The organism is Sphingomonas sp. P4_G3, from assembly GCF_056401105.1.
This window is the reverse complement of sequence record NZ_JBFUJZ010000005.1, coordinates 115,344-230,686: the sequence shown is the minus strand read 5'-3', so window position 1 is coordinate 230,686 and position 115,343 is coordinate 115,344. Positions and strand designations below refer to the sequence as shown.

Annotated in this window: 95 protein-coding genes and 1 pseudogene (1 of these 96 only partly in view); 42 read left to right on the top strand and 54 right to left on the bottom strand. The window is 64.6% G+C overall.

Going from position 1 to position 115,343, the window contains the following annotated elements; all coding sequences use genetic code 11:
• From AC1DQQ_RS15235 to xseA, 6 genes are all read right to left on the bottom strand, one after another.
• On the bottom strand, positions 1 to 2,399 hold the 5' portion of the coding sequence (locus AC1DQQ_RS15235) for a TonB-dependent receptor domain-containing protein (RefSeq protein WP_478045657.1). It extends 715 nt beyond the left edge of the window; 2,399 of the gene's 3,114 nt are visible here — the first part of the coding sequence; it begins with the start codon at positions 2,397 to 2,399; its stop codon lies beyond the left edge, outside the window.
• A gap of 280 nt (positions 2,400 to 2,679) precedes the next feature.
• Positions 2,680 to 5,733, bottom strand: coding sequence for a TonB-dependent receptor domain-containing protein (locus AC1DQQ_RS15230; RefSeq protein ID WP_478045656.1), 3,054 nt, complete (start codon positions 5,731 to 5,733; stop codon positions 2,680 to 2,682).
• 669 nt (positions 5,734 to 6,402) lie between these two features.
• Entirely contained in the window at positions 6,403 to 9,405 is a 3,003-nt protein-coding gene (locus AC1DQQ_RS15225) for a TonB-dependent receptor plug domain-containing protein (protein WP_478045655.1), read from the bottom strand.
• A 240-nt stretch (positions 9,406 to 9,645) separates the two neighbouring features.
• Positions 9,646 to 10,566, bottom strand: coding sequence for a peptidoglycan DD-metalloendopeptidase family protein (locus tag AC1DQQ_RS15220; RefSeq protein WP_478042245.1), 921 nt, complete (start codon positions 10,564 to 10,566; stop codon positions 9,646 to 9,648).
• Positions 10,563 to 10,763, bottom strand: a complete 201-nt coding sequence (locus tag AC1DQQ_RS15215; RefSeq protein WP_066807417.1) for a DUF2093 domain-containing protein — start codon at positions 10,761 to 10,763, stop codon at positions 10,563 to 10,565. Before AC1DQQ_RS15215 ends, AC1DQQ_RS15220 begins: the two co-directional genes overlap by 4 nt.
• A 49-nt stretch (positions 10,764 to 10,812) precedes the next feature.
• Positions 10,813 to 12,186: an exodeoxyribonuclease VII large subunit gene (xseA, locus tag AC1DQQ_RS15210; protein ID WP_478045654.1), complete on the bottom strand. Its 1,374-nt coding sequence runs from the start codon at positions 12,184 to 12,186 to the stop codon at positions 10,813 to 10,815.
• On the opposite strand from xseA, the gene purD reads away from it, so the two are divergent.
• Positions 12,185 to 13,447 (top strand): phosphoribosylamine--glycine ligase, encoded by a 1,263-nt coding sequence (gene purD, locus AC1DQQ_RS15205; RefSeq protein ID WP_478045653.1) that lies wholly within the window; start codon positions 12,185 to 12,187, stop codon positions 13,445 to 13,447. The genes xseA and purD overlap by 2 nt on opposite strands.
• 71 nt (positions 13,448 to 13,518) lie before the next feature.
• Entirely contained in the window at positions 13,519 to 14,346 is an 828-nt protein-coding gene (locus tag AC1DQQ_RS15200) for a helix-hairpin-helix domain-containing protein (RefSeq protein WP_478045652.1), read from the top strand.
• A gap of 60 nt (positions 14,347 to 14,406) precedes the next feature.
• On the opposite strand, the pseudogene AC1DQQ_RS15195 reads toward AC1DQQ_RS15200, so the two are convergent.
• From AC1DQQ_RS15195 to AC1DQQ_RS15180, 4 genes and pseudogenes are all read right to left on the bottom strand, one after another.
• Positions 14,407 to 14,856, bottom strand: a pseudogene (locus tag AC1DQQ_RS15195) (STM3941 family protein); the annotation flags it as partial.
• The gene (locus AC1DQQ_RS15190) at positions 14,853 to 16,175 is read right to left on the bottom strand and encodes a hemolysin family protein (protein WP_478029746.1); all 1,323 of its coding nucleotides are present in this window, start codon (positions 16,173 to 16,175) and stop codon (positions 14,853 to 14,855) included. The pseudogene AC1DQQ_RS15195 and the gene AC1DQQ_RS15190, both read right to left, overlap by 4 nt.
• Positions 16,176 to 16,400: 225 nt before the next feature.
• The gene (locus tag AC1DQQ_RS15185) at positions 16,401 to 16,841 is read right to left on the bottom strand and encodes a nucleoside deaminase (protein WP_478045651.1); all 441 of its coding nucleotides are present in this window, start codon (positions 16,839 to 16,841) and stop codon (positions 16,401 to 16,403) included.
• 23 nt (positions 16,842 to 16,864) lie between these two features.
• Complete coding sequence (locus tag AC1DQQ_RS15180; protein ID WP_478045650.1) at positions 16,865 to 17,152, bottom strand: hypothetical protein; 288 nt, start codon at positions 17,150 to 17,152, stop codon at positions 16,865 to 16,867.
• 166 nt (positions 17,153 to 17,318) lie between these two features.
• Between AC1DQQ_RS15180 and rpmB the strand changes: the two genes are divergently transcribed.
• Positions 17,319 to 17,615: a 50S ribosomal protein L28 gene (rpmB, locus tag AC1DQQ_RS15175; RefSeq protein ID WP_066812698.1), complete on the top strand. Its 297-nt coding sequence runs from the start codon at positions 17,319 to 17,321 to the stop codon at positions 17,613 to 17,615.
• 188 nt (positions 17,616 to 17,803) lie between these two features.
• Here the strand turns inward: rpmB and AC1DQQ_RS15170 are convergent, their stop codons facing one another.
• Positions 17,804 to 18,784 carry an esterase-like activity of phytase family protein gene (locus tag AC1DQQ_RS15170; RefSeq protein WP_478045649.1) on the bottom strand — a complete coding sequence of 327 codons (981 nt, stop codon included), beginning with the start codon at positions 18,782 to 18,784 and terminating at the stop codon, positions 17,804 to 17,806.
• Between the two features lie 179 nt (positions 18,785 to 18,963).
• Between AC1DQQ_RS15170 and AC1DQQ_RS15165 the strand changes: the two genes are divergently transcribed.
• Positions 18,964 to 19,371, top strand: a complete 408-nt coding sequence (locus AC1DQQ_RS15165; protein WP_478045648.1) for a glycine zipper 2TM domain-containing protein — start codon at positions 18,964 to 18,966, stop codon at positions 19,369 to 19,371.
• 242 nt (positions 19,372 to 19,613) lie between these two features.
• Here AC1DQQ_RS15165 and AC1DQQ_RS15160 read toward each other — a convergent pair whose 3' ends face one another.
• On the bottom strand, positions 19,614 to 20,435 hold the full coding sequence (locus AC1DQQ_RS15160) for an SMP-30/gluconolactonase/LRE family protein (protein ID WP_478045647.1): 822 nt from the start codon (positions 20,433 to 20,435) through the stop codon (positions 19,614 to 19,616).
• A gap of 137 nt (positions 20,436 to 20,572) precedes the next feature.
• On the opposite strand from AC1DQQ_RS15160, the gene AC1DQQ_RS15155 reads away from it, so the two are divergent.
• From AC1DQQ_RS15155 to AC1DQQ_RS15135, 5 genes are all read left to right on the top strand, one after another.
• Entirely contained in the window at positions 20,573 to 21,826 is a 1,254-nt protein-coding gene (locus AC1DQQ_RS15155; protein WP_478045646.1) for an MFS transporter, read from the top strand.
• Positions 21,823 to 22,737: a 2-dehydro-3-deoxygalactonokinase gene (locus tag AC1DQQ_RS15150; protein ID WP_478045645.1), complete on the top strand. Its 915-nt coding sequence runs from the start codon at positions 21,823 to 21,825 to the stop codon at positions 22,735 to 22,737. Before AC1DQQ_RS15155 ends, AC1DQQ_RS15150 begins: the two co-directional genes overlap by 4 nt.
• The gene (locus AC1DQQ_RS15145) at positions 22,734 to 23,471 is read left to right on the top strand and encodes an SDR family NAD(P)-dependent oxidoreductase (protein ID WP_478045644.1); all 738 of its coding nucleotides are present in this window, start codon (positions 22,734 to 22,736) and stop codon (positions 23,469 to 23,471) included. Before AC1DQQ_RS15150 ends, AC1DQQ_RS15145 begins: the two co-directional genes overlap by 4 nt.
• A 145-nt stretch (positions 23,472 to 23,616) precedes the next feature.
• The gene (locus AC1DQQ_RS15140) at positions 23,617 to 26,346 is read left to right on the top strand and encodes a TonB-dependent receptor (protein WP_478045643.1); all 2,730 of its coding nucleotides are present in this window, start codon (positions 23,617 to 23,619) and stop codon (positions 26,344 to 26,346) included.
• 78 nt (positions 26,347 to 26,424) lie between these two features.
• Positions 26,425 to 27,330, top strand: coding sequence for a dihydrodipicolinate synthase family protein (locus AC1DQQ_RS15135; RefSeq protein WP_478029737.1), 906 nt, complete (start codon positions 26,425 to 26,427; stop codon positions 27,328 to 27,330).
• 202 nt (positions 27,331 to 27,532) lie between these two features.
• On the opposite strand, the gene AC1DQQ_RS15130 is transcribed toward AC1DQQ_RS15135, so the two are convergent.
• A complete protein-coding gene (locus tag AC1DQQ_RS15130) occupies positions 27,533 to 28,360 on the bottom strand; it encodes an IclR family transcriptional regulator (protein ID WP_478029736.1) in 828 nt (275 codons plus the stop codon).
• Positions 28,361 to 28,491: 131 nt separating this feature from the next.
• On the opposite strand from AC1DQQ_RS15130, the gene AC1DQQ_RS15125 reads away from it, so the two are divergent.
• Positions 28,492 to 29,685: a mandelate racemase/muconate lactonizing enzyme family protein gene (locus AC1DQQ_RS15125; RefSeq protein ID WP_478042256.1), complete on the top strand. Its 1,194-nt coding sequence runs from the start codon at positions 28,492 to 28,494 to the stop codon at positions 29,683 to 29,685.
• A 39-nt stretch (positions 29,686 to 29,724) separates the two neighbouring features.
• Here the strand turns inward: AC1DQQ_RS15125 and AC1DQQ_RS15120 are convergent, their stop codons facing one another.
• From AC1DQQ_RS15120 to AC1DQQ_RS15110, 3 genes are all read right to left on the bottom strand, one after another.
• Positions 29,725 to 31,095, bottom strand: coding sequence for a sugar transferase (locus AC1DQQ_RS15120; RefSeq protein WP_478029734.1), 1,371 nt, complete (start codon positions 31,093 to 31,095; stop codon positions 29,725 to 29,727).
• A gap of 189 nt (positions 31,096 to 31,284) precedes the next feature.
• Entirely contained in the window at positions 31,285 to 31,461 is a 177-nt protein-coding gene (locus AC1DQQ_RS15115; protein ID WP_478029733.1) for a hypothetical protein, read from the bottom strand.
• An 89-nt stretch (positions 31,462 to 31,550) separates the two neighbouring features.
• Complete coding sequence (locus AC1DQQ_RS15110) at positions 31,551 to 31,769, bottom strand: hypothetical protein (RefSeq protein ID WP_478029732.1); 219 nt, start codon at positions 31,767 to 31,769, stop codon at positions 31,551 to 31,553.
• A gap of 95 nt (positions 31,770 to 31,864) precedes the next feature.
• Here AC1DQQ_RS15110 and AC1DQQ_RS15105 point away from each other — a divergent pair, with 95 nt between their 5' ends.
• From AC1DQQ_RS15105 to AC1DQQ_RS15090, 4 genes are all read left to right on the top strand, one after another.
• Complete coding sequence (locus AC1DQQ_RS15105) at positions 31,865 to 32,791, top strand: hypothetical protein (protein ID WP_478042257.1); 927 nt, start codon at positions 31,865 to 31,867, stop codon at positions 32,789 to 32,791.
• 167 nt (positions 32,792 to 32,958) lie between these two features.
• Positions 32,959 to 33,816: a UTP--glucose-1-phosphate uridylyltransferase GalU gene (gene galU / locus AC1DQQ_RS15100; RefSeq protein WP_478029730.1), complete on the top strand. Its 858-nt coding sequence runs from the start codon at positions 32,959 to 32,961 to the stop codon at positions 33,814 to 33,816.
• Positions 33,817 to 33,821: 5 nt separating this feature from the next.
• Positions 33,822 to 36,020 (top strand): GumC family protein, encoded by a 2,199-nt coding sequence (locus tag AC1DQQ_RS15095; protein ID WP_478045642.1) that lies wholly within the window; start codon positions 33,822 to 33,824, stop codon positions 36,018 to 36,020.
• A 12-nt stretch (positions 36,021 to 36,032) separates the two neighbouring features.
• Positions 36,033 to 37,391, top strand: coding sequence for a hypothetical protein (locus AC1DQQ_RS15090; protein ID WP_478029728.1), 1,359 nt, complete (start codon positions 36,033 to 36,035; stop codon positions 37,389 to 37,391).
• Here the strand turns inward: AC1DQQ_RS15090 and AC1DQQ_RS15085 are convergent.
• From AC1DQQ_RS15085 to AC1DQQ_RS15070, 4 genes are read right to left on the bottom strand one after another with little or no spacing between them, the layout of a single operon-like run.
• Complete coding sequence (locus AC1DQQ_RS15085) at positions 37,348 to 38,055, bottom strand: TylF/MycF/NovP-related O-methyltransferase (RefSeq protein ID WP_478029727.1); 708 nt, start codon at positions 38,053 to 38,055, stop codon at positions 37,348 to 37,350. The genes AC1DQQ_RS15090 and AC1DQQ_RS15085 overlap by 44 nt on opposite strands.
• A complete protein-coding gene (locus AC1DQQ_RS15080; protein WP_478045641.1) occupies positions 38,042 to 39,055 on the bottom strand; it encodes a polysaccharide pyruvyl transferase family protein in 1,014 nt (337 codons plus the stop codon). The genes AC1DQQ_RS15085 and AC1DQQ_RS15080 overlap by 14 nt, the downstream gene beginning before the upstream one ends.
• Positions 39,052 to 40,533 (bottom strand): oligosaccharide flippase family protein, encoded by a 1,482-nt coding sequence (locus AC1DQQ_RS15075; protein ID WP_478029725.1) that lies wholly within the window; start codon positions 40,531 to 40,533, stop codon positions 39,052 to 39,054. Before AC1DQQ_RS15075 ends, AC1DQQ_RS15080 begins: the two co-directional genes overlap by 4 nt.
• The gene (locus AC1DQQ_RS15070) at positions 40,523 to 41,239 is read right to left on the bottom strand and encodes a glycosyltransferase family 25 protein (protein ID WP_478029724.1); all 717 of its coding nucleotides are present in this window, start codon (positions 41,237 to 41,239) and stop codon (positions 40,523 to 40,525) included. Before AC1DQQ_RS15070 ends, AC1DQQ_RS15075 begins: the two co-directional genes overlap by 11 nt.
• Positions 41,240 to 41,520: 281 nt before the next feature.
• Here AC1DQQ_RS15070 and AC1DQQ_RS15065 point away from each other — a divergent pair, with 281 nt between their 5' ends.
• The 4 genes from AC1DQQ_RS15065 to AC1DQQ_RS15050 are packed head-to-tail and all read left to right on the top strand — an operon-like array spanning position 41,521 to position 45,567.
• Complete coding sequence (locus AC1DQQ_RS15065) at positions 41,521 to 42,396, top strand: glycosyltransferase family 2 protein (protein ID WP_478029723.1); 876 nt, start codon at positions 41,521 to 41,523, stop codon at positions 42,394 to 42,396.
• Positions 42,396 to 43,349 carry a glycosyltransferase family 2 protein gene (locus tag AC1DQQ_RS15060; protein WP_478029722.1) on the top strand — a complete coding sequence of 318 codons (954 nt, stop codon included), beginning with the start codon at positions 42,396 to 42,398 and terminating at the stop codon, positions 43,347 to 43,349. The genes AC1DQQ_RS15065 and AC1DQQ_RS15060 overlap by 1 nt, the downstream gene beginning before the upstream one ends.
• Positions 43,346 to 44,269: an endonuclease/exonuclease/phosphatase family protein gene (locus AC1DQQ_RS15055; protein ID WP_478029721.1), complete on the top strand. Its 924-nt coding sequence runs from the start codon at positions 43,346 to 43,348 to the stop codon at positions 44,267 to 44,269. The genes AC1DQQ_RS15060 and AC1DQQ_RS15055 overlap by 4 nt, the downstream gene beginning before the upstream one ends.
• Positions 44,266 to 45,567: an outer membrane beta-barrel protein gene (locus AC1DQQ_RS15050; protein WP_478045640.1), complete on the top strand. Its 1,302-nt coding sequence runs from the start codon at positions 44,266 to 44,268 to the stop codon at positions 45,565 to 45,567. Before AC1DQQ_RS15055 ends, AC1DQQ_RS15050 begins: the two co-directional genes overlap by 4 nt.
• Here AC1DQQ_RS15050 and AC1DQQ_RS15045 read toward each other — a convergent pair.
• From AC1DQQ_RS15045 to AC1DQQ_RS15030, 4 genes are all read right to left on the bottom strand, one after another.
• On the bottom strand, positions 45,556 to 46,257 hold the full coding sequence (locus AC1DQQ_RS15045) for a serine O-acetyltransferase (RefSeq protein WP_478045639.1): 702 nt from the start codon (positions 46,255 to 46,257) through the stop codon (positions 45,556 to 45,558). The genes AC1DQQ_RS15050 and AC1DQQ_RS15045 overlap by 12 nt on opposite strands.
• Entirely contained in the window at positions 46,257 to 46,805 is a 549-nt protein-coding gene (locus tag AC1DQQ_RS15040; protein ID WP_478029718.1) for a polysaccharide biosynthesis/export family protein, read from the bottom strand. The genes AC1DQQ_RS15045 and AC1DQQ_RS15040 overlap by 1 nt, the downstream gene beginning before the upstream one ends.
• Complete coding sequence (locus AC1DQQ_RS15035) at positions 46,802 to 47,992, bottom strand: glycosyltransferase (RefSeq protein ID WP_478045638.1); 1,191 nt, start codon at positions 47,990 to 47,992, stop codon at positions 46,802 to 46,804. Before AC1DQQ_RS15035 ends, AC1DQQ_RS15040 begins: the two co-directional genes overlap by 4 nt.
• 112 nt (positions 47,993 to 48,104) lie before the next feature.
• Entirely contained in the window at positions 48,105 to 50,306 is a 2,202-nt protein-coding gene (locus tag AC1DQQ_RS15030) for a calcium-binding protein (protein WP_478045637.1), read from the bottom strand.
• A 183-nt stretch (positions 50,307 to 50,489) separates the two neighbouring features.
• On the opposite strand from AC1DQQ_RS15030, the gene AC1DQQ_RS15025 reads away from it, so the two are divergent.
• The gene (locus AC1DQQ_RS15025; RefSeq protein ID WP_478029715.1) at positions 50,490 to 50,783 is read left to right on the top strand and encodes a hypothetical protein; all 294 of its coding nucleotides are present in this window, start codon (positions 50,490 to 50,492) and stop codon (positions 50,781 to 50,783) included.
• On the opposite strand, the gene AC1DQQ_RS15020 is transcribed toward AC1DQQ_RS15025, so the two are convergent.
• On the bottom strand, positions 50,741 to 51,883 hold the full coding sequence (locus AC1DQQ_RS15020) for a glycosyltransferase family 4 protein (protein ID WP_478042270.1): 1,143 nt from the start codon (positions 51,881 to 51,883) through the stop codon (positions 50,741 to 50,743). The genes AC1DQQ_RS15025 and AC1DQQ_RS15020 overlap by 43 nt on opposite strands.
• Positions 51,884 to 51,894: 11 nt before the next feature.
• A complete protein-coding gene (locus AC1DQQ_RS15015) occupies positions 51,895 to 53,253 on the bottom strand; it encodes a UDP-glucose dehydrogenase family protein (protein WP_478045636.1) in 1,359 nt (452 codons plus the stop codon).
• A 226-nt stretch (positions 53,254 to 53,479) separates the two neighbouring features.
• Between AC1DQQ_RS15015 and AC1DQQ_RS15010 the strand changes: the two genes are divergently transcribed.
• The 12 genes from AC1DQQ_RS15010 to AC1DQQ_RS14955 all read left to right on the top strand — a co-directional run bounded on the left by AC1DQQ_RS15010 (position 53,480) and on the right by AC1DQQ_RS14955 (position 64,266).
• Positions 53,480 to 53,716, top strand: a complete 237-nt coding sequence (locus AC1DQQ_RS15010; RefSeq protein ID WP_478045635.1) for a ribbon-helix-helix domain-containing protein — start codon at positions 53,480 to 53,482, stop codon at positions 53,714 to 53,716.
• A gap of 20 nt (positions 53,717 to 53,736) precedes the next feature.
• A complete protein-coding gene (locus AC1DQQ_RS15005; protein WP_478045634.1) occupies positions 53,737 to 54,042 on the top strand; it encodes a type II toxin-antitoxin system RelE/ParE family toxin in 306 nt (101 codons plus the stop codon).
• A 186-nt stretch (positions 54,043 to 54,228) separates the two neighbouring features.
• On the top strand, positions 54,229 to 55,251 hold the full coding sequence (locus AC1DQQ_RS15000; protein WP_478045633.1) for a LacI family DNA-binding transcriptional regulator: 1,023 nt from the start codon (positions 54,229 to 54,231) through the stop codon (positions 55,249 to 55,251).
• Positions 55,252 to 55,441: 190 nt separating this feature from the next.
• Entirely contained in the window at positions 55,442 to 56,698 is a 1,257-nt protein-coding gene (locus AC1DQQ_RS14995; RefSeq protein WP_478045632.1) for an MFS transporter, read from the top strand.
• A gap of 20 nt (positions 56,699 to 56,718) precedes the next feature.
• Complete coding sequence (locus AC1DQQ_RS14990; protein ID WP_478045631.1) at positions 56,719 to 57,855, top strand: Gfo/Idh/MocA family protein; 1,137 nt, start codon at positions 56,719 to 56,721, stop codon at positions 57,853 to 57,855.
• Positions 57,852 to 58,949: a sugar phosphate isomerase/epimerase family protein gene (locus AC1DQQ_RS14985; RefSeq protein WP_478045630.1), complete on the top strand. Its 1,098-nt coding sequence runs from the start codon at positions 57,852 to 57,854 to the stop codon at positions 58,947 to 58,949. The genes AC1DQQ_RS14990 and AC1DQQ_RS14985 overlap by 4 nt, the downstream gene beginning before the upstream one ends.
• Positions 58,949 to 59,335 carry a c-type cytochrome gene (locus AC1DQQ_RS14980; protein WP_478045629.1) on the top strand — a complete coding sequence of 129 codons (387 nt, stop codon included), beginning with the start codon at positions 58,949 to 58,951 and terminating at the stop codon, positions 59,333 to 59,335. The genes AC1DQQ_RS14985 and AC1DQQ_RS14980 overlap by 1 nt, the downstream gene beginning before the upstream one ends.
• 19 nt (positions 59,336 to 59,354) lie before the next feature.
• On the top strand, positions 59,355 to 60,278 hold the full coding sequence (locus tag AC1DQQ_RS14975) for a hydroxypyruvate isomerase family protein (protein WP_478042277.1): 924 nt from the start codon (positions 59,355 to 59,357) through the stop codon (positions 60,276 to 60,278).
• A 40-nt stretch (positions 60,279 to 60,318) separates the two neighbouring features.
• Positions 60,319 to 60,888, top strand: a complete 570-nt coding sequence (locus AC1DQQ_RS14970) for a gluconate 2-dehydrogenase subunit 3 family protein (RefSeq protein WP_478029704.1) — start codon at positions 60,319 to 60,321, stop codon at positions 60,886 to 60,888.
• Positions 60,889 to 60,929: 41 nt separating this feature from the next.
• The gene (locus tag AC1DQQ_RS14965) at positions 60,930 to 61,721 is read left to right on the top strand and encodes a sugar phosphate isomerase/epimerase family protein (RefSeq protein ID WP_478042278.1); all 792 of its coding nucleotides are present in this window, start codon (positions 60,930 to 60,932) and stop codon (positions 61,719 to 61,721) included.
• 24 nt (positions 61,722 to 61,745) lie between these two features.
• A complete protein-coding gene (locus AC1DQQ_RS14960) occupies positions 61,746 to 63,431 on the top strand; it encodes a GMC oxidoreductase (RefSeq protein ID WP_478042279.1) in 1,686 nt (561 codons plus the stop codon).
• Positions 63,432 to 63,486: 55 nt separating this feature from the next.
• Positions 63,487 to 64,266 (top strand): 3-keto-disaccharide hydrolase, encoded by a 780-nt coding sequence (locus tag AC1DQQ_RS14955; RefSeq protein ID WP_478042280.1) that lies wholly within the window; start codon positions 63,487 to 63,489, stop codon positions 64,264 to 64,266.
• 247 nt (positions 64,267 to 64,513) lie between these two features.
• Here the strand turns inward: AC1DQQ_RS14955 and AC1DQQ_RS14950 are convergent, their stop codons facing one another.
• Positions 64,514 to 64,828 (bottom strand): hypothetical protein, encoded by a 315-nt coding sequence (locus AC1DQQ_RS14950; protein ID WP_478029700.1) that lies wholly within the window; start codon positions 64,826 to 64,828, stop codon positions 64,514 to 64,516.
• Positions 64,829 to 65,116: 288 nt separating this feature from the next.
• Between AC1DQQ_RS14950 and AC1DQQ_RS14945 the strand changes: the two genes are divergently transcribed.
• From AC1DQQ_RS14945 to AC1DQQ_RS14935, 3 genes are all read left to right on the top strand, one after another.
• Complete coding sequence (locus AC1DQQ_RS14945) at positions 65,117 to 65,398, top strand: hypothetical protein (protein WP_478045628.1); 282 nt, start codon at positions 65,117 to 65,119, stop codon at positions 65,396 to 65,398.
• A gap of 30 nt (positions 65,399 to 65,428) precedes the next feature.
• Positions 65,429 to 65,719, top strand: a complete 291-nt coding sequence (locus tag AC1DQQ_RS14940) for a hypothetical protein (protein WP_478045627.1) — start codon at positions 65,429 to 65,431, stop codon at positions 65,717 to 65,719.
• A gap of 148 nt (positions 65,720 to 65,867) precedes the next feature.
• Positions 65,868 to 66,914, top strand: a complete 1,047-nt coding sequence (locus AC1DQQ_RS14935) for an LLM class flavin-dependent oxidoreductase (protein WP_478045626.1) — start codon at positions 65,868 to 65,870, stop codon at positions 66,912 to 66,914.
• 3 nt (positions 66,915 to 66,917) lie between these two features.
• Here the strand turns inward: AC1DQQ_RS14935 and AC1DQQ_RS14930 are convergent, their stop codons facing one another.
• From AC1DQQ_RS14930 to AC1DQQ_RS14885, 10 genes are all read right to left on the bottom strand, one after another.
• Positions 66,918 to 67,817, bottom strand: a complete 900-nt coding sequence (locus tag AC1DQQ_RS14930; protein ID WP_478042283.1) for an ROK family protein — start codon at positions 67,815 to 67,817, stop codon at positions 66,918 to 66,920.
• 107 nt (positions 67,818 to 67,924) lie between these two features.
• Positions 67,925 to 70,243 (bottom strand): GH92 family glycosyl hydrolase, encoded by a 2,319-nt coding sequence (locus AC1DQQ_RS14925; RefSeq protein WP_478042284.1) that lies wholly within the window; start codon positions 70,241 to 70,243, stop codon positions 67,925 to 67,927.
• A gap of 20 nt (positions 70,244 to 70,263) precedes the next feature.
• The gene (locus AC1DQQ_RS14920) at positions 70,264 to 71,673 is read right to left on the bottom strand and encodes a glycoside hydrolase family 125 protein (protein ID WP_478029694.1); all 1,410 of its coding nucleotides are present in this window, start codon (positions 71,671 to 71,673) and stop codon (positions 70,264 to 70,266) included.
• 38 nt (positions 71,674 to 71,711) lie between these two features.
• On the bottom strand, positions 71,712 to 74,000 hold the full coding sequence (locus AC1DQQ_RS14915; protein ID WP_478042476.1) for a GH92 family glycosyl hydrolase: 2,289 nt from the start codon (positions 73,998 to 74,000) through the stop codon (positions 71,712 to 71,714).
• Positions 74,001 to 74,053: 53 nt separating this feature from the next.
• Positions 74,054 to 75,112 carry a glycoside hydrolase family 43 protein gene (locus AC1DQQ_RS14910; protein WP_478045625.1) on the bottom strand — a complete coding sequence of 353 codons (1,059 nt, stop codon included), beginning with the start codon at positions 75,110 to 75,112 and terminating at the stop codon, positions 74,054 to 74,056.
• A gap of 78 nt (positions 75,113 to 75,190) precedes the next feature.
• A complete protein-coding gene (locus AC1DQQ_RS14905) occupies positions 75,191 to 78,220 on the bottom strand; it encodes a TonB-dependent receptor (protein WP_478045624.1) in 3,030 nt (1,009 codons plus the stop codon).
• Positions 78,221 to 78,440: 220 nt separating this feature from the next.
• Positions 78,441 to 80,390, bottom strand: coding sequence for a glycoside hydrolase family 2 protein (locus tag AC1DQQ_RS14900; RefSeq protein WP_478045623.1), 1,950 nt, complete (start codon positions 80,388 to 80,390; stop codon positions 78,441 to 78,443).
• A 133-nt stretch (positions 80,391 to 80,523) separates the two neighbouring features.
• Positions 80,524 to 82,899, bottom strand: a complete 2,376-nt coding sequence (locus AC1DQQ_RS14895; RefSeq protein ID WP_478045622.1) for a GH92 family glycosyl hydrolase — start codon at positions 82,897 to 82,899, stop codon at positions 80,524 to 80,526.
• A 201-nt stretch (positions 82,900 to 83,100) separates the two neighbouring features.
• Positions 83,101 to 84,330, bottom strand: a complete 1,230-nt coding sequence (locus AC1DQQ_RS14890) for an ROK family transcriptional regulator (protein WP_478029689.1) — start codon at positions 84,328 to 84,330, stop codon at positions 83,101 to 83,103.
• A gap of 151 nt (positions 84,331 to 84,481) precedes the next feature.
• Positions 84,482 to 85,822: a sugar porter family MFS transporter gene (locus tag AC1DQQ_RS14885; RefSeq protein WP_478045621.1), complete on the bottom strand. Its 1,341-nt coding sequence runs from the start codon at positions 85,820 to 85,822 to the stop codon at positions 84,482 to 84,484.
• A 246-nt stretch (positions 85,823 to 86,068) separates the two neighbouring features.
• On the opposite strand from AC1DQQ_RS14885, the gene AC1DQQ_RS14880 reads away from it, so the two are divergent.
• Positions 86,069 to 87,331: an MFS transporter gene (locus AC1DQQ_RS14880; protein ID WP_478045620.1), complete on the top strand. Its 1,263-nt coding sequence runs from the start codon at positions 86,069 to 86,071 to the stop codon at positions 87,329 to 87,331.
• A complete protein-coding gene (locus AC1DQQ_RS14875) occupies positions 87,328 to 89,721 on the top strand; it encodes a glycoside hydrolase family 31 protein (RefSeq protein WP_478045619.1) in 2,394 nt (797 codons plus the stop codon). The genes AC1DQQ_RS14880 and AC1DQQ_RS14875 overlap by 4 nt, the downstream gene beginning before the upstream one ends.
• Positions 89,722 to 89,734: 13 nt before the next feature.
• Here AC1DQQ_RS14875 and AC1DQQ_RS14870 read toward each other — a convergent pair whose 3' ends face one another.
• Entirely contained in the window at positions 89,735 to 90,538 is an 804-nt protein-coding gene (locus AC1DQQ_RS14870; RefSeq protein ID WP_478042293.1) for a FadR/GntR family transcriptional regulator, read from the bottom strand.
• A gap of 170 nt (positions 90,539 to 90,708) precedes the next feature.
• On the opposite strand from AC1DQQ_RS14870, the gene AC1DQQ_RS14865 reads away from it, so the two are divergent.
• From AC1DQQ_RS14865 to AC1DQQ_RS14850, 4 genes are all read left to right on the top strand, one after another.
• Entirely contained in the window at positions 90,709 to 93,048 is a 2,340-nt protein-coding gene (locus AC1DQQ_RS14865) for a TonB-dependent receptor (protein WP_478045618.1), read from the top strand.
• A 55-nt stretch (positions 93,049 to 93,103) separates the two neighbouring features.
• Positions 93,104 to 94,408, top strand: coding sequence for an alpha/beta hydrolase family protein (locus tag AC1DQQ_RS14860; protein ID WP_478045617.1), 1,305 nt, complete (start codon positions 93,104 to 93,106; stop codon positions 94,406 to 94,408).
• A 64-nt stretch (positions 94,409 to 94,472) separates the two neighbouring features.
• Complete coding sequence (gene uxuA / locus AC1DQQ_RS14855; RefSeq protein WP_478045616.1) at positions 94,473 to 95,657, top strand: mannonate dehydratase; 1,185 nt, start codon at positions 94,473 to 94,475, stop codon at positions 95,655 to 95,657.
• 32 nt (positions 95,658 to 95,689) lie between these two features.
• Positions 95,690 to 97,576, top strand: coding sequence for a glycoside hydrolase family 2 protein (locus AC1DQQ_RS14850; RefSeq protein WP_478045615.1), 1,887 nt, complete (start codon positions 95,690 to 95,692; stop codon positions 97,574 to 97,576).
• Positions 97,577 to 97,609: 33 nt separating this feature from the next.
• Here the strand turns inward: AC1DQQ_RS14850 and AC1DQQ_RS14845 are convergent, their stop codons facing one another.
• The 5 genes from AC1DQQ_RS14845 to AC1DQQ_RS14825 all read right to left on the bottom strand — a co-directional run bounded on the left by AC1DQQ_RS14845 (position 97,610) and on the right by AC1DQQ_RS14825 (position 102,831).
• Positions 97,610 to 98,245, bottom strand: a complete 636-nt coding sequence (locus AC1DQQ_RS14845) for a 2-dehydro-3-deoxy-6-phosphogalactonate aldolase (protein WP_478029680.1) — start codon at positions 98,243 to 98,245, stop codon at positions 97,610 to 97,612.
• The gene (locus tag AC1DQQ_RS14840; protein WP_478045614.1) at positions 98,242 to 99,111 is read right to left on the bottom strand and encodes a 2-dehydro-3-deoxygalactonokinase; all 870 of its coding nucleotides are present in this window, start codon (positions 99,109 to 99,111) and stop codon (positions 98,242 to 98,244) included. The genes AC1DQQ_RS14845 and AC1DQQ_RS14840 overlap by 4 nt, the downstream gene beginning before the upstream one ends.
• A 4-nt stretch (positions 99,112 to 99,115) precedes the next feature.
• Entirely contained in the window at positions 99,116 to 100,735 is a 1,620-nt protein-coding gene (locus tag AC1DQQ_RS14835; RefSeq protein ID WP_478029678.1) for a sodium/sugar symporter, read from the bottom strand.
• Between the two features lie 84 nt (positions 100,736 to 100,819).
• On the bottom strand, positions 100,820 to 101,971 hold the full coding sequence (locus tag AC1DQQ_RS14830) for an aldose epimerase family protein (protein ID WP_478045613.1): 1,152 nt from the start codon (positions 101,969 to 101,971) through the stop codon (positions 100,820 to 100,822).
• A gap of 11 nt (positions 101,972 to 101,982) precedes the next feature.
• Entirely contained in the window at positions 101,983 to 102,831 is an 849-nt protein-coding gene (locus AC1DQQ_RS14825; protein ID WP_478045612.1) for an SMP-30/gluconolactonase/LRE family protein, read from the bottom strand.
• Positions 102,832 to 103,347: 516 nt separating this feature from the next.
• Here AC1DQQ_RS14825 and AC1DQQ_RS14820 point away from each other — a divergent pair.
• The gene (locus AC1DQQ_RS14820; protein ID WP_478029674.1) at positions 103,348 to 103,773 is read left to right on the top strand and encodes a hypothetical protein; all 426 of its coding nucleotides are present in this window, start codon (positions 103,348 to 103,350) and stop codon (positions 103,771 to 103,773) included.
• On the opposite strand, the gene AC1DQQ_RS14815 is transcribed toward AC1DQQ_RS14820, so the two are convergent.
• The 10 genes from AC1DQQ_RS14815 to AC1DQQ_RS14770 form a co-directional block, all read right to left on the bottom strand.
• Positions 103,768 to 104,826 (bottom strand): hypothetical protein, encoded by a 1,059-nt coding sequence (locus AC1DQQ_RS14815; protein WP_478029673.1) that lies wholly within the window; start codon positions 104,824 to 104,826, stop codon positions 103,768 to 103,770. The genes AC1DQQ_RS14820 and AC1DQQ_RS14815 overlap by 6 nt on opposite strands.
• 2 nt (positions 104,827 to 104,828) lie before the next feature.
• Positions 104,829 to 107,381, bottom strand: coding sequence for a fimbria/pilus outer membrane usher protein (locus AC1DQQ_RS14810; RefSeq protein ID WP_478029672.1), 2,553 nt, complete (start codon positions 107,379 to 107,381; stop codon positions 104,829 to 104,831).
• On the bottom strand, positions 107,356 to 108,087 hold the full coding sequence (locus tag AC1DQQ_RS14805; RefSeq protein ID WP_478029671.1) for a fimbria/pilus periplasmic chaperone: 732 nt from the start codon (positions 108,085 to 108,087) through the stop codon (positions 107,356 to 107,358). Before AC1DQQ_RS14805 ends, AC1DQQ_RS14810 begins: the two co-directional genes overlap by 26 nt.
• Positions 108,088 to 108,132: 45 nt before the next feature.
• The gene (locus tag AC1DQQ_RS14800) at positions 108,133 to 108,711 is read right to left on the bottom strand and encodes a hypothetical protein (protein ID WP_478029670.1); all 579 of its coding nucleotides are present in this window, start codon (positions 108,709 to 108,711) and stop codon (positions 108,133 to 108,135) included.
• A complete protein-coding gene (locus AC1DQQ_RS14795; protein ID WP_478045611.1) occupies positions 108,711 to 109,313 on the bottom strand; it encodes a hypothetical protein in 603 nt (200 codons plus the stop codon). The genes AC1DQQ_RS14800 and AC1DQQ_RS14795 overlap by 1 nt, the downstream gene beginning before the upstream one ends.
• A 1-nt stretch (position 109,314) precedes the next feature.
• Entirely contained in the window at positions 109,315 to 109,896 is a 582-nt protein-coding gene (locus AC1DQQ_RS14790) for a hypothetical protein (protein ID WP_478045610.1), read from the bottom strand.
• 2 nt (positions 109,897 to 109,898) lie between these two features.
• Positions 109,899 to 110,474 carry a hypothetical protein gene (locus tag AC1DQQ_RS14785; protein ID WP_478045609.1) on the bottom strand — a complete coding sequence of 192 codons (576 nt, stop codon included), beginning with the start codon at positions 110,472 to 110,474 and terminating at the stop codon, positions 109,899 to 109,901.
• 23 nt (positions 110,475 to 110,497) lie between these two features.
• The gene (locus AC1DQQ_RS14780; protein ID WP_478029666.1) at positions 110,498 to 111,046 is read right to left on the bottom strand and encodes a hypothetical protein; all 549 of its coding nucleotides are present in this window, start codon (positions 111,044 to 111,046) and stop codon (positions 110,498 to 110,500) included.
• A gap of 26 nt (positions 111,047 to 111,072) precedes the next feature.
• A complete protein-coding gene (locus AC1DQQ_RS14775; RefSeq protein ID WP_478029665.1) occupies positions 111,073 to 111,657 on the bottom strand; it encodes a hypothetical protein in 585 nt (194 codons plus the stop codon).
• Between the two features lie 128 nt (positions 111,658 to 111,785).
• Complete coding sequence (locus AC1DQQ_RS14770) at positions 111,786 to 112,382, bottom strand: hypothetical protein (protein ID WP_478029664.1); 597 nt, start codon at positions 112,380 to 112,382, stop codon at positions 111,786 to 111,788.
• 1,214 nt (positions 112,383 to 113,596) lie between these two features.
• Here AC1DQQ_RS14770 and AC1DQQ_RS14765 point away from each other — a divergent pair.
• Positions 113,597 to 114,379, top strand: a complete 783-nt coding sequence (locus AC1DQQ_RS14765) for a DUF2569 domain-containing protein (protein WP_478045608.1) — start codon at positions 113,597 to 113,599, stop codon at positions 114,377 to 114,379.
• Here the strand turns inward: AC1DQQ_RS14765 and AC1DQQ_RS14760 are convergent.
• Entirely contained in the window at positions 114,300 to 115,313 is a 1,014-nt protein-coding gene (locus tag AC1DQQ_RS14760; RefSeq protein ID WP_478045607.1) for a phosphatase PAP2 family protein, read from the bottom strand. The genes AC1DQQ_RS14765 and AC1DQQ_RS14760 overlap by 80 nt on opposite strands.
• Positions 115,314 to 115,343 lie beyond the last annotated feature (30 nt).

The following is a 115,343-nucleotide window of genomic DNA, read 5'->3' as shown; positions in this document are numbered from 1 at the left end:
ACACCCGAATAATCGGGGTTGGTGATCAGGCCCTTGATCTTGATGTGCCAATAATCCGCAGTGAACGAGAAGTTGCGGTTCGGCTCAATAACGATACCGCCGGTATAGGACGTCGATTTCTCCGGCTTCAGCGACGGATTCCCAACGGCGGTCAGGCCATAGGAGTAAGGCTGGGTGGCATAGGCATTGCCGCCGTGGGCGGCGATGAACGCCGGATCGCTGACCTGGGCTGTGATATAGCCGGTCGTCGGCAGACCATAAGCCTCGTTAAAGCTCGGAATGCGGAAGCCCTTCGAGAAGGTACCCCGCAGCTTGATTTCCTTGATCGGCTTGAAGATCGCGGTGAACTTCGGCGAGAAGTTCTTCTGCCCCGACGAATAGTCGTCATAGCGCCCCGAAGCGTTCAGGCTCAGCATATCCACAATCGGCGCCTCGACTTCGAAGAAGGCCGACTTGACGTTGCGGCTGCCGGTCGCACCCACGGCGTTGACGCTGTAATAGCGATCGGCCGGGTTGACCTCGTTGGCCGGGTTGGCGCTCGGGTTGGTGATCGATTCCTTGCGGTACGATACGCCGACCGCCGCCGACAATGGCCCGCCCGGAAGCTGGAACAGATCCTTCGACAGCGTTGCCTGGGCTTGCCACAGGTTCGAGCGTGAGTTTGTGACGTTGGTCGGCGCGATATAATCGCGGATCGCCTGCGAGTTCAGCGATGGATTGATGAAATTGAAGCTGCCGTCGTTGATCACGTCGACCAGATGCTGGGCATAGAGGTAGTTCTTGTTGGTGATCTTCAGGTCGACCTGCGACCAGGTGAAGTCCGCCGCATAGCGCCAGTTATCGCCGAAAGAACCATTGACGCCCGCCGACGCGCGATAGGTACGTGCATCCGACAGCGTGATACGCGGCTGGTCGTAACGGTAGTTCACCCGTGCGAACTGGCCGCTGGCGGCATAGGGATTGTTCGGGTTGAGCGTACCGTTGGCTGCCGTGCAGGCGACGGTCGTGCCACGCGGGCAGACATAGACCGGCAACAGCACCGGGCTTAGCGTGAACTGCGTACCGCCCGCTGCGGTCTGGCCAGCGAACGACAGCGGAGCAATCGACGTGTCGGTCTTCGTCTGATAGAAATTGAACATCGCATAGGCCTGCGCCTTGCTGCCCAAATTGACCGTGCCACGAATGGTCCCGCCCAAACGTTCGACTGTAGGCTGCTCTTGGAGATAACGGTTGACGTTGTCTTGCTGACACTGCTGCGCTCCGTTCGTCACCCCGGTATAGCCGACGTTGTTGAACGAGTAGCTGCCGTCGGTGTTCTGGGTGAACCTAGGCGCCGCCGACCCTTGCTGGGCGGCGTTGAGCGTGACGGATGTCAGATTTCCGCACCCTGCCCCAGGATTGGCGAGCTGCCACGGCCCCATCGCCACGGTGCCGGGCGCGAACGTGTGGCTGGTGCCGCCCGGATCTACAAAGGTTAGGGTGGTCGTATTATAAGGACGGATTGCGGGAACCATGGTCGATCCAACGCCCGGGAACGAGCCGTCGCCCTGAATGCCGTTTACCACGCCGTTGTTGAGGCAGTTCCCGGGCGCGTTGCAGATGCTGCTCAGATCAGCGCCGTTATAGGGAAACTTGCGGTCACGCGCGTAAAGCGGATCGTTCTTCTGGTACTCGACATTGGCATAAATGTTGAAGCCCTGCTCCGACAGCTTGCCATAGCCGACCGTGCCGCTCAGGCGCTGCTCGCCGGCGTCGCCATATTCCGAAATGCCCGCCGACCCGTCGAGGTGAACGCCGGTAATTTCTTTCTTGACGATGACATTGACCACGCCGGCGACGGCATCGGCGCCATAGGTCGACGACGCGCCATCCTGCAGCACTTCGATGCGATCGACGATTCCGCTGGGAATAGTGTTGAGATCGACGAAGTTACGATGGCCGTCATCCGCCAGCGGATACGGTGCGCTGCGCAGACCGTCGAACAGGGTCAGCGTGTTGCCTGTGGTAAGACCGCGCAGCGACACTGCGGTGGCGCCGGTCGCGAAGTTGAAGCTGTTCCAGCTCTTGTTCATCGAGCCGGCGTTGTTTGCCGCCAGCGAGTTGATCGCGTCGGCCACGGTATTGAGGCCACGTTTGGCCAAATCGTCCGAGGTCAAGGTCGTCAGCGGCGCGGCGGTCGCAGTCGCCGAATTGCGCAACAGCGTACCGGTGACGACGATTTCGGGCGCTGCCGCCTGATCGTCCTGCGGCGCGGGCGCGGCATCTGTCGCCGGAGCCTGGGTGTCCTGAGCGAATGCCGGAGCGGCGAACAAAGCCGCCGACGCGCCGGCGCCGCACAGCATCAGCGCGCGCAAGGCCGCGCTTCCGCGGAGCGAACGCGAAACAGTCGAGTTGGTCACGAGATATTCCCTTTGCCTGGCCCGTCCCTTGCCCCCCAATTCAGGTTCGAGCGTCGCCAAGCCCCTACGAACCACCCTCCCAGGTACATTCGAGGCCAATGCCCGCACCGATTAAGCTTGGCTTCCTCGCTGTAAAGCTAGGTTTGACAAGTTCGGGCGCGTTTGGCCGCGCCTGTAGCAAAAAGGTCACAAGGTCTGCGCGAGGCAACCGGACCGCGCAGACAAAAGAAAAGGGCGGAGCCTTGCGGCCCCACCCCTTCAGTTTTCTCATTCTGACGGATCAGAACTTGAAGTTCGCACCCGCCCGGAAGGTACGGCCGATGACGCCAGCGTAATGCCAGGTCGGCAGGTAGTTCGTACCCGAATACGAGGTCACCGCGATCGGTGCACGCGCATTCGTGAAGTTGCCGACATTGAGATAGAAGCTGAAATCGTCGTTCACCTTAACCGTCGCATTGAGGTCGGCATAGATGAAGCTCTTGATATAGCAGTACTTCGATACGGTTCCGGTCGGATAGGGATAGAACGCCCCAGCCGAGCCTGCGCACGAAAGATCGATATTGTTATTCGCGTCCGCATCCAGATCGTCAGCGCCGACCTGCTTGATCCGGCCCACGTAATACGTCGTCGCGGTCAGCGAGAAATTGCCGATCTGCAGGGTGTTCTGCCAGTTGCCGCGGAAACGCGGAGTACCTGCACCCGACGACAGTTCGTACGGTCCGATCGTACCCGCATATTTGCGGACCACACCGTCACCGAAATCGACATTGAAGTGCAGGATCTGGTTGACGTCCAGTCGGCTGATCAGCTTCACATCGTCGGTGATCGGAATACGCGCCTCAAGCGAGTAATCGAGACCGGCGGTCTTGAAGTAACCCGCATTGACGTACGGACCGTTGATCACGAGCACGCGCGGCAGGGCGTTCGGGAACAACGGATCGATCGCGTCGGTGGCACCGCACGAATAACCCGGGATCGCAGCGACCGCAGCACAGCCAGCGGCGGCAGCGGCAGCACCGGACGGATAAGTGTTGCCGGCAACCGAATAATAGGCGCTACGCGCCGCACCGGCGTTCGGACCGGCGACGATCACGTCCTTCTTCTTCACGTTGTAATAGTCGACCGTGAAGCTCAACCACCGAGTCGGCTGTACGATCAAACCCGCGGTGAAGGCACGCGAGGTCTCCGGCTTCAGGTCCGGATTGCCCGAGAAGCCGCCACCGACGCTGTATGACTGAGCATATGGATTGGAGCCGGCCGCACACTTCGTGGGATCGACCGCATCAAACGTGCCGCCGTGAGCGACCTGGAACTTGCAGTTCGGCTGGTAGGTCACGAAGCCCGGATAGCTCGACCGCGGGTTGCTTTCGGCGAAGGTCGGAGCGCGGAAGCCCTTCGAGAAGGTGCCGCGGAGCGCGACTTCCTTGATCGGCGTGAACTTGAACCCGACCTTCGGCGAGAAGTGGCTGAAGCCTTCCGAATAATGGTCGTAACGGCCCGACGCGTCGATCTCGAGTTCCTTGAGGACCGGCGCGCTGATTTCGAAATAGCCCGCCGACACTGTGTGCGCACCGAACGCCGCCGCCGTGTTGGCATAATTGGCGAGGTTCGGATTGAGACCCGGATTGTTGAGCGTTTCGCGACGGATCTGGCCGCCGACCGCGACCTGCAACGGACCACCCGGCAGCGTCAGCAATTCCTTGGCGATCGACGCGTCGAGCGACGCGAGCGACGTATAGGCCCGGTTCGTCACGGTCGGCGAGATCAGGTTACGCACCGCCGCGGTATTCAGGCTGGGGTTGACGAAATTGTACGCCCCAGTGTTCACTGCCTGCTTCAGGCCGGCGATGTTGATGACGCCGAACGCATTCAGCTCCATATTGTCGCGCGCGCCGACTGCTTCGACCCGGAAACTCCAGCCATCGCCGAACTTGCCGTTGAGGCCGATGGCGCCACGGATAACCTCGTTGCCACGCTCGGTCGCGGCCGGAATGTCGCCGAACAGGTAATAGACGCGCGCCGCATTCGCCATCGCCGTCGCCGCATCGGCGCCCAGGTTGGTCGCATAGGGGTTGTTCGGATTCAGGCGACGATCCGCCGCAGTGACGCAGTCGACGCCCGCGTTGCAGACGAAATAGGGGAGCACGATGCCCGGGTTGTTCGACGCCGTGGTCGGCGCCGCACCATAAGGCTGACGCTGACGGATTGCCGGCGGCGTGCCCTTGATGTTGACCTGGCTGTGCGAATAGCTGCCCAGCGCGTACAGTTCGATATTGTCGCTGACGCGATAGCTGAAGCGGCCGGTAAAGGAGTATTTCTCCGAGAACGGCTGCACCTGGCTAAATTCAAGCGTATTATTGTGGATACACCCGATATTGCCGGACGAATCGGTGTACGTACCCTTGGTGCAGCTCCCCAGATTGAGCGTCGAATAAGCGCCGGTTGCCGCAGTACCGCCCGTGAACGGGTCGTTGAGGTTCGACTGGGTGGTGCGGCGCACGACCGCGTTGATCGTGGCGGTGGAAAGCGCACTGTCGGCGGTGTTCTGATCAGCCAGGCCGATCGAGCTCAGGTCGGTGGTGTTGAACGGAAAGCCGACATCGGCGACCGAAACACGACCGTCGCGCTGATACTCACCATTGACCCAGAGGTTCCAGCCGGCCGTCTCGTAATCGCCGATGCCGCCCATGAGATTGGCGCGATAGCGCGAGGCATAGCCGCCTTCGGCAACGCCGCCTTCGACGCCGCCCTGAAGGCCCTTGAACTGCTTGCGCAGGATGACGTTGACCACGCCGCCGATCGCGTCGGCGCCGTAGGTCGACGACGCGCCGTCCTTGAGCACTTCGACGCGCTCCACGGCGCTGAACGGGATCGAGTTCAGGTCGACATAGGCGTTGTGGCCGTCGTCGTTGAGCGGGAAGTTGGTCGAGCGCAGGCCGTCGATGAGCACGAGGGTCGATGAAACGCCGAGGCCGCGCAGCGAGACCGCCGAGCCACCGGCCGAGAAGCCGCCCTGGAAACCGGTCGGGATCGAGCCGGCGCTATCGGCCGAAACCGAGCGAATCGCGTCAGCGACCGTGGTGATGCCGGCGCGGGAAAGGTTTTCCGTGGTCAGCACGGTGACCGGCGACGGGGTCTCGGTGTCGGTGCGGCGGAACAGCGTCCCGGTGACGACGATGTCGGGCGAGTTGTCGGTCGCCTGGTCGCCTGCGGGGGCGGGAGCCGGCGAAGCAGGCGTTTCCTGCGCCTGAGCGGGCGTCGCCAGTGCGAGCAGGCCGAGCGGAGCCGCGGCAGCAAGCAGGCGAAGCTTGGACGTCGTTCGGAAAGATACCATCGATGCGTAATCCCCATGTAGCGGGCCAGGCCCGCGCTCGTTTACCGGCGCGAATCATGAGCCCCCAATACCGTCAGACCTCTGAGCCTGTCCGGAATGAGCGACTGGTTACCGCCGATACAATCGTTGTAAAGCTGGAACGCCAAATGATTGCCGATTTGCAGCAGAGAGTTACACGAAAGTCACACCGAATACGCAGGGTCCGGCCGATCGAGAGCCTCACATTTCAAATTACGGCGCGGGCGCCATCGATCCTCGGCAATGTCATTTGGTACAAGTTGGAACTGGCGTCGCGTTTGTCTTGAGCCCGCGAGCGCCTATCATTTCCGCACCCACGGAATGTCAGTGATGTATTGTAGCAATACAGTGCGTCAGCTAGAGTTATTTCGCCTGCCATTAGTCCGATCGCCGGCAGCGTTTCGATCTTCACGTCGCGCCTTGCAAGCCACGTTGAAGCTGACCCGCACGGCCCTTAACCGGCGCAGCGCCGATCACCAGTCGCCCCTGGATCATACCGCATTTTGAAGCTGAAAGTGCCGGCCGGTCGTCGGCTTACGCGACGCGGATGCATATTAACGGTGACCGGTGTGGCGCGAACGATCGCGACCTAACAGCATCATCGTTTGAACCTCCGGCGGCGGGCTTCCACCCGCCGCCGGCATATTTTCGTCAGAACTTGAAGTTGGCGCCGGCGCTGAACTTGCGGCCGACCACGCCAGCATAATGCCAGGTTGTCAGGAAGTTCGGCGCGCTCGCATAGGCCGCGGCCGCCAATGGCGCCCGAGCGTTGAGCACATTGCCGACATTGGCAAAGAACGTGAACTTGTCGTTGACCCGCACCGACGCGTTCAGATCGACGTTGATGAACGAGTTGATGTAGCAGAACCGCGGATCGTTGTTCTGCGGGGACGACCGTGTGTAGAGATTGCCGCCCGCACAATCGAGCGGCAGCCCTTGATCCTCGGACACAGCTTTGATCTTGCCGACATAATATGCCGTCGCCGACAGCGACCAAGGGCCATTCTCGATCGTGGTCTGCCAGTTGCCGCGCCAATCAGGCGTGCCGTTGCCCGAAGAGAGGTCGTACGGCCCAAGCGTACCGGCATAATGCTGGATGGCGCCGGTGGTCGTATGGAGATCGTACTTGAAGATATGCGTGACCTCGACCTTGCTCGTGAACTTGAAGGTGCCGGCCGAGAACTTGACCGACGCCGATGCGTCGATACCGCTTGTGATCGCGAAGTTCGCGTTGACCCATGGCACGTTGAGAATGAGGAGGCGTGGCAAGGCGGTCGGATAGAGCGGATCGACCGCATCGACCACATTGCACGAATAACCCGCACCGACGGCGGCGACCGCCGCGCAGGCCGCAGTCGCGTTGGCCGCACCATAATAGGCACTCACCGCCGCCCCAGTCAGCGGGCCGCCGACGATCAGGTTCGACTTCTTGACGTTGTAGTAATCAACAGTTGCGCTGAACCACTTTACCGGCTGGAAGATCGTGCCCACCGTGAAACTACGCGAGGTCTCGGGCTTCAGGTTCGGGTTACCGGCATAGCCACGGCCAAGGGAATATTGTGTATTGTAAGGATTACCGTTGGCGTTGCACGCCGTGGTGTTTCCCGTTCCACCATGAGTAAGGATGAAGTTGCACGGTGGCGTCGTGCTGACGAAGCCGGCATATTGGCTGTTGGCCCCCGACTCTGCGAAAGTCGGCGCACGGAAGCCTTCCGCATAGGATCCGCGGATCGCGAATTCCTTGATCGGAGTCAGCTTGAATCCGACTTTGGGCGAGAAGTGGCTGAAACCCTCAGAGTAATGGTCGTACCGGCCCGACACGTTGATATCGAGAATGCTGAGGACAGGCGCGTCGAGTTCGAAATAGCCCGCCCAGACGGTGTGCTTGCCGAATGCCGACGAGGTGGTCAGGCCGTAGGTATCGAGCGCCGCGTTCTGGTTGCGATTGATCAACTTCTCGTTGCGGACCTGACCGCCGACCGCGAATTGCAACGGCCCGCCCGGCAGATCGAACAGCTTCTTCGAAACCGACGCGTCGAGCGAATACATCTGCGAATAGGACGGAGTAACCTTGTCGGGGGCGATCGTATTGCGCACGGCGTCGGTATTCGCCGACGGATTGACGAAATTATACGAGCCAGTGTTGATCGCCTTCATCAGCCCAGCAATGTTGAGTAGGCCATGCTGCGTGATCTGAAGATCGTCACGCGCATAGACGCCGTCGATCTTCCAGTCGAAGCCGCTGAAGCTGCCGTTCAGGCCGGCTGCCACACGCGCGACCTCGTTGACGCGATCGCTGCCCGCCTTGATGTCGCCGAACAGGTAATAGATGCGCGCCGCCCCTTGGCTTGGGTTGGCGGCATAGGTTGCGGCATACGGGTTGTTCGGGTTGAGTTGGCGGTTCGGATCGGTCGCGCAATTGACGCCCGCTGCGCAGATATAGACCGGCAACACGATGCCCGGGTTGCTCGACGCGATCGCCGGCGCGCCGCCGAAGGGCTGCGTCTGGCGGATCGCCGACGGGAACGCGCTGGTAATGCTGACGAAGTCGCGGCTATAGCTGCCCATGACATAGGCTTCGATATTCTCACTCAGCCGGACGCTGAACTTTCCGGTGAACGAATAGCGCTCCTGCTTAGGCTGGACCTGTCGATACAGATCGGTCAGATCGTACTTGCAACCGACGCCCTGTGCCAATCCGCTGGTCACCGAATAGGTGCCCGCCGCACAATTTTGCAGGCCGAGTGCGACATATTGGTTGGTGAGCGGAGACCCCGCCTGACCCGACAGCGGGTTGTTGAGGTCGCTTTGACCGACACGGGTTACGTAGGCGGTTGGGGTGTTGACGGTCAGCGACTGGTCGGCGGTATTGTTGTCGAGACCACCGACGGGCCTCAGGTCCTGGGTGTTGTAGGGGAAACCGCGATCATGGTTCGAGATGCGACCGTCCCATTGATATTCTCCGTTGAGGTAAAAGTTCCACCCCTTGGTCTGATAGTCGCCAATGCCGGCGGTCAATTCGGCACGGTAGCGCGAGCCGTCGCCCTTTTCGGTGGTACCGCCTTGGACGCTCCCCTCGAGTCCGGTGAATTGCTTCTTGAGGAAGATGTTCACCACGCCGCCGATCGCATCGGCGCCATAGATGGACGAGGCGCCGTCCTTGAGCACCTGAACGCGGTCGACCAGACTAAACGGGATCGAGTTCAAATCGACATAGGCATTGTGGCCGTCGTCGTTGATCGGGAAATTCGCGGAACGCAGGCCGTTGATCAGGACCAGCGTCGACGACACGCCGAGGCCACGCAGCGACACCGCCGAACCGCCGGCCGAGAAGCCCGTCTGGAAGCCGGTGCCGATCGAGCCCGCGCTGTCGGCCGAGATCGAGCGGATCGCATCGGACACGTTGGTGATGCCGGCCTTGGCAAGGCTGTCGGACGTCAGCACGGTGACCGGCGACGGCGTCTCGGTGTCGGTACGACGGAACAGGGTGCCGGTGACGACGATGTCCTGCTGCTGGTCGTCGGACGCCACGGCGTCAGCTACCGGCGTCGCCGGCTTGTCCTGCGCAGCAGCCGGCGCGGCCGCAAACATCAGACCGAGCGGCGCGGCGGTCGCGAGCAGCCGGTTGCGGTACGCGTTGTTGAAAAAGGCCATCGAAGTGAAACCCCCATTTACAGGGGATCAGACCCGCGCGCCGGCGGTGCCGCGCGCAGGATCACATCCCCATCGATTGTGACCGCAAGCCCTCCAGCACCGGTCGATGAGCCGTGGGTAAGGCCGAAGCGGGCTTTGTAAAGATTCTAAGCAAGGTCGAACTAGCTTTTGGAATCCACGCGTAGCGCGGCTGCAACAAAGGGTCAGCCTTGGTGTCTTATTTCACTAAGGCAGTGACGCCTATTTCGTCCCCGGCATCGGTCCCGCGACCAGCAGCGGATCGATCTTCGCATTGCGCCAGCGCAGGCTCCAATGGAGATGCGCGCCGGTCACGCGCCCGGTCGCGCCGGAAAACGCGACGATCTGCCCCCGCTTCACCGCCTGGCCGGGCGTGACGACGATCCGCGACAAGTGCATCAGCGCGCTGTTGAGGCCCATGCCATGGTCAATCATCAACAGGTTGCCTTCGAGCAGGAAGGGATGATCGGAGGCCAGGATGACGACGCCGTCGGCCGGCGCCAGCACCGGGGTACCCGCCGGCACCGCGACATCGGTGCCCGAATGGTAGGCCCCCGCCTCGCCGTTGCGATAGATGCGCTGCGATCCGAACAGGGTCGAGATACGCCCGGTTGCCGGCCACATGAACGGCTGCCGCCACCCCATAGAGCTCGTATCCTGGCGCCGCGCCGCGTTGATCTGGGCGATTTCGGCTGGCCGTAATTTCTCGAATTGCGGCATCGGCACGGGATATTTTGGCAAGGTCGACAGACGCGAGATGTCCCATGCCCGTGGATTGATCGTCAGCGTACGCGAGACCGAGCGGCCATCGTCCAGCGTCGCGGCCACGGTTGCCGCCGGTCCGGCATCGCGATCGAAGGCAATCACGAAGCGGCCGTCGGGCGCCACCGGCACCTCGTCGCCGTTGAAGCTGACCCGCTGGGTCCCGGCGGGCGCGGTGCCGATGAGCAGGCCGCCCTGGATCATGCTGCCCTTGAAGCTGAAATCGCCGAGCGGCACCGTCGGCATGCGTGACGCGGGCGGCGGCGGTGTGGCGACGACCACGGGCGCGGGACGCGTGGCGGGCGGCGAGCCCGGCTCGACGCAGCTACCCAGCATGCTCAACGCGGCGAGGCCGAGGACCCAGCGCCGCGCGCGCCTCACTTCCGTCCTTCAGCCTCTAGCGCGAGGTCGGCACTGGCATAGGCTTCCTGTCGCGCGACGCTCCAATAGCGCAGATCGTCGAGCGCGATCGGTACGCCCGATATCGCGCAGGTCACATGGCCCCCGGGCACCAGCACGCGAAAACCATTGGCCATGTAGTGGAGGCGCGCCGGCCGATCGGTATTGGACATCAGCATTGCAGCGATCCTCGAAATCTCAAAAAAGTCAGGCCGGCCCCGACTAGTGTTACAGCAACGTCGGCTGGTCCGGCTTGTCCTTTACATATGCCTTGCCGCCCGCGCCCTCAACCCGCGCCGCGACGTCACCATCACCAAAATGGAGCACAAACACGCCGGCCTTGCGCGCCGCCGCCGCGTTGGTCAGCACGCCCCCCGCCTTCGCCTCGACCCAGGCATAGCCGCGGTCGAGCACATGGCTGGGATTGAGCGCCTCGACCAGCTTCCAGGCGCCCGCCAACCGATCGCGCGCCGCAGAGAGGCGTTGCGCCAGCATCGCCGGCCGCAACGCCCCGGCGCTACGGTCGAGCTGGCCGCGCGCCAGCGTGATGCGCCGCTCGAGCGCGCGGTCGAGCCGCTGCGCATTGTCGTCGGCGCGCTGGCGCTGCGGCCCCAGCAACGCGTCGCGCTTGGGTAACAACCGCGCCAGCGAGTCGCTCTGCTCGCGCCCGCGCTCGACATAGCGCCGCGCGCACCGTTCGGCGCGTTGCGCGTACGAATCGAGCCCCAACCGCAAGTCGGCCAGCACCGGCACCGCGATTTCGGCCGCGGCGGTGGGCGTCGGCGCGCGCAAATCGGCGGCATGGTCCGACAGGCTGGTATCGGTTTCGTGCCCGACGGCCGAGATCAGCGGGATCGAGCAGGCGGCGATCGCGCGGACCACCACTTCCTCGTTGAACGCCCACAGATCCTCGACCGACCCGCCGCCGCGCGCGACGATGACGAGGTCGGGGCGCGGCACCGGCCCGCCCGGCGCGATGGCATCGAAGCCGGCAATGGCGGCGGCGACGTCGCGCGCGGCGCCATCGCCCTGCACCTTGACCGGCCACACCAGGACATGCGTCGGGCAGCGATCGGCGAGCCGGTGCAGGATGTCCCGGATCACCGCGCCGGTCGGCGAGGTGACCACGCCGATCACCTTCGGCATGAACGGCAGCTTTTTCTTGCGCCCCTGGTCGAACAAACCCTCGGCGCCGAGTTGCGCCTTGAGCTTTTCGAGCAACGCCATCAGCGCGCCTTCGCCCGCCAGTTCCATGCGATCGACGACGATCTGGTATTTGGACCGGCCGGGATAGGTGGTCAGCTTGCCGCTGACGATCACCTCAATCCCGTCCTGCGGGCTGAACGGAATCAAGGCCGCCTGCCCTTTCCACATCACCCCGTCGATCACGGCCTGGTCGTCCTTCAGACTCAGATAGCAATGGCCCGAGGCGGCGCGTTTCCATCCCGAAATCTCGCCGCGCAGCCGAACGCGGCCGAATTCGCCTTCGACCATCCGCTTGAGCCGCCCTGACAGTTCGGACACGCTTTCGGCGGCGGAATTGTCGCCGGGCATGGCCTCGGCTACCAGCCGCGGCGAATCTTCTGGAAAAGGGTCGGGCATGAACGTCCTGCTGATCGGATCGGGTGGGCGCGAACATGGCCTCGCGTGGAAGCTGGCGCAATCGCCGCTGCTCACCAAACTCTACGCCGCGCCCGGCAATCCGGGAATAGCGGAAAGCGCCGAGCTCGTCGCGATCGATGTGACCGATCATGACGCGGTGATCGATTTTTGCCGCACCAATCATGTCGAGTTGGTCGTGGTCGGCCCCGAGGCGCCCTTGGTCGCCGGGATCGCCGACGATCTGCGCGCCGTCGGCTTTACGGTGTTCGGCCCCGACAAGGCGCCGGCCCAGCTCGAAGGCTCCAAGGCCTTCACCAAGGCTTTGTGCGACCGCGCCAACATCCCGACGGCAGGTTATCGCGCCGTTTACTCGCTCGACGACGCTCGCGCCGCGCTCGCCGCGTTCGGCGCCCCGGTGGTAGTGAAGGCCGATGGCCTGGCGGCCGGCAAAGGCGTCGTCGTCGCGATGACCGCCGCCGAAGCCGAAGACGCGGTCGCAACATTGTTCGCCGAACCGGGCGCCAGTGCGGTGATCGAGGAATTTCTCGAAGGCGAGGAAGTCAGCCTGTTCGTGCTGACCGATGGCAGCGCGATGGTCGCGTTCGGATCGGCGCAGGATCACAAGCGCGTCGGCGACGGCGATACCGGCCCCAATACCGGCGGTATGGGCGCCTATAGTCCCGCGCGCGTGCTGACTCCCGACCTCGAAGCGCAAGCGCTCCGCGAGATCGTCGCGCCGACCGTCGCCACGCTGGCGGCGGAAGGCATGCCCTATTCGGGCGTGCTCTATGCCGGGCTAATGCTCACTAACGCCGGCCCCAAGCTGATCGAATATAATGCCCGGTTCGGCGATCCCGAATGCCAAGTGCTGATGATGCGGCTCGACAGCGATCTGCTGCCATTGCTGCTGGCGATAGCGCAAGGCCGGCTGACCGAGGCGCCCTCCCCCGTCTTCAGCGAGGATGTCGCGCTGACCGTGGTGATGGCGGCGGCCGGCTATCCCGGCACGCCCGAGACCGGCGGCGCTATCGACGGGATCCAAGCTGCCGAGGCAGAAGGGGCGAAGATATTCCAGGCCGGCACCAGGCTCGCCGATGGCCGGCTCGTCGCGTCGGGCGGCCGCGTCCTCGCGGTCACCGCGCGCGGCGCCGATGTCCGCGCGGCGCAGGCCGCCGCCTATCGCGCGGTCGACGCGATCGACTTTCCCAGCGGCTTTTGCCGCCGCGACATCGGCTGGCGCGAGATTGCGCGAGAGGGCTGATCCCGATCACTGGCGAAACCAGCGCTCCCTCTCTAGGATAGCCGACGCTTCGTCGTACGGGAAAACTGTTCATGGACTCCGCCAACCCGCCACCGGTCGGTGCCGCCGCCTACATCTTTCAGGACTGGACGGTGATCGTGCTGATCCTGATCGCGGCGTTCGCGGTGCTGGTGATCGCCGGCATGATCTGGGGTCAGAAGAAAGCGCGCGAGCGCCACCGTGTCGAGGAAGCCGCCGAGGAGCGCGCTGAGGAAGCCGGCACGACCTTGCCCCCCGCACCCCCGCCGCCACCGGCGGCTGCCGATACCGGCCTGCCGCCCGATGAACCGCGCCCCCAGCCGGAGCCGGAAGCGCTGCCGAGCCCACCGCCTGCCTCGCCGGTCGCCCGTGACGTCGAACAGCAACCCCTAGCCGCGCGCGAACTCGCGCCGGAGCCAATCGCGGCGTCGGCAGCCGAGCCCGAACCGGTTGTGCAGACGCCGGAACCGGTAGCGGAGCCTGTGCCGGAGCAGGAACCAGCCACCGAGGCGCCGACCGAAGCAGCGACCCAGCCGCCAGCCCCACCGCCGGAACCCGCGCCGGCTCCGGAACCGGCCGCCGCATCGCCAGAACCCTCACCGCCGCCCGCGTCTGCTGCACCTGCACCGAATGCCGCCGGCGCGCTCGCGCTGACCACGATCAAGGGCCTCGGGCCCAAGGTCGCGGCCATGCTGGCCGAGCGCGGCATCACCCGGGTCGATCAGCTCGCGGCGCTATCGCCCGACGAGGCGTCCGCGCTCGACGTGCAATTGGGCGCGTTCACCGGGCGGATGGGGCGCGATCGCTGGATCGAACAGGCCAAGCTGCTCGCGGCCGGCGATACCGCCGCGTATGAGGCAGAGTTCGGGAAGCTGGGTTAGAGTCGTTTTCAGCTTCGCTGAGACGGTGCCGGCCGGCGCCAACCTAGCGATCGCCGCCATCATCGCGTCGAACGATTGGTCGGTGCCAGACGTGTTGAGCGCGATGTCGCCAAAGCCCATCGCCTTATTCGTGCTTGCCAGCTTGCCCTGCAGCGTCGTCGACGGGAACGCCCGCGGATCGCTCAGGAACAGGCATGCGAAGCGCTGGCGCTGAACCTTGCCAACGGAAATTCTCTCGATCGCGGTCCAGGGGATCGTCTGGTCGGACCATTGGCGCCACCAGACCCCTCGCGCATCGATCCGGAGCACGACGCCCTGCTGGAATAAGCGCGGCAGGCCGATCAGGAAGAACGCCCCGAATATGATGATCCCTGCCCAAGCCACCAAGGTGCGTTTCGTGGTCGGCGCATCCAGCCGGAGCAGCCAAATGCCGACCGCGACGAAGCCGAGCGCGCCGGCGAGCAGTAACAATACGCGCCAACGGCTCGCTTTGGCCTCGAACGGCGTCACTCGCCGCGCGCTCTCGACACCAGCAATTTGTCGATCCGGCGACCGTCGAGGTCGACCACCTCGAACCGCCAGCCCTGTTGCACAACACTCTCGCCTTCCTGGGGCAGCCGCTTGAGCGCTGCCAGGACCAGGCCCGCGGCGGTGGCGTAATCGCGATCGTCGGGCAGGTTGAGGTCGAGTTTCTCGGCGACGAGATCGGCCGAAGCCGACCCGGCGACCAGATAGCTGCCATCCTCGCGCTGGACGAAATCGGGGTTTTCGTGCGGATCGGTATCCGACGCGAAGGCGCCGGCGATCGCGGCGAGCAGGTCGGCCGGGGTCACGATCCCCTCGAAATGTCCATATTCGTCGTGGATCAGCGCCATCGGCACTTCGGCGCGCCGCAGCCGCACCAGCGCGTCCATCGCATCGAGCTGATCGATCACGATCGGCGCCGAGCGCATCAGCACCTTGAGATCGAGCCGATCGCCGCGGATCGCCGCAGCAACGATGTCGCGCGCCTGGACTACGCCGATCACCGAATCGACCGACCCCTCCGCGACCGGAAGCCTGGTGTGCGCCGTCGTCGCGAGCTTCTGGCGAATGCCCGCATCGTCCAGCCCGATATCGAGCCAATCGACTTCGGTCCTGGGGGTCATCACTTCGCGTACCGGCCGGTCGGCAAGGCGCACCACGCCCGAGATGATCGAGCGTTCATGCTCCTCGATCACGCCCGATTTGGACGCCTCGGCCACGATCAGGTGGAGCTCCTCGGCGGTGACCTGGTCCTCGCTGTCGTGACTCAGGCCGATCAGCCTGAACAGCATCGAACTGGTCGAATCGAGCAGCCAGACGACCGGCGCCGCGGCCCGCGCGAGCCAGGTCATCGGCAGCGCCATCACCGCGGCGATCGGCTCGGGCGAGCGCAACGCGATCTGCTTGGGGACCAGTTCTCCGATGATCAGCGAGAGGAAGGTGGTCAGACCGATCACCAGCGCGAAGCCGGCCTTGTCGGAGAATTCGGTACTCCACCCGAACCATTGCTGCAGCCTTATCGCGGTCGGCCCGCCCAGCGCCTCGCCAGAATAGGCACCCGAGATCACCGCGATGAGCGTGATCCCGACCTGGACGGTCGACAGGAACTTGCCGGGATCGGCGGCCAGGTTGATCGCCGCGCGCGCGCCACGGCTGCCGGTCCGCGCCATCGCCTCCAGCCGCGCCTTGCGCGACGAGGCGATCGCCAGCTCGCTCATCGCGAACACCCCGTTCACCGCGACGAGTATGAGGATGATGACGACATCGATCCATGGATAGGGCGCGGGTGGCGGGGGCAAGGTCATGATGTGCGCTTATGCCTACACGCGGGTACGAAGGTCGCGCAACATGGCGTGTCGTCGCTCATTCCCCTCCCGCTCGCGGGAGGGGTTAGGGGAGGGCATGTTGCAAGGTCGGATCTGAGACATGACACGCCCTCCCCCGGCCCCGTTCCGAGTGAACAGTCCCCCGGACTGTTCAGGTTACGCCGGGGGCGCAACCGACCCGGAACGCGCAAGCGGAGGGGAGAGTTACTTCCCCTCACCTCGCCGCGTCGCGAAGAAATCGCGCAACAGTCGCGCGGCCTCCTCCTCGCCAATCCCGGGATAGATTTCCGGAAGATGATGCACCGTCGGCTGCGCGAACAGGCACGGACCGTGCTCGACGGCGCCTCCCTTGGGATCGGACGCGCCGTAATAGAGCCGCGCGATCCGGGCATGGGCGATGGCGCCCGCGCACATCGCGCAAGGCTCCAACGTCACCCACAGATCGCAATTGCTCAACCGATCATCCCCGATCGCTTCGGCGGCGGCGCGAATCGCCAGCATCTCGGCATGCGCGGTCGGGTCGTGGCGCGTGCGCGGCGCGTTGGCGGCGGTGGCGATGACGCGACCGTCCAATACCACTACCGCGCCGACAGGGACCTCCCCCATCGCCGCGGCGGCGGCCGCCGCGTCGAGCGCGGCACGCATCGGTGGAGGCAGCTGGAACCCGCTTATTGCGGCGCCGCCGAATTGGCCGGAGGCGTGCCGGGCTTGTCGACGCTGATCGTCGGGACCTTGATGGTCTTGGTGGTGGTGGTCACGGTAGGGACCTCTACCGTCTTGTTTTCAGTGCCGAAATTGACCGTCGCCATGTTGGCGTTGACTTCGGGCGCGCTGCCGCCCTCCAGCTTGACGGTCGGCAGCGACCCCGATTTCCCGTTGATCGAGATCATCCCAAAGGCCAATAATGCAATCAGGACGAGGGCGGCAATGCCGACCAGAGCGAGCAGGAACCGCATTATAATCGTCTCCTAGAAATCGAATCGTTCGCGTAATCAACGTTTCGCCACAAGAGCAGGTTGCACGGAAAAGAGCGAATCTGTTGACCCGCCGCCCGACAGACGCTATCGGCGCCACCTTTCCGGGGTCAGGTTCGTCTTGGCCCGAAACTCAGGATTGATAGCGATGTCGCGCATTTGCGAGCTGACCGGCAAGGGCCGGCAGGTGGGTCACAACGTTTCCCACGCCAATAACAAGACCAAGCGGACGTTCCTGCCCAATTTGCAGAACGTGACCTTGCTGTCTGACGCGCTGGGCACCAGCGTCAAGCTGCGCGTGTCGACGCACGGCCTGCGCTCGGTCGAGCATGTCGGCGGTCTCGACAACTGGCTGGTCAAGACCAGCGACGACGATCTGTCGCTGCGTGCGCGTCGCCTGAAGCGCGACGTCAAGAAGAAGCTGGGCGACACCCAGGCCGCGTAATCGCGCCGGTCCGACTCGGTCGGACCTTCAAGCGAATCGCTACCGGCCCGCTCTCCACACCGGCGAGCGGGCCGGAGTCGTTTCTGCGGCGCGGCGTCTTGCAGTTTTGCTGGCCGAGGCGGCCCGGGGGTTGATTCCCACTGCCAGAAAATATGTCTCCCCGGCGTAAGTGGATCGGCGAGGGTCGATTACAAATCCAGCCGGAACTTCATCAGCAGCGTCTGCTGCAGGAACAGCAGATTGTCGTCGCTGACCATCCATAGCATCGTCGCGCCGCGTTCGCGCGTGATCGCCAACCCTTCGAAATTATCGACCGTCAGCGGCGGCGCAAGCCGCGCGATCTCGCGCCCGCGAATCGTCATGCCCGGGCGGATGCGGCGCGGATCGATCAGCGTCAGTACCGCGCTCCATCGAAAGGGAAGATCGAACCGGCGGTTGAGGACCAGGACACGCCCGTCGGGCAATTCGGTCGCGTCGGACGGATCATAGCCATCGGGCGGTAGATAGCCGAACTCGAATCCCTTGAGCGGTTTCTCGACCGGATCGCGATCGAACATCAGCGCACTGCGCGCCTGGCTCGGCAGCCGGCGGCTGGTCTCGGCGATCACCAGGAAGCGGCCGTCGTGCAGCCGCACCATCGATTCGGCACCGCCATTGGCGGACCAGTCGGCCATCGGCTGCGGCGCCACCATGCTGGCGGGCGAGGTCAGGCCAGGCGAGTAGCGCCAGATCTGGTTGGCGCGCTCATACCCCACCCACACTTGTCCGGTCGCGGGATCCAGGGCCATCGATTCGGTGTCGCGTTGCGCCCTGTTCCACCCCGTTCCCGGACCCGTCGGCAGGTCGCCAAATGCGGGAGTGCTCAGCCGGAAACGATCGTCGAGCCGAAACCGCGCGATCGTCCCGCCATCGCTTAGCAGCGTGAACAGTCCACGGTCGATCGTCATCGACGAATAGCCGCCGAAGGCCGTGTCGCGGCTGGTCAGGCGGACGCCGCCCATGAAGGTCATCGCCCCGATTTTGATGCGCGCAGGGTCGGCGCCGTCGAGTGGCACGCGCGTCGCCGTAATGTCGGGGATGCGGCCAAGCATCGGCCGTTCGGGCGTACCACTCCACTGACAGAGCAAGGCGAGCACGAGCGTCAGGGGATAGCGGTGGCGGCGGCGCATCGCCGCCCCTCATAGCCGTCGCGCGGCAACCCGCCAGCCTGAACGGCGGATAACGGACGCATTCAGCCTTGGCTCAATGCGAATCGGGCAAAACCTCTTCATCGACACGGAATGGGCAGACGGAAATCGCCGGAGCCCGCGACCGATCGAAGGATGAATTTTAGAGACGGAGACGACAAATGCTGAAGACCCTTTCGCTCGTTGGCGCCGCGCTCGCGATGACTGCCGGTGCCGTTGTTCCCCTCGCCCCGGCGCAGGCGCAGCGTTACGGCTATGACCGGTCGTATGGCGACGGATACAACCGTGACGGCTATTACAACCGTGACGGCTATTACAGCGGTTACGACCGCAGCTATCGCGGATATGACCGCAGCTACCGTGGCTATAACCGCAGCTATCGTGCGCGTCAGAAGTGCAACGATGGTGACGGCGGCACAATCGTCGGCGCGATCGCCGGCGGCCTGCTCGGCAATACCGTTGCCGGACGTGGTGACCGCACGATCGGCACCATCCTGGGCGCCGGTGTCGGTGCCTTGGCCGGCCGCGCGATCGATCGCTCGGATCGCCCCGGTTACTGCCGCCGCTAATCCCGAACAGTCGAGTTCTCCCGCGTAGCGTATCCGGGAGAGACAGTCCCCTCGCGTAGCGTATGAGGGCGGAGGCCGGTCCCGAAAGGGGCCGGCCTCTTGTTGTGCGGAGCGCAGGCGCGGCTGCGCCCGCGCCGATCGCGAAGCGAGCGCCCCGCACGGCCGGCGGACGGCGCACGCCGATCCGGCCGACGGCTTTGCCGGCGGCGGGACTCAACCCGCAAACGGCTAAAGTATCTTCACTATGGAACGCGGTCGATGCGAAACGCGAGAATGCTGCCGGCTTGGCCGAACCGTACATCGAGCGGATCGAGACCATAGGCCGCCGTGGTAACGAACAAGGTGCTCAGGTCGTCCCCGCCAAAGGCGCAACTCGTGGGTCGCTGGCAAGGCGTGGGAAGCCAGTCGACTTGCGTTCCGTCCGGTGCAAGCCGCGCGATGCCGCCGCCGTCCCACATCGCGCACCAGATATAGCCGTCGCGGTCCACGGCCATGCCGTCCGGCTTGCCGGCAGTGTCTTCGAACCGGTGCAATATCGTTCGGTTGGAAATCGCGCCGCCCGCCAGATCGAAATCGTAGCGGTAGAGCAGCCGCGGGACCGTATCGATCAGGTAGAAAGATCGTCCGTCCGGACTCCAGCCCATACCGTTCGGAACGTCGAAGCCGCTGTCCATTGCCGTGACCCGGCGTTCATGATCGACGCGATACAAGGCGCCGCCGCCTGCCGATCCATCAGTCGCGCGCGTGCCTACCCAGAACCGGCCCGCCGGATCGCATTTGCCGTCGTTGAAGTGCACACCCGTCATGTCCGGCGATGGCAATGGCTCGAGAGACCCGTCCTGCCGGAACAGCCATAGGCCGTCTTCGAGCGCCAGCATCGCCTCTCCCGCGTCGAGCGGCGCTGCCGATCCGATCTTGGCATGGAGGGGAATGGAGCGATTGATGCCGGTGACAGGATCCAGCAAATTATAGGTCGGACCCAGGATATCGACCCAGGCGAGTAGCCGCGCCTCCGGAATCCAGACCGGGCATTCGGCGAGCGCGGCGCCGACGGGCCATGACATGTGTGGAGCGATCCCTTGCACCGTCTCCACCGCTCGCCCTCCCCGCTCTCACTAAATATGTTGCTATAACGGCTACACGCCTTTAGCTACCGGGCAGACAGGGCCTTGGCAATGATGGCTCGGCGCGGGGAGAGATAATGGCAGCAACCGGACAGCGATGGCCGCGTTTTCGCTGGTTCGTCGTGGCCATGCTCGCGGCTGCCGCGGTGCTCAATTATCTCGACCGCCAGACGCTGGCGCTGATGGCCGGCACCATCCAGGGGCAGTTGCGGATCAGCGATGTCGGCTATGCCGCCCTCGTCAACGCCTTCCTGGCCGCTTACACGATCGGCGGATTGATCTCGGCGCTGATCGTGGATCGGCTCGGCGCCCGGCGCTCGATGGCGCTGTTCGTCGGCTGGTGGTCGCTGGCCAGCGCGCTCTCGGGCATGGCGGGAAGCATGTGGCAGCTTGCCGCCACGCGGTTCGCGCTCGGGATCGCGGAGGCCGGCGGCTGGATCGCTTCGCCCAAGCTCGTCCAGGAATGGTTTCCCAACCGCGAGCGCGCGCTGGCGATCGGCATCTATTCGTCCGCCGCGCATTTCGGGGCGGCACTGGCGCCGATCCTGATCACCACCCTGCTCATCACGGTCGGTTGGCGCGCGACGTTCGTCGTCACGGGAGCGATCGGGCTGACCTGGCTCGCCGTCTGGCAGATGGCCTATCGACCTCATCGTATCGGTCCGGTCGATCTGGCTACGGTGCCGGAGCAACGCGCGGGTCCCGCGCCGGCGGAATGGGGTGCAGTGCTTCGCACCCGCGGAGTCTGGCTGATCGCGATCGGCAACGCCCTCACCAACCCGGTCTGGTTCTTCTATCTGTTCTGGTTTCCAAAATATCTGACCGAGGAACGCGGACTGACGGTCGCCGAGATGGGCCGGCTGAGCTGGGTGGTCTATGCGTCGGCGGGCGTCGGGTCGGTGCTTGGCGGCATCGTCTCGGGCGCGTTGGTGAGGCGCGGCATGCGGCCGGCGCGTGCCAGGGTGGCGACGATGGCGCTCGTCGCGGTGATCGCGCCGATCGGCGCCTTCAACGCGCTGGCGCCTGCCGTCTCGATCAGCCTCGCGCTCGGCGCGCTGGTGGCATTGGTCCATACCGCCTGGGTGACCAACCAGACCGCCTTGTGCGTGGACTTGTATCCGGGGCGGCATATCGGGAAAGTGATGGCAGTGAACGGCATCATCGGCGGCCTCGCCACGATCGTCACGACGCAACTCGTCGGCGCGTTGGTGGCGACCATGACGTACCGGCCGATGTTCCTGATGATCGCGATCGCCTATCCGCTCGGACTGCTGGCGGCCTTTCTGGCGACGACCGGCCGGTCGATGCTCGACCGCGAGATTGCGACGTGAGCGAGGACCTGATCGCCGTCGAATGGGGCACCGCGCAATTGCGAGCCCGTCTGTTTCGGCGCGATGGCGAGACGCTCGACAAGCATGCAGAGACCGTGCGGCTGGCGGATTTGGGTCGCGACGGGATCGTCGAGCATGTCGACCGGCTGCGGGCGTGTTGGCCTGATCCTCAGGGTCCCTTGCTGCTGAGCGGCATGATCGGCTCGGCGATGGGCTGGGAGGAAATCGCGCGCCTCAACTGCCCTGCCGGTCCCGACGAGATCGCCGATGGCGCGGTGGCCGGCCGGATCGGCGATCATGCCGTCCTCTTTCTGCCCGGCCTGGCGTGCGAGCAACGCTTCGGCGACCCCGACGTGCTGCGCGGCGAGGAAGTGGCGGCGATCGGTGCGCTGGAGCAATCTGGGGGGCGAGCGGGACTATTCCTGTCGGTGCCGGGGATGCACGGCAAATGGCTGGCGCATGACGGCGCGCAGGTCACGCAATTCCACACTTCGATGACCGTCGAACTGTATCGCGTGCTCGCCGAACGCAGCGTGCTCGCGCCCCTGATGGCTGCCGAGCCCGAGGAGGGAGCCGCATTCCGCGCCGGCGTTGCTCGCGGTGCCGAGGGCGGCGGCCTTGCCCGACTGCTGTTCGCGGCGCGATCGAATGTGCAGGCTGGCCGGATGCAAGCCGGCGATGCCGCGTCCTTCCTGTGGGGCGTGGTGATCGGATCCGATGTGCGGGAGAATTTGCCGCTCGCGCCGGGCGCGACATGCCTGGTGGCCGGCGCGCCTATGGTCGCATCCTTGTTCGCCGCTGCGATCCGCCAGCTGGGCGGCGCCGCCGAGATCGCCGACAATGACCGATTGACCGCGGCGGGTTTCCTGCGCCTTGCCGCTCTTCTCCGGGCAAAAGGGATGTTCGCATGACACAACGCCTCGCCGGGCAAGTCGCGTTGGTAACGGGGGCCGCGGGTGGTATCGGCGGTGCGATCGCCGCGCGGTTCGCGGGCGAAGGGTGTCGCATCATCGTGCTCGACCGGGTGGAGGCGCCATCCGGCGACCTGCGCTTGCTATGCGATCTTGGCGACGAGACGTCACTGGCGCACGCCGTCGACGCGATCAGGACCTCCGGCCTGGCGCCCGACATCGTCGTACACGCCGCCGCGATGGGCGACTCTCGCCCGACGATGGATACCGACGCGGCATTCCTGGCACAGATGTTTGCGGTGAATGTCGGCGCCGCGTTGAGTCTGGCGCAGGCGTTCGCGCCGGGCATGCAAGCGCGGCGGCGCGGCTGTTTCCTGTTCGTGTCGTCGATCAATTCGGCCTACGCTACCCCCGGACTGGCGGCCTATGCGGCATCCAAGGCCGCGCTCGACAGCCTGATGCGCACGCTCGCGCTGGAGCTCGCGCCCGATAACGTCCGGGTGAACTCGGTCCGCCCGGCGTCGATCGATACGCCGCTCTGGCGCCGCGGGATGGAGGCGCAACCCGACCCCCAATCGGCGATCGCCGCCAACATCAAGCGCCACCCGCTCGGCCGTATCGGCCGGCCGGAGGACGTTGCGGCGCTGGCGCTGTTCCTGTGCTCCGATGAGGCGAGCTGGATCACCGGCGTCGATTATCAGATCGATGGCGGGGCATCGGTGACGCGCCGCTAACCTCTTTATAGCAACATATTGCGCCATTTTTCCGGGCGCCACTCGGACGAAACACTGTAATATGGCCGAATAATTCAGTTGACGTGTAGCTAAATGTGCAACATTAATTCCTCACTAGACGATAAGATCGCAGGGGAGAGGAACGATGAGAGCAGGCTTTTGGCTTGGCGGGGTGTGTCTCGGCGCGATCGTCGCCGGTAGTCCGGCTTTGGCGCAGGACAAGGCAGGCACACTCAATGCCGCAGCCTCCACCGATAGCGGCCAGGCGGCCGATGCGCCCAGCGCGGGCGACAAGGAGATCGTCGTCACCGGCTATCGCAAGAGCCTCGCCGAAGCGCTCCAGGTCAAACGCAACACCGACCAGTTCCAGGATTCGGTCGTCGCCACCGATGTCGCAAAACTGCCGGACAACAACATCGCGGAATCGCTGCAGCGCATATCGGGCGTCCAGATCCGCCGCGCGCTCGGCGAAGGAACGAGCGTTTCGATCCGCGGCCTTCGTCAGAACCGTAGCGAGATCAACGGGCGCACGCTGATCAATCCCAATGGCCGCGGTGCGGGCATCGCGTCGGTGCTCGATTCCGATTACGGCCCGCTCTCGCTCTTTCCCTCCGAACTGATCGGCCGCCTCGACGTCATCAAGCTGCAAGGCGCGGACCGGACCGACGGCTCGCTGAGTGGCACGGTCGACATCATCACGCGCAAGCCGTTCGACAAACCGGGTCAGCTCATCTCGGTGTCGGGGTCCACGGTCTATTCCGACCAGGACAAGAGATGGGGCTATGACGGGTCGGCACTCTATTCGAACACGTTCGCCAACGACACGTTCGGCATCCTGCTCAACGCCACCTATTCGAACAAGCCGGTGAACGAGGATTCATTCAATTCCTTCACCGGCTACACCCCCCTCACTTCGGCGTTCAACACGCCCGCCCATCCCAAGGCGAACGATCCGAATGGCGACGGGATTCCCGGCACCTATATCGCCGATTTCCGGTTCCAGCGTCTGCGCGAAAAGCGCGAAAAGATCGGTGGCAATGGCGCGTTTCAATGGCGGCCCAGCCCCAATTTCGAGCTTTACGGCGACGCGGCTTACTCGCACCTCAAGACGTCGCGCACGCGCGACTGGTTCTCGGTGCCGCTCAGCAGCAATGCCGGCGACTATACCTCCTACACCCTGTCGTCGAACGAGATCCTGACCTCGGGCGTCATCAACCAGGTGGCGCAAGGCAACGCCGAAGCGCTCAGGGTCAAGAGCGACACTTTCACTAGTGCCCTGGGTTTCAAGTGGAGCACAAATGACGGGCGCTTCTCAGCCAGGCCCGAAGTGAATTATTCGCGCTCGACGATGGATGTCACCCAGGAATTCGTCCGGGTCCAGAGCGTCAGCAAATATCCCTTCGCGTTCGATGTCAACGAAGGCGGCATTCCCAGCCTGACCGGCCCCGCGGGTCTCGACACGACCAATCCGGCGTCGTTCCGCTATTCGAACGCCTTCGACAATTTCAACCGCAACACCGCCCAGGAAACGGCCGGCAAGGTCGACTTCGCCTTCAAGCCGGAGAATTCGTTCATTTCCGAGATCGATGCCGGCATGCGTTACTCGGCGCTGACCACGACGCGTCAGACGAACCAGAACCAGGTCGCCTTCGCCGGTACCACGGCCGCCAACACGTTCCTGCTGTCGTCGGGTCCGTCCATTTATAGCGTTCGGGGCTATGCCGACCTGTTGGGTGGGAACGCCCCGTCGATCGCCACCAAATATCTCGCGGCGAATGCCTGGGCGCTCCCGATCGGGGGAGCCTGCAACACGATCGCGCCCAATAGCGGCCTGTGCCCGGCCGGCTTCGTCGATCCGCTGCAATCCTTCCGCATCGGCGAGAAGACGATGGCGGCCTATGCCAAGATCAATTTCGCGACACGGCTGGGATCGATGCCGCTGACCGGCAATGTCGGGCTGCGCTATACCGACACGACGCGCGAAGCGAATGGCGCCATCAAGCGCGCGAGCGGTCTGGCCGATCCGTTGACGGTGAAGACGCAATCGGTCGATTGGCTGCCGAGCGCGGTCGCCAAGCTGGAAATCACCAACAAGCTCCTGCTTCGCGCCGGCTATGCCAAGGTCCTGGGGCTGCCCGACTCGATCGATCTGTCGCCGAACCTGACGCTCAACCGGTTGACGCCCTATAATGGCAACGCCGGCAATCCCCGGCTGCAGCCGTTGCGCGCCGATCAGTTCGACGCGTCGCTCGAATGGTATTTCGCGCCCGGTTCGGCGTTGACCGTCGGCGCGTTCTACAAGGACGTGAAGACCTTCATCTACAGCAAGGCGAGCTACGAAATCCCGCCGGGGGAAGTCGCGCCGCCAGGCCAGCCCGAAGGCTATCTGATCACGCGGCCCTATAATGGTGCCGGCGGCAAGGTGAAGGGCGTCGAAGTGCTGTTCCAGACGCCATTCTCTTTCCTTCCCTCGCCGCTCGACGGTTTCGGCGTCGTCGCCAATTTCTCGTACATCGACAGCTCGACCAGCCTGCTCGATCGCAAGGGACAATCTTTGCCTTTCCAGGGTCTGTCGAAGGTCAATTACAATCTGGTCGCCTATTACGAGAAATACGGCTTCGGCGCGCGCGTCGCGTACAATTATCGCGACAAGTTCTTCGACAGCGTCGGGCCGGGCAGCACGGCGATCTATTATGCGCCGTTCCGGACCGTCGACGCATCGATCCGCTATGAATTCGGTCGCTTCACGATCTTCGCCGACGGCACGAACCTGACCAACGAAATCCAGCGCCGCTACGTGGAATCACCTGAGGCTACCTCTTTCTACGGCATTCAGGGGCGTCGCTTCTCGCTCGGGTTCAACGCGAAATTCTGACGCGTTCGGTTCGCCCTTCTTGGTTCGCTCGGGTGAAGCAGTTCGACCACCTCCCCCGTCTCTTGCGATAGGATTTCAATGAGCCAGTCTTCCTTCGGCGGCGTCTTTCCGGTGCTGCCGACCGTCTTTACCGACCGCGGCGATATCGACCCCGACGGCATGCGATCGGTCGTCGAGTATGTCGTTGCGTCGGGCGCCGATGGTCTCGTCTTTCCCGGTCTTGCCAGCGAATATGACCTGCTGACGCTCGACGAACGCGGAGAACTCATCGGTCTGATCGGCGGCGCGGTCGCCGGTCGCGTGCGGTTCGTGGTCGGCGCCAGCAGCGATGAGGTCGGCGATAGCGCAGGGCTGGCTACGGCCGGGGCGGCGGCGGGCGCCAGCGCCGCGATGGTGATGACGCCTCGCGCGCTGGGCCCCGATGTCGACGCGCTTTCCCGTTTCTATCGCGATCTGGGCGCGCAGGCCGGCTTGCCGATCATGCTGCAAAATGCGCCTGCGCCGATGGGCCTGGGGCTCGCCGCCGATGCGGTCGCGCGCATCGTCGCGGCGTCCGACGCGATCCGCTGGGTCAAGGAGGAGAATATGCCGTGCGGGCAGCGCATCTCTGCGTTGCTGGCCAGCGGCGTCCCGCATCTCGAGGGCGTTTTCGGGGGCGCCGGCGGGCGGTACATCACTGATGAGCTAGCGCGCGGCGCGATCGGCAGCATGCCCGCCGCCGAGACGCCCGAGGTGCATGTCGCGTTGATGCGCGCTCATCTCGCCGGCGACCGCGCCGAAGTCTGGCGGTTGTACGAGGCGTTGCTGCCGATCCTGATGATCCAGGCGGTCTATCGCTGGCGTCTCACGAAGGAAGTGTTGCGGCGGCGTGGCGTGATCACCTCGGCCTATACACGCGCCGCCGGTCCCGAGTTCGACGAAACCGACCAGCGCGAGCTTGGGACGGTCCTCGACCGTCTGCAGCATGCCAGTGCCGCGCGCTGAGCCTTAGGTTGAGGCCAAAAATAACCCGTTGTTCTTAAAGGGATTAATTTCCCAAACTCGTCATCCCAGCGAAAGCTGGGATCTCAAGCGGCATCGCGTCACCGCCAGAGACCCCAGCGTACGCTGGGGTGACGGGAGGTGCGCTGGGGTGACAGGAGGATTCCGCGGGAATGACGCCAGGAATCTGAGGCCCCAACCTAGCCTAAACGGCGAGGCGATAGTCGAGCGCCGGATCCGCTGGCGCGATTTCGTCGCCGCGTTCCAAGCCCCTCGCCTGGATTTCCGCAGCGGCGACGCGCAGCGCTTCGAGCATAGTCGGCATCGCCGCCTCGGGAATCCATCCCGACAGGCCGATCGCCGCATAGGCTGTCTCGCCCACGGTGATCGCCACCGTATGCTGCTCGCGCTCGTCCTTGACGCGCAAGCGGGCATAGCCTTTGCGGCGGATGTCGCTCAGCGCCAGCAGCAGGGCATCGATATCGGCGTAACCGGGTATGTCTCCCTTGGCGTAGATCTCATGGATCTCGTCATCTTCCAGCGTCGCGAGCAGCGCCATGCCGATGCCGCCGCGCGTCGCGGGGTAAAGCCCGATACGGCCCAGCGCATCGGTCGCCGGCATGTTGGGCGGCGCGTGGAACAGATAGCTGACATTGTCGCGCCAGCGAACGCCCATCGCGACGGTATGGCCGAAGTGACGCAGTTCCTCGAGCGCCGGCAATGCACGCCGCAGCAGTCCCGAGGCGAACAGGCTCTGGGCCGCCAGCACGGTCATACCGGCGCCGGCCCGATATTTGCGATCGGGCGTCTGGCGAGCGATGCCGAGATAGGTCAGCGTCTTGAGTAGCCGGTTGACCCGCGTCGTCTCCAGCCCGACGCGGCGCGCGACCTCGCGGCAGCCCACCGGCTCCGTCGAGATGGCCAAGGCCTGGAGCACGGTAATGCCGTCGATCAGGCTCTGGTTGGGCTGCGCCCCGGCCTTGTCGCTGCGTATCCGGGTTCCACGGCCGGCCGGTGATTGCGTTGCTACCATCGCCGTCGACGCTACCGCAGCGCCGGCGGCACGTCTACACTTCCGGCTCGATTTAGGACTGGCGGCGCCTTATATTGTTGCTAATAGAGATATACGAATAGCGAATTGAATCCGCGCTGGAGAGGTATTCGATGGTTGATGACGCGATCAAGGCGATCGACATATTCTCGGTCCGCATTCCGCAGGATGACAGCTATCTTGGCGGGCTGGGGCCAGGCGAAACGGTCAACGAGCGCGGATACGTGGTCCGCCGCGGCAACCGCACCATCTACCCGCAAACCATGCGATCGGCGGTCATTCGCGTGACGCTCGAGTCCGGTGCCGAAGGCTGGGGCGAAACCTATGGCCTGGTGGCGCCCAATGCGATTCACGCCTTTGTCGAGGATCTGATCGCGCCGATCATTGCCGGCCGTTCGCCGTTCGACGTGCAGGCGATCTGGGACGACCTTTACGACCTGATGCGCGTGCGCGGCTATACCGGCGGCTTCTGGCTCGATGCGATGGCCGGGGTCGACATCGCCTTGTGGGACCTGATGGGCAAGCTCACCGGCCTGTCGCTGCCGCAACTGCTCGGCGGCCGGCATCGCGACCGTATCCCGGCCTATGTTTCCGGCCTGCCGAGGCCGACGATCGCGGCAAAGGTCGATCTGGCCAAGAGCTTCGTCGACCGCGGCTACCGCGCGGTCAAGATCGCCGCGGTGGTGAGCTATGAGGGTGTCGAGCGGGAAATCGCGGCTTTGCGCGAGGGCCTGGGTCCGGACATCGGGATCATGCTCGATTGCCATTGGATCTATTCGCCCGCCGAGGCGATCGCACTGATCGACAAGCTCGCGCGCTACGACCTCACCTTCATCGAAGCGCCGTGCAAGACCGAGGACGTTCAGGGCCTGGCGGAAATCGCGCGCCACTCGGTCATCCCGGTCGCCGCCGGCGAGGAATGGCGGACGGTGTTCGACGCGCGCAGCAGGCTGGAGGCGCGTGCGGTGTCGATCGTCCAGCCGGAAATGGGCCATACCGGCATCACCCAGTTCATGCGCATCGCGCACCTCGCCCAGGCGCATCACGCCCAGATCATCCCGCATGCGACCATCGGCGCCGGGATTTTCGCCGCGGCGAGCCTGTTGGCGTCGTCGACCATCCTCAACCTGCGCTGGCACGAATATCAGCACTCGATCTTCCATCACTCGGCGTCGCTGATGGATGGCCGGCTCGAATGCTCGGACGGCCATTTCGCTCTTCCGGACGGGCCAGGGCTTGGCGTCACGCCCAATGCGCGTTTCTGGGAGAACGCGACGCGGCTGGGTGGCGTAGATGCGCTGGTGTGATGCTGAAGGGACCGGAGCCGGCTTAGCCTGACGGCCCCTTCAATACGCGTTGCGATGTACCATCACCACCACCGTCGACGCCAAAATGCGCAGGTCGCGCGAGATCGACCATTGATCGAGATATTCGAGATCGGCGGCGAGTCTGCGTTCGAGATCCTCGCGTTTTTCGGTTGCGCCACGGTGCCCGCGAACCTGTGCCAGACCGGTTATGCCGGGTTTCAGGGCGTGGCGGACCCAATATTGGTGGCTGATCTCCCAGAATAACTGGTCGCCGGCCAGCGACCCAAGCGCATGGGGCCGTGGACCGACCAAGCTCATATCGCCTTCCAGCACATTGAACAGCTGCGGAAGCTCGTCGAGGCTGGTGCGTCGCAAAAAGCGTCCGACCCGGGTGATCCTGTCGTCCGTGCGGCTGGCCGAGCGCTTGCCGGCAGCGTCGCTTTCCTCATGCCGCATCGTGCGGAATTTCGTGATCTTGAACAGTTGATTGCGCCGGCCGACGCGGTCCTGCCGGAAGAAGACCGGTCCGGGGCTGTCGAGCTTGATCATCAGCGCGATGATTGCGAGCAGCGGCGACAGCGCGATGATGGTGGGCACCGTCAAGGCGAGATCGAGCAAGCGTTTCGCCGCGCGGTTGCTCATGCTCAAGGGCCCGCGCGACACGACGTGGGTAGCTTGCCCCTGCGCGCGCCCGATCCCGATCACATCGCCATAGTTGCGATCGTGAACGAGCAGTTCGCCGTCGATATTCGCTCCGCGCAACAACGTGGTCCATGCATGCCGGCGGTCGTCGTCGCACGAGACGATCACGCGATCGAACCCCGCGAGCACGTCGCCGATGCGGTGGAGCATTACCGGGTCGCTGAGGTCGGGCAAAAGGCCCATCGCGCGCGCGTTGATGCGGTGGGCCCAGGCCAGGCCTGGGGCTTCGACGCCATCGACGATCAGCAGTTCGTTGTACAGCGACCCCTCTAGACGCCGCAAACCGTGCTCCACGAAGAGCAGCCGGCCGCCGACGAGGAACAGCAAGGCGAGTGGCGACCCGATCGCGAAATCGACGCGCGAGATCTGCTGGCTGGCATGGGCGATATAGGTAAGGAACACGACCGCGACCAAGGCATAGACCAGCGCGGTCGCCGATCGCTTGAGGCTCAGCTTGGGATTGGTGAATACCGTCGCGTTATAGACTTCGGCGGCAAGCGCGATGCCGAGATAGCCGGTCAACACCATCAGCGATAATTGCCAACCGTCGAACGTGCGAGGCCCGGCGTGCAATGCGTGGGCCGTGACGAACGCGGCGATGATCGCCAGGCAATCCACCGCGAGGAGTTCGGTATAAAGGCGAAGGCGCTGCAGACGCTTTGAGCGTACGCGCGGCGCCACGAATTCCCCAAGCGTAGAAACATTCATTCCCGAGTTCCCCTTTGACTCATGCGCAACGCGCCGATCCGGGTCTTTCGGTATAAATCAATTATCTAAAGCCGAGTGGCAATGGAGGTGCGGGTCAAATTGGCCGAAGGCAAGACCACCCGGTCTGTGAAAAGGACGACCGGTTTTTCATTATGCCGCGGTGCAGCGTAACCGCGGAATTCGGATGCTTCAGCGAATCACTAGATAGGCGATTCCGGCCACCGCTACAGCCAGCGCCAGATAGCCGGCGACGCGGGACACGCGGCTGACCGTGAGCTCGATCCAGTCGCGCTCTACCGGGGCCGATTCGGGATTGGCCTGGATCTCGACCCGATCCAGCGCAGCGCCGAGCGCTTGTTGAGACATATCGTCCATCCTCTCCCCGCCCACCGCTTATGCCGCTGAGGCGAGTTGTGCCATAGCCGGGTTAAGCTGATGAGTGAAGACCAAAATAATTAATCGAGCTTCATCAGCCGCTTGAAATCCGGGACAAGCCGGCGGCGAGACGATTCACGGGGCGCCAGCCACGCGGACAGAACCGCTGCCGCCAGGTCGTTAGGGTCTTCGGGCCGCGCGTCACGCGCGATCAGGTGGGATGGGCGCATCGCGCGGAACTCCTTGTGTGGTCGCGGCGTTGATGCGTCGGGCGGAGCTTCGATGTCGTTAAACGACATGCTTTGCCGCGCGTTAAGCATCGGTTCGGCGGGCGTGCGTCCCGAACTATCGCAGGCCGCTGGCCGATGACGCCGGCGCCTCGATAAATACAGGCATGCTGTTCGAAGCTACCGGCCGAACCCAGATCGACGCTCGCGGCGAGCCGGTTTATCATGCCAAGGACCGTGCGGCCTATCGCCATGTCAGCGCGCATGACGTGGGGAACGGCCTGGTCGTGCTCGATCGTCCGACAAGCGGCGTGGTGATGGACGATGTGCGAGTCGATGGCGGGTATCGCGTCATCGAGAATACCGGGATCGATCGCGCCGCAGCAGGCGTCGTCGGCTTGCGGGTGTCCAACGTCACCGCGACCAACCTGCGTCGCGGCTTTGCCCGGATCCGATATGATAGCCGAGATGGAATCTTCTCCGACGTCACTGCCAGCGGCGTGCTGACGACCGGCGCGCACGACCTCCCATGCGGGATCGCGATCGCCGATGACGCATCCGACTTTCGCTTCGAGCGATGCACGATGCGCGGCTTTCAATGGAAGCGGAACGACCGCCAATATTGGAATGGCGACGGATTTTCGGCCGAACGCGGCAACCGGCGGCTGGTGTTCCGCTCGTGCGCGGCCTGGGACAATAGCGACGGCGGCTTCGATCTGAAGGCCAGCGATTCGATGCTCGACGACTGCATTTCGGGCCGCAACGCGCGCAACTACCGTTTGTGGTCGAGCATCAATGCAAGCCGCCTGACCAGCATCGAACCGAACAAGGTGGGCGGCATCGGCGATACGGTGCATTTCGCCCTGATGGGCGCCAAGGCGCCGGGAGGCGCGCCGATCGTCATCCGGATCGCCCATCTGGTGGTGAAGTCTGCTCATGGATGGCCGATCTTCGACGTGCATGACGGGCCGGTACGGATCATCATCGATTCGCACGACATTCAGGTTCCCGCGGGCACCCAATTAATCCGACCCCGGGGCAAAGGCAGCGTACCGGGAGGAATCCAATGGGGCGGCACGCCGCCAAAGCTGTGACCCGAGTTGAGCAGTTGCAGCATTAGGCGCGATGTAGGCACGGCTCAACGTTGCGCTCTTGTTGCGATGCAGCAGAAAGGCACAGGTACGCCAGCCCGTCTTAAGCCGACCGTTGGAGTCTTGGCGTGCCGGGCACCTGTCGACAACGCTCTACAAAAGGGATCGATATGGACAAGGTGCGCAAAGCGGTGTTTCCGATCGGCGGACTGGGGACGCGTTTCCTTCCCGCCACCAAGGCGATGCCGAAGGAAATGCTGCCGATCGTCGACCGCCCACTGATCCAATATGCCATCGACGAAGCGCGCGAGGCGGGGATCGAGCAGTTCATCTTCGTGACGAGCCGCGGCAAGTCGCTGATCGAGGATCATTTCGATCATTCCTTCGAACTCGAAGAGACGATGGAGCGGCGCGGCAAGTCGCTCGACGCGCTGGTCGACACGCGGTTTGCGCCGGGCGACATCGCCATCGTCCGTCAGCAGGAACCGCTTGGTCTCGGCCACGCCGTATGGTGCGCGCGCCGTCTGGTCGGGGACGAACCTTTTGCCGTGCTGCTCCCGGACGATCTGATGATCGGCCAGCCCGGCTGCCTGAAACAGATGATCGAAGCCTATGCGCAGGTCGGCGGCAACCTGCTCTGCGCCGAAGAGGTACCGCATGACCGGACGAACAAATACGGCATCATCACGCCTGGCGCCGCCGATGGCACGCTGACCGAGGTTCGCGGCCTGGTGGAAAAGCCCGCGCCCGACGAGGCGCCATCGAATCTGGCGGTCATCGGCCGCTATATCCTGCAACCGGCGATCATGGACATCCTGGCGCAGCAGGAAGAGGGCGCCGGCGGGGAAATCCAGCTTACCGACGCGATGACGCACCTTATCGGCCGCCAGCCGTTCCACGGCGTTACCTTCGCAGGCACGCGCTACGATTGCGGCGACAAGCACGGCTTCGTGAGCGCCACGATCGCGGTCGCGCTGTCACGGCCGGACATGGCGTCGGCAGTTCGCGACTGTCTGGCGAGGGCGTGAACCATATGGACGCCGCAACCCGGCCCCGCCTTCATCCGCGGCCGCTCGGCCCGGAATCGGACGTCGACGAATCGACATTGATCGATCTGCGGCGAATCGGCCGCATCCTCCGCCGGCGCGCGCTGCTGATCGCGATCATCCTGGTCTGCGCCATGCTGATCGCGGCCATCGCCTACATGCTCGTGCAGCGACGCTATGTCGCAACCGCGCAGGTGGCGCTCGAGCGAACCGCCGAAAAGGTCATCGCCGAGGACCAGGTGACGCCTACCGTCGATCCCGATTCGGCGGCAGTCGATACCGAAGTCCAGGCGCTGCAATCGCCCGCGCTGATCGGCCAGGTGGTCGACACGCTGCGGCTCGATCGCAATCCCGATTTCAACGGCCACATGGTGCTTCCCGCTGCGGCGAACGCAAAGCCCGACCCGCTGGCCCGCGCCCGCGCGATCGGCAACATGTTCGGCAATTTGACGATCAAGCGCGATGGCTTGTCCTACGCGATCAGCATCTCGTTTGAAGCAACATCGCCGGTGGTCGCCGCGCAGGTCGTGAACACGCTTGCCCAGACCTATGTCTCGGGTCAGGTCAATACCAAGTCCGGCGCGACCAAGCGCGCCAGCCAGTTCCTCGAAGGGCGGTTGCAGGAAATGCGCGGCCAGGTGCTGACGGCGGAGAAGGCGGTCGCCGATTTCCGTGCGGCGAACAGTCTTTTCGCGGTGTCGAACCAGAGTGCGACAAGCCAGTCGACAAGCCAGGAAGCCTTGTCCAATCTTTCCACCCAGCTCGCGCAGGCGCAGGCTGAAAGTGCCGCCGCGCAAGCGCGTCTGTCCACTGCGCGCGCGCAACTCGCGCGCGGAAAGAGCGGCGACGAACTCGGCGAGTCGCTGGATTCGCCCGTCATCAGCGCGCTTCGCGGGCAGCGCGCCGAGATCGGCCGCGACGTTGCCAGCCTCGAAAAGCGATATGGCCCGCTTCATCCCGATCTCCAGCGGGCGCAGCGGGCGATGGCGAATACCGATGCGCAGATCGCCGCCGAGGTCAGCCGCATCGTCGCCAATACCTCGATCCAGGCCAATATCGCCAGCCAGCGTGCCGCTTCGCTCCAGGGATCGATCAACCGCGCCGAAGGTAAATTGGCAGCGGATAACAATGCCACGGTGAGGTTGAACGAACTGGAGCGCAACGCCGATTCGGCGCGCACGCTCTACCGGTCGTTCCTCGACCGCTATCGCCAGACAATCGCGCAGGCAGGTCTGGAACAGAGCGACAGTTATATCGTCGCCGCGGCGCGCGTCCCGGCGTCGCCGAGCGCGCCCAATTTGCTGATCTTCGGCGCGGCGGGATTGGTCGGCGGGATCGGCATCGCGACATTGGTCGTGCTGCTGCTCCAGCTGCTCGAACGTGGCGTCGAGACGAGCGAGGCGATCGAGCGGAAGCTCGGGTTACCGGCGCTGGCGTCGATCCCAGACGCGGCGACGCTGCCGGAATATAAAAAGAAGGGACTTCCCGCGCCGCCGATGGAACTCGTCGTGCAACGGCCGCAATCGTTGTTGGCGGAGGCTTTTCGCTCGCTCAGAACATCGATCTCGTTCGCGCTTCCCCATCAGAAGCACCGCATCATCGCGATTGCCTCTTCGGTACCCGGCGAAGGCAAGACGACGACCGCGATCTGCCTGGCGCGATCGGCCGCCGCTGCTGGCGTGAAGACCTTGCTGGTCGATTGCGACCCGCGCCGCCGCGCGACGAGCCGGCAGTTCGGCGGCAATGTGAAGGTTGGACTCAACGAGCTGCTAAGGGGAAGCGCGTCGCTCGATCAGGTCCTGGTCCAGGATCAGGCGACCGGCGCCTGGCTGCTGCCGCAGCGGGTCGATGCGGACGATCTGACCCTGACCGAAGGCGGGCGCTTCGCAGCACTGCTGACGCAATTGCGCGAACGTTTCGATCTGATCCTGCTCGACACGGCGCCATTGCTGGCGATCGACGAGGCGCGCGTCGTCGCCAGCATGGCCGACGGCGTCGTGTTCTTGCTGCGTTGGCGTAAAACGGCCGCGAAGGCCGCGGAAATCGCTCTCGACCGGCTCGCCGATGTCGACGCGAACGTGATCGGCGTCGCGCTGACTCAGGTCAATGTGGTCGAGCAGGCACGCGCCGGGTTCGGCGATGCCGGCTATTACTACAAGGACGTTGAAAGCTACCACACAGCCTGAACGAGCAGCGACGTGAACGAAGCCTCCAGTTTCGGCCCGTCCTTCGGGCTGCAGATCCTCGTTCCCGTCACGATGCTCCTGCTCGTGCCGCTCGCCATCGCCTATGTGCGATCGGGCAGCACCGCGGCGCGTTTCGTGCTGGTCGCGCTGTGGCTGCGCTATATCGCCGGTGCGTATCATCTCTGGATGTTTCGCCCCATCGCCGCGGGCCTTTCCGGCAATGCGGTCGTGTCGATCGCGACCACCGGCATCGGGCTGCTGTTCGTGGTCCGCTTCGCCAATCTAGCGATTCGCTGGCTCTTGCCGGTTTATCTGATGATGGCGCTCGTGCTGGTCAGCGCTGTTCTCAATCATGACCCGAGCGGCGCGATCAACGCCGTCGTCAAATATCTCTATTTCGCCGTCATCGCGCTGGCGGTGCTCCAGGCGCACCGGCGCGATCCCGAGGGGCATTTCATCGGCTGGCTGATGGTCGCTTTCCTGCCGCTGACCGTGTTCCAGTTTCTGTCGGTCGTGCTCCATTTGCCCAAGGGGTCCGAACTCGACGGCGGCCTGGTATGGATCGGCGGCTACAACCATGAGGCGGCCTTTTCGGTCGCGCTGGTGGCGGGGTTTGTCGTCGGGTGCTTCGCCCGCTCCGCGCATCCCCTTCCCCGGGTGATTTTCCTGCTGGCGATGCTCGTCGGCATCCAGCTCGCGGGGTATCGCACCGCTATCTTCGCGATGGGGCCGCTCGCGGTGGCGACATTGTGGATCGGCATCACCACCAGCGTCCGACGCGACCAGCGTCCCTTCATGGCGGGAGTCGGCGCCGCGCTCGCCGTGCTCCTGGTCGCGGTCGCGGTCGTCTTCTACGCCGACAAGTTCGCGGACATCGCGACTATCGCTGCCAATCCTGGCGCGCTGATCAAGCCCCCGAGAGAGTTTACCTGGGCCGACAAGCAGGTGTTGTCGGCACGCGCCTATATCTGGAGCAGCTATATCTATGCCTGGAAGGAAGGCGGCCCGGTCCAGCATCTGTTCGGGTTCGGGCCGGAGAGCTGGGAAGGATTGTTCAAGGTCTATCCGCACAACACCCTGGTCGGAACGGTGTACGAACTCGGCCTGGTCGGCGTTCTGGGCATGCTGTCGCTGTGGCTGACGATGCTGTGGGTGGCGATAAATGCGAAGGGCGAGCGCCTGATGCTGATCGCGGCGCACGCGTCGTTCCTGCTGCTCAACATGGCGACGATGCCGTTCTGGCAGGTCGAGGGACTCGGTCTCTACGGCTTCCTGTGCGGCTATACGATGTACCGGGCGCGCGCCCTCGCCTCACCGCGGCGAGAGGCTATCGCCGTTCGATCAGCGGATTGGCGCCCGGCACCATCCTGAAGCCGGGATTCTGCTCGAGAAAGGTGTCCACGGCGGTGCGGCAGCCGGGATAATCGTGGTAATCGTCGATCACGATCACGCCATGCTCCGACAATTTCGGCGCGACGGCGTTGAGGCAATAGAGCACCGGATCGTGCCAATCGCAGTCGATATGCGCGAAGGCGACGCGCTCGACGTCGAGCGTTGGCCAGGTTTCTTCGAACAGACCCTTTGCCAGCCGGACCTGGCGGCCATCGACCGGCGCATCGACGCTGGCGAGAACCTGGCCGACATGATCGAGCAGATCGTCGCGATAGCCGTAATAGACGTCGCCGCCGATCCCGGTCGCCTCGCCGGCCGCGATCACGGCATAGCGTTCGCGCGATTTGGCGTCGTCATGCTCGGAGGTGGGCGGCGGAATGGTGGCGAAGACGTCCAGGCCGACGAAGTGCGTATCGGCGCGCCGCGCGGCCTGGGCGATCAACGCGGCTGTCCCGCCGAGCGCGACGCCGAATTCGAGATAGTCGCCCGCGACGCGGCGCTGCCCAAGCCGGCGCAACGCCGCCTCGATCCGGACGAGCTTGACCGGGCGCAGATAAGTCAGCCCTTCGCGCCGCATGCGTTTTGCGACGGGGCTGAGGCGGAACAGCATCCAGCGGCGGACGATGCGGTTACGAAGCGACATGGCGCATTTCCTTCCGGGTGGTCGCAGCAAGCGCCAGGTCGATCGCGGACTCGCGCGACGTCGCGCGGGACAGGCCGGCATAATCGGCGGTCCATTGATCGGCGAACCCGGCGACCTTGCCATAGCTATTGTCGAGCAGCACGTGGGGGATATCGAGCAGCAGCGAGAGGATGTGCGCGTGGAGGCGGTCGGTCACGACCGTGTCGCCCTGGGCCAGCATCGCCAACCCGCGTTTGACTCGCCATTCGGCAAGCACGCGCTGGCGTAACAGCCGTCGCGCCTGCGGATCGCGGACCAAGAGCCGGCGGAGCTTCAGCGTCGCTCGAATCCGGTCCCTCGCCCCCTTATCCTCCTCGAGCCAGTCGTCGGCGATCACGCCCGTCGGCAGCTCGGCATCGGCACCGTTGGCGCGTTCATGGTCGGTGCGCAGCAGCGCGAATACCGGCGCCACGGCGGGTGCGGGCCGGGGCAGCCGGCCGAGCATCAGCGCGGCATCCGGACACAGCTCGACTGTGCAATCGAAGCGTGCGCGGGCGAAGGCCAGCGACTTCGCGTCGCGGACGAGCAATGTGAAGCGGCCATGGTCGCGGATCGCCGCGGCCATCTCGTCGGCGCGTTCGGGCGCGTCGTAATGGATCGATTGCGGCATCTGCACGATCGCGCGGTCGCGATGGTGCCGCAGCATCTGCAACCGAAACGCCTCGTGCTTCGGCCAGAGCGTTCCGAAATTGCCGCCGCCATGGATCAGGATCGTGCCGTCGCCGAGCGCAGCCGCCATCGCGCCGTCGTCATGGTCGCCCAGCGCGGAGACATAGACGGGCATCCGGCCGGCGCGCCGCAGATAGGCGATCTCGCCCAGCCAGATCGCCGAATCCCCGACATTGCTGTGATCGGGGAAATCGACCAGCGCGAGCCGGCCGGGGGGCAGGATGCGACTGAGCGTGGACGCAAAGCGTCCGGCGAGGGTAGCGACGACCTGGTCGGCACTGGCAGGGGTCAAATGCGGGCCTTTCTCAAGCGATAAGCACGACCGAGGATCATCGTGCGCCATTCGGGTCCAACCGCGAGAAGGACCGCGGCATAAAGCGCGACGCCGAGCGGCACGAGCATCGCGAGGGTCAAGAATTTGCTGATGCCCGCAACCTCCAGGGCGCGCAGTCCGACGAACAATGCGACTCCCATGACGGTCGAGGCGGCGAGTGGCGCCCGGACTGCCGCGAGCGTCGTTCCGGGTCCGATCCCCGATATGCGATGCAGCAGCCAGACCTGAAGCGGCAGCGTGACATAGGCGCGCGCCACGTAGGAGATTGCTACCGCGAACAGACCGTAAGGCAACGAGGCCAAGGTCAGGACGACGCCGAGCACAAGTTGCGCGGTGGACAGCATGATCAGGCTCCGCCCGGCGCCAAGCGCGGACAGCGACGGCGAGGCGAAGAAATTGAGCGTGAAGGGCAGCGCCATGAAGGCGAAAATCTGTGCCAGGGCGCCGGCATCGGCCCATTTCGCGCCGAACACGAACGGCACCGCGATCGGCGCGAGCGCGCCGAAGCCGACCAGCGCGGGAAAGGAAATCGCGGCGGCCCGCCCGATCATCCAGCGATAGGCGCGGGCGAGTTCGACGGTGTCGTCCTTCACGCGCGCCAGCGTTTGCGTCGCGACCGTGGTGAAGGGCTGGATCGCGCCGCGGGCGATCAGCTCCACGGTACGCCACGCCGTCCGGTAGACGCCGACGGCGGCAAGGCCGATCCCCGCACCGATCGCCATTTCCTGAACGCGGACCGTCGCCAGGAAGATCAGCTGGACATAGATCAGGCTGGCATTGAGCATCAGATTGCCGCGCAGGATCGGCCATTCGAACCGCCATCCCGGGGTCCAGTCATAGGATTGGCGTGACAGGACGACGCCGACCGCTTCGGTCACCAGACGCTGAATCACCAGCGCCCACAAGCCGAGCCCGTAAAAGGCGGCAAGCACGGCGGCCCCGCCGCCAATCACGCCGCCGACCACCGAGCGCAGCGCGGTCGTGCGATGCCCGAATTCGCGCAGGCGCAGCGCCATGTGAGTCACGCCGAACGAAGCGAGGGGGAGGACCAGGCTCTGCACCGCGAGCGGCAGCGCGATGCCGGGCGCGCCCATCAACTCGGCGATCGGGCGCGACAGCAGGATGATGGCCCCGCACGACAGCAAGGAGAAAGCCTGTTGCGAGCGGTAGATCGTGTCGAGGAACGCCGGGGTCAGCTCGCGGCGCCGAGCGACCGTCTGGAGCAGGCCGGCGGTCGATATGATACGGAATGCCTCGGACGTGACCGCGATGACCGCGAACGCACCGACTTCGGCGCGCGACAGCAATCGTGCCAGCATGACGAAAACGATGAACGACAGCACCTGATCGGACAGGAACCGCACCAGCGTCCAGCCGACCGAGCTCTTGCTCCGCTTGCGGAGTTCGGTGTCGAAACGGGCCTGATCAATATCCAAGGAAGCGCCTCGCCTTCATCATCCGCATGCGGGTGCGTTCCAGCTGCCGCCAGGCGCGCTGGCGCAGCGTGTGGAACGCAGGATCGTCCTTGCCGGCAAACCGCGCCGCGCCGATCGCGGACGGCACGGTCGCTTCGAGGATCGGTGCCGGGAACAACGCGAGGTTGCGAACCCCGTGCGCCCAGGATCGATCCATCGCGTCGTCGATCGGCCGGCGAATGACGCGGCATTCGTCGATGAACGCGCGCGCGCCGGCCAGCGTGATGGCATAGCCCTGCGTGCCGTAAGCCGGGCCGATCAACTCGACCACGGTACGCGAGTGCTGAAGGAAATCGGTCGCGACGATCCGCTGAAAGGTCGGCCGCTTTGCATAGAGCCGCAGGTAATCGAAACCGCGGGCGGCAAGGTCAGTCTCGGCGAGGCGCTCGATATAGGCCCAGTCGATGATCGTATCGTCTTCCAGGACGATGGCCTGCGCGACGTCGCGCGCAACCATCTCCTCCCAGATCGAGAAATGGCTGGCGTAACAACCGATCTCGCCGCGGGTCAGCGCACGCCCTTTGTGACGCCGGATCGCCGCCTCGTCGATGGCAAGGCTGTCGGGACGCTGGGTGCAGGCGTCAAAGAACCGCCAGGCCAGCGCGGTGTCGCGTGCGCGATCGGAGAATGCGGCGCGACGCTCGCCGGCGTCGGCCAGCGACACCACGAAGAACTCGGTTCGCGGGGGCGTGCCGGAGGGCTTCCCTCGCTCAACATGGTCTGGGTCCGACACCACGTGCTAGGCAGAGATTATTTTGCAGTGCAGCGCAAGACGGCGCTGCGACGACCCGAGCGGCACGAGCGACGGACCCAAAGTCGCAGATCCGAGCTTCTCGCGTCGTCGGCATAATGGGGCATTTCGCCTTCGCAGGTGCAGCAGGACATTGACGCTGACCGCGCGCGGAGGGAGGCAGTGCCCATGCTTGACGTCAGACGAGGAGACGAGTCGTGACGCGTGTCGCGCTGAGCGTCATCGTGCCGGTGTGGAACGGCGAAGCGGTGATCGCGCGCTGCCTCGACGCGCTTGGGCGCCAGACGGCCGATCGCGCGCGTTACGAGATCATCGTGGTCGACAACGGATCGACCGATCGCACCGCGGAGATCGTCCGGGGTTATTCCGGCGTGACCCTGCTCGCCGAACCCAGGCCGGGATCCTATGCTGCGCGCAACACCGCGATCGCCCAGGCCGCGGCGCCGATCATCGCGTTCACCGATGCCGATTGCGTGCCCGATGCCGATTGGCTCGCCACCGCCTTGGTCGCAGCCGAGGCGAATCCCGGGTTCGGCGTCCTCGCGGGCAAAATCGACCTGTTCGAAGAGGGCGCGTCGGGCGCACGAGTCTATGCCGACTATGAAAGGCTGTTCAGCTTTCCGCAGGCGCATGCGGCGCGAGGGAATTGCGCGACCGCCAACTGGATTAGCCGTGCGGAGGTATTGCGTGCGCTGGGCGGGTTCGACGCCAGTCTGAAATCGGGTGGCGATCGGCAGATGGCGTTACGGATCCGCGCCGCGGGCCACCCGCTCATCTATGTCCCCGAGATGGTGGTGCGTCACCCGGTGCGCGCCGACCGCAGCGAATTGGTGCGCAAGCGCCGCCGGCTCAGCGGCGGTCGCTGGGATCGGACCAGCGCTACGCCGCGCCTGGCGCGCGTGCTGGGCGTCACCGCGGTCGACACCGTGCGCCGATTGCGACGCGCGGCGGTCTCGCGGGAATTGCCGCTCGGCCGGCGGCTGGCGGTAATGAAGCTGACGCTTGAGCTGGCGGGAGTCGCGACGCGCGAATTCCTGCGGCTCTCGGGCGGACGCGAGGCGGCGCGCGACTGATGGGAGACGTTCGCTTCTCGGTGGTCATGCCGCTGTACAACAAGGCCGCACATGTTCGCGACGCGATCGACAGCGTCCGCGCGCAATCCCATGCGGCCTATGAAATCATCGTGGTGGACAATCGCTCGACCGACGGGAGCCGCGAGATTGTCGCCGCGATCGACGATCCGCGCATTCGCCTGCTCGATCTCGCGACACCGGGGCCCGGCGGATATGCCGGGCGCAATGTCGGTATCGAGGCCGCGAGGGGCGAATGGATCGCCTTTCTCGACGCCGACGATCTGTGGGCGCACGACCATCTGGCGCTATTGGCGCAGACTATCGCCGAGGACCCTGGCGTCGCCGCGGTTGCGACTCGGTTCGATCACGTGTTCGCGGACCGGCGTCAGCCGCAGCGCATCGCGGCCCGGCTCGAGAGTCCCGTCACGCTCGATTTCGCCGGCTTCCTCGAAAGCTGGCTGGCGGTGCGCGAATGCCCGATGTGGACCGGCGCGATCGCGATTCGCCGGACCGCGATTCTCGCAGCCGGCGGATTCCCTCATGGCAAGGCGGTGCGCGGCGGCGACAAGGACCTGTGGTTGCGCGTCCTCCGCAAGGGCCGGTTGCGCTATTCGCCCGTGATCAGCGCCGACTTCCATCGCGACTCCGAGAACAAGGTCAGCAAGTCGACCACGACGCTCGACCTGCCCCTCATCGTGACGACGGTGCGCGGCATGATCCCGACCGCGACCCCGCGCGAAGCTGCGCTGCTGCGGCGACTGGCGAACCAGGAGATCGCGCATTACGCGCGCTACGCGATGAAACATCCGGGGCGGACCGCGATCCGCGCGAGCGACGTCTATCTGCCCGAAGGTTGGACGACCGCGGCGCTGGTGCTCGCTGCGCGCGCGATCCCGGCGGCGGTCCGGCAACGCGGACATGAACTGCGCAGCCGGTGGAGCGCGCAGGCTTGACCATTCTTGCCAATATCGGTCGGCTGATGATCGCCGGCGCGGCGATCGCGGCGTGGCTCGCCATCCTCGGGGCATGGCTTCCGAGCCTGGACGTGCTCGCGTCGTTCGTGCCGCTGTTCGCCGTGGCGCTGGCGGTCGGGCTCCTGATCGCGCGGCGACGCGTTCGCTGGACCTTGCCGCTCGCGGCGATCGGCATCGTACCGATGGCGATGGCGGCGACGCCGGAAATCGTCCGGACGATCCCCGCCGCGCCCAAGGGGGCACGCGAAGTGCGCGTTCTGACCCATAATGTCTGGGTCGACAACGCGTCCCCCGCCGCCACCGGCGCGGCGATCGCGGGGACGGATGCCGACATCGTGCTGTTGCAGGAGACGTCGCGCGCACGCGACGCGCTGGTCACGGCGACCGCTGGCCGCTTTCCCTATCGCACGGCGTGCCCCGGCGGCGGATGCGGCCTGGCGATCCTCTCGCGCTGGCCGATCCGCGCTTCGGGCTATTTCCTGAAGGATGCGCATGGACAGAAGTTCGGACCGCCGCTGCTCTGGGCCGAGATCGCCGTGCCCGGGAGCGCGCCGGTGACGGTTGCCACGCTACATTATCCGCGGCCGATTCCTGCCAACCGACAGGCCGCAGCGCGCGCCGCGCTTGCCGCCGCCTTGGCCCGCATCGATCGCGGCGGCCTGATCATTGGAGGCGATATGAACCTGACGCCGTGGAGCGCGGCGATGCGCGCGCAGGATGCGGCGTTCGCGCCACTGACGCGGATGACGCGCGCGATCTGGAGCTGGCCACGCACCCTGCCCTTCCTGCCGATCGATCAGCTCTATGCCGGCCCGGCCTGGGGCCTGGTGCGCGCCGACCGCCTGGCGGCGACCGGCTCCGACCATTTCCCCATTCTCGTGACGCTGGGGCGCCGATGACGCCTCGTGTGATCCTGCTGGCCGGTCTGATCAATGCCGCGATTACCGGCACCGCCTTCGCGCAGGTATCGGATGCGACCGACAGCGTCGGCCAGGCCCCGCCGTCGAGCGCGTTCGGCCGCGACCGCAACGTCAGCGTCATGGAGCGCGAACATCCCGAATACGACCCGGCCCCGGTCCATGTCGGCGTCCTCGAGCTCACGCCGTCGGTGGCGATCGGCACCGGGTATGACGACAATTTGTACGCGGTGAACGCACCGCGCATCGGCGATGCCTATCTCCATGTCGTCCCGCGGTTGAAGATCGTCCGCCCGTCGCCCAATCTGAAGCTGACGCTGAACGGCGAGTTCGATCTGACGCGCTACGCATCGCGCAGCAGCGAAAACCAGACCAACTACCGCCTCGACGGCAGTGCCCATTACGTCATCAGCAACGACACGACGCTCGATCTGACCGGGCTCTACGGCCGCTTTGCCCAAGAGCGTACCGAGCCCGATTCTCCTGCGCTAGTGCAGCGTCCGATCCGCTTCACGATCAGCGAAGCGAGCGGAGCAGTGACGCATGTCTTCAACCGATTGCGCGTGCGCGGGGTGCTGGACGTCGAAAATCGCAATTACCGGGACGGCAGCGATGCCCTTGGCAACGTCGTCGATGAGGATTTTCGCGACCGCACGACGGTAACCGGTACCGGCATCGTCGAATACGCGCTCAGCCCGAGCATTTCGCTGTTCGGTGTGGGATCGTACAATATCCGCGATTACCGCACCCGGATCGGACCGGTTCCGGCGCGCGACTCGCAAGGGTATGAGGCCGCCGTGGGATCGAGTTTCGAACTCGGTGCCAAAATCCGCGGGTCGCTGCGCGTCGGCTATCTTCAGCAGAATTATCGCGACCCGTTCTTCGCGGATATCAGCGGCGTGCTGGTGCGGGGCGATGTCGAATATTTCCTGACGCCGCTCGTCACGCTCACCGCGACGGTTGATCGCCGCGTCAACGAGACCGGAATCCTGGGGGCCGCCGGCTATCTTTCGACCACCATGTCGCTTCGCGCCGACTATGAACTGCTGCGCAATTTGATCCTGAGCGCGAGCGTCGAAAAGGAAGCGCGCGACTTCAACAATATCGATCGCAATGACGACCGCTGGAACTACCGCGCATCCGGGACGTACCGGCTCAGCCCGCGGATAGCGCTCCGCGCGGATGTGCTGCGTCGCAGTCAGTCCAGCTCCGGTCTCTTGTCCGGCCGCGATTACGAGAAGATGCGCGTGTCGTTCGGCGTGACGCTATCAGGTTTGTAGGGCACCGCCGACGGTCGGCTGCGCCTTTTCCCGCATTTGTCCGGGATAGGCATCGGCGCAGGCGGCCAACAGCGCCTCAGGCGCCATCCGGTTGATATAGCCTTCCGATCCCTGGTCGGAAATAAGCTTGGCCGGAATCCCGACGACCACGCCGCGGTCGGGCACGTCTTTGGTGACGACGGCATTGACGCCGATTGCCGCCTCTTCGCCGACATTGATGCCGCCGATGATCTTCGCGCCCGACCCCAGGAAGCTGCGGTCGCCGATCACCGGCGCCCCCTTGCGCGCGCCCCGGTTCATATAGCCGAGCACGACACCGTGGGTCAGATTGACGTTGCTCCCCAGCACCGCATCGCCATGGATGTAGAAGCCGCCGAAGCGGTTGAGGAACAGTCCCGGCCCGATCTCGGTATATTCGGGAATCGCGAAACCGTATTTGTAGCGCGCGCGCAGGAGCATCAGCTTGGCGAGCGGATAGAGGCCGAACGCCTTAGCCGGCTTGCGCTTCAGCCACCCGCAGGTGCGCATCAGCACGGTATATTTGTACCCCGGCGTGAAGGCATAATGCCGCAGGAAGCTCTTCAGATCGACCCGACCGGCATAGCGGTAGAGGTCGGCGGCAAGCAGCGCCTTGAGCTTCGTGAAGCTGACTGCGCAACCGCGCAGATGCGGCTCTCCCGTTTCCTGCATCAGAAGTAGCGCTCGGAGAAGCGCACCGTGTCGCCGGGCATGATCGCGAAGTCCGCGGTCAGCGGATATTCGGTTTCGCCCGCCTCGCCCGCGCGTTTGACGAATACCTTCTTCTGGTTGGCGCGATAGGTGAAGCCGTCCGCTTTCGCGACCGCCCCACGGATCGTGAGGCCCGGCGTATAGGGATATTCGCCGGGCTTCTGCACCTCGCCCAGAACGTAGATGGGACGGAAAGTCAGCACTTCGACCGCGACCTTGGGATTGAGCAGATAGCCCGCGCCAAGCTTGGCTTCGAGCGCGCCCGCCAGCGCGGCCGGGTCGAGCCCCGCGGCCTGCACGTCGCCGATCAGCGGGAAGGCGAGGGTGCCGGCGGGAGTTACCTGGAACTCGCCGGTCAGCGTCGGCTCGCCATAGGTCGTCACCTTCACCTTATCGCCGGCTGCCAGCTTCATCGCGTCGGCCGCGGGCGGAGGACCGCCGCCGGCGACCGGGGTCTGCCCGACACAGGCAGAGAGAAAAAGAAGGGCCAAAGCGAGCAGAAGCTTCATCGCGCGATTCCTGAGGACAGGGGATAGGGAGACGCGGGCGAGCCGCTGGTTCGAGGGGGTTGCAGTGCGGCGTCGATACGGCGCCAATAACGTTCGGTCGCCTGGGCGACGCCATAATCGAGCGAGCGCCGGCGGGCAGCGTCGGCCGCGGCGGTACGGCGCGGTTCGCTCGCGACTTCGCGCAAGGCCGACGCGAAAGCGGCAACGTCGTTCGGCGGCACCAGCGCGCCGGCGGGAACCTGGCGCGCATCGATTATCGATTCGCGCGGCAGATCGGCGAGGATCTCCGACGGTCCGGATGCGCAATTGGTGGCGACCACCGGCAATCCGCAGGCCATTGCCTCGACCAGGCCGTTGGGAAAGCCTTCGGCATTGGACGGCATCGCGAACAGCCGCGCGCGCGCCAGTACTGCGAAGGGATTGGCGACGAAACCGGGCAGCAACACGCGCTCCGACAGTCCCTTTGCCGCGATCTGCGCTTCCAGCGACGCGCGTTCGGGCCCCTCGCCCATGATGACGAGCCGATGCGGCAGACCGGACGCGGCGAACGCATCGACGAGCAGCGCGAAATTCTTGTTGGGGACGAGCCTGCCGGCCGCCACCACATAATCGCCGTCGATCGCCAATGGGCTGGACGCGGCGGCCTGAGCCGCGATCGCGTCATGGTCGACCGGGTTGGCGATCGCGCTGACGCAGTCGCGCGCGACCCCGAAATTCTGCACCAGATCGTCGACCACACCATCCGATACCGCGATGACGTGTCGCGCGCGTGGGTAGGCGAAGCGCACCATCGCACGCGCGGCGATCGCGCCCGGGCCGCTGCCCAGATGCGCGCTTGTATTGACCCGCTCGCTGATCAGCCACGGCCGTCCGCGCCCGGCCATCGCAATGGCGGTCGCCACATTGGCACGGGTCAGGAAGGCGAGCGCAATGTCGGGGTTCAGCCGGGCTACCAGCCGACGCAATTGCGCGATGCTCGCGCCCAATCGATGCCGCGCGTCGAGCTGGGTAACGGTGATCCACTCCGGAACGGCGTAAGCGCGTGGCTCGTCGTCGAGCAGCGCGAGATGCACGTCATAGCGATCCCGCCACGGCGCCGACGCGCCAAGGATCGTCGTGAGCACACGTTCCGCCCCGCCGCCGGCGAGCGAATTGATGACGAACAGGATCGTCGCCTTTGCGGCCATGTATCCTCACGTTCGGCGCTACCACCGGTTACGGCTGCGATGCATAGCATGCGCGTCTGCTGCAATGCACCATTCCGGGGGTTGTCCGTCGCTGGGAGCGGGCGGCCCGTCGCTACAGAAGAATGAGATCGTAGGGATGGAGCGCGACGACGCCGTGAAGGACGATCGTGCTGTCGCCGACGTGAATCGAGAGTCCGTCGGCCGTGAGCGTGGTCGTGAAGTTTCCAGCCGCGGCGCCGAATCCCGACAGATCGATCCGATCGCCCTCAGCGGATGAGAAATCGAGAATGTCGTCCTTCCCCGATCCGGGCGCGAAGACGAAGTGATCGGCACCCGCTCCCCCGATCAGAGTGTCATGGCCGCCGCCGCCGATGAGCACGTCGTTGCCCGCGCCGCCGTCGATCCGGTCGTCCCCACCGACGACGCCGACCGCCATGATCGCGCCGTCGCCGTACAATATGTCGTCGCCGTCATTGCCGTACAGCGTGTCGCCAGCGCCAACCGAGGTGCCGGTCATCGTCATGGCGTCTCCGTAGAGCACGTCGTTGCCGTTGCCGCCCGACAGATTGTCGATCCCGCCATGCGCGGTGCCGCTCATCGTCTCCGCATCGCCGAACAGCAGGTCGTTGCCGTCGCCCCCGCGAAGTATATCGCGCGCGCCGGTCGTGCTCAGCCAAGTGATGTCGCCGATCAGCCGATCGTCGCCAGTGCCGCCATCGAGCGTATCGCCCTGCCACCCGCCAAGCAGCATGTCCTTGCCATCGCCGCCGTTCAGCGCGTCGGCGCCGTTGCCGCCCTGGAGCGAATCGTCGCCGCCACCGCCATTCAATGTGTCGTTGCCGTCGAGCCCCAGCAGCGTGTCGTGGCCGACCCCGCCGGTGATGATGTTGGCAAGTGCATTGCCGGTGCCGGCGAAATCGCCGAGGCCGATATGGGTTAAATTCTCCAGATTGGCGCCGAGCGTGTATTTATCGAGAGTCGTCGCGACATGATCTGTGCCGGCCGACACCGATTCGGCGATCGTATCCTTCGCGGAATCGATGAAATAATGGTCGTTACCGGCCGTCCCGACGAAATGATCCGTCGATACGGCGTAGCTCGCAGAGCCGATCGACGTCGCAGCTGCCGGATCGTCGATCGACCATCCCGCCGAATTGCTGCCGTCCGATGCGACGACGCTTTCCGTGAGCGTCGGCAGGCCCTCGAGCGAGAGCAAGGTGTCGGACGTCATCAGGATCGAGTCCGCTGCATGGACGACATGCACGCCGTCGAGCAGCAGCGTGCCCTCGGACGAGAAGACCTTGGTCCGCGATCCGGCGTCGGTGAAGGTGCCGTCGACGATCGTGACATGCGCGCCGGCCGCGATCCAGACCTGGTTCTGCTCGGACGATCCGCCGCGCCAGACCGGATTCAGCCCGACCGAGCCTGACATCGTGATGTCGCCCCAGAGCCGATAGTTGCGCGCATTCTCCGACGCGACCGCGCCTATCAGCGCGGTATCGGTGGATTTCAGGTCATAGCCGCCGTCGCTATTGCCGGTGGCGAGGGTATTTTCGAACCGCACGCTATAGACGCCGCGTTCGGTCGCGAAGCCGTCGCCGTTCAAATAGGTGCTGCCGCTACCGACGCTTTGGACATTGGCCATTGTCGTGTCGCGGATCACGACATCGTGGACCGTGCCGTCGAGATGGATACCCTCGGGCAGATCGTCGCCGACCTGGCCCGCCATGTCACCGCGAACATTCTCGATCACGACGTCATGGGTGTCATATTGCAGCCGGATCGCCTCGCGCGAGAAGCCGGTGACGGTGACGTCGCGGATGGTGAGGCCGCTGACCGACGCGGTGCCGCTGCTCGCCAGATCCTCGAAAAAGCGCCGGGCATTGTGGACATCGACGTGCTGCACCGTGATGTCGGCGATGTCCGCGCTGGCGCGGAAGGCGGTGCCGACATTGCTGACGTCGATGTCCTGGAACGTCAGGTGGTTCGCGCCGCTGCCCATCTTGAACAGCTCGTTACCGGCCGCGTCGCCGGCGTGCCAATCGGCGGGGCGGGTACCGCTGAACTGCGCCGCCATCGTGTTGCCGAGATGGTCGACGCCGCGGATCGTGACCGGCAGGCCGTCTGCGCCGCCATGCGAAACCCCGATGGTTCCCGCAACATTGTAGGTGCCCGCGTCGGCGATCAGCAACACTTCTCCGCCCGCGCCCGCCTTGACGATCTGGGCATCGAGCGCGCCGATCGGCGCGGCGTTTTCCAGACTCGACCCGGATTTATCCCCCGCCCCGGTCGGCGAAATATAACGCGTACCCATACACCCACCGCATCACGGGCGCCGCTCACCGCGTCACCCTTCCAGATTTCACGAAATTGCGGATGGTTGGCCCCCCGGCCGCGTCAGTCCGCCGCTTGCAAGGCTCTGTCTGCCATGACGGGCGTGCCCAAAGGCTCAACAGGCATTATTAGCGGGCCGCTAAGCATCAAAAGGAGACGCGCGATGGACTTCTCGAGACGCAGTCTGTTGGGCGGTGCGCTCGTGGCGGTGCCGGCAGGGTCGCTCGGTGCGATAGCGCCGTCCGATCCGTCGCGCCCGCCTTTCCATGTCGCGCAGGAAAGCGCCGGCATTTGGCGGTTCCGCAGCTGGACTTGGGCAGCGGGGGCGTGGCATCCGCTGACCGGCCGGATCACTGTCGATGGGGCGGCGCTCCGGGTTTCGGGCAAGCCAGATCCGCGCGACGCGTCCGCGCTTCAGGCCGCGCTGGGCCGGATCGTACGCGACCGTTCGGGCTGAAGCGCGCGGTACAGGCTGAGCGTCTCCACCGCCGCTTTGTCCCACGAGAAACGCGTGCGCACCGCGCTTGCGTCAGTTCGGAGCGAAGCGGGATCGGCCGCCAGCATAGCCGCGAGGCGATCGACGTTACCCACCGGAAAATAGTTCGCCGCGGGCAAGCCGATGTCGCGGTTGGCGGGAATGTCGCTCAATAGCATCGCCGCGCCCTCCCCCGCCGCCTCGAGCGCGGCGATCGGCAGCCCTTCGTGATGGGACGGCATCACGAACATCGCCGTCCGGCGGTAGAGTGTCGCGAGCACAGTGCGCGATTGCACGCCCGCAAAGATCACATCCGGCCCCGCTTCGGCGACCAGGTCGCGCGCATAGGGACTGTCGTGATCGGCGCCGCCGACGATCACCAGCTTATACCCCGTGCGCGACGCGCGGTGCGCGGCGATCAGGTCGTGGAGTCCCTTTTCCGGCACCAGCCGTCCGACCGCGAGGAGGAAAGGTGCGTCGCCGATTCCCAGCCCCGAGAGGATCTCGCCGGCATCGCCGCCCGCGAACAACTCGGGCGCGCCGTTGGGGATATAGTGGATCGCGTTGGCCTTTCGCGGAAAGGCCAGCCGCAACTGCTCGGCAAGCGACGGTGAGATCGCGACGATTCGATCCGCCCAGCCGAGCGCTGCACGCTCGCCCAGCCGCAATACGGCCTTTGCGAAACGACCCCATTTGGCGCGATCATAATCGGTGCCGTGATGAGTCACGACCACGCGCAAGCCCAGCATCCGCGCCAGCGGGGCCAGGATGGCGGGTCCGATCGCGTGGATGTGGAGCACGTCCGCGCCGCGCCGCTTGGCGGCGACGATCGCGAAGAACGTGGAAAGAATCGTCTCGAAATGCTTCGATTGCGGACAGCGCAGTCCGACGATCTCGACGCCACGCCATGTTCGCTGCCGCTCCGGCAAATAGGGCGCGCGGCCGAGCACGACGATCGGCTGGTCGGGCGCGAGCGTCGCAATGCGGGGCAGCAACTCTTCGCAATGGCTTTCGATGCCGCCCATGACATCGGGAAATCCGCGCAGTCCGGTGACGCAGATCGGCGGCGTGGTGGAGGTCATGTCCGCCGCCCTTATTGCAACTCGGGGATCTTGAGCGTCTCGGGATGAATGACCGGCTCGCCGTCGCCGGGCCGTCCGACACTGCGATAGATGAAGCCCGCGGCGGTGAGATCGTCGGCGCGATAGATGTTGCGCAGGTCGACCAGCACCGGCATCGCCATCACCGCCTTCAGCCGCTCGAAGTCGAGCGCACGGAACGCATCCCATTCGGTGACGATGACGATCGCCGACGCGCCTTCCGCCACGGCATAAGCCGAATCGGTATAGGCTACTTCGCCCAGCAGCGGCGCCGCCGCCGCCATCCCTTCCGGATCATAAGCGCGCACGGTCGCACCGGCGTCCCGCAACGCCTGGACGATCGCGATCGCTGGCGCGTCGCGCATGTCGTCGGTGTTGGGCTTGAAGGTCAGACCGAGCACGCCGATGGTCTTGCCGCGTACGTCGCCACCGGCCGCCGCGATCACCTTCCGCGCCATCGCGCGCTTGCGGACGTCGTTGACCGCGACGGTCGTCTCGATCAGCCGTAACGGGCTGTTGTGATCCTGCGCGGTCTTGACCAGCGCCAGCGTATCCTTGGGAAAGCACGATCCGCCATAGCCGGGCCCCGCGTGGAGGAATTTCCCGCCGATCCGGTTGTCGAGGCCGATCCCGCGCGCCACGTCCTGGACGTCCGCCCCAACCTTCTCGCACAGGTCCGCGACCTCGTTGATGAAGGTGATCTTCATCGCGAGGAACGCATTGGCGGCATATTTGATCAGCTCGCTGGTGCGGCGGCGCGTGAACAGCAGCGGCGACTTGTTGAGATAGAGCGGACGATAGACCGCTTCCATCGGCGCACGGGCGCGCTCGTCCTCGATGCCGACGACGATGCGATCGGGGCGTTTGAAGTCCTCGATCGCGGCACCTTCGCGCAGGAATTCAGGATTGGAGGCGACCGCGAAATCGGCACCCGGATTGGCCTCGCGGATGATCCGCTCCACTTCATCGCCGGTCCCGACCGGGACAGTCGATTTGGTGACGATCACGGTGAAGCCGTCGAGCGCCAGCGCGATCTCGTGCGCCGCAGCATAAACATAAGACAAATCGGCATGGCCGTCGCCGCGTCGTGTCGGCGTGCCGACGCCGATGAACACGACATCGGCCGCGGCCACCGGACCTGCGAGTTCGGTCGTGAACGACAGCCGGCCCGCCGCGACGTTCTTGGCCACGAGCCGGTCGAGCCCAGGCTCATAGATCGGAATTCCGCCCGCCTTCAGCTTGGCGATCTTCGCCTCGTCGCTGTCGACGCAGACGACGTCATGGCCGAAATCGGCGAAACAGGCGCCGGAGACAAGTCCTACATAGCCCGAACCGATCATCACGATGCGCATAGCTTTTTCGCCTCTTCTTAACGATATGCTGCACATGCGAAGAGATGGGTGCCGTCGTCAATCGTCGGACGACGAACGGTGTATGACGTCGGTTGGCGCACAAAACTCGGTTCCGCCGTCTCGGCTATCGCCGTAAATGTCCCTCTGGCGCCGGTTGAATTTTCGGCCGAGTAGGATTAAATCCTACTCGAAAGGACCCGCCGTGCGTTCGACTCAACAGTTCAGCGTGACATTGCCCAACGAGATGGCTGCGCTTGTCCGTGCCAAGGTTGCGTCGGGCGAATATGCCAGCGAGAGCGAAGTCATCCGCGAAGGTCTTCGAGCATTGAATGCACGCGAGCGCGCATTGGATGACTGGCTGCGACAACAGGCATTGCCTACCTATGATGCATATCGCGCCGACCCCTCACGCGGAATCTCCCTGGACGACGTTCGCGCGTCGATCGGCAAACGCGACATCTGATTGCCGCCTTCTGATCAACGATGGCCTATCGCATTGTCTTTACGCCCGAGGCGCGCGACCAGCTTGACCATTTGCACAGCTACATTGCCTCAGCGGCCGACGCCGAGATCGCGTTGCGATTTGCAGATGGCATCCTCGACCACATCGCCAGGTTGAGCGAATTTCCCGAACGGGGAACACCGAGGGACGATCTGCGGCCGGGAATGCGTACCCTGGCTTGGCGCCGCCGGGTAACAATAGCCTTCGTGGTTGAAGAGAGCGATGTAGTCGTAATCGGCATTTTCTATGGCGGACGGGATTTCGAGACCTTGCTGAGAGAGGACTGACTTGCCTCGAAGGGGTGCGGGTCAATCCCTTTGACCGATTGCTTCGGGCGAACTGGGCCGGCCTCCGCGAAGAGGGCTTGTCAATTGGACGGCCGATCGCAAATGTATCGCGATGCGTTGTCACGGACTGCTCATCACCCACCCAGATCGTCGCGTTGCGGCCGTCGCTCCCGATATTCGCTTACCATGACAACCATTCGCGACGTCGCGCAGGCCGCCGGCGTCTCGAGAGCAACGGCCGCCCGGGTGCTGTCCGCGCCCGAATTGGTCGCGGAAGCGACGCGGCACCGGGTGTTGAAGGCCGTGCAGGAGCTTGGCTATAGCCGCAATTCGGTGGCGGCGAGCCTGCGCACGACGCGAACTGGCCGGATCATCGTGACCGTCCCGGATATTTCCAACCCGTTCTTCTCGCGCGTCATCCGCGGGGTCGAGGAAGCGGCGCAGAAAGCGGGCTATGCGGTCCTGCTGGGCGATACGCGCAACGAGCGCGAGCGCGAGGAGCAATATGCCGACATGCTCAATCGCCGGGAGGCGGACGGCATCATCTTCCTCGGCCACCGCCTGCCCACCGTCCTGGCGACCATTCTCGAACGCGATGGCAGCCGCGCACCCATCGTCAACGGCTGCGAGTTCACGCCATCGCTCGGCGTGTCGAGCGCGCATATCGACAATGCGGGGGCGGGCTATGATGTCATGCAATCGCTCTATCGATTGGGTCATCGCGATGTCGCGGTCATCATCGGACCCGCCGACAGTCCGCTGACCCGGGACCGCCTGGCGGGCGCGCAGAAAGCGGCGGAGGATCAGGGGCTGGCCGCGCAGCTCGTGATCGAGAATGGCGACTTCTCGATCGAATCGGGTCGCGGCGCGGCGATGGCTCTGTTCGCGCGCGCCAAACGTCCCACCGCCATTTTCTGCTTCAGCGATGAAATGGCGATCGGCACGCTGGCGGCGGCGCGGTCCGCCGGCATTTCATGTCCGGGCGATGTCTCGGTCGTCGGCTTCGACGACATCCAGATGGCCCGGTATGTCGACCCCCCGCTCGCCACCGTGCGCCAGCCGATGGCGGAAATCGGCCGAAAAACGGTCGAGCTCCTGCTCGACATATTGAGCGGTCGCCAGACGCAGCCGGTCTATGCCACTTTGCCTTATGAGGTCATCGCCCGGCAAAGCATGGGGCCTGTCCCCGGGCAGTCGCCGATTTCCTGACGCGACATATCCGATTTTCGTCAATTTGCGCTTGCAATGAGATCGATCTCATGATTGTTTTGGCCAATCGAGGACTCGGCGAAGATCGAGGCAAGTGACGGTATCGGGTGGCGTTTTTCTCTAATCGCCAGTTTCCTGCCGGGTGAGAGGTCTGCCAAGGTCATGCCTTGGCTCTGAAGGGGTGCGGCACATGGTCAAATTGCGGCTGTCGATCATGATGTTCGCGCAATATTTCGCGTGGGGCGTCTGGCTCGTTCCGCTCAGCACGTACATGAGCAAGGGCCTGCATTTCGACACGATCATCGGCGCTGCCTATGGCATGGTCGGCATCGCGACGATCGCCTCCACCCTGTTCGTCGGGATGATCGCGGACCGCTTCATGGCGGCCGAGAAGCTGTTGAGCATCCTGTCGATCTGCGCGGGCATCGCGCTCTTCTGGGTATCCACCATCCAGTCCTCGCCGTCGCTCTTCCTGTTCGGCTGCCTGCTCCATTTCCTGTTCTACGCATCGACCATCCCGCTCGCGACCGCGATCGCGTTCAACTCGATGACCGATATCGCCAAGGAATTCCCCGGCGTCCGGGTGTGGGGCACGATCGGCTGGATCGTGGCGGGCCTGCTGGTCGGCGTGATCGTCGGAGCCGCGCAAACCGCTCTGCCGATGCGGATAGCGGCGATCGTCTACATCGCGCTCGGCCTCTATGCCCTCACCCTGCCGAACACCCCGCCGCGCGCCCGCGGGCGGATCGTCAGCCCGTCGGCGGTGCTGGGACTGGACGTCATCCTGCGCCACCGCGAGACGGCATTCTGGGTGTTCATCGCCTGCACCCTGGCGCTGATGACGCCGAGAAGCTTCTACGATGCCTATGGCAACACCTTCTTCGCCGACAAGGACCTGCACCTGACATTGTTCGGGACGCGGATCGAGGCGACCGGCATCCAGACGGCGGGGCAGATCTTCGAATCGCTGATCCTCGTCAGCCTGCCGTTCGTGCTCTTCCGGCTGGGCATCAAATGGGTGCTGGTGGTCGGAATGGGCGCCTGGGCGGTTCGCTTCCTGCTGTTCGGTTTCGGCTATCAGGGTTCGACCGCGATCATGCCGATGGTGCTGCTCGGCATCATCATCCACGGCATCTGCTACGACTTCCTGATCGTGTCCGGGCAGATCTATGTCGATCGCAAGTTCGACGCCGAGGCGCGTTCCCGGGCGCAATCCTTCTTCAACCTGATCACCCAAGGTATCGGCATCGTGATCGGCTCGAACATCGCCGGCGTCGTCTACGGCATGCATGCCAATCCCGACGGCAGCCATAATTGGCGCGCGATCTGGATGGTGCCGGCGGTGATCGCCTTCGTCGCGATGGTCCTCTTCGCCCTCGCCTTCCGCGAGAAGCTGGCTCCGCCCCAGGATGAGCAGTCCGGCGCGGCCGCGCCCGTGCTTCCCTGACGGTCCGGGACGGATTTTCGATGACGCAGAACATTCTCAGGCTCGGACTGATCGGTGGCGGTCCCGGAAGCTTTATCGGCCCGGTGCATCGCATGGCCGCCTGCCTCGATGCGCGCTTCGTGCTGACCGCCGGCGCCTTCAGCCGGACGCTCGAGAAGTCTCGCCAGCAGGCCGCCCGATGGGGTCTTCCGGAACAGCGCGCCTATGACGGCATAGAGGCGATGATCGAAAGCGAGCGCGGACGCGAGGATGGCGTGCAGGCAATCGCCATCGCGACGCCGAACGACAGCCATTTCGCGATCGCCAAGGCGGCGTTGGAAGCCGGTCTTCCAGTGATCTGCGACAAGCCGATGACCGCGACGCTGGCCGAGGCCGAGGCGCTGGCGCCGATCGTCGCGCGATCGGGCCAGCCCTTCGCGCTCACCTACACTTATACCGGCTATGCGATGATCCGCGAGGCACGGGCACGGATCGCCGGCGGCGCGATCGGTCGGGTCCGCAAGATCATGGTCGACTATCCGCAAGGGTGGCTATCGGAGCGGATCGAGGGCGACAATCTCCAGGCGAGCTGGCGGACGGACCCGACCCGGGCCGGCACGGGCGGCGCCATCGGCGATATCGGCGTCCACGCTTTCCAGCTCGCCGAATATGTCAGCGGCCTGCGCGCCATCGAGCTGATCGCGGACCTTCCCCGGGTGGTCGCAGGACGGCAGCTGGACGACGATTGCAACATGCTGTTGCACTTTACGGACGGGGTGCCCGGCATCCTGACCGCCTCGCAAATCGCCACCGGAGAACGCAACGGACTGCGCCTGCGCATCTATGGCGACAAAGGCGGCCTCGAATGGTGCCACGACGCGCCGGGCGACCTCATCCTGCGCTGGCCCGACTCGCGGACCGAGATCGTCCATGCCGGAGGGCCGGGCCTGCATCCGACCGCGCAAGCAGCAACCCGATTGCCGAGCGGACATCCGGAGGGTTTCATCGAGGCGTTCGCGACGCTCTACAGGGATTTCGCCGACATGATCGACGGTGCGGACAAGGATGGCCTGCTGTCTGGCATCGATGATGGCCTGCGGTCGGCGCGCTTCATCGATTGCGCGATCCGTTCGAACGATGCCCGCGCCTGGGTGGCCATCGCGGGAGAGGCACGATGAAGACGATCAAGGGCCCCGGCATCTTCCTCGCCCAGTTCCTGTCCGACCAGCCGCCATTCGACACGCTGGATCATCTGGCGGAATGGGCCGCCGGGCTTGGATATGTGGCGGTCCAGATCCCCTGCACGCCGCAATTGATCGACCTTGCCACGGCGGCGGAAAGCCAGGCCTATTGCGACGATCTCCGTGCCACGCTCGACAAGCACGGAATCGTGGTGAGCGAGCTTTCCACCCATCTCCAGGGTCAACTCGTCGCGGTCCATCCCGCTTACGACAGTCTGTTCGACGGATTCGCGGCCGAGCAGGTGCGGGGCAAGCCGGCCGAGCGCCAGGCCTGGGCAGTCGAACAAGTGAAGTTCGCCGCGCAGGCCAGCCAACGTCTGGGGCTCGACGCGCATGCGACGTTCTCGGGCGCGCTGGCCTGGCCCTATTTCTATCCCTGGCCGCAACGTCCGGCCGGGCTGATCGACGAGGCCTTTGCCGAGCTCGGCAAGCGCTGGCGGCCGATCCTCGATGTTTTCGAGGACTGCGGCGTGGATTGCGCCTTTGAGCTCCATCCGGGTGAGGACCTGCACGACGGCGTGACGTTCGAGCGATTCCTCGACACGGTCGACCAGCATCCGCGCGCCCGGATCCTCTACGACCCCAGCCATTTCGTGCTGCAACAGCTCGATTATCTCGCCTTTCTCGACATCTATCACGAGCGGATCAGCTGCTTCCACGTCAAGGATGCGGAGTTCCGACCGAACGGGCGAGCCGGCGTCTATGGCGGCTATCAGAATTGGGTGGACCGCCCCGGCCGCTTTCGTTCGCTCGGCGACGGCCAGATCGACTTCGGCGCGATCTTCTCGAAAATGGCGGCCTATGACTTTCCGGGTTGGGCCGTGCTCGAATGGGAATGCGCGCTCAAGCATCCCGAAGACGGCGCGCGCGAAGGTGCGCCTTTCATCAAGAACCATATCATCCGCGTCACGCCCCACGCCTTCGATGATTTCGCGTCGAGCGGTACCGACCGCAGCGCCAATCGCGCGCTGATGGGCCTCGATCCGCAAGCCGCGACTGTAACCCGGAACCCATCTCCAGGAGAGTATTGATGAAGCCGATCTACTGCCTGGCCGCCGCCCCTGCTCTGATGGCGGGTATCGCGGTCTTCGCCGTGCCGTCGGGCGCGCAAAGCACCCCGGCCGGCGCCCAGGCCTTCGGCATGTGCGCAGCGTGCCACACGGTCACCAAGGGCGGCCGCAACGGGATCGGCCCCAATCTCTCCGGCCTGATCGGCCGGCGTGCCGGGTCCGTTCCGGGCTTCAGCTATTCGGCCGCCATGAAGGGCTCGGGCCTGACTTGGGATGCCAAGACGCTCGACCAATTCCTGGCGGCGCCAACCAAGAAGGTGCCGGGGACGAAGATGCCGATCAGCCTCTCCGATCCGGCGAAGCGCGCGGCGGTGATCGCCTATCTGACGACGGCTACGGCCAAATAAGCGAAAGGAGATAAAGGCGATGCCGCGACAACCGACACCATCCCGCCGTTCCGTCCTGGCCGGCACCCTGGCAGGGATCGGCGCGGCGAGCTATTCGCGTGCGGCCGGGGCATCGCAGAATGCCGCGCGCTTCTCGCTCAAATTCGCGCCGCACGAGGGCAGTTTCGCCAGCCGGGGCGGCCTGATCGAGCAGATCGCCTATGCCGCCGATCAGGGCTTCACCGCCTGGGAAGACAATGAGGCCGCTGCGCGCCCCGTCGCCGAGCAGGAAGCCATGGGCAAGGCGCTGCGGCAGCGCGGCATGACGATGGGCGTGCTGGTCGCGAGCATGCCGAAATGGGGTCAGTATCGGCCGCTGCTGGGCTCCGGCGATCGCGCCGAGCAGGATGCCATGCTCGCCGACATCCGCCGCTCGGTCGATGTCGCCAAGCGGCTCGACGCGAAATGGATGACCGTCGTCACCGGCTTCATGGACCCGAAGGTGCCGGTCGACATTCAGACCGCGCGGATCATCGAGGTGATGCGGCGCGCGGGCGATATCGCCGCGCAAAACGGGCTGATCCTGGTGATGGAGCCGCTCAACACGATCACCAATCACCCCAACATCTTCATGCGCACGATCCCGCAGGGATATGCCATCGCCACGGGGGTCGCCAACCCGGCGGTCAAAGTGCTCGCCGATCTCTATCATGCCCAGATCCAGGCGGGGAATTTGATCCCGACGCTCGAAACCTGCTGGAGTGAGATCGCCTATATCCAGTTCGGCGACAATCCGGGCCGGCTCGAGCCAAGCACCGGCGAAATCAACCACCGCAACATCGTCCGCTGGCTGAAGGGCCGCCGCTATGACGGCGTGATCGGCATGGAGCATGGCAACTCGCTCGCCGGGCGCGCGGGAGAAGACCGGCTGATCGCCGCCTATAGGGAGATCGACGCGGCATGAAGAGCGACACCCCGATTTCGCATCGGCCCGGAGGCCCGCAATGATAGACCGCAGAACCGCCCTTGCCGGCATGGCCGCCTTGTTCGGCGCCCCGCTGTTCGCGCCGATCGCGCGCGCGGCCGGGCTGGTCGGCAAGGATTCGCGTCCCGTCATCAGCGAAGGACCGCCAAGCGTGCAGGTCTTTAGCCCATCACAACGCGCGCTGATGACGCAGCTGAGCGAACGCGTGATCCCCACCACCGATACGCCCGGCGCGATCAAGGCAGGCGTGCCCGATTATATCGAAAAGCTGCTCGCCGATTGGGCACTTCCCCAGGAGAGGATTCCGATCCTCGCGGGCCTCGACGCGATCGAGGCCAAGTGCCTTCAGGATTACAAGGTGCCGACCGCCCAGGCGACGCCCGAGCAACTCGACGCGCTGCTCACCGCCGCGATGAACGCGCAATTCGCCGACGGCGCTGCCTTCTTCGGAGCGTTCCGGCAACTCGTGATCACCGGATATTACACGTCCGAGATCGGGATGACCCAGGAGCAGGAATATCTGCCCGTCCCCGGCGAATATCACGGCGACTATCTCTATTCCAACGTCAACAAGGTCTATTCGGCATGACGATCGATCGACGCACATTCGTTGCGAGCATGGGGGCGGTAATGGCCGCAAGCAGCATCGCGGGCCTCGCGCGCGCCGCACAGGTCCGCAAGGTCGGGTTGCAACTCTACACGGTGCGCGAGATCTTCCAGAGCGATCCGGTCGCGACACTCGAGAAGGTCGCCGGTATCGGCTATCGCGAGGTCGAGTTCGGCGGCGGCAATTACGACAAGATGGACCACGCGCTGCTGCGCCGGACGATGGACCGGCTGCAACTGTCCGCGCCGTCGCTTCACGTGTCCTATGACGTGCTGCTGACCAAATTCTCCGATGCCGTGAAGATGGCGAAGACGCTGGGCGCCGACACGATCGTCATGCCCTGGCTGCCCCCCGAGCTTCGCACCGATACGGGGTTCGGCGGCGTGGTGGAGAACGTCAACCGCTTCGCGAAGCAGGCGCGCGAGGCGGGCCTCGGCCTCGCCTATCACAATCACGATTTCGAATTCACCACCCGCTTTGGCGGCACTTCCCTCTACGATCGTCTGGTCGCGGGAACCGACCCGTCGCTGGTGAAGCTGGAGTTGGATCTCTATTGGGCCGTTCACGCCGGCGAGGATGCCGGCAAGCTGATCACCCGGCTCGGCAACCGCCTCTACGCCTTCCATGTGAAGGACATGCGGGCGGACAAGAAGATGACCGCCGTCGGCACCGGCACGATCGATTTCGCGGGGCTGTTCAAGCTGCCCGGCGCATCGGGCGTCCGCCATTTCTATGTCGAGAATGACGAAGCACCGGCCCCCTATCTGCCGGATATCACCACCAGCTTCCGGAATCTGCGCGCACTGCGCTTCTGATCTCCCTCTTCAAGGCATCTACCCATGGCATCCACCAACAAGTTCGACGCGATCGTCATCGGCTCGGGGATCAGCGGCGGGTTCGCCGCAAAGGAACTGACCGAGAAAGGCCTGCGCGTTCTGATGCTCGACCGTGGCTTCATGGTCGAGCATCAGGAGGGCTATCCCTATGACGGCAAGCCGGCCTTCGAACTGCCGGCACGGGGCGAGGTCCCCAAAGCGATCGTGGAGAGCGACTATTTCATCGCCAAATATGGTTATCTGTCGACCAGCAACCTGCAATTCTACAATGACGACCGCCTGAACCCCTATGTCACCGACGAGGGCAGCAAATTCCGCTGGATCCGGCCGGCGGCGGTCGGCGGCAAGTCGCTGATCTGGGGCCGCTGGTGCTTCCGCTGGAGCCCGGCGGATTTCGAGGCGAACAAGCGCGAGGGGGTCGGTGGCGACTGGCCGATCCGCTATGACGACGTCGCGCCCTGGTACTCCTATGTCGAGAAATATATCGGCGTCTCCGGTTCGCGCGAGAACCTCGCTTATCTGCCCGACAGCGAGTTCCAGCCGCCGATGCCGATGAACGTGGCAGAGAAGTGGGTGAAGGGCCGATTGGAAGGCGCCTTCCCCGGCAGAAAGCTGATCAACGCCCGGCTCTCGAACATGACCGAGGACAAGCCCGAGCAGAATCGCAGCAAATGCCAGTTCCGCGACCAATGCTCCAACGGCTGCTCGTTCGGTGCCTATTTCTCGACCCAGGCGGTCACCTTGCCGGCCGCCCGCGCGACCGGCCGCCTCACCATCCGGTCCGATGCGGTCGTGTCGAACCTGGAATATGATCCCCGGCGCAAGCGCGTGACCGGAGTCCGCTTCGTCGACGCGAAAACCGGCCAGGCCGAAGTGGTGAAGGCCCCTCTCGTCTTCCTGTGCGCGTCGGCGATGGCGTCGGTCCAGATCCTGATGAACAGCCGCGCGCCGGGGACCGATCGCAGCTATTTCGACACGAGCGGCACGCTCGGCCGCTACGTCATGGATCATATCTTCCGCACCCATATCTCGGGCGAGGTGCCGGGCATGACCGAATATATCGAATATGGCCGCCGCCCCGGGGCGATCTACATTCCCCGTTTCCGCAACGTCGGCACCGATGACGGCGTCGGTTTCAAGCGTGGCTATGGCTATCAGGGTAGCGCGAGCCGCAGCCCGTCCAAGCCGGTCGGCTTCGGCGCGTCGATGAAGGAAGGCATGCGCCGCTACGATCCGTGGAAATTCTCGATCGGCGCGTTTGGCGAATGCCTGCCTTATGAGGACAATCGCGTCTCGCTGCATCCCACCAGGGTCGACCGTTTCGGCATCCCGCAACTGCGGTTCGACGTGACGTTCCGGGACAACGAACTGCGCATGATGGCGGATGCCCGCGCCCAGGGCGAGATGATGTTGCGCCAGGCAGGTTTGGTCAACGTGACCAGCGGCGAGTCCGAGCATGTTCCCGGCGAGGCGATCCACGAAATGGGCGGCGCACGGATGGGCAACGATCCGCGCACTTCGGTGCTCAACAAGTGGAACCAGGCGCACGACGCGGCCAATCTGTTCGTGACCGATGGGTCGCAGATGAATTCGATCTCCTGCGTCAATCCGTCGTTGACGTTCATGGCGCTGACCTGCCGGGCAGTGGACCATGCGGTGAAGCAGTTCCGCGCCGGCGCCCTGGCCTGAGCGGGCGACGCCGTGGCGGCTCCGCTGACCGAACCCTATCGAGAGGAAGAATGCGATGAAATCGATCCTGCGGGGCGCTAGCCTGTTGCTGGCCATGGCCCCGTTTGCCGCCCTGGCGCAGGACGCCAAGCCGAAGCCGGAGGACACGGAGGTCTGGTCCCCCACCGTGCCGGTAGTGACCCCCAGCAGCAGTGAAACGGCATCGCCGCCATCCGACGCGATCGTGCTGTTCGACGGCAAATCGCTGGATCAATGGGTGAATGTGAAGGACGGCGCGCCGGCGGGCTGGACCGTGGCGGACGGAATCGCCACCGTGGCGAAGGACAAGGGCAACATTCAGACGCGCCGATCTTTCGGCAGCTATCAGCTTCATCTCGAATATCGCATCCCAGCCAATGTCACCGGGACGGGTCAGGCACGCGGCAATAGCGGCCTGTTCCTGGCGTCAACCGGCCCAGGCGATTCCGGCTATGAGCTGCAGATTTTGGACAGCTACAAGAACGACACCTATGTCAACGGCCAGGCCGGCGCGATCTACAAACAATACCCGCCGCTCGCCAATCCGGTGCGCAAGCCGGGAGAGTGGCAAAGCGTGGACGTCGTGTGGGACAAGCCGATTTTCGACGCGAATGGGACGTTGAAGACCCCGGCCCATGTCACTGCCTTTATCAACGGCGTGCTGGTCCAGAACCATGTCTCGTTGCTCGGCGAGACGCTCTATATCGGCAAGCCGAGCTACAAGGCGTTTGATCGTGCGCCGATCAAGCTACAGGCCCATGGCGATCCCAGCCCGCCGATCAGCTATCGCAACATCTGGGTGCGCGACCTGGGCTGAGCGGTAGATTGACGCCAAGCGCCGCTGATTTGAGCAAGCGGCCGCATTGGTCCGCTTGCCCGACCATCGGCTCTTCTCCGCTTGAGCGCGAAGAGCAAATCAGCGCGCCGCCGCTATTCTGCCCAACTTTTCAATACGATCGAATAGAAAGCGGAACATTCCTTCGTATCCCACTACATCGTCGCCGAGCTCAGCCGGGGCGCGTTAGGGATCTGCGGGAGCGGCATCAACCGCTCCCGCCGTGCGTTCATTTTTTCCGGAGTTCGACGATGTCGTTCACCGCGGGCTTTCCGTCGACCACACTGACATGGGCGAAATGACCCTCGAACAGATGATCGATCCTGACATGTCCGATAAGGTCGCGGCGATAGGCCGGACCGGGCCCCTTTTGGGGACCACCCAGGATATTGACGCGATAAACGGTGAGAACCTGCCCAACCTTCGCGCCGTCTTCTTTCCCGACGCAAACAACCGTGCCGGTGGCGTCTTCGGCGACAATCGATCCACGCATGAAGAACGCGTGCCGAATGTTTGCGGCGATGACTGGAGAATTGCTGAGCATCGCCAGTCCGGCGAGCGAAAGAATGATCTTTCTCTTAAGAAGCATGGCGTAAATCTCCGTTGGGCAACCTGGCCCATGCAAGAAACATGACCCCCATTAGTCATACTTCATCTGGTTTAATTACGACCGCCGCCCCCTGTGATGAATACGTATAATTACGAAGGCGCCTCGATTGCGTGGCGGCCATCCACAATTATTTGACGGACGAAAATGCCTATGTCGGGTATTTACGTATATCCCGCGATTTGTTGCGAGCCGATCACCAGTGAGGTAGTTCGGGAGGCAGAAATGACCGCACTTGGTATCGGAGGGCGATCGGCGAACAAGTCGCTGCTCGTGCATTTCACCGCAGCGGGCGCCCTTATTTTTGGCATCAGCTTTATCCTCTGCTGGCTTCTGGCGTTTGTGCCGGTCAGCGCGACGCACGCGTTTATCACGCTATTCACCACCGCCGACACGACATCCCCGACCGCTCTGGTCCAGGGCCTGTGTTGGTCGCTCGTGTTCGGCGCCTGGTTGGGCTTCCTGACCGCCGCCGTCCACAGTGTCTTGAACCGGATCGGCTTCTGACACGCTCACCCGACCAGAGGAATTTTCAGAATGAAGACACCCCTTATCATCGCGACTTTCGCGATCTTGTTTGCTGCTCCGGCCTTTTCCGCGACCAAAGACACTCACGCGCGGCATCATCCGCGCAAGACGACGGCGGCCAAAGTCGTCCCCATGGCGGCCAAATGCCCGATGATGGATAAAATGGACATGGCGATGAGCGGGCCGGGCAAGATGAAGATGAAGGGGAAAGGAGCCATGTCCTCTGACATGATGGCGAAATGCATGAAGGCGAAGCCCGCACTTGCAAAACCCGCCGCCCGACCCGGCAAGGGTCGCTAGCGGCGTGAAGGCCTCGCTGGTCGCACCGGCGATCCCGGCATCGGACTCGACAATGCCCGTCAGAGGATCCTAGTCTATCGCGATCCGGTGGCACTCAACGCCAATCCTAACGGATCGGAAACAGTGAAATTCCGACGGGCGACTTGCGGTGCGAGCGATCGACCGCCAGCTCTCCGGCATGAAGAAAATCGGCTTCCTTTCGTTCGGACATTGGTCCGCATCGTCGCAATCGGCGACCCGCTCCGCCAGCGACGTACTGCTGCAATCGATCGACCTCGCCGTCGCCGCCGAGGAGCTTGGCGCCGATGGCGCCTATTTCCGCGTGCACCATTTCGCGCAGCAACTGGCGTCGCCATTCCCGCTGCTCGCGGCTATCGGCGCCAGGACCAGCCGCATCGAGATCGGTACCGGCGTGATCGACATGCGCTACGAGAATCCCTTCTACATGCTGGAGGATGCAAGCTCCGCCGACCTGATCAGCAGGGGACGCCTGCAGCTCGGGATCAGCCGCGGCTCGCCCGAGCAGGTCATCGATGGTTGGCGGCACTTCGGCTATTCGCCGGCGGAGGGCCAGAGCGATGCCGATATGGGGCGCCGCCATGCCGAGGTGTTCCTCGAACTGTTGAAGGGCGAAGGCTTTGCCCAGCCGAATCCGCGGCCGATGTTTCCCAATCCTCCCGGCCTGTTGCGACTGGAGCCGCACGCGCCCGGTTTGCGCGAGCGTATCTGGTGGGGTTCGGGGTCGAACGCCACCGCGATCTGGGCGGCGCAAATGGGCATGAACCTGCAAAGCTCGACGCTCAAGGCCGACGAATCCGGCGAGCCGTTCCACGTCCAGCAAGCCAAGCAGATTCGCGCTTACCGCGCCGCGTGGAAGGAAGCGGGCCATAGCCGCGAGCCTCGCGTGTCGGTGTCGCGATCGATCTTCGCGCTGATGAACGACCAGGACCGCGCCTATTTCGGCCGTGACGGCGGTGGCGACCAGGTCGGGGTCATCGACAATATGCGCGCGATTTTCGGCCGCTCCTATGCCGCCGAGCCCGACCGCCTGGTCGCGGAGCTAAAGGCGGACGAAGCGATTGCCGAAGCCGATACGTTGCTGCTGACCGTGCCCAACCAGCTCGGCGCGGAGTACAACGCGCACGTGCTTGAAAGCATCCTCAAGCACGTCGCCCCGGCCCTCGGCTGGCGATAAGTCTCAACCGGCGGCGTTGGCGGCGAGCGCGATCGAGCCGAGCGGGCCGGCCAGATCGCCCAGCCGCGGTGCCACGATATAATCCCCCCCGCGGGGTAGGGGCATATAGCCCGCGAGACTCTCGATCAGCGCCGCATTGACCCGGTCGAGCAAATGCGGCTGGCCGGAGACGACGCCGCCGCCCATCGCGATCCGATAGGGCCCGGTCGCGCACACCAACGCATGACACATGGCGGCAAGCGTGTGGACGATCGGGTCCCATACCGGATCATCGGGCGACAGATCCGATGGCGGCCGTCCCTCCAGCCGGGCAAGCAGCGCCGGCCCCGAGGCGAGGCCCTCGACGCAATCGTCATGGTAAGAGCACGCGCTTTTTACCCGATCGGCCGGCAGCCGCGGTACCCGGATATGGCCCAATTCGCTGTGTCCGATACCGCGCGTGGGCTGGCCGTGGACGATCAGCCCGACGCCGACTCCCGTGCCGACCGTGACATAGGCGAAGTCGCTCAACCCCTGCCCGCTGCCCCAACGAATCTCCGCCAAAGCGGCGCCATTGACGTCGGTGTCGAAGCCCACAGGCACGGAGAAGAGTGCCGACAGGATGCCGCGAACGTCCGCGCCCCGCCATCCGGGCTTGTTGGTGCTGGTAATCCGGCCATAGCGCCGGGAATCGGGATCGAGATCGAGCGGGCCGAACGAGGCGATGCCGATCGCGGCGAAGCCATGGTCCCGCTCCCAGTCCGACAGAATCGCGCAGATCGCGGGCAAGGTCTCGGATGGCGTGGTGGTCGGCACGGTCCGCTGATCGACGATCACGTCGGGGCCGTATGCGAGCGTACACACACATTTCGTGCCGCCAAGCTCGACACCGGCAAAAAACGGAGACGACCCGCCGGCACTCATTGCATCACCGCGTTCATCGTCAGCACACACCACGCACACACCATTGAAACTGCTCTCGACTGTCTAAAAAATATTCGGCGCCGCGCTGCGGCTCCGTGTCCTGGGGGTTACGCCGGCCCGCGTGCGAACGAGGGCGGGCGATCGCGTTTCGCCGCGCCGAACCGCGATGGCTGCGCGCCCATCTCGAAGACGAGATCGCCGCCCTGGATCAGCTCGGCATGCGCGATCCAGTTCTTCGTCCAGGGCTTGCCGCGCCAGCGCACCGATTGGACGTACGGACGGTCGGGCCCGTTGGCATTGGCGCGCACGATAAGCGTCCGGCCGTTGCCGACATCCACCTCGGCGACGTCGAATAGCGGCGACCCGAAGACGTAGATCGCGCTGACCGGATCCACCGGATAGAAACCGAGCGCGCTCAGCACGAACCAGGCGCTCATCTGGCCGCAATCGTCGTTACCGATCACGCCGTCGGGATCGGCCTTGTACATCTCGGTCAGCAGCCGGCGGACCATTGCCTGCGTTTTCCACGGCGCGCCGCAATAAGCGTAGAGATAGGCGACGTGCTGATCGGGTTCGTTGCCATGAGCATATTGCCCGACCAGGCCCGAAATGTCGGGCGGCGCGTTGGCCGGCAAGGTCGACGGGCCGTTGAACAACGCGTCGAGCTTGCCCTCGAACACCGCGTCGCCGCCGAAATGCTCGATCAGGCCATAGACGTCATGCTGGTTGAGGAAGGTCGCCTGCCAGCCATTGGCTTCGGTATAATCGCGCCACTTGGGCACGTCATGGCCGAGCTGGATCGGGTCGTACTTCTCCCACCACGAACCATCGGTAAAGCGCGGGCGCGCAAAGCCGATCTTGGGATCGATGACGTTGCGATAATTCCGCGAACGCTTGCGCAGGGTAGCCGCATCCTCCGTCGCGCCGGCCGCTTCCGCCAGATGGGCCATCGCCCAGTCGTCATAGGCATATTCCTGCGTACGGCTGACCGATTCCCAGATCTTGTCGGCAGGAATGTAATTCAGGTCGTAATAATAGCCGCGGCCCAACGAGCCGTCGGAATCCTTATAATCGCGATCGAAGGCCCGGCGGCGGATATTGGGCCAGGCCGCGGCATAATCGGCCTCGATGCCCTTGGCATGCGCCTCGGCGAGCACCGACACCGAATGCCAGCCGATCATGCAGCCGGTCTCGGATCCCTGAAGCGTCCAGACCGGCGGGCCATAGGGACTTTGCTGCGTCTGCCGGATCAGGTCGCGCACCAACAGTTTCGCCTGATCGCGATTGATCAGTGTCAGCAGCGGATGGAGCGCGCGATACGTGTCCCACAGCGAATAGGCGCTGTACGCGCGCTCGCCCTGCGCCAGCTGATGCACTTGCCGATCGAGCCCGACATATCGCCCGTCGCGATCGGCGAACAAGGTCGGCGCAAGCTGCGCGTGATAAAGCGCGCTCGCCATGATCGTGCGCTGCGCCTCGGTGCCACCCGAGACGCGTACCCGGTTGAGCGCGCTGGCCCAGGCGGATCGAGCGGCGGCATGGACGGCATCGAAATCCCAACCGGGGATCTCGGCCAATGCGTCGTGCGCGCCCTTGACGTCGACGCCCGACAGTCCGGTCTTGATCAGGATCGGATCGCCGCCGGCATCGTCGAAAAACAGCGCGACCTTGAGCTTTCCCCCAGCGACATTCGTCGCGTCCTTGGCGGCGGGCGTATCGTCATCGCCGAAGAACTGGACGCGGTCCGGCTTGCGCGACAGCCGCATCGCGAAATGGATATGCCGCCCCTTGGCCCAGCGGTTGACCGTCCGGCTGCCCGTCAGCACCCCGTCGGAATCCACTGCCAGCGAGGCATTCTCGAGCAGCCCGCCTTTGTCCGATGTGTCGAGCATCGCATGGGCGAAATCGATCAGGATATGCGCCGGGCCGCTCGGGAAACGATAGCGGTGGAGACCGCAGCGATCGGTGACGGTCAACTCTGCCTGGACGCCCGATTCCAACCGAACGCGATAGTAACCGGGCTCGGCATATTCATCGGAGAAACGCTGGCGATAGCCCTTGTCGGGATCGCCGACCGGCCCCGGCTCGAGCATCAGCGGCTGGCGCGTCGGCACCACCAAGATGTCGAGCATATCGCCGATGCCGGTGCCCGACAGATGCGTGTGGCTGAAACCCATGATCGAGCGGTCGTCGCGGTGATAGCCCGAACACGCGTCCCAGCCGATATTGTTGGTGTCGGGGCCCAGCTGCGCCATGCCATAGGGCAGCGACGGCCCCGGAAAAGTATGGCCGTGCCCGCCCGTGCCGACGAACAAATCGGGCCGGGCGGCGACCGACGGCGCTGCCCAGGCTAGGCCGGGCATCGCATTGCCGAGCGCGGCAAGACCGGCGCCGGCGAGCAATTGGCGGCGGCTGGCGGTGATCATCGTTCTTCCCTTCCGGATTATCAGATGCGGCCGGCGAGGATCGCCGGCTTGCGCGCGGCCAACTCGACGATCAATTGACCGAACAAGGCATTGGCCCAGGCGAACCAGGACCGCGTGAACTTTGCCGGCCGATCCTTGTCGAAGGATTCGTGCATGAACCCGGTGCCGCCATGCGTCGCCTTCAACCAGCGCAGGCATTGGATGATCGTCGCGTCGTCGTCGGCGTTCATCGCATGAGTGACGATCGACATCGGCCAGATCTGGTCCATCCCGACATGCGGGCCGCCAATCCCCTCGGCCGCCTTGCCGCGGAAGAAATAGGGGTTGCGCGGACTCCAGGCGAGCGCCGCGGTGCGCCTGAACAACGGATCGTCGCGCCTGGCTGCGTCGATCAGCGCAAGGCCCGACAGGCTCGGGACGTTGGCGTCGTCCATGAACAGCCAGTTGCCGAACCCGTCAATCTCATAGGCCCAGACCCGGCCGCCCTGCCCGTCCGGAACTAAAGCATGGGCCTTCAACGCGGCCTCGACTTCGGCCGCCAGCGTCTCGCAGTCTCGCGCCGCCACGGCGTCGTTGCGCGCCTGGCGATGGACCATTGCCAGCTGGCGGAGCGCCGACACCGCGAACAGGTTCGACGGGATCAGGAACGGATAGACGCACGCATCGTCAGACGGCCGGAACATCGAATGAATCAGGCCGATCTTCCTGGTCGGCGCGCCGTAACCGTCGAGGATCAGCGAGTCGGTCGGCTGTGCCGCGGCGCGCTGAAAATGATACGGCCCCTGTCCGTCCTTGCGCTGCTGCACACGGAAGGTCGCGACCGCGAGCTTCATCGCGCGTGCCCAGCTATCGTCGAACGGCGCCTTGTCGCGCGTCGTCGTCCAATAAGCGTGGCTGAGCCGCATCGGATAGCAAAGCGAGTCGATCTCCCATTTCCGCTCGGCGACGCCGGGCCGCATGTCGGTCTGGTCCTTTTGCGACCATTCGAGATCGCTCCTGGCCGCCGCGTCCTTCATGAAGGCATTGGCATACGGATCGATCAGGATGCAGCGCGCTTGGCGCTGGATCAGCCCGTGAAACAGCCGCTGCAACGCTGGGTCGCGCGGCGCGAGATGGACATAGGCCTGGACCTGCGCCGAGCTGTCGCGCAGCCACATTGCCTCGATGTCGCCAGTGATGACGAAGGTGTCGGGCTTGCCGTCGACCGACCCGGTCTCGACCGTGGTGTCGAGCGTGTTGGGATAGCAATTCTCGAACATCCAGGCGAGTTCGGGATCGGCGATGACGGCCTTCACCCGCGCGATCTCGGCCTCGACGGCCGGGCTAGTGAACAGCCGCCGGGCGAGCGGCGGGCGCTTGCTGGCGAAGGACGCCGCGCGGGCTGCGATCGGCAATGCCGCGTTGAGCGCGATGGCGCCGGCTCCGGCCATGATGTGGCGTCGATTGGGGGTCAGCGTCTTTCTCCGGGTCACTTGGCGGGAGCGCTCATCGAGAAGGGCGCGGCCGCCTTGGTGCTCGCCCATTGCTTGTTCGGCGTCGGCCCCATCACGAACCGCAGCGTGCCGCCCTGCGCCAACGCCTCGCGGGTGAAATAGGCCATATCGTGCGGTGCGCCGTTGAGCGTCACCGACTGGATATAGACATTGTCGGGGCTGTTATTCTCGGCCTCGATCGCCAGCGTCTTGCCGTTGGGCAAGGCCAAAGTGACCTTCTGGAACAGCGGGCTGCCGATCGCATATTGGCCGACCGTCGGCGTCACCGGATAGAAGCCGAGCGCGGACCAGACATACCAAGCCGAGGTCTGCCCGTTATCCTCGTCGCCGGGATAGCCATCGGGAGTCGCCGAATAGAGCCGCTTCATCACGTCGCGGGCGCGATATTGCGCTTTCCACGGCGCACCGGCCCAGTCGTAGAGATAGATCATGTGCTGGATCGGCTGATTGCCATGGGCATATTGGCCCATGTTGACGATCTGCATCTCGCGCGTTTCGTGGATCACCGAGCCATAATAGCTGTCGTCGAAGATCGGCGGGGTAGTGAAGATGCCGTCGAGCCGATCGACGAACTTCCTGTCGCCGCCCATCAGGTCGATCAGCCCCTGCGTATCCTGCATCACGGCCCAGGTGTAGTGCAGTGCATTCCCCTCGGTGAAGGCATCACCCCATTTGTAGGGATTGAACGGCGTCTCCCACGACCCGTCCTTGTTGCGTCCGCGCATCCACCCGCTCTGCGGATCGTAGAGCTTGCGGTAATTCTGCGCGCGTTGGGCATAAAGCTTCGCATCCTCGGTCTTGCCGAGCGCAGCGGCGAGCCTCGACAGCGAGAAATCGGCGGTCGTATATTCGAGCGTCCGCGCGGCATTTTCGTTGATGCCGACATCGTAGGGCACGTACCCGAGCCGGTTATAATATTCGACGCCCTCGCGGCCGACGGCGCTCACAACCTCGCCCTTCTTGTCGGTCGGGCGGCCCGCGCTGGTCGTCGCGTTCTTGACCATCGCCTTGTAGAGCGTTTCGACATCGAAGCCACGCACGCCATTGGCATAAGCATCGGCGATGATGTTCGCCGAGTTCGACCCGATCATCACGTCGCGATAGCCGGGGCTCGCCCATTCGGGCAGCCAGCCGCCCTCTTTGACCGTGTTGGCCAAGCCCTGCATCATCTCGCTGTCGCGCTCGGGATACATCATCGCGAAGAACGGGAAGACCGCGCGCCACGTGTCCCAGAAGCCGTTGTCGGTGTACATGAAGCCGGCATGGACCTTGCCGTCATAGGGGCTGTAATGGACCGGCTTTCCCGTGGCATCGATCTCGTAGAACATCCGCGGGAATTGCAGCATGCGATAGAGCGCCGAGTAGAAGGTCCGGCGATTATCGAGATTGGGATCCTCGACCCGGACGCGCGCCAGCTGCGTTTCCCACGCCTGCTTCGCCTTGGCCTGGGTCTGGTCGAAACTGTCCTTGCCGACCTCCGCGTCGAGATTGCGCGCCGCCTGTTCGGGGCTGATGAACGACGACGCAACCTTCACGCCGACCTGCTCCCCCGCCGCGGTCTTGAAGCTGACCACCGCGCCGACATGGCCCCCTTCGCGCGTCTTGGCGGCGGAGAGCTGGTAATTGTCGTCCCAGGTGCGAGTGACGGTGAAATCGTGGTCGAATTCGGCGACGAAGTAATTGTGGAAATTGTCGGGCACGCCGCCGCTATTGTTGCGGACATAGCCGGTGATCCGCCGCTTGGCCGGATCGATCGTCACCATCGATCCGCCGTCCTGGCCGTCGATCAGGATGTGCGCGTCGTCGCTCTTGGGAAACGTGAAGCGGAATTGCGCCGCGCGCGCGGTCGGGGTAACTTCGGCGGTGACGTCGTAATCGGCCAGATAGACCTTGTAGCCGTACGGACGGGCCTCCTCCGCCTTGTGGCTGAACCAGCTAGCGCGATCCTCCTGCTCGATCTTGAGCGGACCGGTCTCGGCGAACAAAGCGAGCGCGGCGTAGTCGTTCATCCAGGGGCTGGGCTGATGCGTCTGCTTGATGCCGTTGATCTTTTTCGCGGCATAGGTGTAGCCCCAGCCGCTGCCCATCTTGCCGGTCACCGGCGTCCAGAAATTCATCCCCCAGGGCACCGCGATCGCCGGATAGGTGTTGCCATAGGACAGAGCATGGTCGCTGTCGGTGCCCATCAGCGGGTTGATCAGATCGACCAAAGCGGGCCGCGGCGTCGCGACGGACTGCGCGAAGGCGGGCGCTGCGCTGCCGATGACGGGCGACGACAGCAAGGCACCTGCGCTCAGCAAGGTCACGATGGTCCTGATCACGATCGGCGTCCCTTTTTCATGATGGCCGACAGCGGCCGCGGCGCGATGCCTTCATTGGTCATGACCACCGGTGCGATGGTCCCGTCGGCATTGAACGTCATGCGATCGATCGCCAGTTGGCGGTGGTCGCCATTGTCGTCGCCGAGCGGCCGGCGATGATAGACGATGTACCAATCGTCGGTGCCCGGCACGTTGACTACCGAATGGTGCCCCGCGCCGCTGGCGATGTGGAAATCCTGTGCGAGGATGGTGCCCCTCGGCTCGAATGGACCGAGCGGGCTTTTGCCGGTCGCATAGGCGACGCGATAATCGGGGCCGGTCCAGCCGCCCTCCGACCACATCAGATAATAGATCCCCTTGCGCTTGATCACGAAGGAGCCCTCGACATAGCCGGGCGGGGTGATTTCCTTCCATGTCGTACCGTCCGGATAGGGTTCCACCGACTTCAGATCGGGGCTCAGCCGGACGACGTTACAATGGCCCCAGCCGCCGTAATAGAGGTAGGTCCGGCCATCGTCGTCGCGATAGACGAAGGGATCGATCGGCTGCGCGCCATTGTGGAAGGCGGGCACCAGCGGATGGCCGATCGCGTCGCGAAACGGTCCGCCGGGACTGTCCGACACGGCCAGGCCGATGCCGCCGGTTTCCTTGTCGCTCTGAATGTCGTTGGCGCCGAAGAAAAGGTAATATTTGCCGTCACGCTCAATCGCCGACGGCGCCCATACCGCATAGGCCCCCCATTTGATGCTGGCGATATCGAGCACGTGCCGATGCCGCGTCCAATGGACGAGATCAGGTGAGGAAAACGCGTCGAGGAACGTCTGCTTGAGATATTCCGGACGGATCTTCGGCTTGGCGCGTTTCGCCGTTTGGGCGGCGGTGAACGGCGGCATGGGATCGGGCTTGCCGCTATCGTCCGAATAGGTCGGATAGATCCAATATCGTCCGGCGAAGATGCGGATTTCGGGATCGGCATACCAGCCGGGCACGATCGGGTTGGATGCGAGCACGGGATGCGGCACCGCCAGCGCAAGCCCCGCCGCGGCAAGGCGCATCGCTATCCTTCGCATGCCGTCTCGGCCCCCTTGGTTGGGACGGCGGTGGAGAGGAACCGCCGTCCCGGTTACGATCGATCAGAACTTGTACGAGGCGCCAAGATAGAAGCGGCGACCGGTGTATTGCGATGAATAGTAGCGGGCCTTGGTGTCGTTGCCCAAATGCGACCTCGCCGTCTCCTTGGTGAGGTTGATCACCGCGCCGGTGATCGTGAGATTGTGGAACACTTCAACCGAGGCGTTGAGGTCGACCTGCTGGTACGGGTCGTCATAGACGTTGAGCCCCGACACCAGCCCCTGCACGCGCTCGCCGCGCCGGTTGTACGACGCCCGCAACAGCACCGGTCCCTTTTCGTAGAATAGCGAGGCATTCCACTGCGTCTTGGCGCTGCCGACCAGCGGCGAGGTGCCGATCTTCTTGCCGTCGAGCGAGACGTCGGCGACCGATGTGTGGTTATAGGTGAAGTTCACCTGCGCACCGAGGCCGAACGACAAAGTGTGCTGTGCATAGACTTCGACACCTTCCGACTTGGCGCTCGAGCCGTTCGCCTGGGTCGAATAGGACTGGACCAGCACGGTCTGCCCCTGCACTTCCTGGTTCAGGTCGAGCACCAGCGGCACGACGAAGTTCTTCACATCCTTGCGGAACGCCGCGACGCCGAGCACCGAACCCGGGTGGAAATACCATTCCGCACCGATGTCATACGCCCAGGCCGAGAATGGCGAGAGATTGAAATTGCCGCCGTCACCCGACCAGCCGGCCCGCTCGCCGAACTGCGCGCGATCGAAGGTGTAAGCGTCTGAATGGAACGTCAGCGAGCGCGCCGAAGCGAGGTCGTTATAGGCGGGGCGCGCGACCACCTTCGAGACCGCGGCGCGGACCAACAGGTTCGGCGTCACGTCCCACGAGATGTTGAAGCTCGGCAGCACGTCCGTATAGCTCTTGGACTCGCTGTTCGGGCTGAAAACGCGGACTTCGCGCTGGCTCTGCGGGATGACCTGGCAATTGCCGTCCGGGCCGATCGGCCGGTTGGGATCGAACGGGCCGCCGGGGCCGTCGACGCAATAGTCGTTCTCGAAATACAGCGTATCGGTCGACGTGCCCGTCTGCTTCGTGTTCGCGATGCGGATGCCGATATTGCCGCGGATCGGACCCGACTTGAAGTTCAGCTGGGCATAACCGGCCCAGATCTTCTCCCCGATCCTGTAGAGGTTCTGCGGCTGCGGGACCTTCACGGCCTGACCATAGGTCGAGTTCAGATAGTTCAGGTAGCTGGTCATGTTGATCGCCGGGAAGGACGACGCCGTGAACCCGCCGGGGATATTGCTGATCGGATTGCTGTAGAAGAAGGACGGCTGCGCCACCGCGCCCTGCGGCGTGTCCTGGAAGCGCAGCAGCGTGGCCGGATCGGCATACCAATCCTGCTCTCCGGTCGAACGCTGGACGCGGCCGTCGCGCCACTTGCCGCCAACCTGGATCGAGCTGATGAAGAAATCATCGAAGGTGCGCGTCACGTCGATCTGGGCGTAGCGCTGCTCGATGCTGCTGTTGGTATAGCCCGATCCGGTCGACCCGGTATCGACCTGGGCGATACCCGCCAGGATGTTCTTCTGCACATCGGGCGAGAAGGTCATGCCCAGGTCGCCGCCGCTGAAGTCCCAGCTGCTCAGGAAGTTGCCGTTCTGCGTGACGGCACCAGTCAGGCGAGGCTTCACCGCGACTTTCATCTGTTGCGACGGACCGCCGGTCGACTTCGTCTTGCCGACCACGAACGACACGGCAAGGTGGCCGAGATTCCAATCGCCATGCAGGTCGTAGGTGTTCGAGATCTGCTTTTCGCGCTGATAGATGGCCGACAGCTGCGGCGTTTCCATCGTACAGATCGGAGTGTTGGCGGAGCAGCCCTGTCCCGCCGGCGGCACCTGGAAGGTCGCCGACTGCATGACCGTGCCGCTCTTGTCGAACTTCGCGCCAGTGAAGAAGTTGCCATAGCCCCATTCGGGGATCTTCAGTACATTGTCTTCTTGCGTGCGATTGAGCTGGAAGCGGAAATAATTGGCGGTGAGGCGCAGATTGTCGAACGGCTTGAAGTCGATCGTCGCCTGAATGCCGATGCGCTCGCGCTTGTCGGTGGTGATCTGCTCGTTGACCGACTGCGGCGCCCAATAGCCGTTATAATGCTGACCCGATTGCGTAGTCGGGGCCTTGTCCTCCGACCAATAGGTGATCGCGTCCTGGTTGGGCAGCACGTTGCCGTTGACGTCGGTCGCCGGCTTGCCGTTGCGGCCACCATCGGTCCACCATTGCCAACTCTCGGTCGAGCCATCCATCTCGCGGTTGGTGCGCTTCTGCCAGCTGCCGCCGACCAGCAGGCCGATCGTGCCGGCGTCGTTGCGCCATGAAATCTGACCGGTGAGCTGCGGTTCGATCTTGTCGGTGACGTCCGAATCGGTACCCTCAGCCGAAACGAAACCCGACCAGGGCTTGAGATCGAGCGGCCGGCGCGTGCGCAGGATGACGGTGCCGCCGACCCCGCCTTCGTCGAGCCGCGCTTCAGGCGACTTGTAGACCTCGACGCTGCCGATCATGCTCGACGGCAGCAGCAAATAGTTGAACGAGCGCGACGGATCGCCGGAGTCGGTGCCGGCGATGAAATTGCCGTTGAGCTCGGTCAGCGTCAGATCGGAATTCAGGCCGCGAATGCTGACTCGCGAGCCTTCGCCGCCGTCGCGGGAAATGATGACGCCCGGCACGCGCTGCAGCGCATCGGCGACGTTCTTGTCGGGGAATTTGCCGACATCCTCGGCAGTGATGACGTCGATAAAGGCGTTGGCCTCGCGCTTGGTCCGCAAGCTGGCTTCGATCGACTGGCGATATCCGGTGATGGTGATTTCGCCGGCCGAGTCGGCAGCCTGGGGATCGGCGGGTTGCGCGCTAGCGTCGGGCGTAGCGGGTACGGCGGGCGCAGTCTGCGCCTGCGCGATGCCGGAGAAACCGCCCGAGAAACCAATTGCCGCGCCGGCGGTCAGCATGAGGTCGCGAATCAGCCTGGCCCGCGACCGGGTGCATGCTGTGCCCAAGCCAAGATCGATGTGACGAATGCTCATATGGATCTTCCCTCTTCCATGAGTGAGGGCGTTATCGCCCTCCGTTTTTCTTTTCGTTCGACGCCGCGGCAGGGCTCGAAGCCCGTCCGCCAACCTGTCGCGGCGCAATTCAGAATATAAAAAGCAATTTGTCAATTAAATTGTCCGGCGTGATTTTTGGTGCTCGGGCGCAGCTCCGCCCTCATCGCAATCTAAGATTTTGTCTTATTAATTCAGTGTATTACTTCGCATCCGGCAACGCCCGCAGCGGAGCCGCGATTGCCGACAAGGCCTCCGGCGACGCCTTGGCGCGCGCGCGATCATAGGTCAGCAGGCCGTTGATCTCGTCCTCGACATCGGTCGTCTGGGTATAAATCGAGGCGCTCAGTCCATCCTCGCGCGCGGCGCGAATGACCCCGGCCATCTTGCGGCGGAAACGGGCGAGATAATCCTCCTCGCCGGTCGCCACCTGATAGCCCCAATTCTTCTTTCCGGGCCGCCAGATATGACCCGCAATCGGCATGCCGATGCCGCCATATTCGCCGATCACGATCGCGCGGGCAGACTGGCGCGTCGGAGTATTGGGCACATCCTCATAGGTGTGGATGTCGAACACGTCCGAGGCGCCGGGCGCGACGTCGAGCCAGCCGCTATCGGCATCAACCAGCCGGCCAGGGTCCATGCCCTTGACGTATCGGGCCAGGGTCGCGGAATCATACTGCCCCCAGCCCTCATTGTTGACCACCCACATCACGATCGAGGGAAAGCCGCGCAGGTCGCCGATCATTGCGGCGAGTTCGTTCTGGTTTTCCGCCATCGCATCCGACGACAGCACTGCCTGGCTTTTGCTGGTTCCGGTGACGAATTGATCCTCACCGCCGCCGGACGGCATGTCCTGCCAGATCAACATACCGAGGTGATCGGCGTCGTAATAATAGCGCGCCGGCTCGACCTTGATGTGCTTGCGCAGCATGTTGAATCCGGCCTTTTTGAGAAAGACCAAGTCGCTCTTCATCGCCTCTTCGGACGGCGGGGTGTAGAGGCCGTCGGGCCACCAGCCCTGGTCGAGCGTGCCGTTCTGAAAGAGCGGCTTGTTGTTGAGCAGCATCGCCGGTTGCCCCGCGACGTTGCCCGGACCGACCGAAATCTTGCGCATCGCGAAATAGGCGTCGACCGTATCGCGCGGCGTGCCGGCGATGCGCGCCGCGGCATAAGTCCGATCCTCGCCCGCGGTGAAGCGCGCGTCATAAGCCTTGCGATCGCGCTCCTCCTGCCCGGCATAGGGATCGGCGACGGTCACCAACTCGGCCTTGAGGTCATAGAGATAGGGATCTTCGGGCGACCACAAGCGAGCATTGGGAATCGCCAGCGTCGCGCGGCGATTGGCCCGGATGATCGTCGACGCGATCACCTTGCCGCCGGCGCTCTCCGTGAGCTTTACCGCATCGGTGTCGTTCGCCCATCCGCTCAATGCAACCGCGACATCGACGACTCCGCGGTCGATGTCGGGCGTCGCGCGAACGTCCTCGATATGGAGTTTGGGCACGGGCTCGAGCCACACCGTTTGCCAGATGCCGCTGACCGCGGTGTACCAGATGCCCGAGGGATCGAGGATCTGCTTGCCGCGGGGCTGCGTGCCGGCGCTGGTCGGATCGGCGACCTGCACGATCAGGTCGTTGCGGCCGGGCTTCAGATAATCGGTGACGTCGAACCCGAACGTGTCGAAGCCGCCTTTGTGCGACCCGACGACGACGCCATTGACCCAGATCGTCGCGGCAAAATCGACCGCGCCGAAATTGAGCATGACGTGCTCGCCCGCCCAATCCTGCGGCACGGTGAAGCTGCGGCGATACCAGATGCGATCGTCGGGCGTGACCTTGCGGGCGACGCGCGACAATTTCGATTCGACCGGATAGGGCACCAGGATCTGGCCATCCATTCGGGCCGGCTGCGGCGCCGAATCCCTGGCGATCGCATAGTCCCACAAGCCGTTGAGATTGAGCCAGCGCTCCCGCTTCAGTTGCGGCCGGGGATAGCTGCGCCAGGCATTGTCGGGCGTGACGTCCTTGCCCCACCGGGTCATCAGGTCACCGGCATAGACGCTATCGCCCGCTGGAGCAGTCTGCGCCGCGGTGTCGATCGCGCTGATCGCCAGGATCATCGACGCGATTGCTGCGATTAGCGTGCGCATGGCGTTTCTCCTCGAGCGTTGGACCATCGGTCAGCGATCAAATTGGTGAGCCCAGGGCGCGCGGGCTGGCGCAGCCCTGGGCTCTTGCCTCCGTCGAGGGGGGAGGGGAACGGAGGCAAAGGGGTACGGCGGGTCAGGGCATCGGCGACATAGATGGCGGCGCGTCGGCCGGCGCCGCGCCCCAATTCTTGTTCGGCGTTGGGCCCATGGTCAGCACCAGCTTGGCGCCATCCTTGATATCGTCATGGCTGAACCACGGCTTGCTCCACGGCCGGCCGTTGAGCGTTGCCGACTGGATGTACATGTTCGTGGCGGAGTTGTTCCTGGCCTCGACCTCCAGCGTCTTGCCGTTGCCCATCTGCAGCTTGACGTCGTCGAAGATCGGGCTGGCGATGATGTAATTCTGGTTCGACGGATCGACCGGATAGAATCCCATCGCGCTCAGCACGTACCAGGACGATGTCGCGCCCTGATCGTCCATTCCGGGATAGCCATAGCCCGACGCGTCGCTGCCATACATTTCGGCGAGGATCCGGCGAGTCAGCGCCTGCGTCTTCCACGGCTGGCCGCCCCAGTCGTAATAATAAGCGGCCTGCTGGTCGGGCTGGTTGCCCTGGACATATTGGCCGATCAGCCCGGTGCAATCGCGGCAGATGCCCTTGGGATTGTAGGGCGTGGAGAAGAACCGATCGAGCTTGGCGGTGAAGGCCTGGCGGCCGCCAAGCAACCTGGCCAGCCCGTTGACGTCATGCGGCACCAGCCACAAGGTCGACCAGCCCGACGCCTCCTTCATCATGAAATTGTAATAGGGTTCGCCCGGATCGAACGGCGAAATCCACTTGCCGTCGGCGGTCCGGCCGCGGACGAAGCCAACCGATTTGTCGAACACGTTGGCGTAATTGTGCGCCCGCTTCAGGAACAGGGCGTAATCGTCCATCTTCCCGAGCCGCCTGGCATATTGCGCCATCGCGAAATCGTCCCAGGCATATTCGAGCGTGGTCGCAGCCCCCGCCTTGCCGCCGGCATAAGGCGGGCTGGGATTGTGGTCGGGGACGACATCCGCGATCCAGCCGTTCTTGTCGTACTCGGCGAGATAATGGCGCGGGCCGGCGGGATCGGTCGCGTTCTTGCGGAGATATTCATACGCCGCCGGATAGTCGAACGGGATGCCGCGCTCCCACGCGCCCAAATACATGAACACCGCATTGTCGCCGTGGAACGACGTGTTCATGAAGCCCTTTTCGCGCGCCATATCGAGTTCGGACTGCATGATGTCGCGCATCGTCTCCGGCTCCAGCAATTCGAGCAGGACGATCTGGTTGCGGCCGGTATCCCAGAACGGCACCGGGCCGTAGCGATCGTGCGTCGCGGTCTGCACCTTGCCGTTGGTGTCGGTGAACTTCTCTCCCTTGGCGGCAACCAGGCGCGGGCTGGCGAACGACTGGAACAAGGTCGAATAGAACAGCATCCGCTGCTTGGGCGTCCCGCCGGCCACCTGGACGCGATCGAGCAGTTTCGACCAGGCACCGCGCGCCGCGTTGCGAACGCCATCGAAATTCCAGCCGGGTAATTCGTCGCGCAGGCGCTGCTCGGCCTGGGCGTAGCTGGTACCGTGCGCGATCTTCATCAGCACCTTCTCGCCCGCCTTGGTGCGAAAGGTGATGTAGCCGCCCGCAAAACTGCCGGAGATCGTGCGCTGGCCGGGCTCGACCCTTTTGTCGCCGATACCCCAGCCCTTGGCGTCGCCGGGCGCCTTGCTGAAGGTTCCCAGGCTGGCGAACGGCTTGGAGAACAGGGCGACGAAATAGGCGCCGTCCGCGCCGCCGCTATCCTTCGACACGCCCCGCACCATCTGGTCGCCGACGATCTCGATATCGCCGCCATGTTCGGGAAAGTTGATCAGCACGTTCGACCGGTCGCTTGCGGGAAAGGTGAACCGCATCAGGCTCGCCCATTGCGTGGCGGTCAGTTCGGCCGTCGTCCGGAACGTGTCGAGATAGACCGAATAATAGCCCGGCGACGCGATCTCGCGCGACTTGTCGTAATAGGATTGCGAATAGGCAGGGGGCACCGACCAGTCGCCAACCACCGGCATGATGATCGGCTCTGCGCGGCCGCCATAGGACGACCCGCCGCCGCCGGAAAATCCGATCATCGTCGGATTGGTGTAATAATAGGGAACCTCGACGCCGTTCGGATAGGTCAGCGCGATATTGTTGTTGATCGGCGCCGCCTCGACCGAACTGTGCGGCAGGCGCGCGCCGGGCGAGGTCTGGCCGGAATAGACCGGCTCGCCCGGCGGCGGTGCGTTGCCGATCAACTCAGGCCGGTCGAGCGGCGCGGTGCCAACCAGCGGATTGACCTCATCGACCGGGGCTTTGGCGGGAGCCGTCTGCGCGCTGACGACCGCCGCCCCCGACAAGGCGAGCGACAGGCTCAGCGGCAATAGCAACAGGCGAGCGCTGCGACCCTGCCCATCCGGCCATGCAAGCTTCTGGCGGATACCCACGGTACCTCCCCTGGTTCTCGGAGCTATTGCTGCCCCTGGCGACCACCCCATTGGTCCTGTTTCCAACGGCGTCGAGCAGTACCGTCGATTAAATTAAGTATTTTGTCAATTGAATTAGTACGGCAAAAAAAGCTCGCCCGTGCCGTACGTTATCTGTCGGTGAAGCCGGATGGATCGACGCTGTTTACGCGTCGATCGCGCTCAGCGCGCCGGCTGGATAGCTCGGCCGTTGGTGTTGCTGGTCGCCGGCACTTTCCACAAGGCGCCGGGCTTGGGCAGCAGGAAATGGCTGAACGGCAGGATGGCCGCTCCAACCGCGGGCGCGTCGTCCGACAAGGCGGCACGTGCCACCGGCGCGATCACCGGCACGTTGGTCGCCTGGTCGCGCAACAGATCGTGTGCTCGTTCCGCCAGACGCTCGACGATCGCGCTCGGCAAGCGCCCACCGACCAGCACGACGCCGGGATTGATCAGGCAATTCACCGCCTCGAGCGGGACGTAGAGCTGCTCGGCTGCCTGGCTGATCCATCCATCGACGCACGTCTCGGCCGCCGGCGACAGCTTCGCCACGCCCATCACATCGGCGAGGCTCAACCCGTCGCGCTCGAGATGCCCGGCCAGGCCCGACAGCGATACGAGATTCTGGATCTGATCGCGCGGACCGCTGCCAGGCGCGTGCATGAAGCCCAGTTCTCCGCTGCGGCCGTCGACGCCACGGAAATAGGCGCCATCGATGACGAGGCCGCCGCCCAGCCCCGATGAGATAAGGATGTAAAAGAAAGTGCTGTGCTTCTGCCCAAGGCCGAGCTGCATTTCCCCCATCGCGGCGGCCGCAGCGTCATTCTCGACGAAGATCGGCAGCGAGAAGGGTTTGTCGAACAGATCGCCCATGTCGATCTTGTCCCACTTGGCATAGTCTGCGGGACGCCCCGGCAGATCGACCAGACCGAGATCGTCGGGGACCGCCACGCCCAGACCGACCAGGCTCGCCTCCTTGATCCCCGCCGACCGCATCATCTCCTTGATCGATCGCCGATAGAGCGAGCGGACATGGTCGGGCAGCGCGAAATTCACTTCCTCCGACACGCGGGCCAAGGTCTCGCCGGCGAAGTTGACCAGCACGATGGTGATGTGGTCGCGGTCGATATTGACGCCGATCGAGTGGCAGGCATCGCGATTGATGACGAGCTTGGTCGGCGGCTGGCCACGCCCGCCGCGGCGCTGGCCCGCCTCCTCGATCAAGCCGTCCGCGAGCAGGCGCTTGGTGATGTTGGCGATGGCCGGCGCGGTCAGCCCGGTAATCTCGGCGAGTTCCACTCGGGTCAGCAAGCCGTTGATGCGGATCGCATGGAGCGTGACGCGCTGGTTGTGGTCGGCGGCGCGCTCCAGGTTGGTGCCCGAGAGCCTGAGGCGGGTTGTCGGCTGGGTCATCCGTGCATCCTTATTGCCCGAGCGCGGGTGATCCCCACTTCTTGTTGAATCACGAGGCGACGGATGACCATGAGCATAGTCATACGAATTAGCTGGCCGCGGTCGAGAACGCCAATGCGGAATGTCCCCAATATGGTTTCAATTCTGGCCATTACGCCGCCTTTGCTCGGGGTTGGTTGATGGCATCCTCCATCGCTTCCAGCGTGACCCCGCGCGTCTCGGGGAAGAAGCGCCAGACGACGAGGAATTGCACGGCCATTGCCGCCGCGAAGAACCAGAAGGGTGCCGCCTGAGTATAGCGCGCGACCACCGGGAAACCGAACGCGATCAGCGCATTCATTCCCCAATGCGTCGCGCTGCCCAGCGCCTGGCCGCGCGCGCGCACCGCGGTCGGGAAAATCTCCGACAGATAGACCCAGATCACCGCCCCCTGCGAAATCGCGAAGAACAGAATGAAACCGATCAACGCGGGAAGCAGCAGCGCCTGTCCCCGCCCCGTCGAATAGATCGTCGCCACCGCCGCCAGCGCGAGTCCGGTGCCCGCGGCGCCGATCAGCAGCAGCGGCTTGCGCCCCGCGCGGTCGATCACCGTCATGCCGACAAAGGTCGCCAGCAGATTGGCGACGCCGATCGCGACCGATTGCAGGTCGGCCGATAACCGATCGAACCCGGCGGCGGCGAAGATATCGCCGAGATAATAGAGGATCGCGTTGATCCCGGAGAGTTGATTGAACGCCGCGACGCCGATCGCGAGCAGGATCGGCTTGCGGTAAGCCGCCCAGCTGAGCCGCGTATTCGAGGTCTCGACCTGATCGCTGCGGAACTCGGCGATGATCGCCTGCGGGTCGCCCATCCCGAGCTGGGCAATCGCCGCCAGCGCATCCTCGTCGCGCCCGCGTTGCGCCAGCCAGCGCGGCGACGGCGGGATGCGCAACAGCATGATCAGGAACAGGATAGCCGGAAGGGCAGCGATGCCGAGCTTGATTTGCCAGGCGAGATCGGTCGTCACCAGCCGGCCGATCACGAAATTGCTGATATAGGCGACCAGAATGCCGATCACGACATTGAGCTGGAACAGCGCGACCAGGAATCCGCGCCGTGCCGCCGGGCTCACCTCGGCGATATAGACCGGGGCGAGCACCGACGAACCGCCGATCGCCAGGCCGCCGAGGAACCGGAACGCGACGAACGCCACGAGATTCCAGCTCATCGCCGAGCCTAAAGCCGAGATGATATAAGCGACCGCGATCCAGATCAGTACGGCCCGGCTGCCATATCGGTCGCCCGGCTTGCCCGCCCCGAGCGCGCCGATCAGCGTCCCGATCAATGCCGCCGATACCGCCGTCCCAAGCCCGATCGCGCTGAGCCCGAACACGCCCCGCAGCGCCTCGGTAACGCCGGAGATAACCGCCGTATCGAAACCGAACAGCAATCCGCCCAGGCTGGCAGTGCCCACTGCGTTCCAATTGACGCGTTCCTTCGGCGTGCCCATCAAGCTGTCTCCAACCGCACCCGAGCTGTTCGCTCTATTTATTTATCTAATTGAAGTATTAATCTAGCTGGTCAAGCGCGTGTGGGCTCGAGGCGGCCACCGAATGGCGGCCGGGACGAAGATTCGAGCAGCTGGCAGGCCACTTGTCGATCTGGCCTGCTCACTGGTCTGACCAATATCGACAAATCCCACCGGAGGCGCTACGCCGCATGCCAGCGGACAACGCCGCGGGCTGGGGAGAGGATCGTGAAGCGGATACCGCATTTGCGCTGGTGGATCGTCGCGCTGATCTGCGCCGGCACGATCGCCAATTACCTCGCGCGCAATTCGCTCGGTGTGCTGGCCCCCGAGCTCAAGACGTCGATGTCGATCTCTACCGCGCAATACAGCTATGTCGTCATGGCGTTCCAGCTCGCTTATACCGTCATGCAGCCGATCGCCGGCTACATCGTCGACCGGTTCGGGCTGCGTGCCGGGTTCGCGTTTTTCGGAATCGCATGGTCCGCCGCCAACATGCTCCACGCGCTGGCCGGCGGATGGATCAGCCTTGCCTTCTTTCGCGGATTGCTGGGCCTGGCCGAGGCGGCGGCGATCCCGTCGGGCATGAAGGCGATTGCCGAATGGTTTCCGGCGCGCGAACGCTCGATCGCGACGGGGTGGTTCAACGCCGGAACCTCGCTCGGCGCCCTGATCGCGCCGCCGCTCGTCGTCGCGGTCGCCTTATGGGGCAATTGGCGGCTGGCCTTTATCGTCACCGGCGCGGTCGGGCTGGTTTGGGCAGCCGCATGGTATGCTTTTTACCGATCGCCGACCGAGCATCCCGCGATCACGCCGCGCGAGCAGGCGATGATCGCGGAGGATCGCCCCAAAATCCCTGCCCGAAAGGCCAGCGCGCGCGAGATCCTGTCTTCCGCGCGCTTCTGGGTGATCGCGGTGCCGCGCTTCCTTGCCGAACCGGCGTGGCAAACCTTCAGCTTCTGGATCCCGCTCTATCTCGCGACCGAGCGCCACATGGATCTGGCGCATATCGCCGCGTTTGCGTGGCTGCCGTTCCTGGCGGCGGATCTCGGCGGCGTGCTCGGCGGATATCTTTCGCCGTTCTTCATGAAGCGCTTCCACGTCAACCTGATACCCTCGCGCGTGCTCGGGATCAGCCTGGGCGCGGTATTGATGATCGCGCCCGGATGCATCGGGCTCGCTGTCAGCCCTTATGTCGCCATCGCCTTGTTCTGCATCGGCGGGTTCGCGCATCAGATGATCTCGGTGCTGATCAACACGCTATCCGCTGATGTCTTCACGCCGGAGGAAGTCGGCACCGCCAATGGCTTTGTCGGGCAGGCAGGCTGGGTCGGCGGGCTGCTATTCACGTTCCTGATCGGGCAATATGCCGATCGCGTCGGTTACGCACCCTTGTTCGCGGCGCTCGGCATATTCGATCTGATCGGGGCCGCCGTGCTGATCGCCTTTGTCCGCCGCTTGTCCCTCCCGCAAATGGAAGCCCGCTCATGAGACGCGCCGTGTTATCCGACCCGCCCTTGTTCGCGCTGACCGAACGCGGCCCCGGCCGGCTGACGCTGACCGCAGATACCAGCGCGGTGGCGCATCTGTTCGTGCTCGAGGACGATATCGTCCGGCTGTTGCTGCTCGCCGATGGCAAGGTGACGAGCCCGCCGAGCTGGGCGATCGCGCCGGGCGCCGCCGACATCGCCGAGCCCGGGCGCGACCGCCTGGATGTCGCGGGCTTCTCCTGTCCCGACTTCCGGCTGGAGCAAAGTGACGACCGGATCATCGTCGAGACCGCGCTGCTGCGCGTCAGCATCCGGCTGCATGGCCTCTATTGCACCTGGGAACAGCGCGACGGCGATGCGTGGCGGCTGATGGCTGCCGACCGTCCGACCCAAGCCTATGATTTCGGCTGGTGGGACGGCCGCGCGCATCATTATGTCGCGCGTCGGCCCGGCGAACGCTTCTACGGGCTTGGCGACAAAAGCGGTGACAATGATCGCGCGGGCCGGCGCTTCCGCCTGACCAATCTCGACGCCATGGGCTATGACGCGGAGACCAGCGATCCGCTCTACAAATCGATCCCGTACGTGCTGGTCGCGGACGCCGATGGCCGCTGCCACGGCACCTTCTACGACACCAATGCCGACGTGCGTTTCGACTTCGGCCGCGAGATGGACAATTATCACGGCTGGTACCGCCATATGGTGGCGGAGGCCGGCGATGTGGATTTGTGGATGATCGCCGGCCCGGATCCTTTGGCCGTTACCCGGCGCTTCACCTGGCTGACAGGTCGCCCGGCACTGATGCCGCGCTGGTCGCTCGGCTATTCGGGGTCGACGATGAGCTATACCGACGCGCCCGACGCCGCGGCGCAGATGACGGGGTTCCTCGACAAACTCGCGGAGCACGATATCGGCTGCACCTCGTTCCATCTGTCGTCGGGCTACACGTCGATCGGCGACAAACGCTACGTGTTCAACTGGAACACCGACAAATTCCCCGACCCGGCCGGTTTCGTGACGAGCTACGCGCAGGCGGGCGTCGAGCTCGTGCCCAATATCAAGCCGGCCTTGCTGCGCAGCCATCCGCGCTATGACGAGGTCGCCGCCAAGGGGCTGTTCGTCGCCTATGACGACGGCACCCCGGTCGAGGTGCAATTCTGGGACGAAGTCGGCAGCCAGATCGACTTCACCAATCCGCGCGCCGCCACATGGTGGCGCGAGCAGGTCAGGACCGCGTTGCTCGACAAGGGGATGGTCGCGACCTGGAACGACAATAATGAATATGAGATCTGGGACGCGCGCGCCCGGTTCGCCGGCTTCGGCCAGCCCCGCGCCGCGGCCGAAATGCGGCCCGTCCAGCCCTTGTTGATGACGCGTGCGTCGCGGCGCGCCCAGGCCGAGGCGCTGCCCGATCGCCGTCCTTATGCCGTCACGCGGTCGGGCATGGCCGGATTGCAGCGTTATGCCCAGACCTGGAGCGGCGACAATCTGACCGAGTGGAAGTCGCTACGTTATAATGCGCGCCAGTCGATCGGGCTGGCGCTGTCCGGCGTATCGAACAGCGGCCATGATGTCGGTGGTTTCGCCGGACCGGCACCGTCGCCCGAACTGCTGATCCGCTGGGTGCAGGCAGGCGTGTTGATGCCGCGCTTCAGCATCCATAGCTGGAATGACGACCGCTCCGTCAACGAGCCGTGGATGTACCCGGAGGCGCTGCCCGTGATCCACCGGCTGATGGCGCTGCGCCAGACGCTGATCCCCTTCTTCTATGACCTGTTGCACACCTATCACGCCGATTATGAGCCGATGGTGCGGCCGACCTGGCTCGACTTCCCCGAAGACGCCATCGCCTGGGAGGAGAATGACGAGCATCTGCTCGGGCCCAACCTGCTGGTCGCGCCGGTGATGGAGCAGGGTGCCGGAACGCGAACCTTGCGGCCGCCGGAAGGCGCGGAATGGCTCGACGTGTGGACCGGAGAGCGGATCGCCGGAGGAACATCGGTCACGCTCGATGCGCCGCTCGACGGATTGCCGCCGCTGCTGGCGCGCGCCGGATCGGCGATGCTGGTTGATCTCGCGCGCGGCGGATGGCAGCCCGAACCCTATCGCCGCGGCGTGTGGCTGTTCCCGCCTCGTGACGGTGCCTTCAGCTGGTCGGCAGTCGAGGATTCGGGCGATGGCGATGGGCCGGTCGATATCTGGCATCTCGCCGGCCGGGCGGACGCGACCCGGATCGTCGTCGACGTGCGCCGCGACGGACCCGGTAGCTGGGGCGATGGCATTATCACCCTGTTACTGCCGCCGAACGAGACCCGTTCGCTGGTGGTGAATGGCGGCGTCGGGAGCGACATCGACCATGACGGTCGCCGCGGCGTCACGCTGACGATCTAGCGCAGCGCGGATCTCAGATCGCGACGCGGCGCGCCAGGTCGGTGCGCCTGGCTTCCACCTCGGCGCGGGCGCGTTCGAACGCGTCGCTTTCGGTCGCCGTGAGCAATCCATCGATCACGCGCGCAAGATGGTCGCGCATTGCCTCGCGCGCCGCCTTGGGGTTGCGCTCGCGCAGCGCGGCGAGGATCGTCTGATGCTCGTCGATCCGCGGCACCACGCCGACGCTGCGCGCGCGTTCAAGCATGTGCTGGCAAAGCGGCGAACGCGACCGCGCGTCCCACAACGATTCGACCACGTCGACCACCGCCGAATTGCGCGTGGCCCGCGCGATCGCCAGGTGGAATTCGCGGTCGGCATGCTCGCCGCTGACATTTTCCTCGTTCTCGCGCTCCATGTCGCCGATCAGGACTTCAAGCGCGGCGATCTCCTCGTCGGTGATCGACACCGCGGCAAGCGCCGCCGATTCCCCTTCGAACAGGCGGCGCGCCTCGGTCAGTTCGAACGCGCCGATATCGAGTCCGATCATCGGCGTGTCGAGCGGCGGGTTATCGACGACGAAGATTCCCGAGCCGTGGCGCGACCGCACGATGCCGATGACTTCGAGCGCGATCATCGCCTCGCGGACCGTCGGCCGGCTGACCTTATACTCGTCGGCGAGCTCGCGTTCGGACGGGATGCGCTGGCCCGGCAGGAAGTCCCCACGCTGGATCGCCTCCGCGACGGACGCAGCGACCTGCTGGTAGAGTTTGCGCCCATCGGGCTGCGACGCGGCCCCCGCTGGCTTGGCAACTGGCCTGATCAATCTCTGTATCGGCATAACCGGTTGATCCTTACCAAAGCCCGTGCGCAGCGGCAACAGCGACCTTCCTTGGTAAGGTGGCCTGACGGGCTTTTGTCAGGCAATCCTTGCATGTGGTCTGACCATTTGTTAGTTGGGGCCGCGAAGCATCGGCGAAAAGACCCGAGGCACGACATGGAGAGGGAAAGATGATCGGATTACATGCATCTGTCGGACGCGGCGCGCTCGCCCTGTCGCTCGCATTCTGCGCGACGCCGGCACTGGCCCGGGCGGACAAACCGGCCGATCCCGGCCAGACCACGCCGGACGCTGCCGCACCCCAGAGCAGTCCAGTTGCCGCCGAAACGAATGAACCCGTTCCGGGCGACATCATCATCACCGCTCAGAAGCGCTCGGAAAATATCCAGAAGGTGCCGCTGGCCGTTTCGGTGGTCAGCGAAGAGCAGCTCAAGGCCTCCGGCGTCACCCAGTTTCAGGATCTGGGCAAGATCGCGCCGTCGCTGACCGTCCGCCCGGCCGAGCATCCGGTCAACGCCAACGTGTCACTGCGCGGCGTCGGCACCTTCGCCTTCGGCATCGGCGTCGAACCGAGTGTCGCGGTGCTGGTCGACGAAGTGCCGCTGGCTTTCCAGGCGCGTGCCTTTACCGATTTGCCCGACGTCGAGCGGATCGAAGTGCTGCGCGGCCCGCAAAGCACGCTGTACGGCAAGTCGGCCTCGGCCGGCCTGATCAACATCATCACGCGCCAGCCCACCGACACGTTCCGTGCGCGCTTCAACGTGATGGGCACGACCGACAGCGAATATGGCGGCAATTTCAGCGTTTCCGGCCCGATCAGTTCGCAGCTCGGCTATGTCCTGTCGGCCAGCTATTCGAACTGGGACGGCAATGTCCGCAACCTGTTCAACGGCAAGAAAGTGAATGGACGTGAGGCATTCAATACCCGCGGCAAGCTCCGCTGGGAGCCGGCGTCGAACGTCACCATCACCTTGTCGGGCAATTACCTCAACGGCAACACCACAGTCGGGCGCCCGTTCATCCGCCTGGACCCGACCGCGTTGCTGCGCAATACGGCGGGCCAGACCCAGGCAGTGACGATGCCCGGCGTCACGGTCGGTCCGGACAACCAGGACATCAGCAACAATTACAATTCGCGCACCAAATATGAAGGCGGCGGCGGATCGCTGCGCGGGGAAATCGGACTGGGCGACATGACGCTCGTGTCGATCACGTCCTACGACAAATTCCGCCTCAACGACTATCTCGACCATGACGACACGTCGTCGAGCGCAACGGTCGGCAACAACGTCCAGGTCGGCCAATTCCATTCAAAGCTGTTCACGCAGGAAGTCCGCTTGCTCTCGTCCAGCGCCAAGCCCTTCCGCTATACGCTCGGCGCCTATTACGCGAACGTGAAGTTCGAGCGGCCGTTCGCGCGCGGACCTTACTTCTCGTTGGCCAATTGGTACGCGACGTCGAAATCGGAACAGCTGGCCGGGTTTGCGCAGATCGACTGGGAAATCGTGCCCAAGCTGACGCTGACCGCCGGTGGCCGCGTCCAGAACGAGAAGGTGTCCTATACCTTCCAGGACAATCTCGCAGCCGCGGGCTCACAATTCTTTAGCGGCCACGCCGAGGACACAGCCGGCACCTATCGGCTCGCCGCGCGCTATCAGCTCACGCCGGACGTGATGGCCTTTGCCAGCTATTCGACCGGCTACAAGGGTCAGACCTATGACCTGACAACTGGTTTCAACAGGAATCGCGCGAACGCGGGACCGATCAAGCCCGAGCGCTCGCGCGACAAGGAAATCGGTGTCCGCGCGCAGGTGCTCGATCGCAAAGTGACGCTCAACCTCACCTATTTCGACACCAATTATAAGAACCTGCAAGCGCAGACGATCGAAACCTTGTCCGACGGTACGACCAATTTCCGCCTGACTAACGTCGGCGGCCTCAACACCAAAGGGCTCGAGTTCGACAGCACGGCGAGGATCGGCCAGGACTTCAACCTGACGGGGTCGGTTGCCTATCTCGATGCCAAATACACGTCGTACGCACAGGCCCAATGCTATCCGTTGCAGACGCCGGCGCAGGGATGCGTCGCTGCTGTGCCGGCCACGCCTACGACCCCGGCACAGCCTGCCTATCAAGTGCTGACCGGCGCACGCGCCATCCAGGCGCCTAAATGGAAATTCTCGATCGCCGCCGATTATTCGCCGTCGTTGGGCGGCAACCTGAAGGGTGTTGTTCAGGCCAACTGGCAATATCAAAGCAGCGTCTATTATGTCGCGGAAGACCCCCAGACCTTCCAGAAGGCCTATAGCATCGTCAATGCCGGGCTGGGTGTTCGCGACAAGGACCGCAAGTGGGAAATCGTCGCGTTCGTCAACAACCTGTTCGACGTTCAATATTATCCGTCGCTGGTCAACACGGCGGGCAATTTCGGCAACAAGATCGCGACCCAAGCACTGCTGCCGCGCGACTTCCGTCGCTATGGCGGGCTGCGGTTGGGCGTGAACTTCTGATGGACAGGCGGGGCGCGTATCGCCCCGCCTCCTCGTGCGGATCGGGAGCGACGTGATGGTTCGTTTTGCGCTGCCGGTGGCAAGTGCCGTAGCGCTGCTCGCGGCGGCAGGCGCCCCGGCCCAGGATGCACCGGCACGGCCGGGAGTCGATGCTCCCGAACTCGCCGCGCTCGGCCCCCATCCGGTCGGCGTCGCCGATATCGAATTCGTCCAGCCTGGCCAGGCCAATCCGCTCCAGGGCAAGGATCGACCGGCGATCGTCGACCGGCATCTGGCGCTCAAAATCTGGTATCCGGCCGCCGCGCCGGGAAAAGGCACGACCTACCACTCAGCGCTACCGGGCGAGACCGGCAAGGACGTGACCTTCTCCGTCGCCGGCGTTGCGTCGCCCGGCGCACGTGCCGCCCATGGGACGTTTCCGCTCGTCATCCTGGCGCATGGCTACAGCAACACGCCTGTAGTGCTGTCCTGGCTCGGCGAGAACCTTGCCAGCAAGGGCTATGTCGTCGTCGCGCCGGACTTTCGCGATCCGCCGATTACCATCCGCACCGCCGCGGCTGCCGCCGGTCCGCTCGCCCGGCGGCCGCTCGACATCGCTTTCGTCGCCGCAGAGGCACAGCGGCGCGCACGCGCCGGGCTCGAGCCGTTCGCGACTGCCGATGCCGACCGCACGGTGCTGATCGGCTATTCGATGGGCGGCTATGGCGTGCTCACCGCCGCCGGCGCGCCGCTCGATCCGGCACTGGCAGGGGCGACCCGCAATGTGCTCGCACCCTATGTCGCGACCGGGCCCAAAGCGGACGAGCTCAAGGTCGCCGGGCTGAAGGCGGTGGTCGCGATCTCTCCACCGGCCACGCTTCGCGGCACCAATATGTGGGCCGCGCCCGGCGTCGCCGCGATACACGCGCCGACGCTGTTCATCGTCGGCAGCCAGGACCATGTCGTCGGCTACGACCCCGGCGTGCGGACATTGTTCGCGCAGGAGGCGCACGCGCCGCGCTATCTGCTGACCTTCCGCGAAGCGGCGCACAGCATCGCGCTGATCGGCGCCCCGGCCGGGATGCGCGGCTCCTTCTGGGATCTCGACTGGTTCGAAGATGCCGTGTGGCGCAAGGACCGGCTGATGGCGATCGAGACGCATTTCATCACCGCCTTCCTCGATCGCTACGTCAAGGACGACCAATCCAAGGCCGCCTATATTGACGGGCTGACGCCCAATTCCAACGACGGAATCTGGGCCGGCGCGCCGCCTGGGCGTTATTCCGGATACAGCCCCGGACCGCCCGCCGCTACCTTGTGGAAGGGCTTCGAACCCAACAAGGCATCGGGAATGTCGTTCGAATTCAAACCCGCCGAATAGGCGATACGAAACAGCAATCCGGCGCCGACCGGCCAACACCAACACGCAGGAGCAGTTACCGACGATGTTCATGACGCAGACGATGCGCTGGTTCGGACCCGACGATCCCGTGTCGCTACGGGATATCCGCCAGGCGGGTGCGAGCGAAGTCGTGACTGCGCTGCACGATACGGCCAATGGCGCAGTCTGGCCGCGCGAGGCGATCGCCGCGCGCAAGCGGATGATCGAGCAAGCCGGGCTCGGCTGGACCGTGGTCGAGAGTCTGCCGGTGCACGAGGGCATCAAGACCCGCGGATCCGATTGCGACCGGTTGATCGAGCAATATCGCGAGAGCCTGCGCAACCTTGCCGCGTGCGGGATCGGCGTCGTCACTTATAATTTCATGCCGGTGCTCGACTGGACGCGGACCGATCTGGCCTGGCCGATGCCCGATGGTGCGCTGGCCCTGCGGTTCGAGCTCGAGGCGGTCGCGGTATACGACCTCCACATCCTTCGGCGCCCTGGCGCCGAGCGAGATTATGCCCCGGACATGGTCGAGGCCGCGGCGCGCCGTTTCCAGGCGATGGACGACGATGCTCGCGCGATGTTGGCCCAGACGATCATCGCCGGATTGCCGGGGAGCGAGGAAAGCTTCACCGCGACCGAATTCCTGACGGCGATCCGCAGCTATGCCGATATCGGCCCAGACCGGCTGCGCGAAAACCATGTCGCCTTTCTCGAAGCGGTCTGCCCCGTCGCCGACGAATTGGGCATTCGGCTCGTCGTCCATCCGGATGACCCGCCTTTTCCGATGTTCGGCCTGCCGCGCGTCGTCAGTACCGAGGCGGACGTCGCCAATCTCTTTTCGCGCGTGCCGAACCGGTCGAACGGCCTTTGCTTCTGTGCGGGATCGTTCGGCGTTCGGCCGGACAACGACCTGCCCGGCATGGTCGAGCGGCTCGGCGACCGGATCGGTTTCCTCCATCTGCGCTCGGTGCAGCGCGAGGCCAATGGTGCGTTTCACGAGGCAGCGCATCTGGAGGGCGATGCCAACATGACCGCGATCGTCGGCGCCGTGCACGCGCTGCAACGCCGGACCGGCCGCTCGATCCCGATGCGCCCCGATCACGGCCATCAGATGCTCGACGACCTGACCAAGCGGACCAACCCTGGCTACTCGCTGCTCGGGCGGATGCGCGGGCTGGCCGAACTTCGCGGGCTCGAACGCGGCATCGCTTTCGCGCGCGGCAAACACACGACAACAGACTGAAAACGGGAGAGCGGAACGTGCAGATAGCAAGGATGATCCGGCGACTGATTGCCGTGACGATGGTCTGTGCGGCGCCCGCGGTGGCGCAGCAAGCGGCCGCCCCGACTCTGCCGCTGGCGACGGTCGAAACCGGGCCATTGCTCGTCTCAGCCGATATGCGCGACGGCGTCGATCTGTCGGGGCCGTGGCATTATTCGGTCGATCCGTTCCGCGCCGGCCTTGCCGGCTTTCACGGCGAAACTCCGGGCGAGAGCCAGCAGCGCTATCTCGACCTCGACGTCGCCAAGGCGATGAAGGACGATAATCGCGCGATGTACGAGTTCGATCTCGCGCGCTCGCCGGTCACCACCCTGCCCTCCTCCTGGCTGACCGAAGCGCCCGAGCTTCGTTATTATCAGGGCCTGATGTGGTATCAGCGCACCTTCCCCGCGCCCACGGCGCGCAAGGGCCGCTATTTCCTCCGCTTCGGCGCGGCCAATTATTCGACCGTCGTCTATCTCAACGGCAAGCCGGTCGGGCGGCACGAAGGCGGCTTCACGCCGTTCGCGTTCGAGGTGACCAAACTACTGCGGGCCGGCGACAATCAGATCACGGTCGGCGTGGATTCGCAGGCGACCGAAGCGACCGTGCCGCCACCGGTCACCGACTGGGAGAATTATGGCGGCATCACTCGCCCGATCCGTCTGATCTCGACTCCCGATACCTATGTCGACGACGCCTGGGTGCGGTTGGCCCGCGACGGCCAGCTCGCGATCGACGCCCATCTCGACGGCGCCCAGGCCGGCAATCACGCCATTCGGCTGAAGATCGCCGCGCTCGGGGTCGACCTTGCCGGCACCACTGATGCGAAGGGCAATTGGCGCACGACGGTCGCCGCCCCGCGCGCGCTGGTCCGCTGGTCGCCCGAGCAGCCCAAACTCTATGACGTGACGATCGCCTCGGGCGACGACCAATGGCGCGACCGGATCGGCTTCCGCACGATCGAAGTGCGCGGCCCCGATATCCTGCTCAACGGCAAGCCGATCTTCCTGCGCGGTATCTCGCTGCACGAGGAGGAACTGGGCACCGAGCCGACGCGCGCGATAACTCCGGCCGCGGCGCGCGCCTTGCTCAGCGAGATCAAGGACGGGCTGCACGGCAATTATGTCCGCCTCGCCCATTATCCGCATTCCGAGGTGATGACCCGGCTGGCCGACGAGATGGGGATCATCGTGTGGAGCGAAGTGCCGGTCTATTGGCGCGTCGCCTGGAGCAATCCCGACACGCTGGCGACCGCGCGCAACATGATCGCGGAAAACATCGTGCGCGACCGCAACCGCGCGTCGATCGCGATCTGGAGCGTCGCCAACGAAACGCCGGTGACCGATGCGCGCAACACTTTCCTGCGCACCCTGGTCAGTGACGTGCGCAAGCTCGACGACACGCGGCTGGTCAGCGCGGCGCTGCTGACCGAACGATCGCAGGGGGCCAACGGCAAGCCCGTCATCGCCATGGCGGATCCGCTCGCCGACGCGCTGGATGTGGTCGCGATCAACACCTATTTCGGCTGGTATACGCCGGACCGGCTCGACGACCTAGCGAGCTTCTCGTTCCGCGTGCCCACGAACAAGCCGCTGATCTTCTCCGAGTTCGGCGCCGACGCCAAAGCCGGGTTCCACGATTCCCGCAGCATGCCGGAGAAATTCTCCGAGGAATATCAGGCTGAATTCTACCGCAAGACGTTGGGCATGGTCGACCGGATTCCGACTCTGCGTGGCATGTCGCCCTGGATCCTGAAGGATTTCCGCTCGCCGCGGCGGCAGAATCCGGAGTTCCAGCAGGGCTGGAACCGCAAGGGCCTGATCTCCGAGACCGGTCAGCGCAAACAGGCGTTCGGCGTGCTGGCGGGCTATTATGAGAGCAAGGACGGCCGAAAATGACGCTGGGCCGGAGCGGCATGCTCGATCGATAAATCAGGCGTTCCGCTCCAGCGCCGTGACGAAGGCGCGAGCGCGGGCGCCGACCTCGCCCGCCGTCATGCCTGGCTTGTAGAGCGCCGAGCCGAGACCGAAGCCGGCCGCACCGGCCTGACGCCAGGGTGCCATGCCCTCGGGGACGATGCCGCCCACCGGCAGCACGCGCACGGCGCTCGGCAGGATCGCGCGCATCGCCTTGAGTATTGTCGGGCTGGCGGCTTCGGCGGGGAACAGCTTGAGCGCGGTCGCGCCCGCGTCGAGCGCGGCGAGCGCCTCGCTCGGCGTGGCGATTCCGGGCAGCGACACCAGGCCCGCGGCGGCGCTGGCGCGGATCACGTCGATATTGGTGTTGGGGGAGATCACCATCCGGCCACCGGCGTCGCGCATCGCCGCGACCTGATCGACGGTCAGCACCGTGCCGGCGCCGATCATCGCCCGGTCCCCCAGCGCGGCGACCAGGCGCGCGACGCTGTCGAGCGGATCGGGCGAATTCATCGGCACTTCGATCAGCGTGAAGCCTGCGGCGACCAGTTCCTCGCCGATCGCGACGACTTCGTCGGGGCGCACACCACGCAGGATGGCGATCAGCGGACAGGAGGCAAAGGCGGCGTCGAAAGCGGCAAGCGAAGTCACGAGAGAGAAGCTCCTATCCGGGAAATGCCGGCGACGAACGCCGCCTGGCTGTCGATGATCGTCGCGGCGCGCCCGTTGACCGCGATCGCCGCGGCATAGAGCCCGCCGAGTATTGGGTCGGCCAGAATATAGGCGGTGTCGAACGGATTGACCGCGACGCGCGCGGCGACATCGGCGCCGATGATCAACCCGCTGGCGAAGGAGGCGGCGTCGGTATCGTCGCGCTGGCCCAGCAGTTTCGCCGCGCGGATGCCGAACAGCGACCCGGTCAAATCGCGCTTCGCGCCTTCGCGAACGCCGTCGCGAAACGCGTCGCCCAGCACGACATCGGCGCCCAGCTGCGCCGACAGGATGCCGTGCGCGCGCACCAGCGCGAACAATTCGCCGGTCATCGCGGTGGTGAAGCGCGCGATGCATGCCCCCTCCATCTCGGCCCATTTGCAATGGGTGCCGGGCTGAACAAGCAACGCGTCGGGCGGTGTCAGTCCGGCGGCGACGGCGCCCAGCAATTGCACTTCCTCGCCACGCATCACGTCGCCGCGCACGCCGTCGCTGAACGACACGCCGGGAACGATCGCGGTACGCTCGTCGATGCGCAGCAGGTTGTCGCCGAGATCCTCGAGACCAGCGGGCGCCGGCACATAACGCGCTTCGCGCCAGCCAATCGTCGATCCGACCATTCCCGCCATCAGCACCGGCAAATCGCCGAACCGCGCGCGGATCGCCGCCAGCTCGCCGGCGAAATCGCTGACGGCGGTCACCCCGAGCGCATCGCGCTCGGTCGCGGTGACCGCGCCGTCCTCGATCCGATAGACGCGCCGATTGGTCGTGCCCCAATCGATCGCCAGCAAGGGTCGCACGCTCATGCCATCACCACCAGGTCGCGTAGAGCGCGATCAGGATCACCACGATCAGGCCCGCGGCGATGTTGAACCCGGCCGTCGTTCGGAACGAAACACCGCGCATCGTGATCAGATTACTCTCCGCGCGGGCCGGGCGGAGCAAGGATACGATCACGGCCAGCGCCAGCGCAACGAAAAAGACGATCGACATGCGGTTGATGAACGGGATCGCGTTGAGCGCCGCCGAGCCGCCCCAGGCGGCGGGAAACCAGAAGATGAAGCTCACCACCACCGACGCGATCGCGCCGACGAGCGCGCCCATCTCGGTCGCGCGCGGCCAGAACAGGCCGAGCAGGAAGATCACCGTGATCCCCGGTGTTACGAAGCCCGAAAATTCCTGGATATATTGGAACGCCTGGTCGAGACTGCCGAGCAACGGACGCGCCGTCGCCATCGCGATGACGATCGCCACGGCTGCGGCGATCCGGCCGACCAGCACCAGATGCTTCTCATGCTCGATCGACCCGGCGGCGTCCTCGGCGCGCGTCTGCACGCCTTTCCTCTTGGCGTAGATATCGAGCGTGAAGATCGTCGCGATCGAATTGATCTTGGACGCGGTCGAGGCGATGATCGCCGCGATCAGCGCCGCGAAGACCAGGCCGAGCAAGCCGGTCGGCAACAACCGCATCATCGTCGGATAGGCCTGGTCGGGCTTGGTCAGCCCCGGGGCCAGCACGACGGCGGCGATCCCCGGCAGCACGATGATCACCGGCATCAGCAATTTGAGGAAACCCGCGAACACGACGCCGCGTTGCGCCTCCGACAGGCTCTTCGCCGCCAGCGCGCGCTGGATGATATATTGGTTGAACCCCCAATAGCTGAGGTTGGCGATCCACATCCCGCCGACCAGCACCGCGACACCCGGCAGGTCCTTGTAATGCGGATTGTCGGGCGACAGGATCATGTCGAAATGGTCGGGCACGCGCCGCGTCAGCTCGGTAAAGCCGGCGATAATACCGGCATCGCCACCAATCTTGCCGAGCGTCAGATAGGCGATCACCAGCCCGCCGAACACGAGCAACGCGACCTGGACGATATCGGTCAGCGCCACCGCCTTGAGGCCACCGCGCAGCTGATAGAGCAAGGCGAAGGTGCCGAGCCCGATCAGCGCCACGTCCTGATTGATGCCGGTCACTTGCGTGACGGCAATCGAGCCGAGCCAGATGATCGAGGTCAGGTTCACAAACACGTAGAGGATCAGCCAGAACACCGCCATCACGGTGCGGATCGTCGGCCCGAACCGCTGTTCGAGGAATTGCGGCATCGTGTAGATCTTGTTGGCGAGGAAGATCGGCAGGAACCATTTGCCGACGATCAGCAACGTCGCCGCCGCCATCCATTCGTAGGATGCGATGGCGAGGCCGATGGCATAACCGGACCCCGACATGCCGACGATCTGTTCGGCCGAGATGTTGGCCGCGATCAGCGACGCGCCGATCGCCCACCAGGGAAGATTCTTGGACGCCAGGAAATAGTCCGACGAGTCCTTGGTATGCCCCGCTTTCTCCCGGCTCACCCATTGGGCGAGCCCGAAGATGCAGACGAAATAGATCACGACGACCGCGATATCGATGGTGGCGAGCTGCATGCGCTTTCCCTTCCCCTCCGAATTCCCGATTTCAGCAAGAGCTGAACCGGCAACGCCGCCGATCCGGCGGCGCCGAAACCAATTCTACCGGCGACGCCCGCCGGTCTGACCCGTCGTCAGGCGATAGGTCATGACGTTGCGATAGACCTGACCAGGCGCCAGGCGCGCGGAACCGAAAGCCGGCTGATTGGGCGTATCGGGAAAGAGTTGCGGCTCCATCGCGATCGCGTCGCCCTCGCGATAGATGCGCTTCGCTTTGCCCGACGACGTGCCGTCGAGAAAATTGCCCGAATAGAATTGCAGGCCGGGCTGATTCGACCAGAGCTCGAATCCGCGCCCGGATTTGGGATCGAAGACACGCGTCATCAAATGCTGGTCCGGCGTGACCCGGCGTCCGAGGATCCAATTATGGTCATATCCGCGGCCATAGACGAGTTGCACGTCACGCGCATCGCGCACGCGGTCGCCGATCACGCGTGGCGTGCGGAAATCGAATGCCGTTCCCTTGACCGGCCGCAATTCTCCCGTCGGGATCAAGCCGTCGTCGACCGGCAAATAGGAATCGGCCGGGATCGTCACCATCAATCCCATCGCGCCATTGTCCGATCCCTCGCCGGACAGGTTCCAATATGCGTGGTTGGTGATGTTGGCGATCGTCGGCGCGTCGGTGGTTGCACGATATTCGATGCTGAGCGCGTTCTTCTCGTCGAGCGAATAGGTCGCATCGACGGTCAGCGTGCCGGGATAACCCTGATCGCCGTCGCGGCTGGCATAGCGCAGCGTCACCGACGCCGTCGGCCCGGATTTCACCGAGACCACCGACCACAGCACCTTGTCGAAACCGACGGTGCCGCCATGGAGCGAGTTCTTGCCGTTATTGACCGGCACGCGATAATCGCGCCCGTCGAGTGAAAAGCGGCCGCGGGCGATACGATTGGCGAACCGTCCCACCGTCGAGCCGAAATATTGCGGCGTCTTGAGATACTCGTCGATCGTGTCGTAGCCGAGCACGACATCGGCGCGCTTGCCGCTGCGGTCGGGCACCACCAGCGACTGCAGCGATGCGCCATAGGCGATCACCGTCGCCGACACGCCGGCCTTGTTGGTCAGCGTCACCGCCGGCACCGACCGCCCGTCGGGCAGCCGGCCAAAACTCGATTGCCGCGCCTCCGCCGCCATGCCGGGTGTGGTGACGCCGATCAGCAATGCAGCGAGTGCGAGTGAGCGCAGGACCATGTCAGTCTCCATCATCCGAGGTAACGATAGGGGGAAATGCCGCGGCAGTCGGGGTCGACTTCGAACAGGCACCCCGCCTGCGGCTCGTCGACGCCGTCGGCGGCCGAGGTCACGAACATCCGGTCGAGCGCGTCGCCGGCGAACGCGACATTGGTGATCTGCGATGCCGGCAAGGCGATGGCCCGCTCGCGCCGGCCCGCCGGATCGAACCGCGCCACGCACGACCCGCCCCAGCAGGCCACCCATAAATGGCCTTCGGCATCGATCGTCATGCCGTCGGGATGACCCCAATCGGGCTCGAACACGATATGCGGCTCGCGCGCGCCGACGCTGCCATCGTCATGGACCGGATAGCGGAAGATCTTGTCGAGCGCGGTGTCGGTGTGGAACAGGAAGCCGTCGCCGATCGCGGGACCGTTGGGGATGGTATAGCCATTCTCGATCCGGGTGGCCCGCCCATCGGGATCGAGCCGGTAGAAGGCGCCGCTCGGGCGATCGCAGGTCAACGGCATCGAGCCCGCCCAGATGCGCCCGGCGGCATCCGCCTTGGCATCGTTGAAGCGATTGCCGTCGCGCTCGGGCTCGGGCGCGACAATCGTTTCGATCACCAGTGGATCGAACGACAGCGCGACGAAGGCACGCCCGAGCCCGGCGACGAACCCGCCTTGCTCGCGCTCGATCAGCCAGCCGATCGTGTCGGGCATCGACCAATCGTCGACGCGGCCGCTGGCCAGATCGAGGCGATTGACGCGCGCGCCGAGGATATCGACCCAATAGAGCGCGGTCTCACGGGCGGACCATAGCAGCCCCTCCCCGAGTCGGTCGCGGCGTTCGCGTTCGATCACGCGGACATCGGACATCAATGGCTGTCCCGGAGAAACCCACGCTGGGCAATGCGCTGATCGTCGCCGGCCGGCGCCAGGGTGCGTTCCGCGGTGGTGAGCTCGGCCCGGCGACGATCGGTAAAGCGACGGCTATCCAATCCGCACGGCCACCCCGAACCCATCAGCCTCTCCGTATTCCTACCCTTGTAATCAGGGCCGTTGCGGTTGGCTTGATAGCCTCAACCAAACAAAGATAGAAACCCTATTTGTCTGACAAAATATCGCGAGGCGCCGAATGCCGTGCCCCGATGACGGCCGACTTGCCTTGACTCGCTTGGCGGAGCCTTTTCGTCCTTGGTCAGCGCTCGGCCACGCCACGGCCACCGCTTCAGTTCGGGACGGCCGAGCGCGGCCTATTAGTTGCCGACATCTTCCGGCAGCGATCCGGGAAGACCACACCAAAGGTTATCCGCGCCTTTACCACGCCGGACGACCGCATCTTCACACGTCGCCGTCATAAGCATCCTCGCGTTTCTATCCAAGGATGCCGACATGAAGAACGTTTGTATTGCTTTAGTCGCGGCTTTCGCGGTCGCATCTCCGGCCGCCCAGGCGGTCGATCCCCATGTTGCGGTCAGTTCGGCCCAGTACACGATAGGCATCAGCGGCTTCGTGCCGGTGGTGTGCCGTGCCACGGTCGATGCGGTGATGGTCCCTGCCCAGGGTGGCCAGGTCTCGCTGGGCTCGCTCAACGAATTCTGCAACAGCCCCAACGGCTATGAGGTCTATGCCGATTATTCGGCGAACATGGCTAAGGCGAGCCTGCTGGTCGACGGCCACAAGCTCCCGCTCGGCAAGGACGGCACGGTCCGCGTGACCAAGTCGAACCGCGCAGGCATTGCTGCCCACGCGGTTGCGCTGGATTTGCCGAAGGGCGTCGAGCCGGGAACGATCTCGTTCCGGATCGTCGCGCTATAAGGCAGGACAATTCTGTTGCGATGGCACCGTCGACAATAACGGTGTCACCGTGACGGTGATCGTGTCGCTATAGACCGAGGCGGGCGTCTTGCCTTGCCCGCCTTCGAGCAACGTCGCCCGGATCGGCAGGATGCCGGCCGCCGCGTCGGTGCCGGCGCGCACGCAGGTGACCGTCGTGAAGGTCGGGCTGGCGGTCGTCCGCGCCTGCCCCAGGAACAGCGCCTTGTAAGCGAGCGTCTGGTTGGCATTGGCCAGCGAGCCGCCCGCGAAGGTCAGCTTGTAGGTGTTCTGCGAGGCGATATCGACCTTGTACGGCCCCGAGCTGGCGACGCGGATATAATTGGTGGTCGGCGTCGTATAGGTCGCCGGCGCAGCCAGGACCTGCGTGGTGGTCAAATTGCCGACTTCGCCGAAGTCGAGATTGGTGCCGACATAGCTCGCCTGAAGGCCGCTCAACACGATGACGTTGACGACGATCGCGTTGCTGACCGTGCCGGTATCGGTGAACGGGCCGCCGCCGCCGGTGCCATTGCAGCTATAGACGATGTCGAACGGCAAAGTGGATCCAGCGTTGAGGTTCAGATTGGCCGGCAATTGCAGCGTCAGGTTGAGCGTGAAGATGTCCGATGCCGCGTTGTTGCCGGTGAACGCCCAGCGGAACACGCCCGGTGCGGGGCTGCCCGCGTTGATGTTGAGGATCGGCGGCGACTGGTTGGTGCCGAAGAAGATGTTGCTGCCGGTGGGGCCGCCCGACCCGGATCCCGTCGCGCTGATCGGGATCAGCACGGTACCGTTCTGCGCCGCGGTGGTTCCCTTGACGTAGAATTCGATATTCGCGGTCTTCTCGCCTCCCGCGCCGTTGACGCGCGACAATTGCACGCCGGTCAGGTTGATCGAGGTCGTAGTCCCGTTGAATGGATCATAGGTCAGATTGGCGGTACCGCCGCTGACCGTGGTGAGGCCGCATTTGCCGGCGGCGAGCGCCGCGCCGGGAGATAGCCCGGCGGCGACTGCCAGCCCCAAAAGTGCGTGTCGAAACAGAGACAAGGCCATACTTACTGCCCTTTGACCGCTTTGAGTTCGTCGACCCGGACAAGACCGTCCGCGTCGCCGGGAATAGTGATCTCGAAGACCGATTTCTTGTCGTCGAGCATGGTGATGCGCCATTTGCCTGGCGCCAGTCCGCCGATGCCGAACCGGCCTTCACGGTTGGTGAACACCGTGATCGGCGTGCGTTCGGGATGGGCGAGTTCGACCGCGGTGCCGCTGACCAGCGAGACGGGTTCGCCGTCAATGTCGATCAGGCGACCGACCGCGGTCACCGAATAGGCGGATCCGACCACAAGCCTGTAACCACTCCGGTACGGAGGCAGCAGTCGGAACGATCCCTGCCCCAGATCGACACCCGGTTTTGCATTGGGCGCGTCGACCGCGATCGTCCGCTCGGCATAGGAGCTCAGGCTGGGCTCGGTGCCGGCCCTGAGCGCGCCGCTGTTCGCGGTATAGCCGAACGGCGACGGCGAGACGACGATGTTGGTGCCGTCGAGCTTCTTATACGGCGTAACGATCGCGAAGCTGTCGTAGATTGGTCGTCCTACCGAGAAGGCGCCGTCGGCGATCGCCAACGAACTGCCAAACCGGAACGACGTGCGCTGCGACGTGACGCTGCCGAACGTGTCCTGGAACGTCCCGAAGTGGCTGAGGCCCAATTCGGCGCGGTTGGTGTAATAATTGCCGGTGAAGTTGATCCCCGACCCGGCATCGCTGCGTTCGACATCGGCGGTCATGTTATACGATCCGACCCCCTGTCCGTAGAGCGTCTGGAACGATGTCCGGACTCGGTTGCCACGGCTATCATAATCGGCACGCGCGGTGGAATAGCGGCCGAGCCGGATGACAAGCGAGACCAGCCCGCCGAACCGCGACCCAAAGGTATCGCGTTCCCAGCGCGCGTCGGCGGTCACCGTCGCGGTCGAGGATATCCGGTAGCCGGTGGTGACCCGATAGGTATGCAGATCGGGTTGGATGCCGCGTCCCTTGGAGAAGCGCCCGTCGAACCCGGCATAGAGCCGCTCGTTGAAAGTATGCGAATAGCCGCCGCCCACTTCGAACTGGAACTGGTTGTCGGGAACCAGCACGCCGACCGGAGCGAAATAGCGGCTCCGCGTCTCGACGAAGATGTTGAGCGAGTCGGCTTGCCCGCCCGAGCGCTGGATCAGCCGCTGGAAAGTCAGCGTCGCGGCGTGGCCGGTATGCGACCCCTTCAGGTTCGACAGCGAGAAATTGCCGGCAAAGGTACCGAACGGCGTCGCCACGACCGCCTCGACGCCACCCATCTGGGTGTTCTTGTCGGCCTGGGCATTGACGCCCAGGGTCAGGAAGTCGCTGATGCCGCGGCGATAAAAGCCGGTGAAAGCGAATTTGTCGGTATAATGCGGCCCATGCAGGCCGAGCGGGTTGAGCACGCCGGCATAGAGGCCGAATTCGCTCAGCCCCTTGGCCAGCTGCGACTGGTCGAGGAACAGGTTGAACCGCAACAGATCGGTGCGCCCGGTATCGTCGAGCACCGACAAGCGGATGTCGTTCGCCCCCTGGGTGAACGGGAAATCGCGCAGATTATAGGTGCCCGGCGCGAGTTGAAGGCGCCGGACGATCTGGCCATTGACCTGGATCTCGACGGTCGACGGCCGGCTGAGCTGGAAGCTGCGGTCGCCGCGCGGGCGGACCAGCTGCTGCGGCTGGAGCACGCTGTACGAGCGGAAGATCGACAGGCCGGCAATGTCGGGCGCCGACTGGAAACCGCGCGAGACGGTCTGCAGGTCGCCCGCCGTCCAGCGTACGAGATTCTTCTCGTCGTCATAGACGAGCCGCGATCCCAGCCGCTGGAAGTCGACGCCGTTCGATCCGGGCTGCCAGATCGCTTCGCCCTCGGCGACCACGCCGCCGATCCGCGTCGCGCCGTCGAGCGAGAAGATCGGTGAGGCGAAGCCCTTGTCGCCGCCGGCATGGATATAATCTTCCGAGCCGCGGATGTTGAGATAGGCGCTCCAATTCGCCGGCGCGGCAAAGGTGCCGACCCGGTTGCGGTCGAGTGGACTGACCGTCAGCGACCGCGACGCGCGGCGTTCGGCGGCGATCGTCAGGTTGAGCTCGAGCGTCTGTGGATTGTAGCGGATACCGACACCCGCGGCCTCGAAATCGGCCGGGGTCAGCACCGCCTTGGTCGACAGGCTCGACTGGATCGCGGTGAAGGATTGCTGGTTGAGGACGTTCGACAGCAAGTCGAGCAGGCGCTGCGCCGGAAATTCCAGCTTGCTGTTGGCGGTGATCGTCAACGGCATGTCGCCGAGATATGTCCCGCCGTCCTTGACCGGCACCGTCAGGACGATGTCGCGTCCGGTCGGATTGAGCGTGGCTTGCGGTTGATCGGTCGGTGCGTTCGGCGCGTCGATCGTGACGCGCCGCTCCTGCGCTTGCGGCACCGTGTTTTGCTGGCTGTCGCTATTGGCTCGTGCCGGCGCGCACAGGCCGCCGATGCTCGCGCTCGCGAGCATCACGCCGATCATGCGGCTCTGGAGCCGCTTAGCCGTCCGGCGTGAAGCTGACATCGACACTGCCCCCATCAACCGGCAACTCAATCGGCAGCGACATGCGCCGCGTCTGGTTGGCCCCCACCAATCCGAACCCAATCGTTTGCTGCGTCTCCGGACCCGACAGGGTGCGGCGGAACACTTCCTTGCCTGCGGCATCCTTCTCGACGATCCGCAGCCGTCCTTCCGACAGATAGCCATAGGCCGCCGACGTGTTGGACAGGGTGACAAGCGGAATCGGCTTGCCCTTGTCGTTATGCCCGATCTCGGCACTCTGCACCTTGATCGCCGGCTTCGCGCCCATCGGCGCGATGCTGACCAGCACCTGGAAATTGTACAGGATCTGGATCGCCGACTGACCAGCAGGCAGCTTCACCGGCAGCTGCGCCACCGTGACGTAATAATGCTTGCTGGTCTTGAGCTCTGGGTCGCCGACATATTGCACGCGGAACGATTGCGTCTGCCCCGGCTGAATCAGCGCCTGGGGCGGAAAGATCAGCAGATCGCCTGGATCCTTGCCCGTTTCCTTGACGCCGTTCTCGTCGAACTCGAGCGATTGCACGCGCAGCTCGACCGGCAACGGCGTCGCGAACGTGTTCTCGACGGTGATGATCTGAGTCATCCCGTTGCCTGATTGTTTCAGGTTGATGATGACCGGTTGAACCGTCATCGCCACCGCGATCTGCTGTGGCAGGATAAGGCCGGCCGCGAAGGCCGCACTCATCAATATCCTTTTCATTCTCTTCACTTCCCCCTCCCGCTGGGTCGTTTAGAACGCTGCTTCGAATAGAACCGTGACCGTGTCCGCATAGCGCCCGGCGACCAGCGGCCCGCCCCCCGGCGGGACCGCGATCGTCAGGCCCATGTCGCCCGCGCCGCCATCGGCGGTCGCGATCGCGAGGACGCTGTTGTTGGTGGTCAGCACGCTGGCGTTCTGGCCTGCCCAAGTCGCGCTGATCTGATATCCCACGAACTCGCCGAACCCGGTCGGCGATTGCCGGTTGCGCGCATTGCCGCCGTCGCGCAGCAGCCCGCCATTGCGGCTGGTGACCGTCAGCCGGTGCGGGGCGTTGCAGATCACCGGCAACGACAGGTTGATCGCGGCGCCACGCGGCTGCGCGGTCAGCGGATCGCCGAACTCGGTGATCAGGATCTCGCCGCTCGTCGCGCCGGTACCCGAAAAACTGGCATTCTGTCCGCCCGTCGCGGTCGGCGCGTTGAGCACGCAGGCCGGCGGCGCGCGCCCGGCGATCTCCAGCCGGCTCTGGCCGGTATCGATGACGTTCTGCGCGTGCGCCGCGACGGTGGTCGCGAGCAAAGCAGGCACGATGAGGGCGATGCGGTGCATCAGCGCGGCTCCACGAATATCCGCATCGTGTCGGCATAATCGCCGGCCAGTAGCGGGGCATTGTCGCGGGCGTTGGACGCGCCCGGCGCGATGTTGAGCTTGAGGTCGATCTCGCCCGCCGTCGGCAGGTCGATATTGAATTGCTGGTCGTTGACGCGGCGCGCCTGGGCATCGGCGTTGAGCACGCCATTGACCAAGCCCCACATCACGGTCGCGCGATAGGGCACCGCCGAGCCGAAACCGGGCGCAGGCGGCTGCGTGCGCTGCAGGGTCGGCCACAGGCCGTTATTTTGCGATTCCAGGCGCAGCCGGTGCGGATAGTTGCACACCGCGTCGAACTTCACGTCGACCGACGCGGCGCTGACCGCCAGCGTGGTGGGATCGATCATCTGGTCGATCTGCAGCGTGTTGCCGCTCAGCCCGCGGAAATTGATCTGGCTACCCGCCGCCAGCCGGGGCGAGCCCACCGCGCATACCGGCGGGGCGTTGCCTGTAACCGGCAGGGTCTTGGTCGCCACGGTCGACTGGGCAAATGCGGGGGATGCCCAGGCGATAAGCCCGCCGACGACCAAGACCGTTTCAAGGCGGAAGCCGCGTGACATCTCAGGACGCCACGGCCAACGTGACGGTGACGTTGCCCTGATAATTGGTGTCGGCGACCAGCCGCTGGGTCGCGCCGCCATTGGTCGAGAAACTGCCGACCGAGACGGTGATGTCGCCCGAAAACGCCGTCGCGCGCGTCTGCACCGCTGCGGGGTTGCTGCCCGCGCCGGTGGCGAAGGCGGCGGGTGTCGTCGTCCAGCCGCTAGCGGTGGCGGTATAATCGACCACGCGGGAGAACCCGGCCGGCGGCGTGCTGGTAAAGGTCTGCGCGGCCATCGGTGTCGCGTTGACGGTGATGGTGCTGCGCGCGCTGCAGAACGAGCCCGACAGGACCTTGGGCGGTGCCGCCAGGTCGTTCCGCAACAGGCCGGTGTTGAGGTCGATCAGCACGCCCATATCGAACGTCGATCCGGTACCGGCGATCGTTCCGCCGACGCACATTGCGGGCACGTTGCCGACCACCGCGAATTCCTTGGTGTCGGTGTCGCTGCCGCCTTCGCTTTGGGCAGCGGCGGCGCCGCTCCAGGCGATCGCGACCACTGCCGCCGACAGAACGGCCAGGCTTTTCAGGTTACGCGTCATGATCACTCTCCCCCCGAAGCGACCGGTCCGAGCTTGACCACGACCAGGCCGCTATAGGCGCCGGCGGTGAGCAGGAAGTCGGACGGTGCGGTGAAATTGGACAAGGTCACGTCGAGATCGGCGACCTTGGGCGCCGGTTGCGTCGGTCCGGTCGCCGACGCGGTCGGCGATCCGCCCCCGGCGGTGGCGGCGGTGGTGACCGTCGCCGATCCCGCCGCCCAGTTCGCCACGGCGGCGGTATAATTGACCGCCTTGGCGAAGCCGGGTTCGACCGAGCTGGCATCGTTCGACACCAGAGCGGTGGCGGTCACCGTGATGGCCGATCCCGCGAAGTTGCAGAACGAGCCGGGCAAGGTGACCGTGCGCGGTGCGATGACGGCGATCTTGCCGACCCTCGCTCCCGACGTGTTCGCCATCTGGCCGACATCGACCGGCGCGGGCGTCGGCGTGCCGAGCGTGCACAGCTTGGCGACCGTGCCCGCGACGCCGACATCGGCGGTTGCGGTGTCGGTGGCCTGGGCGTGCGCGATACCCGGAAGGGCGACCGCGGCGAGCAGGGTAAGAGCGAGGCGCTTCATCACAGCTTCTCCGTCAGAACCGTTCAGGGCAGCGAGATGCTCGGCGCCAGCGTCACCAGGACCTGACCCGAATAATCGCCCGCGACGAGCAGCCCGCTGGTGGGGCTCGTCGAGCCCGACAGCGTGACCTTCACGTCGCCCGAGAACAGACCCACCGGAACCGCGCTGCCGGCACCGTCGGTCACCGACGTGTCGGTGGCGTTGGCGCTATTGGCGGCGGCGGTCGCGGTGTAATTCACCACCCGGTCGAAACCGGCCGGCGGCGTGGTGGTGAAGGTCGTGTTGACCAGGCGCTGCGCCTCCACGCTCATCGTGGCGGCAGTGCCGTTGCACCAGCCCTGCAAGGTGCGGGTCTGGCCGTCGAGCTTGCTGGGATCCAGCTTGCCCGCAGTAGCCCCCGATCCCTGCAGCGACAGCTCGCCGGCATTGATCACGTCGGACGGCAAGGTGAACTGGCACCGGTCGCCGACCGAGCCGTTGATCGTAACCGTACCCGTCGCATTCTGCGCGGCGGCGGGAAACGCTGCCGTGGCGGCGATGACCGCTGCGGCGGCAAGGATCGAGGTCTTCATGTCAACATTCCCCAGTTGAAGATCGATCAGGCGCCGGGCGCGATGACGATCGAGATGTTGCCGGTGTACGAGCCCGCGGTGAGCAGGTCGGTCAGCGCGGCGGTACCGAACGTGTCGGCGGTGACGCTGACGTTGGTGCTGCCGTTATTGGCGATGCGGCCGGTGGTCGCGGTCGCGGCGCTCGCCGCGTTGCGGCTGTCGTTGCTGAACGTGTCGGTGCCCGACGGCGTCAGCGCGACGGCGACATGCGCGGCATAATCGATGCGCGAGGCATAGCCGGTCGGCGCCACACCCGGCGTGGTCAGCTCGGTCGCGTCGACCGCGACGGTCGGATTGGCGGTGTTGCACACCACGCGGAAGTTGAGCTGGGCGGCGTTGGCGGCCGCATTGAAGCGGGTCGCTAGATCGGTCGCCATCGTGCCGTCGGCCTGGGCCAGTTCGCCAAGCGCGACCGTGCCGCCGAAGGTGCTGCCCGAGCCGGGCAGGACCGAGCATTTGTTGGCGACACTGCCGTTGATGTTGATCGTCCCAGTGACCGTCTGCGCGGCGGCCGGAGCGGCCATCGCGATCATCGAACCGGCGCCGAGCGCCATAAGCATGAACTTGTTCACTTTACCGTTCCTTTTCAAAGATATTGCCGTTGGCGAGCACTGCCCCCCCGGACCGTTCCGCCCACCCTCGGTAGAAGATCGGCCGGTTCCCCCGAGGGCGGGAAAAGCGGACGTTTGTGCGGGCATCCTCATGACGCCGCACTCACCGTCACCGTTAAGGTGTCGGAATAGGTTCCCCCGACGAGCGCGCTCGATCCGGCATAAGCGGGAGCGGTCACGCGGAGGTAAGTGCCGGGCTGATTGACCGACGTCGAATTGAGCAGCAGGCCCTGCGACTGGCTGACCGGGCCGCGGAACGTGCAAGGCGCGCCGGATGTGGCGGTCAGCGTCGAGACCGCGCACGACCCCGTCGCCGTCGCGGTCGATCCAACCACGTTGAGCGCCACGTCATAAGGCGCGAGCGTGGTATAACCGGTCGGCACCGAGCCGCCGGTCAGCAGGCCGCCATTGGCCGAGACCACCGCGACCCGCGACGGCCCGGTGCAATCGAGCGCGAACGAGAAATCGTGGTTGAGACCGACGACGTCGAAATCAGGCTGCGTATAGGTGCCCGAAGGCGCGGACCCGGTGGCGAAGCCGCAATGGCCGCCAACCGACGCGGTGACCATCACCGGCAGCTGGCGATTGCCGCCAACCACCCCGGGTTGCCCCGCGGCGTAGACCGTTTGCGCGGCGACGCCCTGCGGAAGCAGTGCGATGCCGATCGCCAACACGATCGTGGTCAATGAACCCCGGCAAGTCACAGTTCGCTGCCCCCTCCCGGACAAATGAACGATGACCCAATGATTGACGAGGTAGCCAAAAACGCAAGAAGAATATTTTACCATTCATTAACCAATTCAGGTAACCTACCGAATATAGGCTATAGCCACGGTTATTACGCATATATCCTTGGATATATCGAATCAATATACTTGTGTTTTTCGCTGTTTATTATTGGGACAAAACTTTCAGTCTGAAGTCAGACATAAAATCTATAGTGTAAAACGTCGAAAATAATTCGCGGATATAACTTTGGTTTCCGACGCCAGGTCCAGCCTGTACTTGAACCCGATCCCTGGCCTTTGCCCCCCGCGCGATCCGAACGCCAAGCGGTGCTTTGTTATATAGTTACCAACATATATTCGATTATTGTTTTGTTAAGTAATATTTTTAACGCTTGGATGGAATCGACATGGCCGACTCGACGCGACTCGGCGACGGAACGCACCGAATCGGCGGTGAGTCGCGGAACAAAAGTTAGAGAATCAAAACAGGGCGATGCCCACGGCGCCCAACCGAAGGATATATGCCGATTGTCGCGCGTGGCGGCCGATGCGCGCCGAGTTCCGATCAAATTGGTGACGTGCGGACTGGCGAGGATAGGCATCAACCAAATCCTCCCCCGCCAGGGGGAGGTAGCAGCCGCCAGGCTGACGGAGGGGGCGGACGGCGACACACTCGCCATCGTGCTTCCTCCCCCCTCCGTCGGCCCTAGGTTGGGAACCCAAATAAGCCGTTGTTCTTAAAGCGATCCATTTCCAAAATTCGTCATCCCAGCGAAAGCTGGGATCTCAAGCGGTATCGCGTCACCGCCAGAGACCAACATCGGGTCGGATCGTCCCCCGGACGATCCTTGAGCATGCGGGGCATGCTCAACCCGATGTTCTTTCGCTGGGGTGACGGGAGGTGCGCTGGGTGACGGACGAGTAAGCTGCGGAGTATGTTGGAGCGGCGGGAGGATTCCGCGGGGATGGCGCCAGGAATATGAGTCCTAGCCTAGCCGACACCTCCCTGGCGGGGAAGGATTGGAAGCTGACCGCAACGCACAGGGCTGAATCTCGCCCCCTCCCCCGCACCATAAAGAAACACTCGGCAACTCCCGCCCGGAACCTTTACGAGACGGCAACGATTTCGGTTGATACTCTTGTTAACAGTCAAAGGGGGTGGGATGCGGTCGTTGAGCGAATACCCGGCCGGCCGTGCGCTGACCGCGCGCAGCCTTGCCTTGGTCTGCAAGCTCGAGGTCGGGTTGCCCCGGCTGATGCTGATCTGGGTATTGCTCGCCGGCGCTGCCTGCGGCCTAAGGGTCGCATTCTCCGCGACGCCGATCCTGACGCCGGGCGACGAGCTCGGCAACGCGCTTCCCTATCTATTGCTGGTCGTCGCGCCGATCGTCACCGTCCTGCTCGGCCTGTCCGCCTTTCCGGCGACGGCGCTCCATGCCCAGCCGACGCAGCGCCTGGCGTGGGTCGGCCGCTGGCGCCGGGTCGACGCGGTCACCGCGCGATCGATGCCGCTTTATGGCGCGACCGGGTTCATGGCCTCGTTGCTGGTCGGCATCCTGATCAACGTCCCAATCCGCACCTTCGAGTTCCTGACCGGCATCCCGGCCCTGGGCGGCATGGCGCCCGACTGGTTCCGCACCCTCTATGCGATGATGCTGGCGGACCTGGTGCTGCTGTCGTGCCTCTACGGCCTCGCCTTCGTCCTCGCGCTGCGCCACGTGCCCCTGTTTCCGCGCTTCCTGGCCGCGGTCTGGGCGATCGACGTCCTGATGCAGATCTGCATCGCGCGCGTGATGGGCAATGTCGCCAACCTGCCGGAATCGGTGAGCGCGTCGCTCGCCGACATGCTCCAGGGCAATCTCAAGAAAGTGCTGATCAGCGTCGCGATCTGGCTCCCCTATCTGCTGCTGTCGCGCCGGGTGAACCTGACGTACCGCTGGCGGGTTCCGGCCTGACGGCCCGCTCGACGAGGACGATCGACAGCAGAGCAACGGCGACGCCACCGGGCAGATCGACAAAATAATGGCCACCGCTGATGATTGCCGACCAAGCGACGCCGATGTTGAGCACGAGAAACGGATAACGCAGGATGGGTCGCGACCACATTGCCCAGGCGAGCAATACAGCGCCGCAGGCGTGAAAGCTGGGGAACGAAACCAGCCCCGTGCCAAATTCGCGGTTGATCACGCGCAGCGACCCGTCGCGCAGATGTTCAATTATCTGGGGGAATTTCCACGGCAGCTCGCTGGTCAATCCGGGCAGGTCATGCGGAGCGATGTGGTTCAGCCAGAAGGGCCCGCGTGCCGGGAAGAAGATGTAGACAGCGAGCGTGATCACCAGAGCCACGGCCCACGCATTGACGAAGGTCCAGAGCCGTTCGCGTTCCTTCGTGACGATTAACAGTAGCGCGACGAATGACGGCTGAAGCATCAGCCATCGGTAGAGCAGACGGTTCCAATCGAGCGCGTCTGGATGATTCTGGAACCAGTGGAATATCCGCAACCAGGGAAAGCGCAGTAGCTCATCAGCAGCCGCGAGCGTCGTATCGGCCCATCCGATTGCGAGGGGCGTGATGAAGAAGCAGCCGATCTGCATCAACAACGAAATCAGCGCGAGAGCGCCATTCGCCTGCAGAAAATCGGACACGGCAAGCATGCCATAGCGTCGCGCCAGCATCCCGATGGTGGGAAGCATCAGACATGATGAGACGACCGGCATGCCCAATTCGGCGCGAATTTCGAACCGCGTAAACGCGAGCGTTGCGGCGACCGCGGCGAAGCCCAGGACGAGGACAATCCAGGCCGGCAAAGCCAGGGGCTCGAACGGAGATAGCATCATTGAACGCGGAACACCCGTCCGCAGCCGCTGAAAAATAGGCAAACTGCTCATATGCCCCTGAGCGCGCCGACGTGCGCCCCC

Bases quoted from the DNA above. Each gene is read 5' to 3' on its own strand.
- AC1DQQ_RS15140 (WP_478045643.1), top strand. From the start codon at position 23,617: ATGAGAGCAGGCTTTTGGCTTGGCGGGGTGTGTCTCGGCGCGATCGTC.
- AC1DQQ_RS14960 (WP_478042279.1), top strand. From the start codon at position 61,746: ATGGCATCCACCAACAAGTTCGACGCGATCGTCATCGGCTCGGGGATC.
- AC1DQQ_RS15015 (WP_478045636.1), bottom strand. From the start codon at position 53,253: ATGCGCATCGTGATGATCGGTTCGGGCTATGTAGGACTTGTCTCCGGC.
- AC1DQQ_RS15110 (WP_478029732.1), bottom strand. From the start codon at position 31,769: ATGTCGTTTAACGACATCGAAGCTCCGCCCGACGCATCAACGCCGCGA.
- AC1DQQ_RS14950 (WP_478029700.1), bottom strand. From the start codon at position 64,828: ATGCTCAGCAATTCTCCAGTCATCGCCGCAAACATTCGGCACGCGTTC.
- AC1DQQ_RS14795 (WP_478045611.1), bottom strand. From the start codon at position 109,313: ATGTCACGCGGCTTCCGCCTTGAAACGGTCTTGGTCGTCGGCGGGCTT.
- AC1DQQ_RS15035 (WP_478045638.1), bottom strand. From the start codon at position 47,992: ATGGCCGCAAAGGCGACGATCCTGTTCGTCATCAATTCGCTCGCCGGC.
- AC1DQQ_RS14920 (WP_478029694.1), bottom strand. From the start codon at position 71,673: ATGGCCGGAGCCGGCGCCATCGCGCTCAACGCGGCATTGCCGATCGCA.
- AC1DQQ_RS15180 (WP_478045650.1), bottom strand. From the start codon at position 17,152: ATGCGGTTCCTGCTCGCTCTGGTCGGCATTGCCGCCCTCGTCCTGATT.
- AC1DQQ_RS14850 (WP_478045615.1), top strand. From the start codon at position 95,690: ATGATCCGGCGACTGATTGCCGTGACGATGGTCTGTGCGGCGCCCGCG.
- AC1DQQ_RS15160 (WP_478045647.1), bottom strand. From the start codon at position 20,435: ATGTCATGGCCCGTCGGCGCCGCGCTCGCCGAATGCCCGGTCTGGATT.
- AC1DQQ_RS14945 (WP_478045628.1), top strand. From the start codon at position 65,117: ATGACCGCACTTGGTATCGGAGGGCGATCGGCGAACAAGTCGCTGCTC.
- AC1DQQ_RS14995 (WP_478045632.1), top strand. From the start codon at position 55,442: ATGGTCAAATTGCGGCTGTCGATCATGATGTTCGCGCAATATTTCGCG.
- AC1DQQ_RS15050 (WP_478045640.1), top strand. From the start codon at position 44,266: ATGACGCCTCGTGTGATCCTGCTGGCCGGTCTGATCAATGCCGCGATT.
- AC1DQQ_RS14885 (WP_478045621.1), bottom strand. From the start codon at position 85,822: ATGGGCACGCCGAAGGAACGCGTCAATTGGAACGCAGTGGGCACTGCC.
- AC1DQQ_RS14875 (WP_478045619.1), top strand. From the start codon at position 87,328: ATGAGACGCGCCGTGTTATCCGACCCGCCCTTGTTCGCGCTGACCGAA.
- AC1DQQ_RS14840 (WP_478045614.1), bottom strand. From the start codon at position 99,111: ATGAGCGTGCGACCCTTGCTGGCGATCGATTGGGGCACGACCAATCGG.
- AC1DQQ_RS15215 (WP_066807417.1), bottom strand. From the start codon at position 10,763: ATGCTGATGTCCAATACCGATCGGCCGGCGCGCCTCCACTACATGGCC.
- xseA (WP_478045654.1), bottom strand. From the start codon at position 12,186: ATGCCCGACCCTTTTCCAGAAGATTCGCCGCGGCTGGTAGCCGAGGCC.
- AC1DQQ_RS14890 (WP_478029689.1), bottom strand. From the start codon at position 84,330: ATGACCCAGCCGACAACCCGCCTCAGGCTCTCGGGCACCAACCTGGAG.
- AC1DQQ_RS15045 (WP_478045639.1), bottom strand. From the start codon at position 46,257: ATGCAGGAAACGGGAGAGCCGCATCTGCGCGGTTGCGCAGTCAGCTTC.
- AC1DQQ_RS14870 (WP_478042293.1), bottom strand. From the start codon at position 90,538: ATGCCGATACAGAGATTGATCAGGCCAGTTGCCAAGCCAGCGGGGGCC.
- AC1DQQ_RS14785 (WP_478045609.1), bottom strand. From the start codon at position 110,474: ATGAAGCGCCTCGCTCTTACCCTGCTCGCCGCGGTCGCCCTTCCGGGT.
- AC1DQQ_RS14865 (WP_478045618.1), top strand. From the start codon at position 90,709: ATGATCGGATTACATGCATCTGTCGGACGCGGCGCGCTCGCCCTGTCG.
- AC1DQQ_RS15135 (WP_478029737.1), top strand. From the start codon at position 26,425: ATGAGCCAGTCTTCCTTCGGCGGCGTCTTTCCGGTGCTGCCGACCGTC.
- AC1DQQ_RS15095 (WP_478045642.1), top strand. From the start codon at position 33,822: ATGGACGCCGCAACCCGGCCCCGCCTTCATCCGCGGCCGCTCGGCCCG.
- AC1DQQ_RS15185 (WP_478045651.1), bottom strand. From the start codon at position 16,841: ATGCGTGCCGCGCTCGACGCGGCGGCCGCCGCCGCGGCGATGGGGGAG.
- AC1DQQ_RS15155 (WP_478045646.1), top strand. From the start codon at position 20,573: ATGGCAGCAACCGGACAGCGATGGCCGCGTTTTCGCTGGTTCGTCGTG.
- AC1DQQ_RS14820 (WP_478029674.1), top strand. From the start codon at position 103,348: ATGAAGAACGTTTGTATTGCTTTAGTCGCGGCTTTCGCGGTCGCATCT.
- AC1DQQ_RS15125 (WP_478042256.1), top strand. From the start codon at position 28,492: ATGGTTGATGACGCGATCAAGGCGATCGACATATTCTCGGTCCGCATT.
- AC1DQQ_RS15025 (WP_478029715.1), top strand. From the start codon at position 50,490: ATGGACTTCTCGAGACGCAGTCTGTTGGGCGGTGCGCTCGTGGCGGTG.
- AC1DQQ_RS15005 (WP_478045634.1), top strand. From the start codon at position 53,737: ATGGCCTATCGCATTGTCTTTACGCCCGAGGCGCGCGACCAGCTTGAC.
- AC1DQQ_RS15165 (WP_478045648.1), top strand. From the start codon at position 18,964: ATGCTGAAGACCCTTTCGCTCGTTGGCGCCGCGCTCGCGATGACTGCC.
- AC1DQQ_RS14800 (WP_478029670.1), bottom strand. From the start codon at position 108,711: ATGCACCGCATCGCCCTCATCGTGCCTGCTTTGCTCGCGACCACCGTC.
- AC1DQQ_RS14955 (WP_478042280.1), top strand. From the start codon at position 63,487: ATGAAATCGATCCTGCGGGGCGCTAGCCTGTTGCTGGCCATGGCCCCG.
- AC1DQQ_RS15020 (WP_478042270.1), bottom strand. From the start codon at position 51,883: ATGACCTCCACCACGCCGCCGATCTGCGTCACCGGACTGCGCGGATTT.
- AC1DQQ_RS14835 (WP_478029678.1), bottom strand. From the start codon at position 100,735: ATGCAGCTCGCCACCATCGATATCGCGGTCGTCGTGATCTATTTCGTC.
- AC1DQQ_RS14760 (WP_478045607.1), bottom strand. From the start codon at position 115,313: ATGAGCAGTTTGCCTATTTTTCAGCGGCTGCGGACGGGTGTTCCGCGT.
- AC1DQQ_RS14815 (WP_478029673.1), bottom strand. From the start codon at position 104,826: ATGGCCTTGTCTCTGTTTCGACACGCACTTTTGGGGCTGGCAGTCGCC.
- AC1DQQ_RS14985 (WP_478045630.1), top strand. From the start codon at position 57,852: ATGAAGACGATCAAGGGCCCCGGCATCTTCCTCGCCCAGTTCCTGTCC.
- AC1DQQ_RS15190 (WP_478029746.1), bottom strand. From the start codon at position 16,175: ATGACCTTGCCCCCGCCACCCGCGCCCTATCCATGGATCGATGTCGTC.
- AC1DQQ_RS14805 (WP_478029671.1), bottom strand. From the start codon at position 108,087: ATGAGTGCGGCCTTCGCGGCCGGCCTTATCCTGCCACAGCAGATCGCG.
- AC1DQQ_RS14910 (WP_478045625.1), bottom strand. From the start codon at position 75,112: ATGCGCCTTGCCGCGGCGGGGCTTGCGCTGGCGGTGCCGCATCCCGTG.
- AC1DQQ_RS15000 (WP_478045633.1), top strand. From the start codon at position 54,229: ATGACAACCATTCGCGACGTCGCGCAGGCCGCCGGCGTCTCGAGAGCA.
- AC1DQQ_RS14965 (WP_478042278.1), top strand. From the start codon at position 60,930: ATGGCCGCAAGCAGCATCGCGGGCCTCGCGCGCGCCGCACAGGTCCGC.
- AC1DQQ_RS15130 (WP_478029736.1), bottom strand. From the start codon at position 28,360: ATGGTAGCAACGCAATCACCGGCCGGCCGTGGAACCCGGATACGCAGC.
- AC1DQQ_RS14975 (WP_478042277.1), top strand. From the start codon at position 59,355: ATGCCGCGACAACCGACACCATCCCGCCGTTCCGTCCTGGCCGGCACC.
- AC1DQQ_RS15230 (WP_478045656.1), bottom strand. From the start codon at position 5,733: ATGGTATCTTTCCGAACGACGTCCAAGCTTCGCCTGCTTGCTGCCGCG.
- AC1DQQ_RS15120 (WP_478029734.1), bottom strand. From the start codon at position 31,095: ATGAATGTTTCTACGCTTGGGGAATTCGTGGCGCCGCGCGTACGCTCA.
- galU (WP_478029730.1), top strand. From the start codon at position 32,959: ATGGACAAGGTGCGCAAAGCGGTGTTTCCGATCGGCGGACTGGGGACG.
- AC1DQQ_RS14905 (WP_478045624.1), bottom strand. From the start codon at position 78,220: ATGAGCATTCGTCACATCGATCTTGGCTTGGGCACAGCATGCACCCGG.
- AC1DQQ_RS14990 (WP_478045631.1), top strand. From the start codon at position 56,719: ATGACGCAGAACATTCTCAGGCTCGGACTGATCGGTGGCGGTCCCGGA.
- AC1DQQ_RS14810 (WP_478029672.1), bottom strand. From the start codon at position 107,381: ATGTCAGCTTCACGCCGGACGGCTAAGCGGCTCCAGAGCCGCATGATC.
- AC1DQQ_RS15115 (WP_478029733.1), bottom strand. From the start codon at position 31,461: ATGTCTCAACAAGCGCTCGGCGCTGCGCTGGATCGGGTCGAGATCCAG.
- AC1DQQ_RS15060 (WP_478029722.1), top strand. From the start codon at position 42,396: ATGGGAGACGTTCGCTTCTCGGTGGTCATGCCGCTGTACAACAAGGCC.
- AC1DQQ_RS14970 (WP_478029704.1), top strand. From the start codon at position 60,319: ATGATAGACCGCAGAACCGCCCTTGCCGGCATGGCCGCCTTGTTCGGC.
- purD (WP_478045653.1), top strand. From the start codon at position 12,185: ATGAACGTCCTGCTGATCGGATCGGGTGGGCGCGAACATGGCCTCGCG.
- AC1DQQ_RS14900 (WP_478045623.1), bottom strand. From the start codon at position 80,390: ATGCGCACGCTAATCGCAGCAATCGCGTCGATGATCCTGGCGATCAGC.
- AC1DQQ_RS15170 (WP_478045649.1), bottom strand. From the start codon at position 18,784: ATGCGCCGCCGCCACCGCTATCCCCTGACGCTCGTGCTCGCCTTGCTC.
- uxuA (WP_478045616.1), top strand. From the start codon at position 94,473: ATGTTCATGACGCAGACGATGCGCTGGTTCGGACCCGACGATCCCGTG.
- AC1DQQ_RS14860 (WP_478045617.1), top strand. From the start codon at position 93,104: ATGGTTCGTTTTGCGCTGCCGGTGGCAAGTGCCGTAGCGCTGCTCGCG.
- AC1DQQ_RS15225 (WP_478045655.1), bottom strand. From the start codon at position 9,405: ATGGCCTTTTTCAACAACGCGTACCGCAACCGGCTGCTCGCGACCGCC.
- AC1DQQ_RS14790 (WP_478045610.1), bottom strand. From the start codon at position 109,896: ATGACGCGTAACCTGAAAAGCCTGGCCGTTCTGTCGGCGGCAGTGGTC.
- AC1DQQ_RS14930 (WP_478042283.1), bottom strand. From the start codon at position 67,817: ATGAGTGCCGGCGGGTCGTCTCCGTTTTTTGCCGGTGTCGAGCTTGGC.
- AC1DQQ_RS15085 (WP_478029727.1), bottom strand. From the start codon at position 38,055: ATGTCGCTTCGTAACCGCATCGTCCGCCGCTGGATGCTGTTCCGCCTC.
- AC1DQQ_RS15145 (WP_478045644.1), top strand. From the start codon at position 22,734: ATGACACAACGCCTCGCCGGGCAAGTCGCGTTGGTAACGGGGGCCGCG.
- AC1DQQ_RS15105 (WP_478042257.1), top strand. From the start codon at position 31,865: ATGCTGTTCGAAGCTACCGGCCGAACCCAGATCGACGCTCGCGGCGAG.
- AC1DQQ_RS15040 (WP_478029718.1), bottom strand. From the start codon at position 46,805: ATGAAGCTTCTGCTCGCTTTGGCCCTTCTTTTTCTCTCTGCCTGTGTC.
- AC1DQQ_RS14830 (WP_478045613.1), bottom strand. From the start codon at position 101,971: ATGGTCCTGCGCTCACTCGCACTCGCTGCATTGCTGATCGGCGTCACC.
- rpmB (WP_066812698.1), top strand. From the start codon at position 17,319: ATGTCGCGCATTTGCGAGCTGACCGGCAAGGGCCGGCAGGTGGGTCAC.
- AC1DQQ_RS14780 (WP_478029666.1), bottom strand. From the start codon at position 111,046: ATGAAGACCTCGATCCTTGCCGCCGCAGCGGTCATCGCCGCCACGGCA.
- AC1DQQ_RS15200 (WP_478045652.1), top strand. From the start codon at position 13,519: ATGGACTCCGCCAACCCGCCACCGGTCGGTGCCGCCGCCTACATCTTT.
- AC1DQQ_RS14980 (WP_478045629.1), top strand. From the start codon at position 58,949: ATGAAGCCGATCTACTGCCTGGCCGCCGCCCCTGCTCTGATGGCGGGT.
- AC1DQQ_RS14825 (WP_478045612.1), bottom strand. From the start codon at position 102,831: ATGTCCGATGTCCGCGTGATCGAACGCGAACGCCGCGACCGACTCGGG.
- AC1DQQ_RS15030 (WP_478045637.1), bottom strand. From the start codon at position 50,306: ATGGGTACGCGTTATATTTCGCCGACCGGGGCGGGGGATAAATCCGGG.
- AC1DQQ_RS14925 (WP_478042284.1), bottom strand. From the start codon at position 70,243: ATGATCACCGCCAGCCGCCGCCAATTGCTCGCCGGCGCCGGTCTTGCC.
- AC1DQQ_RS14940 (WP_478045627.1), top strand. From the start codon at position 65,429: ATGAAGACACCCCTTATCATCGCGACTTTCGCGATCTTGTTTGCTGCT.